This is a genomic window from Aeoliella fuhlenseeensis, from assembly GCF_052161615.1.
In the GTDB taxonomy this organism is placed as follows: Bacteria; Planctomycetota; Planctomycetia; order Pirellulales; family Lacipirellulaceae; genus Aeoliella.
This window is the reverse complement of record NZ_CP197417.1, coordinates 4,210,687-4,326,029: the sequence shown is the minus strand read 5'-3', so window position 1 is coordinate 4,326,029 and position 115,343 is coordinate 4,210,687. Positions and strand designations below refer to the sequence as shown.

The window sequence follows — 115,343 nt, the reverse complement described above, 5'->3', positions numbered from 1 at the left end:
GTCGCTCGAAATAGGGGCGCACGGGTGCGTCGGAGGGGGCGGCAATGTCTGGCCAAGGCTACTCACGGACTTATTTAACGCCGCTCAGAGCCATGATTGGTCGAATGCCAAGCGCCTTCAGGAGCAGCTCACATCATTGCACCAGATTCTTGTCCACGGAAAGTACGCCGCGGGGGGAGTACGGGGACTTAAGTGCGCGCTCGACATTATGGGAATCTGCTCTGGGCGTATGGCAGAGCCGTATCGAGGCTGTGACGCCCCGCAACGAGATGCCATACACGAAGTGCTGAAAGCATCTGGGCTCCTGAATCGTCACCGGCCCACAGTAACTGGCAGGTCCGAGCGAGTCCCTTCATGATACGAGGCCGCCCCGCGAGGTGTCCCACCAAGGGGAGTCATTGAGGAGTGCGATGGGATGAGTTTAGACCTCGAACTCCATTCTTTATGGGAGAGGAACAATGAGGTGTGCGCAAGAATGGCCCATTCGCTGGAACTGGCGATTTGGAGTGCTACTACTTGGGTTAGGAGCAGTGCCTTCTATTGCCGCATCTCAAAATCATTCTCGTCATCTCAATGTAGTGATGATTCTGGCAGATGACCTTCGGGTTGAGCGGTCAGCACAGACGCCGAACATTGGCCGACTAACATCTCGTTCGCGCAACTTCGCGAATGCCCACTGCCAACAGGCCGTGTGCAATCCGTCGAGGGCCTACCTATCCACGGGGCTCCGGCCAGACATTTTGGAGATATGGAATCTCGAGAGCCGGTTTCGCGACAATCGGCCCAGAAGTTTCATATAAAAGTGCTGCTGCTTGCGCCCACGCCCGACCTTCACGCAAAAGTGGGCGCCCCGACAGATGCTCTTGAAGAACAACTTGCCCAGGTCCTACACCTATCTCGACGGCGCAAGGGGGGCTTGTCGACAGCCTCTCTGCATTCAAGAAGTTCGTCATTTAGGAGGAAACTCTAAAGTACCTACTGGTGACCCGATATCATCCACATCTCGTCGGGTTTGAACTTGTCGCGGACGAGCTGGGTCGATGGTTTCCCACCACCGTTTCAGTAACTGAGAGGAACCTCAATGATAAACTTTCTTCCAATACTCCTGATCTCGCTCGCCTGGCTTCTGCCTCACACGTGCGCTGCTGGTCGTCCTCACATTGTCGTGATCATCGCCGATGACCTTGGCTATGGAGACATCGGCAGTTACGGGGCAAAAAGAATTCCGACGCCGCATTTGGACGACCTTTCGGCGGGAGGGCTTAGGCTGACCCGATGTTACGCTTCCGCGTCGACATGTACGCCGACTCGATACTCGATGCTTACTGGGGAATATGCGTTCCGGCCAACCAAACGTAAGACGTCGATACTCGATGGCGATGCCCCTCTGGCGATCGAACCGGGGTCACCTACGCTACCGCAGGTTCTGCGCGATGCTGGATACCACACGGAACTGGTGGGCAAATGGCATCTTGGTATTGGCGACGGGGAGAATCCAGTGGATTGGAATGGCCGCGTGGGGCCCGGGCCTCTTGAAGTCGGGTTCGATCACGCATTCTACATCCCAGCCACTGTGGATCGCGTGCCTTGCGTCTTCATCGAAGACCATGAAGTTCACCATCTCGATCCATCCGATCCGATTGCGGTTAGCTACGAAGGGCCAGTTGGTCGCGATCCCATCGCAAGAGAGCGTCCTGATCTGCTCAAGTATAATGCCGACAAGCAACATAGCGATGTTATCGTTAATGGGATCGGTCGGATTGGGTATATGAGCGGCGGTCACCGAGCTAGGTGGGTAGATGAAAAGATTACTGATGTTTTGGCGGATCGGACACGTCGCGCCATTGCCGCTCGCGGTGACAAGCCTCTTTTCTTGCTGCTTGGCGCTCACGATCCGCATAAGCCCCATCTTCCACACGACCGCTTCGTTGGGCAATCGCAAACTGGCCGCCGCGGCGACACGATAGTTCAGTTCGACTGGCTGGTTGGGCAGACCATGAAGGCAATACGCGATGCTGGTATTGAGAAGGACACCCTCGTCTTCGTGACTAGCGATAATGGTCCGGCGGTGTACGATGGCTACGACGACGGGGCGATCGAAACGCTGGGAGATCACCGGCCTGCGGGGCCTTTGCGAGGCCTCAAGTATAGCGTCTACGAAGGCGGCTGCCGCGTGCCAGGGATCGTCTATTGGCCCGGGAAAGTTGCACCTGGCGAAAGTGAATTGCTGTTCTCCCTAATCGACTTGCCCGCTACCTTGCCGCGAATTGCAAGCGTTAGCGATTTGCCTCCGGGCATGGGATCCGATGCGCAAGACTTGTCGGAAGTGCTGTTGGGACGTGCCACTAATTCACCCCGTAAGCACTTAGTGCTGCAAGGTGTGGGCACAGGAAAATCCCTAGTGTCCTACAAGTGGAAGTACATCCCTGCAACGCAGCAAGACGGTCAGGCCCCCAAGGAACCGGCTGACGGCCGCGCCACTCGCTGGGCGGACGCCTCCGTCTACCGTGATGAACTCTACGATCTTGATCTAGATGTTGGGGAGCAACGAAACGTGTTAGGGAAGCATCCGGAAGTAGCAGATCAAATGCGCAGAACACTGCAGTCCGAACTTAATGAAACATCTGGCACTGAAACAGTCGCGCAGTGACGCCGCGAAGTAAGTTTGATAAGGAAACAATACGCCTAGTCGCACAACTAGCCTACCTAATTCCCACGGTACGAGAGCACCCGTCAGAGAATCCATGACCCGCTTTATGAATACGCGCGCAACTGTCCTATTTATTCTACTACTGGTCGTTCTACGATCAGCCTCTGGTGAGTTACCTCAACAGAGGCAAACCAAACCGATGAACGTCCTGCTCATCGTGATGGACGACCTGGGGTGGAGGGACGTGAGCTACGAGCCAAACAGCCTCGTCGTAACTCCAAGTATCGATCGCTTGGCGGAATCGGGGATGAAGTTCTCGCAAGCCTACGCCGCCGCTCCTATTTGCTCTGCTTCCCGAGCATCGATTCTCACCGGCAAGTCTACGGCGCGAACGCACTTCGAGTTCGTCACCAAATGGCCTGGAGACCAAGTCTCGCAAAGCTACCCGCTTACCCCGCCCCCCTTCACTTTCGATCTTCCTTTGGACGAAGTCACTGTCGCCGAGTTACTTCGTGACGCTGGAGTTCAAACCGCATTGGCAGGGAAATGGCATGTCGCTGCCCATCATGGCCGTTACAATGGCTGGAGCCCCACACATGGACCCAAGCAGCAAGGTTTTGTCACCGCCATTGATGAATGCGGCGCGCACTTAACTCATAGCGAACAGAACGTGCCAGCAGCGAAGTACACCACAGGGGAGTACCCGCCGGACGCTCTCACCGAACGCACCATCGAACAGCTTGCGGCGTACGCGCACGACGACAAGCAATTCTTCATGTTCCTGTCGCACTACTACGTCCACATCCCTATGGGCAACATTCCAAAATGGGCGATCGAAGCGGCCGAGAATCGCCTTCTAGGCAGGGCGAGCAACGAGCAAATACGATACGCCGCGTTTGTAGCCCAGGCCGATCACTACGTCGGGCAAGTACTCAACGCGCTGGAAACTCTGGGCTTACAAGACAACACGGTGGTGATCTTCACCGCGGACAACGGCGGTGATCCAGAGTTGTCCTCCCACGTTCCTTTACGAGGGGCGAAGTGGAACTTGTACGAAGCTGGGATACGGGTTCCCATGATTGTCCGTTGGCCCGGCGTGACCGCGCCCGGCTCCATCTGCGGCAGCCCAGTCAGCGGATACGACCTGCTCCCGACGATCTGCGAGATTCAAGGTGTAGCTGTGGAAAAAAGTTCGGAACTCGATGGCCGAAGCTTGGCCTCGCTACTCGCCGGTAATAACGACGTGCGGTTCGAGGAGCGGGCCTTGTTCTGGCACTACCCTTACTATGTCCCCGAAGTTCAAAAGCCGGACGCCGCGAACAAGATTGGAGTGGATACGAATACACGAGAAACTGTCAATCCGCCAAGTTCCGCAATGAGGGCAGGGCGATACAAACTGTTGTACTTTTACGAAGATGAACGAAGTGAACTGTACGACCTCGTGAACGATCCTAGCGAGAAAACCGACCTATCGTCGGCATTCCCTGATATTACGGACAAATGGCTCAACCGGCTGCAAGAGTATCTAAACTCCACGAGAGCACGCATTCCGACAGCCTCGCAATAGGTACCGAGACGTCCGGCTGAAACTGGAGATGGGTCGAGTGAGGGATGAAACCGACCTTGTTCCCTGCCCAGCCAGCGGTGACCGAGTCAAGTTACTACGAGGGAAGAAACGTCAACGGCCCCGAGATTTAACCAATGTAAGGCTTCTACACTGTAGCCCATCTGTGTTAACCGCTCTGTCAACGATCCCGGAGAGCTTGAGAGTCCCGCCTCAAGGGGAACATCCACGTACCAACATCAAACGACTCCCGGCACTCTCTCCTTCCCCACTACGCTGCTTGCTCGCGCCCGAATCCGCGAGAATTCCCCCGCAGAAACACCAACACCCAGGCGATTTCTCACCTGGGTGCGTGCTGTAAACCAGATTGTCAGCGGTTTCCGCTGTACAAATTTCAGCTCCCCCGGCAGGACTCGAACCTGCGACAAGGCGGTTAACAGCCGCCTGCTCTACCAACTGAGCTACAGGGGAATGGGACCACCACCGTTTCCATGGAAAGCAGTGGGGAAACACCCAATATATATCGACCTTCGGGGCCTTTCAATAGCGGGGGAAGGCCTCAAAAGTCGGGCGAAGCGGGCGTTTCCGGTCAGGACGGGTGGCGGGGCAGGGAGGTTCGCAGCAATCGCAAGGGCAGGAACGTGAAAACTCGGGGGCGACTAGCTCGACATGTCGATCAGCTCGCTGGTCGCGTCACCACGGACCTTTTCCATGGTCACGCGGTTGCCCGTCTCGTTGTACTCCACCGAAGTCATGTACGCCCGAATGAGCATCAACCCACGCCCGCCGCAGACCTCCAGTCGATCCTCATCCGTGCAATCAGGGACATGCTCGATGATGAACCCGGGGCCTTGGTCTTCGACCAGCAGCCAGAATCGCTGGGGGCTGACCTTGCAGACGAGCAGCACTTCCTTCGACTCGTCGCACTTGTTGCCGTGGCGAATGGCATTGGTGAGCGACTCTTCGAGTGCCATCTGGACGCCGAAGAGTTCGCGGTCGCTCCAGCCAAGGCTGGTAAGCTTCGCCAGGATCTCGTCCATGGACGCGAGGTGCGCATTGCGGCGACTAGCGAGCCGCCGCTCGAGAGTCCAGCTCCAGTTGTGTTCGGTCATGGCTCGCCTTACCCGAGTAGCCACGCTGTCGACCTACAACCAGTCGTGGCGAAATCCGATCGAATGCCAATTATGTTCCGCAGTGGGGGGAACAGCTCGCTCGCGAGCCGTGCAGTTCAAGCTGCTCCCCTTGGATACACCATGCAGGACTATTTACAGGACAGCCAAGGCGTCGGCCTCGTCGTCTTTGATCGTGAACAGCTTGGTGAGCTTGGTGATTGCGAACACCTCGTAAATCTCGGGGCGGATGTTCGTGAGGATCAGCTCGCCTTTGTGGGTGCTGACCTTCTTCTCGAAGCTGATGAGCTTTCCGAGGGCAGCACTGGACAGGAACTCGACTTGAGCGAAGTTGAGCACGAACTTGCGATGATCGTGACGCTCGACCAGGTCGTAGAGTTCCTGGCCCAGTTCTTGGATTTCGTCTTCGTCGATGATCTTCGAGTCGGCAAACGTCACGACGGTCACGCCGCCGGAGTCGCTCACTTTAATACGTTTCGGGTCGGGCATGGGCCTGGCCTTAAATTGCGTGTTGAGGTTCCCTGCCGGCTCGCTCTAAAAAGGGGCGGAAATCCTGCCCAGCAGGCGAGTTATGGCACGAGGTAATCATACTCATGGCCCCAGCTAGCTGCAAGCTCGTGGCCCCAGGCTAGCTGCAGGTCAAGCCGCCCGGACAGCCGTCAACTCGGGCGTGGCATCGCCAGGCTGTGCAGGATCAGCACCGATCCGATCGAGATCAAGCACCACCCGAGCCATTCGGGCGGGTTGACGGTTTTACGCGTGATGGCAGTGGGCGGGGCATTAGCCGCGATAAACGCCCCGGGCGAATTGCTCGCCGAGGCCACGGAGCCCCCGCCGGACCGCTGGGCGAGGAACTGCGTCGCCTCGGCGGAGAGTGTGTAGGACTGGACCATCCGCGCTTGGAGACCAAGCATCAGAATGAACATGCCCAGGAAAAAGAATTGGTTGCGATTGAATTCCATGTCGTCAACATTCCTTGCAACTCGGGCCTCCCCGAGAGTGTCCGCCCAAGGTCCGCCAAACGAAGTGTGCGCACCCTCACTCTTAGTTATCGCACGATGCTGGCACCACCGATGAAAGATCCACGAAGGCGCGCAGTCTTGAGCGTGACTCCGCGTTCATCGTTTGGCGCGATTGTGACGAGCTGAGAAGCCCAGCAGCGTTTACTGCTGGGGAGGCTGCTGTTGAGGGAGGAACTGATTCACCCCTTGTTCGACGGCGTTGTTCACAGCGTCCGCCGCAGCACCGGTGAGCACATGCCCCTTGCCCGCCTGTTGCAGGTCGAGCATGAGCTGGGGGTGGCTCGCCCAGTCCGCGGGGGTGAAGGAGCGAACGTCGACGTAGGATTCGGCAAGCCGGGGCTGGACTTTGCCCACCAGATGGACGCCGTCGTTGGCGTAGACCAGATGGTAGTTGGTGGCGACGTGGTACAGGAAAAATCCCACCACGACGCCCAGCACGAAGTTATACAGTTTGCCCACAGGGAGTCCTGGCGAAGGTCGAATACTTGGGGAACGCGAGTCGGGTTGCAGCTGCCTATTATAGGGAATGAAGCAAAGGCGGGCAGCGGCGGTTTTTGCGACTTTGGAAGCTTCGCGAACGGGGGTTGGCCCTTAGACGCCCCACGCCGCAGGGAGTACAACATGAACTTTCGCCAACCACGCCCCGAATTCGCCAGCCCGCATCGCCCCCACATTCGACCATGACCGGCTCTGACGCCTATTCCGCCGAGAGTCCTGCCGTGGCTGGGCGGGAGAAGCTCGATTCGCCTCCCCCGCAAGCGGGGCTCTCCTCCGGCACGTTCATCGGCCTCATGGTCACCCAGTTCCTCGGGGCGACCAACGACAACATCACTCGCTGGCTCGCCATTGGCATCGGCAAGGGGGTGTTAGGTGAGGAGAATGCCAGCCGTATGCTGGTCGCCGGGTCGGTCTGCTTTATCCTTCCCTACCTACTTCTCGCCGCCCCCGCCGGATACTTGGCCGACCGCTTCAGCAAGCGGAACGTCATCATCTGGTGCAAGGTGTTCGAGGTGGTGGTGATGGTGCTCACGGTACTGGCCGTGTCGCTCAATTGGGTTTACCTGCTGTTCGTTTCCGTGGCCCTCATGGGGATTCACAGCGCCCTCTACGGTCCCGCGAAGTTCGGCAGCATTCCCGAAATGCTTCACCAGCGGCACATCTCATCCGCAAATGGCCTGTTAGGTTTCGTGACGGTAGTAGCCATTGTCGTAGGCACCGGAATTGGTAGTTGGCTTTCCGATCAACACAACCAAGCAAGCTTTGGCAACTGGGAATGGCTCATCATGGGAGTCATCATGGTTGGCATTGCGGTCGGTGGCTGGATGTCGAGTTTGATGATTGCGTTCCTCCCCTCGGCACGACCGTACCTGACCTTTCCCTGGGACCTTACGCGGCGTACCTGGCAAGACCTGCAAGTGCTGAGGGCCGACCGTGCCATCTTCTTGGTAGCCCTCGGGAGCATGTTTTTCTGGTCGCTAGGCATGTTATCGCAGCTGAACATTGATCAGTTTGTGTACGAGCAAGGGGCCAAGTCCCAAGTGCAGGTCGTCCCGTTGTTGGCGTCCTTGGTCATTGGCATGGCTGCGGGGAGCCTACTGGCAGGCCGCTGGTCCAACGGTCACGTCGAGCTCGGCATGGTTCCTTTGGCCGCTGCTGGGTTGGCTGTATTTACTTTTCTGTTGTTTACCATCGACGGGCCGCTCATCATCTTCGAGGCGACCGAGTCGCATATGACCGGCAGCTTTGTGCTGGCCTGCTTCTACTTGGCCATGCTAGGAATAAGTTCGGGATTGTTCGAGGTTCCGCTGGCCGCCTTCCTGCAGCACCGCAGTCGGCCCGAAGTTCGCGGGTCGGTCCTCGCCGCGAATAACTTCCTGATGTTCTCGGGCATGCTGCTGGTGACGCTCGGTTATCTGGCCCTGCGGACAACGGCGTTTACCGATCAGCCCCTATTCAATGCCCGGCAAATCTTCCTGATGTGCAGCGTGGCGACGTTGCCACTGATCATCGTCATCGTCTACTTGATTCCGCAATCGACGACCAAGTTCATTGCGTGGCTGCTTGCCCACACCGTGTACCGTATTGATCTGGTGGATCGCGACAACTTGCCCGCCAAGGGTGGCGCTCTGTTGGTGGCCAACCACGTTACTTGGGCCGACGGCATCTTGCTGCTCAGCAGCTCTTCCCGGCCCATTCGATTGATGCTCAAGAGCGAACTGATCAACGCCCCGTGGAAACGCTGGCTCGCTCGGCTCATGGGCGTGATCGAAGTCCCCAAAGCCCCGAGTGCCGCCCGCCAAGCCATCCGCACGGCCCGCGAAGCCCTGAAGAATGGCGAGCTCGTTTGCCTCTTCGCGGAAGGGCAAGTCACGCGTACCGGGCAGCTTCAGTCCTTTACCCGAGGACTGTTGTCCCTGGTCCGCGGCACCGAGGCTCCGGTGATTCCGGTCTACCTCGCCGAACTCTGGGGCAGTATGTTTAGCTATCGCGGTGGGCGGCTATTTGATCGCTGGCCCTCCGTTTGGCCCCATCGCATCTCGATCTGGTTCGGAAAGCCCATCAAAAACCCGCGCAGCGTCGCCCAGGTTCGCGAGGCGGTGCAGCAATTAGGAGCCCTCGCTGCCGTGTCTCGCCATGCTCGCTCAACGAACGTCGTCCGCACGATGATCCGCACCTGCCGTCAGGCACGCTTCCGCTGGAAGCTCACCGACACGGCCGGCGAAATGCTCACCGGATCGCAGTTGCTGATGCGCACCTTCATCCTCCAGCGACTGCTCGTTCGCGAAGTACTCGCGGCCGACGAGCAGTACGTTGGCGTGCTGATTCCGCCGGCGTCCGGCGCAGCCATCACCAATGCCGCGCTGAGCCTCTCGCGCCGCGTCGCCGTGAACCTGAATTACTCGGCCACCGAGGAAGTGATGAATGCCTGCATTCGTCAGGCGGGCATTCGGCACATTCTCACGAGTCGCCGCGTCGCCGAGAAGCTGCCGGTGGACATCACCAAGCTCGAAGCCAAGATCATCTACCTCGACGACCTTCGCGAGAAGTTGACGCTCGGCGACAAGGTATTCGGCGCGATCAATGCCCACGCCACGCCGGCGTGGATGCTCGACTCGATGTACGGCCTCCTAAAGATCCAGCCCGACGACGTTCTGACCGTGATCTTCACCTCGGGTTCCACCGGAGAACCCAAGGGCGTCATGCTCACCTATCGCAACGTGTCGTCGAACGTCGACGCCGTCGATCAGGTAATCCAGCTTCGACCCGGCGACACGATGCTCGGCATCCTGCCGTTCTTCCACTCGTTTGGTTACACCATCACGATGTGGGGCCCGCTGTCGCTCGACATCCGCGCGGCGTACCACTTCAGCCCACTCGACGCTAAGGCGATTGGCAAGATCGCGGAGCGGGTCAAAGCCACAATCTTGCTCGCCACGCCGACGTTCCTGCGGTCGTACATCAAACGCTGCACGCCCGAAGAGTTTGCCTCGCTCGACGTGGTGGTCGTGGGTGCCGAGAAGTTGCCGATGCCGCTCGCGGGTTCGTTTGAAGAACGCTTCGGTGTTCGGCCGGTCGAGGGTTATGGCGCAACGGAGCTCTCGCCGCTGGTGAGCGTGAACGTCCCGCCAAGCCGTTCGCACCATCAAGAAGTCGACGCCAAAGAGGGAACCGTCGGTCGTCCCGTCCCTGGTGTCGCCGCGAAAGTGGTCGACCCCGACTCGTTCGAAGAGCTACCGCAGGGTACTGCGGGCATGCTACTGATCACGGGCCCCAACGTCATGCTCGGCTACATGAACCAGCCAAAGAAAACCGAAGAGGTGATTCGCGACGGTTGGTACGTCACCGGCGACATCGCCCGCATCGACGCCGATGGATTCATTCAGATCACCGGACGAGAGAGCCGGTTCTCGAAGATCGGCGGTGAGATGGTACCGCACATCGGCATCGAGGAAGCCATCGAAAAGATTGTCGGCATCGAAGACGACCACGAGCTACCTCGCGTCGTCGTCACCGCCGTGTCCGACGTTAAGAAGGGCGAGCGGATCGTCGTCGTGCATCGCGAACTCCCCAAGCCCCCAGCCGAGATCGTCGCCGAACTGCGCGCCGCTGGCCTGCCGAATCTCTGGATCCCCGGCACGGACAGCTTCATGCAAGTCGAGGAAATCCCCGTACTCGGCTCAGGCAAGCTCGACCTCAAGGCGATTGCGGAGCTCGCGAAGTCGAAGTTCGCCGAGAGCTGAACTAACTCAAAGCGATCCCTCTAGCACACTATCCTTCGCAAAACCCAATAGCCGAGGACCTACCGGTCGTCGGACCTCTTGTCGCTTCGCATTATTTACCGCACCGGCTCTTCATTCCGAGTCGCAAGTTGTACCTTGGAATCTTGATGCGCCAGACCAATCGCCTGGTAGCGCGCCGCGGCGGCGGCACAGACTTGGGCCATGTTCATGCGTGTTGGCTCCTCGACCTTTTCGAGTCGCGCCGATAGCCGCTGCATGCCCGAGGGATTCTTCTCGGCGGTTTGCGAGAACGTGCTGACGAACTTCATCGTCTCGGTGAAGTTGTGGTCGGCCGTCTTCACGATCAGTGGCTGGATGGTCTTCGCTACCATCTCAGCGCCCAAACGATCCACGAGCACGAACGAATCCAGCCGCGCCGTGATGTAAGGCCGGCCGCTTGTCTCCACCATCGAGCCACTCCGCAGCAGCAACACACTACGCGCCGAGACTTCGGCGGGGAGCGGCGCTCCGTTGTAGGTTCCTTCGCAGTACACGAGCACGGTGTTCTGGGCATCGTCGTTCCAGTTGGCGGCGAGGAACGTCATGGTTCCTTTGGTCCCCGCGTCGTCCGAAGCCTTGTAGGTATTCGGGCCGACCTTCTCGAGGTTCAAATTGCACACGCCCATCAGCTTCCACAGTTCAGTCACCACCTCGGGGTTTTGCCCCAGGAAGTTGAACACCTGCGGATCGCAGTCGATCACTCGCGTCGGCATCCGGCGATACATCGTGGCGTTGCGGGTGATGTACTGCACCATCCGCTGCTCGCCGGCATCGAGCTGGCTCCATGGGATGGAACGCATCGCCTCTTCACGAGCCGCACGTCCGCCAGTCGCCGCCATCGGATCGCTGTCGGCTAGCGCGACGCCGCTCGCGAGTGCTACTAGGAGCACGGCGAGGGCCGATCCATTATTCCAACCGCAAAACATCATCCCGGTTCCCCCCAGGTAACGAGGCACCATGAGTGCCTGGCAAACTTTGCCGATCTCAACGATTATTTCGGCTGCGAAGCGGGGGCGAGGTCAGGCGAAACCGCAATTTCGAGTGACAGCACGCAAGTACCCCGCTTCGCCGCGGCCCGCCGAACGCCGAGTTGCTATTGCAGCAACGCAGCGTTAGCGGAAGAATCCGCCAGCATGGTCCGCTATGTCCTCACCTACCGCCCGCTGCTCCTTCGCACGCTCGTCGTGTTGCTAGCAGCCGTGGCGTTGGTGGTTGTCGCTACTCGCACCGGCAAGTGGATCGTGGTTGAGCGGCTCGCGAGTCGCATCGCCGAGTCCGACGATCGCACTGCTGCCAGACTCGTCGAGGAGCTCGCGGCATTCGATGGCACCGCTTATCCAGCGCTCGTTCGCGCATCGACCTCCTCGCGTTCGGCGGTAGCACTCGCTGCTCGCCGCGAGATCGGCAAGCTCGTCGACGCTTGGATGCAAGAAGCCTATTTGCATCCCAGCACCTTCGAGCTCCGCCCGCACGCACTCCCGATGGCCGAGGCTCTCGAGTCTCACTTGCCCGCCATGAGTGCTAGCGGACAGCGATGGGCGCGTGGGGTGCTGATCGATTTGCTGGCACTGGCTCAGGAGCAGCGTCTCGCCGATCGTTTGCCCTACTTGGACGTGTGCGATCGAGCTCTGGCGAGTTTGCCGGTGCAGGAGTCTGCTCCTCTGTTCGAAGCGGACCCCCAGTACCAACTGACGCTAGCTCCTCCCCCACCTAAGCCCGTGGCGACCGAGTTCGCCATGGAGCCCCGCACCATCGACTTCACGCCACCAACCCTCGAGCCACCAACCGCCGATGGCGACAAAGTAGTCGCCAGCACGCCCGAGCTCGGAGAGGTTCCGCCGATGTCGCTCGACGAACTACCCGCCACGCCCGACACTTGGAATCCGGAATGGTCCGGAGCCCAACTCGGCGAGCGAAACCCGCTTCGCGTTCCGGCTCACGCTGCGAGCACTCAGCGACGTGCCGAGGAGCTGCAGCAACTCGAAGAGGAACAAGAGCCGGGCGATCGCAAGTGGTTTGTCAAACTGGCGACGGGCGACGAGGTCGCACAGGCGGCGGCGAGTAAGGAGCTCAAGCGTCTCGGCTACGGGCTCGTGACGCCGCTCGATGCGCGGATGATGACCTCGGCGAGCACCGCCGATCGACTTGCCCTGGTGAGCCAGGTGCTCACGTCGCCGCGGTTGGATCCGAATGCTTGGCTGTGGCACTTGGCTCGCGACCCCGCGGGCGAGGTGCGTGCGGCTGCGATTGGTGCCCTCAGCACCACGGCGAATCGCCAGACGATTGCCGAGCTGCTCGAACTGGTCATTCGCGACACCGATCCCCGCGTGGCCGAGCAAGCCGAGACGCTGCGTAGCAAGCTGAAGTAACCAGCCGCCGCCCCGTTCTCGCTCGTCGTTTAATGTCGCGGTTCGCTGTTATTTCATTGACTGCGACTTTACTCCTTTCTCTCCCTGCGGGAGTGTTGATTTAAGTGGTTGTTTGGTAAGGGGTTACTCGTTGGTTCTTGAAGGCTTGCCGTGGAATAAAGTCGCAGGGGTCAACCGCAGGTGCGACATTTCGAATTCGGAAGGCGGAATGCAATCGACGTAGGCCGTATCAAGCTCCGCGCCGCGTGCGGCAATTCACGCGTTGCCCAGGACCTCTGCGTGTCATTTCGACAGGAGCTCCGTTCTGAAGAAAATGGCGCGACCGAGAAATCTTGCTTGCCGCATCGTTCGCATCGCCACTTCTTGAAACGTTCCTTACGCAGACCTTAAAAAGTGACCGCGTTACCTCCCGGCGCAGCGCAGATTCCTCAGTCGCTCCACTCCTGTCGGAATGACACGCTGAAATCCACTCTTTCGCATACCCCCTATAAAACCAGTATCAAATGCACATAAAACCACCACTTAGTGGAATATGCACATGAGAACACATGTCGAGCGCGCTTTCTAGTCACTTTCTCGAAAAAAGTGGAAATAGTTTGGGGGCTGGAGGCTGGGGGCTGGGGACTAGTGGGGGGGAGTAGGAGTTGGGTGTCCCTATCGGGCATGGGAATTGCTCCGGTACTTCCCCGCCAGTAGGAACACCACGTGAACACGCTCACGGTACGCGCGTTTCGGACCCTCGCTCCCCACGGACCTCCGCGCATGATCGAAATCACGGACACGCTTCACCTGCTGGAAGCCTACGACCTCACGCTGCTGGTGCTCGGGCTGGGGGTGCTGGGGCTGGCGACGCTGTTGCCGCGGATCGAGGGGCTTCCGTTTTCGTTTCCCATTGTGGCCCTGGTGCTCGGGTTCGTGGCGTTCGCACTGCCGCTGGGGCTTACGGCGCCCGACCCGCTCGAACACCGTGCCTGGGCGGTTCATCTGACCGAGATCGGGGTGATCATCTCGCTGATGGGCGTCGGGCTGAAGATCGCCCGGCGACCAAGTTGGCGGACTTGGAGCACCACTTGGCGAATGCTGGGGATCTGCATGCCGCTCACCATCGCCGGCGTGGCGGTGCTCGGCTGGTGGATGCTGGGCCTGTCGCCGGCCGCCGCGCTCCTGCTTGCCGCGGCACTCGCTCCGACCGATCCCGTGCTCGCCTCGGACGTTCAGGTCGAAGGGCCCGAAGAAGAAGTCGAAGAGGACATCGGTGTCGACGAGGCCACTCAGGAGGACACCGAAAAGAGCACGGGCGAGGGGAACAAAGAAAGTCAGAACGATAAGAAAGATAAAGAAGAAGAGCTCCGCTTCACGCTCACCTCCGAGGCGGGGCTCAACGACTCGCTCGCCTTCCCGTTCACTTACTTGGCGCTCGTCATGGCGACCGAGGGCCAAGCGTCGCCCTTGAATTGGCTCGTCGAGTGGCTTCTGGTGGATGTGGTTTATCGGATCGCCGTTGGCATTGCGGTGGGCGTGGCGGTGGGGTGGGTGCTGGCTCAGGTGCTGTTGCGACTTCCGGCCGAGACCGAAACCGAGAAGATGAAGATCGGCGTCGGAGCCCTGGCCGGCACGCTGCTGCTCTACGCCGCGACCGAATGCGTGGGTGGCTATGGTTTCCTCGCCGTGTTCATCGGCGGGCTCACCATTCGTCATTGGGAGAGCACGCACCAGTCGCACCGCTCGCTGCACATCTTCGCCGAACAGTCCGAACAACTCCTCATGACCGGCATCATGATCGCCTTGGGGGGCGCGATTGCGGGTGGCCTGCTCGGCGCGCTCACCTGGCAAGCCGTGGTCGTGAGTCTTTTGATTGTGTTTGTGGTCCGCCCCGTGGCGGGGATGATTGGCCTGGTGGGCGATCGGCGTCTCTCGCGGCTCGACCAATGGATCGCCAGCTTCTACGGCATCCGCGGCATCGGGTGTTTGTACTACCTGGCGTACGGCGTCGACGAAGGCTCGTTCGCCGAAGCCGATCTGCTATGGTCGACCTGCGCGTTCACGGTGGTCCTGTCGGTGTTCGTCCACGGCATGACCGCCACCTCGGTCATGCGCTACCGCGACAGTCGGGCGTGAGCGAGATACGCCGTACCCGCACGCGATACCCTTAGCCGCACGGCGCTAGCCGCGGTTGATCCAGAACGAACCGTGGCTAGCGCCAAAACGGCTAAGCGAAGGAGCCGTATCGTTTCACGCCCAGCCGCAGGCGCCGGCTACGTTTGCCACGTTTCCCGAGGGGGCGGAGTTAGTAGTATTCTGGGACGCAGGGCAGGGGGAACGACGAGATCAAAACTCTTGGCGTCCCCGCCATCGTTCGTGCCGGCTCACGTCGAACCCCCACGCTTCACGGTCACCCAGCTGATCGCCGAAGCGGACACCGCCCGCGCGCTCGGCGAGATCGAACTCTTGGGCCGAGTCCGGCCACTGGACCCGCTACGAGTACTGTGATGTTTGGTGAGTGCGGGAGGGGAAGCTGGCGGAGTTGAGGGCGTATGTGGGGGATGTTGGGGGATGCTGGGGGATGGTCGATGACGGGTGTTCAGGCGCGTTAAAGTCACTCAGCGTTCAGTCTTATTCGAATTCGCCGATGAATGAACGGCCTTGTCGTTACCAGCAAGAATGGGACAATGGACTGATAATTAGCACTCTCCCCGCAAACTGCACCCAATTACTGCGATAGCGATGGCCCGCGCCGACCTTTTAACCGACTTGGTATCCTACGGCATGGCCGGTGACCATGCCCGCTTTCGCCGGACAGTTGAGGCACTCATTGCGGAGGAAAATGCCAAGAAACACACGGTTTTGGCTGGTCGTTTAGGAGAGTTACTGACGATTCCGCAAATTGACTATCCTAGCGTCGATTCGCACGTGGGAGCAGTCAACGGCAACCGGGTTATCGATTCGAAGGGAAGTAGCTTTTTTTTCGAGAAGTTGCCCGAGCGCAAACTAGACGAATTGATCTTACCCGCGGACGTCAACAAAGTCATCCGAGAGGTAATTAGAGAACATTATCGTGTCGATCTGCTGCGCTCCTATAGCCTGGAGCCTAGAAATAGATTGCTGTTCGTCGGCCCTCCAGGGAATGGGAAGACATCGCTTGCCGAAGCGTTGGCAGAAGCCCTGATGGTCCCCTTGCTCCAAGTCCGCTATGACGCGATTGTAGGAGCATATCTTGGTGAGACAGCCGTTCGTCTTCGGAAAATGCTTGAAGTTGCTAAACAACGAAAGTGCGTCCTATTCTTTGACGAAGTGGAGACACTAGCAAAGGAGCGTGGCGATTCCCACGATACTGGCGAGATCAAGCGCATAGTCAGCTCGCTATTGCTACAGGTCGATGACTTGCCGAGTCACGTCATTGTAATCGGTGCCACTAACCACGCCGAGTTACTCGATCGTGCAGTATGGCGACGCTTTCAGGTGCGTGTCGAACTCCCCATGCCCACTCACAAGCAACTCGCACAATGGTTTACCAGATTCGAGGAACGCACCAAACAACCACTCGGTGTTTCACCGGATCGCCTCGCGACTAAACTTCGCGGAGCAAATTTCGCTGAGGCGGAAGAGTTTGCCTTGAGCGCGATGCGGACTTACGTCCTGGGCCTCCCAGCTACAAGTATGGATATGGCCGTTGAAGCAACTCTCTCAACTTGGAAAAGCCGATCCGCCGGGAACATCGCCGGCGATGGAGATTGCACTTAATGGCAGAATGGCCCCTTCTTATCTTTCCGAAACCCTCTGTGATTGGGCTGGAAAGCGGCACCTCTTCAAGAGATAAGTTTGTAAGTCCAGCCCACGGCCGCCAAGGGGCACGCCTTGCACCGGTGTTGCGCGAGTTGAAGCACGCATTTGAGAGTCGGCTTGCGGAAGTCCAAGCCACTTCCAATGGTATCGATCCAAGCCAAGCCATTGTTATCGAAACAATCGGCAGCGTTGAGAACTTCGCCACCGCCGTACGAACCCTTGAAGGACTGGAGTGGCTCGGTGAAATCGAAATCGATGATATCGCGCCGGATGACGACTTTTACAGCTTGAACACGAAGGGAGATCGCACTGAAAAGACATTGGTCGGGCGGCTTTACCTTATCTTCAGCAATCAGACTGCGATGGACCAGTTGCTGACTTTGTGGGGGCGATATCGATCGGATCCAGATATCGTGTGGCCACGGGGATTAACATCGCTTCGGGATGTGTTCGACAAACTGCACGCCATTCGGCGATGGGATATTCAGGATCGCCTCATCGATAGCGGCGCACTGGAGTACTGGGAAGAAGACCTTCAGCACTTTCCAGATGAACCGGTTCGGACAGAGGTTGAGCTTTGGTATCGCAAATCGCCTGAACTGCGAAATGCCGCGCAAGCAGAGGTCGAAAGAAGTGTTGCCAGCGCTGGCGGAAGAGTACTTCAAGCATGTGAGATCGGGGCAATTGCATACCATGCGGTTCTCATTGAACTACCTCGAGCTTCCGTCGAACACATTATATCACATCGGGCGACGGAACTTGTCAAATGTGACAGCATCATGTTCTTTCGCCCAACAGGGCAATTTTTCGTTGGGAAGCCTGGAGATGAACAATCATTCCAATCAGTGCTTACGAGCGTAACGCCGCAATACCCCAGCGGCTTGCCTGTCATTGCAGTATTCGATGGTCTTCCGGTTGAAAATCACGTGTTGCTTCAAGACCGGCTAATCATCGATGATCCGGATGACCTTTCTCCGAACTACCCGGTGCGAGATCGAAATCACGGAACGAGCATGTGTTCGTTAGTGGTGTGGGGCGACCTTTCCGAGCAGAACTCGCCACTTGCTCGTCCCATCTACGTGCGGCCAGTGATGGCACCTGAGCCTTCGCCGTCGTCTTCAAATCTGGAGGCGATGCCTTCGGATCGCTTGACGATCGATTACCTACATCGGGCAATTCGCCGCCTATTTGAAGGTGAAGCTGGCGAACCTGCCGCGGCAGAAACGGTTAGAATAATCAATCTATCAATCGGTGATCGTAGTCGACCATTTCTTCAGATGGTGAGTCCACTAGCTCGGTTAATCGATTGGATAAGCCACAAGTACAACGTACTTTTTGTGATAAGTGCGGGGAACCAACATGCCGACATTGAGCTAGGCGTCAACCGTTCAGAGCTCGCAGCAATGAGCGAAGAAGAGCGACAGGAGTTAACCTTCAGGGCGCTTTACAGGCAAGCACGACATCGCCGCATTCTGTCTCCCGCAGAGGCAATAAACGGCGTGACGGTTAACGCAATTCACCAAGACTTGAGTGGAGAAACGCACACGGGCAATCTGTTCGAAGTCTTTAACGCCCCACTCCCTAGCCCGATCGCCTCCTTCGGTGGAGGGTACCGACGAGCGATAAAGCCAGACGTCTGCTACCCCGGTGGCCGCCTTCTTTATGATCACTCAATATCCGGGCACGCCATCACGTGCAATAGTTCCCGCCGGGCACCGGGACAGCAAACGGCTGTCCCCGGTTCCTTGCCTGGCGAAAATGACAGGACGGGTTTCTGCAGGGGAACAAGCAATTCAGCCGCGCTGGTAACAAGGAATCTGGGAATCGCCTACGAAGTGCTAGAGGATATTCTCGCCGAGCAGCTTCCTGATCAGCCTACCGACGCATTTGCACCTGCATTGCTAAAGGCATTACTAATCCACTCAAGCCAATGGGGGCATGCAGGGGAGCGCCTTGCGCAGATTCTGGACGGTGAGATGCAGACACGAGGCCGACGGTATGCGATCAATCGTCTACTAGGTTACGGGGTGCCAGACATTCAACGAGTCTTGGAGTGTACCGGGCAGCGTGCCACCCTTTTGGGCTTCGGTTCGTTAGTCGCGGACCAGGGACACTCGTACAAGATGCCCCTACCTCCAGGATTAGGCGCGAAGAAGACGCCACGAAAATTGACGGTGACGCTAGCTTGGCTAACACCTGTTGCCCCTACAAATCAACGCTATAGAGCAGCCCGCCTATGGTTTGATATTAAAGGCAATCGCCTTACTGGTGCGCGCCAGGAAGCAGATCACCATGCAGTCAAACGCGGTACCGTTCAACACGAGATTTTTACGGGCACAAACGCTATTGCCATCACTCAAGGGGACACCCTTGAGATAAAAGTGGGCTGTAAAGTGGATGCTCAAGCCTTCGAAGCTCCCGTCAATTATGGTTTAGCTGTCTCGCTTGAGGTTGCTGCAGAAGTGGACATTGAAATCTACAATGAGATTCGAACCGGCTTACTGCAACAAATCGAATTGACGGCTAAGAACCCAATTCGATGAATGAAAAGGTAGGGAACTTTGTGACGAAGCGCTTCAGATGGAGCTTGGGCGCATGAAGGCTTGCGACGTCGGACTTGCCCCGCCTCCATCACGCAAAATGATGTTGTTTGCTAGGAACTCTCTGCCATCGCTCACTCCGAGTTCACCATGCACCCCGATATCGCCGTTTACCATGAGTCGCTCTCACCCGGGGAGCGGGAGGTTTGTGAGCGGCTCGCCGTGGAGATTTCGAAGGGGCTCAAGGAGGCCGAGGCGAAGGTTTGGCATCGGCATCCTGTCTGGTTCCTCGAGGGCAATCCGATCGTCGGCTACAGCAAGCTCAAGGCGGGGGTGCGGCTGATGTTTTGGAGCGGGGCCGATTTTGACGAGGAGAAACTTCAACCCGGGACGGGGAAGTTTAAGGACGCGTCGATCCTTTACACCGACGTGAGCCAGGTGAAGCCGGGGGAGCTCAAGCGGTGGCTCGCGAAGTCGCGCGAGATTCAGTGGGATTATAAGAACGTGGTGAAGAGGAAGGGGAAGTTGGTGAGGATTGGGGGTTAGGGGCTGGGGGCTGGGGGCTGGAAAAGGGGGAAGTCGGAAGGGGGAAGGAGGAAGGGGGAATCAAGGCACTGCTGGTTTTTGGGCGGGGTCGCGGTGAGTGGTGGGATTGATTGGTGGTTCGGAGTCGAGTTGGGTGGTGAAGCTCGACGAGCCAGCAGTGGCACACGGGGAGGATTGGGGGCGGTTATCTTCTTACGGCGCCGTCGACGGGGGCTACTCGGGCGGTTTGGATGTTGCGGTTTTGGTATTGGGGGAGGAAGCCGCGGGTGCCGTTGACGCCGACGCGCTGGCCGAGCATTTGTTGCAGGTTGAGCGTGGGGGAGGGGGTGATGAACGTGACTATCTTGCCCGAGTCGTCGACCAGGGCGTACGGCGGGGCGTTGCCATTCTTCGACACAACGGGGCGGAGCACGCCGACCGCGTCGAATCCGCCGACGCCCGTGTCAGGCGTGATGTCGCTGGCGGCGGTCGCGAGGTTGCCGGGGCGGCTGTTGGTGGGGGTGGTGCTACTGGGCGGAAGGTTCGCGCTGGCGGCGAGGGCGGCACCATTCGAACGATAGCGATCGCCGATGGCGGAGAAGCGGCGCAGGCGATCGGCGATGCTGGTGATCGCTTGTTGTTCGGGCGCGGTCGACGCCTGGCTCATCAAGAGTGCCGCTTCGCGTTCGAGGTCGTCGAACACCCACAAGTTGGCAGGGCCGGCGACACGGCGTGAGAGTTGGACCTCGAGGTGGTCGAGCTTCTTGGCGAACGGGGCATCGAGTGGCAGCGGTGCTGATCCCAATGGGGGCGATGCGGGTGCCGGTGCCAAGGTGGTGGTAGCGGCGGGGGCGGTGGTCGGCTCGTCGTGGGTAACGACGCGGATGGTTTCGTCGGCGCTGTCCGTGGACGCGGTGGCGGCGGGTTCGACTACGGTATCAACCTCTATGCCGCGCCAGTTTTCGGATTTGTCGGCACCTTCGAGCTGCGCGACGCGGCGCGCGGGGGCGTGGGTGACGTCGGTCGCGCGGACGTAGCGGAACTCGCCGGCGGGTGGCGCGATGGTGACCCACTGCGAGTTGGTCGAGCCTTGGCGATCGAGCACGGTGACCACTTCGCCCGCTTCGAGGCGGATGTGAACCGAGCCGAACTGATCGGAGACGACGCTGCCGATACGCGACGGAGTTTGGTCGCGAATGACTTCGGCGAGACCCTCTTCGACTTCGCCGAGCGCGGAGCGGAGCACGAGGCTGTAGCTTCCTTCCGGCGGGCGCACGGCGAGCCAGCCGTCGCGAAGTTCCTCGTACACTTGGCACTCGGTTCCCTCGGGCAGTTGCTGCGTGCCGTAATAATCGGTGCCCGGCCCGCTGTAGACCTTGGCACCCGTGGGCCCAACCCAAACGCTGTAGGGCTCGTCGAGCACCTTGGCCGACGAGGCGGCGTTGGTGGCGAGGGTTGCTAGCAAGAGGGCGATAAGTGTTAGCAAGCGGTTCATGGTTTGATGACCTGATGCATCCGATTGTGCGGAGAGATTCACGGCGGCTTTTACGGCATCGAGCCGGCGGGCTCAAGGTCAACGCACGCTTGCTAGCAAGGGCTGGCGTGGGAAGGTACGATGAAAGTTCGCTCGCGCGGCGATGGAAAACTCCATTTCGCCGCGACCCCCGTTCCGTCTCCTACGAAGGCGTCCATGGATTTCGATCAGCTCGGCCCGTACAAGATCGGACCCCGCCTCGGCAAAGGGGGCATGGGGTCGGTGTATCGTGGCGAGAACGTCGAGACGCACGAGGTGGCCGCGATCAAGGCGCTCGCGCCACAGCTAGCAACCAGCGAGGGCTTTCGCGAGCGATTCGAGGCCGAGATCGAGACGCTCAAGACGCTGAAGCATCCGGGCATCGTGCGGCTGTATGGTTATGGCGAGCAGGAGGGGACGCTGTTCTACGCGATGGAGCTGGTGGACGGTCGCAGCCTGGAAGAAGAGCTGAAGGCGGGGCGGCGGTTCACTTGGCGCGAGGTGGTCGACATTGCGATTCAGGTTTGCAAGTCGCTGAAGCACGCTCACGATCACGGCATCATCCATCGCGACATCAAGCCGGCGAACATTCTGCTGGACAAAGACGAGCACGTGAAGCTAGCCGACTTTGGCATCGCGCGGCTGTTCGGTGGGACGCAGCTGACGATGGCCGGTGGTGTGCTGGGGACGGCGGATTACATGTCGCCCGAGCAGGCGGATGGCCGGCCGGTGACGGATAGTTGCGATCAGTACAGTTTGGGCTGCGTGATGTTCGCGCTCTTGGCGGGACGTCCGCCGTTTCGAGCGCGGAGCTTGCCGGAGATGCTTCAGTTGCAGAGGTTCGCCGAGCCCGAACCGGTGCGACGTTATGCGCCCGATGCGCCGGAGCAACTGGAGAACTGCATCGCGCAGCTGCTGAAAAAGGATCCAGAGGATCGCTTCCCCAACACGATGGTGTTGTCGCGGCATTTGGAGGCGATGCGTCGGGCGTTGTCGCGGCCGTTCGATCACTCGAAGCCGATGCCGGGTGACGATGGAGTGGCGAAGAAGGGCTCGAAGCTGCCGGTGGATCTCGATGCGACGCAGGCAGCAACCGGGCAGGTGGCCGACGAGGTGGGGGATTCAATTGACATTGATGTCGTGCCCACCGCGATGCGTAACGCCGAGACGGTCGATAGTCGCTACGAGCCGGCGCCATTGGCCACATCGCTGACGGGGCCGGGCGTCAAGCATTTTACGACGGTAGACCTCGAAGGGACGCGCACGCGGCAAGCGACTTCGCCATCGGTGATCGCGGCGGCGGTGGGTTTGGTGGCGCTCGCCGTGGCGGCGGGGTGGGGCGCGTACCAACTTACGCAACCTTACACGGCGGACCAGCTCTACTCCCGCATTCACGCGAGCTCGGCCGATCCGAGTGTCGAGGACTTGCGGAGCAAGTCGAAGGAGATCGACGAGTTCGTCACGCGATTCGCCGACGACCCGCGTGCCGATACGCTACGTACTTACCAGGACGAACTGGATCTCGACCGCCAGCAGCGCCGCTTCGCGGTGCTCGCTCGGGGCAGGGGGGACGGCGCGGGGCTGAACACGGCCGAGCGGTTGTACTTGGCGGCGTTTGCCAAGTCGGACAGCTCGCCGACAACTGCGGCGGCGGAACTGCGGAGCTTGCTCGCGCTGTACGAAGGGGTCGACTCCGACAAATCGATTTCGGCTAAACAGCGACAGCGAATCGGGGCGGTCTTGGAACTGGCGCGCCGGCAGCTGGCACAGCTCGACGAAATCATCGCCAAGCAGCGCCGCGTTGATTTGGCGACGCTCAACGCGAGGCTCGCCGCGGCCGAGGCAATGGCGACCGAGAAGCCGGCAGAAGCGAAGGCGATTTGCCAAGCGATCGTCGATCTTTACGCCGGCGATGCGTGGGCGGCAGAGGTTGTCGGACGCGCGCGGATGCTTCTACAAGAAACTAATTAGACATTGATGTGCCACGAGTCAGAGAAAGTAAAGGAACTACGTAATGCCCCCCGTTGCCATACGCCCAAAGAGCCATGACGCGTTCGCGCTCGCCCAGACTTTGATGCCCGGCGGAGTGAATAGTCCCGCGCGGGCGTTTGGGGCCGTGGGTGGCGAGCCGATTTTCATCGACCATGCCGAGGGGGCTTACCTGTTCGACGTCGATGGCAACCAGTACATCGACTACATAGGCTCGTGGGGCCCGATGATTCTGGGGCACGCCTATCCGCCGGTGGTGGAGTCGCTCGCCGCGGCGATTGGTCGCGGCACGAGTTACGGCGCGCCGACCGTCGGAGAGAACGAGCTTTGCGAGTTGATCATCGAGTTGGTGCCCAGCATTGAGAAGGTGCGGCTGGTGAACTCGGGGACGGAAGCGACGATGAGCGCCATTCGGCTGGCGCGCGGCGTGACGGGGCGTGACAAGATCGTGAAGTTCGCCGGCAACTATCACGGCCACGTCGATAGCCTGTTGGTGGCCGCGGGAAGCGCGGCGGCGACGCTTGCCGTGCCGAACTCGCCCGGCGTCACGGCGGGTGCCTCGGCCGACACGGTCGTGCTGGAGTACAACGACGCCGAGGGGCTGGAAGCGGCGTTCGCCAAGCATGGCAGCACCATTGCGGGCGTCATCTTCGAACCGGTTTGCGGCAACATGGGCGTAGTGCTGCCGACCAAGGAGTTTCTGGTTGCGTTGCACAGTGTCACTAAGCAACACGGAACGCTGCTGATATGCGACGAAGTGATGACTGGTTTTCGCTTAGCGCCCGGCGGAGCGCAGGAGCTGCTCGGCATCAAGCCCGATATCACGACGCTCGGCAAAATTGTCGGTGGTGGTCTGCCCGTGGGTGCTTATGGAGGGTCCGCGGAAATCATGAGCCACGTGCTTCCCGAGGGAAAAGTGTTTCAAGCCGGTACGCTCAGCGGTAATCCATTGGCAACCGCGGCCGGGGCCACGACGCTCCGCACGCTTCGCGATGCTCCACCCTATGAGCGGCTGGAAATGCTCTCCGAACGATTGGAGACGGGGCTTCGAGCGGCGGCTGAGAAGTCGGGTTTGCCCTTCACGCTCGCGCGCGTGGGAAGCATGTTGACGCTGTTCTTTAGCGGCGAGCCGGTGACGAGCTGGAAGTCGGCCGCCAAGTGCGACACGAAGCGGTTCGCCGACTTCTTCTGGGGGATGATGGACCGCGGCGTCTATCTGCCGTGCAGCCAGTACGAGGCGCTGTTCGTCTCGGCGGCACACAACGAAAACGACATCGACAACACGATCGCGGCGGCCGAAGAAGTGCTCAAGGGGCTATAGCTAAGTGAGCTTTGCGGCGGCGGCTTTTTCTTCCGCAGCGCTTTGGCGGTGGTAACGCGGCACCAATTGAAACGGATCGCAAGTGAGTCCGCGGGCGAGCATGTCGTAGCCCAAGAGCCCAACCGCCCCCGCCATCGGTTGGCACAATGGCTCCGGCGCGACGTTTACTCCCGCCGGTAGTCGCTCGCGATACCGCGCGATGACAGGCCCGACGATAAGCGAACCGGCCGTGAGCCGTTCCAGCCACTGGTCGCCCGAAAGCAATTGCGTTGGATCGGACTCGCCCAGTTGCTCAAGATCACTTCGTTGGTACACAGCGGCAAACACGTCGCCCCGCTGGGCGTCGAGCGCAGCCCAAATCGGCTCGCCCGTTGCATCGCTGGCTTGGGTGGCGAGGGCATCCAGTGTGTTGACGGCTACCAACTTTGCCCCTGTCGCGAACGCCAGGGTTTTGGCCGCGGTGACGCCAATCCGCAGTCCCGTAAACGAGCCCGGACCGCTGGCAACGGCGATGGCCGACAAGTCACGCGGAGTGACGTTTGCGGCCCGGAGAAGTTGATGAATGGTGGGCAGTAGCGACTGGGCAACCCGCTCCTCGGCTGGAGTCAGGCGTTCGGCCACCAATTTCCCGTCTTCGAGCAAAGCTACCGAAGCGGTCCAGCCGGAAGTTTCGAGCGCCAGGAGGAGGGATTGAGGCATGATGTGCGACTTGACGCAAGTCCAAAGGGCGCTTAGATTTGAGGGTTTCTCGGCCGACCCACCACGCGGTTCGGTAGAGTTCGCGAACTCCTCGATTGGCGGTAACCCCTGTACGGCTTGGGGTTAGGGTCGACCGGCGTTTTCGAGTATAGTTACCGTTCTGTTCCGCACACGGGGATACGACCGCGGGCGAGTGAAGTCTGAACCTAATGGTGCGAGGCACAACGCGTGACGAAGCGGGCGATCATCAGCGACATTCACGGCAACCTTGAAGCACTCAAAGCCGTGCTCGAGCACATCCGTGGCCAAGGGGTCACCGAGATCTTTTGCCTCGGCGACATTATCGGCTATGGACCCAATCCATGCGAGTGCCTGGATCTGGTGATCAAGCACACCGCGGTTTGCATTCTGGGCAACCATGACCAAGGTGCCCTGTTCGATCCAGAAGGGTTCAACAGCGGTGCCGAGCGGGCCATCTTCTGGACCCGCAGCCAACTAGAGAATGGCACCGGCGACCGCGATGCCACGGACCTTCGCTGGGATTTCCTCGGCGCGCTGCCTCGCGTGCATCGCGATGGCAACTGGTTGTACGTGCATGGTTCGGCCCGCAATCCGGTGAACGAGTACGTGTTTCCCGAGGACATCTACAACCAGAAGAAGATGGACAAGCTGTTTGGCTTGATCACGCTCGGTTGTTTCCAAGGCCATACGCACGTCCCCGGGGTGTTTACCGAGAGCCGCAACTTTGTCTCGCCCGAAGAGACGAGCTACGTGTACCACGTGACCGATCAGAAATTCATGATCAACGTCGGCTCGGTGGGGCAGCCCCGCGATGGCGACAACCGATCGTGCTACGTCGTGCAGGAAGACCACCAGGTGACGTTCCACCGCGTGGACTACGATCGCGACGTGACCGCCAACAAGATCTACAACATCCCGGACCTCGACAACTTCTTGGGCGATCGCATCAAGCAAGGTCGCTGATCCCCGGGGGCCCAAAGATTCGCCATTGCCGAGCGAAAGCCATTGGTAGGCGAACCGATGGTGCCAAGCGAATAACCTATGCAGCGAGAGTTGCTTTCGAGCAGGTGCTGACTTAGCACCCCAAGCTGCCCGCCCTGCACTCACGAATTCATACGACGCGAAGGACATAACCCAAGTGGACCGGAGATACCTCGCCTTTTTTGCGGCCTCGTTTGCCATCATCCTAATGTGGCAATCGTTCTTTGGCCGGCCCGTCCCTGTGAAACCCAAGGGCGATGACGCCGCACAGGGTCAAGTGGCCGAAGGCGAGAAGGACGCGGCAGTCGCAGCGCAAGGCGAAGGCCAGGATGCCAAGGAGGGGGACGCGGAGCAACCCGAGGGCGAGCAACCCGCCGCAGCACCCATCGTGGCCCCGGTGGTGAACTCGCCCCCGTATCTGACACTGGGTTCGATCGATCCGGCGGGGCCATACCGCTTCGCGGCGGTGTTCGATAGTCACGGCGCGACGATTCAGCGTGTGGAGCTTTCTAGTCCGCGTTATCGCGACCTGCATGATCTCACCGGTTATCTCGGCGAGATGGAGTTGCTGGAGCAAGCCGACGGACTTGAGGTGCAAGTGGTCACGCCCGGTAGCCCCGCCGCGGTTGCCGGCATCGTTCGCGGCGATCTGATCACGTCTGTGACCTTACCGCGCGGCGAAGCCACGAAGCTCGCGACCGTCATCGAGTTCAACGAACTGCTGGCCCGCACCGATCCCGGCGACAGCATCACCGTGGAGCTGCTTCGGAGCGGGCAGGCGAAGTCGCTTGAGGCCGTGCTGATTCGCAAGCCACTCAATTTGATCCGCCCCGAAGAAGAGAACATTTTCCTCCACAGCAAGCAGCTACCCCAGGGGTTCGAGCAGCACCCTTCGATGGAGCTTCAGCTACGGAAGGTGGGTCCGAACGAAGTGCCGGCGGACGTGCTCGCCAAGGCCAACGAGCAGTTGGCCAAAGGCGTTTGGGGCGTCGACGATAGCCAAGCGGACAAGTTGACGTTCAACATGGTGCTTCCCGATGTTGGTGTGGAAGTCATCAAGCGTTTCACCATCGTGCCGGTGGACGCCAAAGAGCAAAGCAATCGCGACTTCGCGGCGTATCACGTCGACGTGGATGTCGAGGTGAAGAATCTGCTCGCGACGCCGCAACAAGTGAGCTACACGCTCCAAGGCCCCAATGGTCTGCCTATCGAAGGCTTTTGGTTCTCGCAAAAGGTCGGGCGTAGCTGGTCGAGCTATGGCATTCGCGACGTGGTGGTGCGAGCGTATGGCTACAGCGAGCAAGACTTCGCGTGTCGGAATATCGCCACCGGCGATGTCTCGGCATTTGGAGATGGCCAGTCGCTCGCTTACATGGGCGTCGACGCGCAGTACTTCGCTGCGGCGATCATTCCGCAGGTCGAATCGGAAGATGCCAAATGGTATTCGCGATTTGAGCCGAACTTGGCGAGCACCTTGTTCGACGAGGACAACAGCCATCGACTCCGCTACCAGAACGCGAGCTTTAAGTTAACGAGCAACATGCTGAATCTGGCGGCCACGGGAGAGGAAGGCGATGCCAAGAGTCACCTGAACCGGATGTTCGCCGGACCTAAGCACCCCGCTTTGCTCGCTGAGTACGCTTCGCCCGTCAATGCAGGCTACACCCTTAGTGGCTTCGTGTATTACGGCTGGTTCGGCCAACTGTACATCCCACAGGCGATGGTCGCGATCTTGTCGTTCTTCTACGGCATCGTGCGGAACTATGGCATCGCCATCATTCTGCTAACGGTGCTGGTGCGAAGCTGCATGTTCCCCTTGAGCCGCAAGCAGGCCAAGAACATGGCGATGATGCAAGAGCTCAAGCCGGAGATGGACCGCATCTCGGCACGGTATAAAGACGACCCGCAAGCTCGCGTGAAAGCCCAGCAAGAGCTGTGGGCCAAGCACAATTACAACCCAATGGGCGGGTGCTTGCTGATGTTCATTCAGCTCCCCATCTTCATCGGTTTGTACCGCGCACTGAGCGTCGACGTCGACCTACGTGAAGCGCCGTTGATTCCGGGTCTGCATTGGTGCTCGAACCTCGCGGCCCCCGACATGTTCATTAGCTGGCGGAACTGGTTCTGGCCGCAGTGGTTCCTCAACGGCGAAGGCATGTTCGCCCTGGGGCCGTACATCAACATCCTGCCGCTGGTAACGGTGGTACTGTTCCTGGTGCAGCAGAAGATGTTCATGCCGCCGCCGGCCGACGAGCAGCAGGAGATGATGCAGCGAATGATGAAGTACATGATGATTTTCATGAGCTTCTTGTTCTTCAAAGTGGCTGCCGGTCTGTGCTTGTACTTCATCGCATCGAGCCTGTGGGGCATGGCCGAGCGGAAGCTAATTCCCAAGCCGAACATCGCAGTGAGTGGCATCACGCCGACCCCGGCTAACGACGCACCGACCCGTCGTAAGAGTACGCCCAAATCATTGCCGAAGCCGACTAAGGGCGCCAAGCGGAAGCGGTAGGCGGCCATGGAGCTCGACGACACCATCGTGGCGATCGCCTCCGCCTCGGGCGGAGCGGCGCGAGGAGTCGTGCGAATCACGGGGCCGAATGCGGTGGCCATTGCCGAAAAGCTGGTGGCGAAGTCGCTACCAGTGAAGGACGGGGCACCGACCACTTGTGCCATTGCGGTCCGATTTGATCATGGGCGGGAGCTCCCGGCCACGCTCTTTGTGTGGCCGAGCACCCGCAGCTTCGCCCGCCAGCCGACCGTCGAGATTCACACGGTCGGTTCGCCACCGCTATTGTCGCTGGTGGTGCAGCGGGCCATGCAGGCGGGGGCGAGACTTGCCCAGCCCGGAGAGTTCACGCTACGCGCGTTCCTTGCTGGGCGAATCGACCTGACACAGGCCGAAGCGGTGCTCGGTGTGATCGATGCGGGGAGCGACTCCGCACTACAAACGGCGCTCAAACAACTCGCCGGCGGCATGGCAACGCCGCTTGCCGAGCTTCGCGAAGAGCTGTTGATCCTGCTGGCCGATCTGGAGGCAGGGCTCGACTTTGCGGACGAGGACATCGAATTCATCTCGGCCGAGATGCTCCAAAGTCGCCTCTTGTCGATTTCGCAGGTGGTCGAGCAGCTCGTCGAGCAAGTCATCCACCGACGCGTCGCCGACGAATTGCCCCGTGTGGTGCTCGCCGGGCCAGTGAACGCGGGGAAGAGTAGTTTGTTCAACGCCCTGGTCCGCGAGTACGGCGCGACCTCACAGCTCGCCAAGGCGATCGAGTCGCCAGAACCGGGAGCGACGCGGGATACCTTGCACGCCCCGATTCGGGTCGCGCAAGTCGACTGCCTGCTCGTCGACACCGCGGGCATCGAAGATCTTGCCGGACCCGACTCCCCCCGCACGCACGCTCAGGACATGCGACGCACCGCGTACGAGAATGCCAAGCTCATCGTGGAGTGTCGCGAAGCGAGCTCGGGCGAGTTTCCAAGTGGACCTGACGCTCGCGTTCTTCAAATACTCACTAAAGTCGATCGAACGTCGTCGATGAGCACACGTCCGAGTGATTCCATGGCCACGAGTGCCACCACGGGGCAAGGACTCGATCGACTCGCGGTGGCGATTGCTGAGCGGCTTGGGGACCAGATCGGCGATCTAGTTCCGAGCACCGCCGAGCGAAGCCGAGGAAGCTTGCAGTCCGCAATGGGCGCGCTTTCGGCCGCGCTCGAACTCGTCAGCGGAGGTGAATCGGAAGAACTCGTCGCCGCCGAGCTTCGAATCGCCCTCGACGAACTGGGCCAAGTCGCCGGTGCCGTTTACACCGATGATGTGCTGGACCGAGTCTTCAGCCGATTCTGTATTGGCAAGTGACGCAGCGGTTAAGCCCGCTTCTTGGGCCGCGACTTGGGCTTGGCGTCTTTGCGAGGCTTGGTCGATTTTAATTCCTTAGCGGGTGTTTCTACCAACTTTGGCGAAAGCGGCGTTGCGGCCGGCAGCGGCAGCCCAACCAACGTAAGCTGACTGCGGCACGGTGTTTCACCACCGTGGCACGTCGACTTTTCATACGTGCCGTCAGCACGGAGCAGCCGAGCGCGTTGGTTGTCGGCAAGGTAGACCGGGATGATTTCGTCGACGATCCGGCGCTTGAGGTCGGGATGCTCGATGGGGAACATCACCTCCACGCGGCGTTCGAAGTTCCGAGGCATCCAGTCGGCGCTCGATGCATATACCTTCTGCGAGTCGCCCGTGCCGAAGATCGCGATGCGACTGTGTTCGAGGAACCGATCGACAATGCTGCGAACGCGAATGTTCTCCGAGAGTCCCGGCAGCCCCGGACGCAGGCAGCAAATGCCGCGGATGATCAGATCGATTTCGACCCCCGCTTGGCTTGCGCGGTAGAGCGCGGCAATCGTATCGGGGTCGACCAGCGAATTGAGCTTCGCAATGATCCGGGCACCCTTCTTTTCGTTTGCGGCGCGCTCGGCTTGTTCGTCGATTAATTCGATCGTCCGGTCGTGCAAGTCCAGCGGGCTAACGATCAGTTTCTTCCACGCTTGGTTTTGCGAGTAGCCGGTGAGGAAGTTAAACAGCGCCGTCGCGTCGTCGGCGATGTCGCGGTCGGCAGTGAATAGACCAATGTCGGTGTAGAGCAGGGCAGTCGTCGGATTGTAATTGCCCGTCCCGAGGTGCACGTAACGGCGGACCTTTTTGCCCTCTTGCCGCACGACCATCGCTAGCTTGCTGTGCGTCTTCATGGCCATAAAGCCGTACACGACATGCACGCCGGCACGTTCCATCTGCCGAGCCCAGGAGATGTTGTTCGCTTCGTCGAAGCGAGCCTGGAGCTCGACGAGCGCCGTGACCTGCTTGCCATTTTCGGCAGCTTCGATCAGTGCCTGAATGATCGGGCTATCTCCGCTCGTGCGGTAGAGCGTTTGCTTGATGGCCAGTACGTTGGGGTCGCGGGCCGCCTGCTGGACGAAGCTCACCACCGGACGGAACGAGTCGAACGGGTGATGCAGCAGGATGTCCCGCTCGGCAATGCGCGCGAACAAGTCGTTGCCCGACCCCAATCCCTCAGGCATGCGGGGCGTGAACGGCGGGTCGAACAGGTCGTCGCGATTCACTTGCTTGACGAGCTCGAACAAGCCCGTCATGTCGAGCATGCCATCGATCACGTAGACTTCGTCATAACCCCGCGACTCGACCGCGCCGCCGTTATGAATGTGCTCCTTGCCAATCAGCATGTTTCTCAGCGTGCGGCTGAGCGACGTCGAAACTTCGAGCCGCACCGCTTCGCTACGCTGGCGGGCGCGAAGGCGGGCTTCGATGGCGCGAAGGACATCGTCACCCTCTTGCTCTAACAGATCGACGTCCATATCGCGCGTGATGCGGAATGTACCGTGGTCGACAATCTCGTATCCGCCGAACAAGTCCGATAGACGGTGGGCGACCAGTTCTTCCAGCAACACAAAATCGGTGACGCTATCTTGATCAATTGGCACGAACCGCGGTAGCACCTGCGGCAATTGCACCACCGCAAACATGCTCGCGGGGCCAATACCCTCGCGGCGCTTTAAATTCGCAGCGATGTACAAACCGCGGTTATGGAAGCGTGGTGTTGGATGGCTGGGGTCGATCGCCATCGGCGTGACCACTGGAAACACGCGCTGCGTGAAGAACTTGTCGAGTGACTTGTGCTGAGCGGGAGTTAGTTCGCTGGGCCTACGGATGTGAATGCCTTCGCGCGCCAAGCTTGGCACGACCGACTCGTTCCAGCAGGCGTACTGCTCCGCGACGAGTTGCCTCGTGCGATGCGATATGTGGAGCATCTGCGCGATGGGGTCGAGCCCGTCGGCGGCGACGTCCTGTGGTGCGATGCCACCGAACGATTGCTCGCGAAGCCCCGCAACGCGGACCATAAAAAACTCGTCGAGGTTCGACGAAAAGATCGCCAGGAACTTCGCGCGTTCCAATAGTGGGTTCGACTCGTCCTGCGCCTCTTCAAGGACGCGCGCGTTGAACTCCAACCAGCTCAGTTCGCGGTTGAAAACTTGTTCGGGGAGAAAGGTGGTTTCGCTCATCAAGATGTTAACGTCTATTGGTGTGCGTCGCGCCGCACCACACTCGCCACGTAGCATTCTAATGCCAAGCTGCAGGGCGGGTAGGAATGGTGGCAGCGGATTTACCGCCACCCCGCGAGGGACGCGGCTCACCGCTGGCGAGCGACCCACAATTGTAGCTCAGAGAAACCGCCACTTTCGGGCAGGAAATCTGTCGAAAACCCCGGAAAAAACGCGTTTTAGACGACTTCGGCGTCGAAAACGCGCACCGCCGCCCATGATTCCTTGTTGCCCGCGATGTAGGCCTGATGCCGCTCGGAAACCTGGTAGGTGTCGTGGGCCGCACGATTCTCGAACAGCAGGTATAGGGCGACCTCGAAATTATTGTCGTTCACCGGGCGCGTAAAGTCGGCACCGACCACGCCGACGTTGAACACCAGCACTCCCGGATGCCCGTCGAGCTTGTCCTTGATATCCGCCACGAGGGCGTGGACGTTCTCCGTCGTCGGCTCCTTGAGCTTGAAGTAAACAGCGTGGCTGACCGGGCGCGAAGCGGTATCGGACATATGGTTGCGGGGTGGTTAAGACTTCTTGCGAGTGGTAGGGGTGACTGGTGTCGGCGGCTCGATATCGATGCTGCGTTCCGCGCGAGCGCGGTTCGGCGAGTCGCCAAGGATTTCAGCGATGGCGTCCTCGTCGAGCACTTCGCGGTCCAGTAGCGCCTCAGAAAGCTCCACCAATTTATCATGGTACTCGTGCAGGCATCGCTTCGCGCGGTCGGCCGCGGCGTGCAGGATCTTGGCGACTTCTTCGTCGATCACCTGAGCGGTGTGTTCGCTGTACTGGCGATGTTCCTGCACGATCTCACGCCCGAGGAACGGATTGTCGCCGCTTTGCTGGAACGCGACGGGGCCCAGCCGTTCGCTCATGCCCCACAGGGTGACCATCCGCCGCGCGAGTTCACTGGCGCGCTTCAGGTCGTTCTCGGCACCCGCGCTGTACTCGTCGAACACCATCTTCTCGGCAGTACGCCCACCCAGCACCATGGCGAGAGCGGCGTACATGTTCGATTCGCTCATGTTGTGCCGATCGGCCGCGGGGACGAGCTGCGTCACCCCAAGTGCCCGGCCGCGAGGAATGATCGTCACCTTGTGAACGCGATCGTTGCCAGGAACCTTCCACGCTACAACGGCGTGGCCCGCCTCGTGGTAGGCGGTGATGCGGCGTTCCTCGTCGGTCAGCACCTCGTCACGCGTCGCCCCCATCAGCACTTTGTCGCGGGCGAACTCGAAGTCGTCCATGCCGATGCTGTTTTTGTCATGTCGAGTAGCCCAGAGTGCCGCCTCGTTCGCCAGATTGCGGATGTCGGCACCTGTCAGACCCACCGTCGCACGAGCCAGTCGATCGAAATCGACATCATCTGCCAGCGGCATTTCGCGGGTGTGAACCTCGAACAGCTCGCGGCGGGCTTCGAGCGAGGGCCGATCGACGGTAATGTGCCGATCGAACCGCCCAGGCCGCAGCAACGCGGGGTCGAGCACGTCGGGGCGATTCGTGGCGGCCATGACGATCACGCTAGTGGTCGGAGTGAAACCGTCCATTTCGCTGAGGATTTGGTTGAGCGTTTGCTCGCGTTCGTCGTGCCCGCCACCCAGGCCGGCACCACGTTGGCGGCCCACGGCGTCGATTTCGTCGATGAACAAAATCGCCGGAGCCGCGGCCTTGGCGGTCTTGAACAAATCGCGGACGCGGCTCGCACCGACGCCAACAAACAACTGAATAAACTCCGACCCGCTGATCGAGAAGAACGGCACGCCCGCTTCACCCGCCACCGCCTTAGCGAGCAGTGTCTTACCCGTACCCGGAGGGCCCATCAACAGCACGCCCTTCGGGACTCGAGCACCGAGGCGTTGGAAGCGTTCAGGATCTTTGAGAAAGTCGACAACTTCTTGCAGGTCCTTCTTCACGCCGCCAAGCCCGGCCACGTCGTTGAACGTAATGTGCGGACCTTCGCCGAGCTCATAGCGTTTGGCAGGACTGCGCGTAACGCCCCCCAACATGCCTCCCCCCATCATCTGGTCGCGCGTGCGCCGCATGAAGTAGAGGATGCCGACGATAAAGGCGATCGACACGATGAACCACACCATGTAGAGGATGCCGCTGAAGTCGGTCGGCGGATTCGCCTGCACCTCGACGCCATGAGACAACCAGAACTCGGCGAGCTCGTTCTCGATGTAAGGGCTCATCAGCGTCACGACGAACTTCGCCGGCAGCCGTTTGTCTGCTTCTGCCTTATCTTCCGCTGAGGGCGTTAAGGCCTCCGGTTTCGTCGCTTCAGGCGATTTGGCAGGCTCGTCAGTTGCTTTTGTTTCAGACTCGCTTGCCTCCGTCGTATCCGCACTTGCGTCTTGTTCCTTGGCCTCGCCCTTTTCTTCGACTTCGCCACTGGCTTGCGGTTTCGCAGTGTCTTCCGTTGACGGCGCGTCGGGTTTGGCTTCGGGCGTTTTGGTTTCGGCCTCGGCGCGAGCGGCCATCGCTTCGGCCAGTTCCGACTTCAGCGGCGGCACACGGAATTCCCCGGTGGCCGTCTGACCGGCGATTTCGAGCGTGCTCACGTTGCCCGCGGCGACTTGCTGGTTGAAGAACCAGTAGGGGATTTTCTCTTCTTTGCCACCCAGCGGATTGGTGAGCAGCAGCAAGCTCAACAAAATGAGCACAACGAGCAACCAACCTGGCGGCGGTCCCAGTCGGCCTCCGGCCGGCTTGCCGGGTGTCTTGGGGCTGCCGGCGGAGCGCTCGCCTGGTGGCTTGGTGGAACTTGGCTTGGGGGTATCCGACATGGCGGCAATGCTGCGGCGCGGAGGCCGTGTGGAGGATCGAGTTCTCTCAAAAAAACAGACGGCCCAAGCACTGGGTGCCGGGCCGCTGTATTGTAGTGCGCTAACAGCCCTTGGGAAAACCGGCCGCCAGACTGCTGGGCGAGGTTTTCTAGGGGTTCTTGCGGATTTAAGGCTTGATTTCCTTGGTGGAAATCAGCTTACCGTCTTCATACTGTTGTTCATAAACCTTGCCATCGGGGTTCCACAGGCGAGTGATGCCGTTGCGAATCCCCTTGTCGAAACTCGCCTCGGCTCGCTTCACGCCTTCTTCGTCCCATTCGATGACGGTGCCATGCTGCTTGCCTTCCACGAAAGGAATCTGCCGGCGCTGTTTGCCGTTAGGGTACCAAACCTGCCAAACGCCGTCGGGCTTGCCATCGGCGTAGTGGCTCTCGATGATCACCTGCTCTCCTTCGTCGCCGAACAAGGTCCAATCGCCAGCCCGCTTGCCGTCGGCGAAACTGCGCTTCGCTTTGACGGTTCCATCGGCTCGCAGGATCTCGACCTCGCCCGTTGGCTTGCCCTCTTCGAAAGTCACGGTCTTCGCGGGCTTACCATCGGGGTGGAAGTACTTCCACTCGCCCGACGGGGCGCCAAGGCGGTACTCGCCCTCCACAAACACCTGACCATCCGGGTAGTGCTCGCGGTAGGTGCCATCGTTCTTCATGGTGTCGTCCGAAAACCGAACCACCGTTCGCGTTACGCGGGGGTGCTCTTTGGTCTCGGGGTCGTAGTAGTCGGTCACTTCCTTGGTCTCCACGCGAGTCGCTTCAGGTGGCGTGGGCGGCTCGGGTAGGAAGATCGGGGGACCGGTGTAGGCCTCGATCGCCATGCTCTCGGACTGCGGCACAATCTCGGGCGTGTCGTCTTTCGTTCCCTCGTCCGCTACCTGCTGCGAGAAGGTAACAGAACTAGCCGAGAGGACAACGATCGCCATGCCTGTCATGGCGATATTGCGGAGGGATAGGCAACCAGCGAGGGTCGAAATACGCATGACCAAGTCTTTGATGATGGTGAGTTAGTAGGAAGAAGGGCCATCGGTCGTGGCGCACCTGAAGTGCATGCCGCGGTCGCTAGCTTCTAATATGCCATACGCAGCGGAGGGCGTCCACGTTCGGACGAATCGTGGTGCGGTTGGGAGAAATAGGCAGATTCTGCGGCGACGATTAGGCCTTTTTAGGAACCCAACCCGGGGGAATCACCGTTTCCTTGGGAATCACCAGCACGCCGTCGCGAACGCAGCAGCCGAGGTCTAGGTCGACATCCACGTCCGACGGGAACGACACGTGGGCCCCCGCGCCAATCCGGCAGTTCTTGTCGACGATTGCCTGCTCGATGACGGCCCCTTCGCCAATGCCGAGCCACGTGCCGCCAGTCGCCGCGTTATGGGCGACCTGGGCCGGCGATTCGAAGTAGTCGGCACCCATGACGATGGAGTCGCGAATAGTGACATTCGAACCAATCTGGCACCGCAGGCCGATAATGCTGTTCTCGATCTTTGCGCCGGGATGAATGGTGCACCCGTCGGCGATCAGGCTGCTCTTGATCTCGGCCCCATCGGCACGGGTGGGGGGCAAAAATCGCGGGCGACTGTAAATGGGATCGGCCGAACCTCCGAGTTGGAACGGGGCGTCCGGTTTGCAGAGTGCCAAGTTCGCTTCGTAGAACGAGCGAATCGTACCAATGTCTTCCCAGTAGCCATCGAACGGATGAAGTTGCACGTGCTGCTTGGCAATGGCTTGCGGGAGTAGCTCCTTGCCGAAATCGGAATGGCTCGTCGAATTCAGGGCGTCCACCAGTACGTCGGCCGAGAACAGGTAGATACCCATGCTTGCCATGCACTCACGGCCATTGGCGGTGACCCCCAGTGTGTCGATCCACGCAGGGTCCATGGCGACTTCGTCGAGCTGCTCGTTGGTCGTTGGCTTTTCCACGAACCCCGTAATGCGGCCCGACTCGTCGACCTTCATGATGCCCAGACCCTTGGCTTCGTGCCGGTGGACAGGCTTGGCGGCAATCGTGATCGCGGCCCCGCTTTCCTGGTGCGTCTTGAGCATCGCCTCGAAGTCCATGCGATACAGTTGGTCGCCGGAAAGGATCAGCACGTACTCGGTGCGATGGTCGCTGAAGTAGCGAAGATTCTTCCGCACGGCGTCGGCGGTCCCTTGGTACCAGCTCGTGTCGTCGTCGCACGACAAAGTTTGCTGGGCGGCCAGGATTTCCACCAACCCGCCGCTGAACGCATCGAAGCGATAGGTGCCGCGGATGTGGCTGTGGAGACTGACCGACAGGAATTGCGTCAGCACGTAGCAGCGATTGATGCCGCTGTTGATGCAGTTGGAGATCGGGATGTCGATCAAACGGTACTTGCCGGCAAGCGGCACGGCGGGCTTCGAGCGATGGGTGGTGAGTGGTTGAAGGCGAGTCCCTCGACCACCCCCCAAAATTACCGCAGCAACATTTTTCATGGTTGTTTACCTTCCCGGTCTGTGCAAATACTGGCTGCCATGCCTACCTAGCGGTGGTGCTTCACCCTTTGATCACAAAATTCACCAGCTTGCCTGGCACCACGACGAGTTTGACGAGTTCTTTCCCTTCGACAAGTTCCGCCACGCGCGCGTCGGCGCGGGCGGCGGCTTCCGTGGCGTCCCGATCCGCACCTGCGGGGACGCTCACTTTGGACTTCAACTTGCCGTTCACCTGCACCGGGATCTCGACGGTGTCGTCCTGGGCCAGTCGCTCGTCGAACGTGGGCCACGGCTCGTATGCCAGTGTATCCTCGTGACCCAGCAGTTGCCATAACTCTTCGGCAATATGCGGTGCAAATGGCGCCAAGAGCAGCACCAGCGACTCCGCACATTCCCGTGGGATGGTTCCCGCCTTGGTGAAGAAGTTGACGAACTCCATCATGCGGGCGATCGCCGTGTTGAACGAAAGATTCGCGATGTCGGCCGTCACGGCCTTGATGGTCTTGTGCAGCACGCGAAGTTGCTCTTCGGTCGGCGCGGCGTCGGTGACGGTCGACGCGAGTACCATGTCGTCGGCACGATCGTCGACTAGAAGCCGCCACACGCGGCCCAGGAAGTTGTACACGCCGGAGACGCCCTGCATGTTCCACGGCTTGGTCGCTTCCAGCGGGCCCATGAACATCTCGTACAACCTCAGCGAATCGGCACCGTACTCCTTGACCACGTCGTCGGGATTGATGACGTTGCCGCGGCTCTTCGACATCTTCTCGTTGTTCTCGCCCAGAATCATGCCCTGGTTCACGAGCTTCTGGAACGGCTCGGGCATCGACACCAGGCCGCGGTCGTACAGCACCTTGTGCCAGAACCGCGAGTACAGGAGATGCAGCACCGCGTGCTCGGCACCGCCGACGTAGAGGTCGACCGGCATCCACGCCTTCTCGATCTCGGGATCGATCGCCGCGCCCGTGTTGGTGGGATCCAGAAATCGCAAGTAGTACCAGCAACTACCGGCCCACTGCGGCATAGTGTTGGTTTCGCGCTTGTAGCGTTTGCCATCGATCACCGGGTAAAGCCATTCCTCGGGAGCTTTGTCCAAAGGTGGCTCGGGTCGACCGTGTGGCTTGAAATCTTCGAGGTGCGGCAGGTCGACCGGCAGGTCGCTCTCGTCCACCGCAATGACGTGGCCCGTCTTGTTTCCCTCGTCGTCGAGCTCGTGCAGGATGGGGAACGGCTCGCCCCAGAACCGCTGCCGACTGAAGAGCCAATCGCGGAGTTTGTAGTTCACCGCCTCGCGGCCAAGGCCGAGTGTAGAAAGCCAGCTTGTGATTTTGGCCTTAAAAGCTTCTGTGGCGAGCCCGTTGTATTCGCCCGAGTTGATGGCGATACCTGGCTCGGTATAGACCATTTCGCCGGCCAGGATCTTCGCAGCATCCTCGGCCGAGATGTGATCGCCGGGCTGAATGACCGCCTTGATCGGAATACCAAACTTCTGAGCAAACTCAAAATCCCGCTCGTCGTGCGCCGGCACCGCCATGATCGCACCGGTGCCGTAGCTAATGAGGACGTAGTCGGCGATCCAAATCGGCACTGGCTCGCCATTCACGGGGTTGATGGCGTAGCTACCCGTGAACACGCCCGTCTTATCCTTGGCGAGTTCGGTGCGGTCGAGGTCGCTCTTCATCGACGCCGCGTCGCAGTACTTCCGCACCGCTTCAGCGTTCTCGGGCGTGGTGAGTCGCTCGACGTAGGGATGCTCGGGGGCAATCACCATGTACGTCGCCCCGTAGAGCGTGTCGGGACGCGTTGTATAGATGCGAAGTACGTCGTCGTTGGGCTTCTGTGGGTAACCACCCCACATTCTTCTGTCTAGAAACTTTGCACATTCTATCTCGGCGGGATCTCGGCCACGACCAGAGACATCGCTCGTCCCACTTATCCAGAAGTCGACCTCCGCCCCCGTACTCCGCCCGATCCAGTTCCGCTGGAGCGCCTTGATGCCTTCGGACCAATCCAAGAGTTCAAGATCCTTCTCCAATCGCTCCGCGTACGCCGTGATGCGGAGCATCCACTGACGCAGGGGCATGCGGACCACGGGGTGACCGCCGCGTTCGCTTTTGCCGTCGATCACTTCTTCGTTGGCCAGCACCGTGCCAAGCGCGGGGCACCAGTTCACCGGCGCCGAGCTTTGGTAGGCGAGCCGCTGCTCGTCGACCCAACTGCGGGCGAAGTCGTCCCCCATCGCGGCCACATCGTCTGGCACCTCGAGCTCACCGATCGACCGGCCTCGCTGCTGCTCTTTGTCGAACCAGGTGTCGTAGAGTTGCAGGAAGATCCACTGCGTCCAGCGGAAATACTCGACGTCGGTCGTCGCGATCTCGCGGTCCCAGTCGTAGCTGAAACCAAGCATCTTAAGCTGACGCCGGAAGGTGTCGATGTTCTGCTCGGTATTGACCCGCGGATGCTCGCCGGTCTTGATGGCGTGCTCTTCGGCGGGCAGGCCAAACGAGTCGAACCCCATCGGGTGCATGACGGCTTTGCCTTGCATCCGCGCGGCACGCGAGACAATGTCGGTCGCCGTGTACCCCTCGGGATGCCCCACGTGCAGCCCATTGCCGCTGGGATAAGGGAACATGTCGAGCGCGTAAAACTTCTCCTGCCCCGCGGCCGGCATCCGCGGCGTCGCGAACGTTTTGTTCTGCTCCCAAAAAGCTTGCCACTTGGGCTCGATCACAGCAGGGTTGTAGCGGGGCATATTGGGGAGATGCGAGTAAAGGAGGACGGATGGTTCGAGAGCGACCAGTGAGCCGGGTCGTCCCCGACCCCGGACGCCGCGACCACTAAGCCAAACCACCGATTCTACCCGTTCGTCCCGTAAGCGCAAACCGCCACGGAGGTTGTCTTTAAGGCGATATACGCGGTCGTACCTGCAATACCGCGTCCAAGAGGTTCCCTGGCGATGCATCTTTCACCGGCGTGACCTGCAATTGATTCTCGCCCTGAAGGACGCTCTCGGGGGAAACTTCCGCTTCCAGCCAGTTGCCGTCGGCCGTCGTAAATTCGATCGGCTGCTGATTCCACAGACACTCGAGCTCGGCTGGATCACGCCGCGCGTCCAATCGCACCCGCAGGTTCACTTTCATGCCAGGAGTCGCGGCCAGTTTATCTCCCACGTACAAGCGGACCGTCGTGGCCTTGGTCGTCCTGAGCTGTTTTGGGTGGCTAGGGTTGAGGTTCTCCGCTTGTTGAAAGTCATCGAGTGGGAAACAACCATTGGCGGAAAGAAACATTCCCTGTGGCGAGGCGAAATAGTCGCGGTCCAAGGTGGCCAGGGCTTCACGGTTCCCCAGTTCCTCGTAGACCTGCGGATCAAAATCAGTCGGGAAGTTGTAGAGGTAGATTCCATCGGCACCGGCCCCCCACGCCGAGGCGGCCCGACCGCGATAGCTTTCGACGGTAGCGCGTTGTTGCTTGGCAAGTTCGTCGCGGCCGTAGCTGTTGTGCAGATTCGGCACCACTTCCACTTGGAATCGCTTTCCCAGCATTATCGCCTGATCCCAGTTCTCCAGTTGGAACTTGCCACCTGGCATCCAGATATCGAGCAATTGCTGCTCCATCCAATCGTCGATGGCCAAACCGATGGTGCGGCAGTAGCCGACCGAGTCGGGACAGATCACGGACACCAGGATCGGCCGCCCACGACGTGCCGCTTCCCGCTGAGTCATGGCGCGAATCCGCTGCATCATGTCGGTCATCGCCGCGAGTTCTTCCGCAGTAGCCGGCTTCCCGGCGGCGTTCGAGGGAAAGAACACGGGATGGCGGGTGAGGTCAAGCTCAATGCCATCGACATCGTAATTCTGGCAGACTTCTTCGACGTAGCGGTAAGCAAGATCGCGAATCTCGGGCCGCAGGTAATCTACCGCTGTCCACGCACCGATCTTTGGCTTTTTGCCCGGGCTGCCCAAGAGATACTCGGGGTGTTGGGTCTTGAGCGTGTTCATGCCAAGTAGGACCTCTGGCTCGGATCCCCGCTGCGCGTCATGCGTATCATTCATCCGCATGCTCCACCAACACTCCAAGTCGTTGGCGTGGCAATAGTCGACTACTACCCGCAATGGGTCGAGCCCGGCCTCAATAAGCGCCGCCGTCTGATTGTTACGATAGCGTCCTTCGCGCGTAGTGAAGACATCGCCAATCTTCGTCTCGTGCGTAAACAAGCCAAACCCGGACGAGCGCGTGCAGTAGGACACGGTGCTCACACCCGTTCCCACCACAGGGGTCGTGCGTACGGATACGAGTGCCTCAGCGGTCGGCTCGGTCATTCGCAAAGCCGTTTCGCTGCCATCGTTGTTGAAGACAACACGACCCGATCGCTTGGCGGCGGAGGCGTGCGACGGCGCAGGATCGGCCGCAGTCGATCGCGGGGGTTCGGCACGGGCCAAGTCGCAGAGCAAGGTGCCGCAGAGCAAGGCAAAGCTCAATAGCAACGGTAGCCGGTACCCGCAGCTACCTTCCTGATGCGCGGGGACGCTGACGTCGACAATCGTTTTTGTAACTGTCATGTGTACCTGTTCCCAAAGGTGATGGTGCCGAACCAATCCGCGCGCCGAAGCCAGCAGGCAATCGGTCAAAAACACCCCGCGGACTACGTTGGTATACCATCCATTGTAGCAACCGCGTCGGCTCAGCGCAAACCGCCGCGCCCGTTGACGTTCCGGCGACGGGACAACTACCATACAGGCTTCAAAACAGCCCGCGAATCACGCTAATCCTCGCGAATTCCTGCAAATCGCAATTCGCGCCCATTCGCGTGATTGGCGGGCACCTTGGCACTTGGGTAGATCACCGTGGAAAAGACCAAAGTTGGCATCATTGGCGTCGGCACCGTGGGCTCGGGCGTTGCGCGGTTGCTCCTCGACCATGGCGACCGGACCGCTAGGCACGCGGGACGGGTGTTGTGGCTTGAGAAGGCGGCGGTCCGCGATCTCAAGAAGGCCCGCGGCTGCGACTTGCCCGCCGGTGTCCTGACCGACGACGTCGACGAGGTGATCAACCACCCCGAGATCGAAGTGGTCGCGATGCTAATGGGGGGCTTGGAGCCCGCCCGCACGGTCATGCTCCGACTCCTCAAAGCGGGCAAAGACGTGGTCACGGCCAACAAAGCTCTACTCGCCGAGCACGGGCCCGAAATTTTTGACACGGCCCGCGAGCTTGGCCGCAGCGTAGCTTTCGAGGCCTCGGTCGCCGGTGGCATTCCGATCATTGCGAACATTGGCCAGTGTCTGAGTGCGAACCAAATCACCTCGCTGCATGGCATCCTCAACGGCACCAGCAACTTTATCCTTACCAAGATGCAAGAAGGCGACGACTACGCCGCCGCCGTCGCCGAAGCCCAGCGTCTTGGCTACGCCGAGGCCGACCCCGCGATGGACGTCGATGGCAGCGACGCCGCGCAAAAGCTGGCGATCCTCGCCCACCTAGCGTTTGGTGCCCGGCTCGATTGGCGGAACATTCCGCGGTCGGGCATCGACAAGCTCGACTTGATCGACGTGCAGTACGCCGAGGAAATGGGGTATCGCATCAAACTGCTGGCGATCGCCGACCTCAAAGACTGGGGGCTCGACTGCGAGGTCAACCCCGCGCTGGTACGTGCCGGCAGCCCGCTCGGCGAAGTGAGTGGCCCCTTCAACGGCGTGCTGGTCAAAGGGGACGCGGTGGGTCCGCTGTTCTTCTACGGCCAGGGTGCCGGGCAGATGCCGACGGCAAGTGCCGTGGTGGCCGACCTGATCGATACGGCCGTCGGTCGCACGGCGATTACATTCCGTTCGCTCGGGCTGTGGTCCGAAGAACTACGGGGCGTCGAGCAAGGCGAGTTCGCCAAGTCGACCGGCAAGCGATACATCCGAGTGATGGTCGAAGACCACCCCGGTGTGCTTGCCGATGTGACGAAGGCTTTTGGCGACGAAGGGATCTCGATCGCCTCGGTGCTCCAGAAAGAGGCCACCGAACCCGGCGGCGTGGTCGGCCTGGTGATCATGACCCACCCCGCCAGCGAAGCGGCCACCGACAATGCTTGTGCCAAAATCGCCAAGCTCCCCGCCTGCCGCACCGAACCGGTGAAGCTGTGGGTGCGGGACTGAAGGCAAGTTTTGGAACCACAAAGAAACGACGAAACGAAGATTAGGGGGGCCACGTGTACGAACCAGTTTCTAGCGACGTTGAGGCATTGGCAAAGAAGGTCTTAGATGTCGCTTTTAAGGTGCACCGCTCCTTGGGACCTGGGCTTTTGGAGTCAGTCTACGAACGTTGCATCTGCCATGAACTGAGGAAGGCAGGGATTGAATTTGTAAGCCAAGCGGCCCTACCGATTGAGTACGACGACTTGGTAATTGATGGGGGGCTTCGTATTGATATTCTCGTTGGCGGAAAGTTGGTCGTCGAGCTCAAAGCCGTGGAATCGCTTCTTCCCATCCATGAAGCTCAGTTGTTTACCTACATAAAGCTATCCCACAATCGCCTCGGGCTACTGCTCAACTTCAATGTTCCGATGCTTAAGGACGGGATCAAACGTATCGTGTGCTAGTCGTTGTTCCGTCGTTCCTTTGTGGTTTCTCAATACAAACAATGAAATACGTCATCATCATCCCCGACGGCGCGGCCGATCAGGCGCAGGAGTCGCTCGGTGGGCGGACTCCTCTCGAAGCGGCGGCGACCCCGAACATGGACGCACTCGTCGCTGCGGGCGTGGTGGCACGGGCTTGCCACACGCCGCGTGAGCTGCCGGCGGGCTCGGAGATCGGCAACCTCAGCCTCTTGGGCTACAACCCGTTCGAGCACTTCACCGGCCGCGCGCCGATGGAAGCCGCCGCGCAGGGCATCGAGCTAGCACCGGGCGACTGGGCCATTCGCTGCAACGTCGTCACCGTGGGCGACACGGTCAACGACGGCCAGATCATGATCGACTTCACCGCCGATCACGTGTCGACCGAAGAATCGACGGCGCTGCTCAAGACGCTGCAAGAGAAAGTGGCGAGCGATCCCAAGTTCCGCGGCGCGCTCGAGTTCGTGCCGGGCGTCAGCTATCGCAATCTGCTCATCTGGCGTGGAAGCAAGCTCGCCGCGCCGTTTACTACCGAGACTCGCACTCAGGCCCCGCATGACTGGACCGATCTGCCCATCGCCGATGCTTTTCCGCGCGGCCCTGGCAGCAACGTGCTCGACGAGCTGATGACCGCCTCGGCGAAGCTGTTCGCCCATCACCCGGTGAACTTCGCCCGCAAGCAGGCCGGCCGGCGCCTGGCGACCAACGTCTGGTTGTGGGGACAGGGCGGGGCACCGAGTCTCACGCCGTTCGCCGAGAAATACTGCCGCCGCGGGGCGATGATCACGGCGGTCGATCTGCTGCGTGGCATCGCGGCCCTAGTGGGCTGGGACCGCATTGAAGTGCCGGGCGCGACGGGGTATCTCGACACCGACTACGCCGCCAAAGGCCGCTATGCAATCGAGGCCTTGGACAAGTACGATATCGTCTGCGTTCACGTCGAAGCCCCCGACGAGGCGTCGCACGAAGGCCGAGCCGACGAGAAAGTGAAAGCAATCGAAGCGATCGACCGCGACATCGTCGGCCCGCTTCGCGAAGCGCTCGAGGCCCGTGGCGAGTGGCGGATGATGATTAGCCCCGACCATCCCACGTTCCTCAGCACCAAGAAACACACCCACGGCTACGTCCCCGTCGCCCTGGCCGGCACTGGCATCGAAGCGGACGAGTTCACCAGTTACGGCGACACCAGCGCCGCGAACTCGAAACTCGCGTTCGACCAAGGCTGGGACGCGATGCGATGGTTCGTGGGAAAGTAACCGCGGTATTCATTCCGCGTCCCACCGCTTGTACGACTCACCACCCTGTTGCTAGCGGAATGAATTCCGTTTTACGACCATGTCACTCATCGTTCAGAAATTTGGCGGAACCAGTGTTGCCGATGCCGAAAAGATTCGCGCCGCGGCACGCCGCGCGATTCGCGCTCAGCAGGCCGGCAATCAAGTGGTGATGGTCGTCTCGGCCATGGGTAAGAACACCGACCTGCTGATCGACCTCGCCAACCAGGTCTGCGTCGGCGGCGGCGAACCTGCCGCTCGCGAAATGGACATGCTCCTCTCGACCGGCGAGCAAGTTTCCGTCGCCCTGATGGCGATGGCAATCCATGATCTCGGCGCGAAGGCCGTCAGCCTCACTGGCGGCCAGATCGGCATCCGCACCGATAGCTCGCACACCAAAGCCCGCATCCGTTCGATTTCTACGGAGCGAATGCAGAAGCTGCTCGACGAGGGCAACATCGTCATCGCCTGTGGTTTCCAAGGCATCGACGACGACTTCAACATCACGACGCTCGGCCGCGGCGGCAGCGACACCTCGGCCGTGGCGCTCGCCGCGGTGCTGGGGGCCGATCAGTGCGAGATCTACACCGACGTCGATGGCGTTTTCACCACCGACCCTCGCTTGGTGGCCGAAGCACGTAAGATGGACCGAGTGAGCCACGACGAAATGCTCGAACTCGCAAGCCTTGGCGCCGGTGTGATGCACAGCCGATCTATCGAGTTCGGCAAGAAGTTCAACGTACCAATTCACGTCAAGAATAGCGCCGTCTTCACCGACGAGCCCGGCACGGTGATTGGACCCGAAAGCGAATCGGCCGACCGCCCCGTGAGCGGTGCCGCGCTCACCAAAGACGAAGCCCGCATCACTATCCGCCACGTCCCCGACAAGCCGGGGACCAGCTTCGCGCTCTTCTCGCGCCTCGCTGCAAAGAACGTCGCCGTCGATATGATCGTGCAGAACATCGGAGCGGGTGGCACCACCGACATTAGCTTCACGGTTCCCGAAACCGATCTCAAGCGAGCCCTCTCGGCGGTCAACGCCGCGATGGAGGAAATCGGCAGCGGCGATGTGTCGCACGACTCGGCCGTAGCCAAGGTGTCGATTGTTGGGCTCGGCATGGCCACCCAAAGCGGCGTAGCCGATCGCATGTTCCGCGCCCTCGCCGAAGAAGGCATCAATATTGCCGCCATCACCACCAGCGAGATTAAAGTCTCGGTGCTGGTAGACCGCACCCGCATGACCGACGCGTTGCGTGCGGTGCATCGCGAGTTCGAACTCGACCGTCCGCCACACGAGCGATCGACCTTCGGCGAACCCATCGCTCCCCCGCAGGAACACACGGCCGTCGAAGTGGTCGACCGCCTCCGACACATGGAAGACTTGACCATTCATGGTGTCGATCTCGACATGAGCCAGTCGCGCGTCTCGCTCACCGGGGTGACCGACGTACCGGGCATCGCCGCCGAGGTGTTCGAAGCCGTGGCGAGCGAAGGCGTGCTGGTCGACATGATTGTCCAGAGCATTGGCGAGGACGGCCACACGAACCTCAGCTTCACCGTGCCCCAGGCCGACTTGCCGCGAGCGATTGCTACTGTGTCGGAGCTCATCACCCGTGTTGGTGGAGCCGTGGCGGGTACCGAAAAGATCGCCATCCTCACCGTCACTGGTGTCGGCATCCGCAGCCACACGGGCGTCGGTACGCGGATGTTCAAAGCCCTGCACGACGCCGGCATCAACGTCGAGATGATCTCGACCAGCGAAGTGAGAGTGAACGTAGTGGTCGACGCCGCGAAAGGCGAAGCCGGCCTCGCCTCGCTCAAAAAAGCCTTCGCCGACGTGCTAGAAGTTTAGCAGCCACTGCTAATCCACGACCCTCATCGAGCCCCGCCCGTCAGGGCGGGGAGTTTGCTGATCGCGAGCAGATCTCCCTATTCCTCGTTCGCCAAATCCGTCAGCACATCCTCTGCCACGTAAATCGGCAGCGGGGGATCGCAAGTCACCGCTACGGCAATGGCATCCGACGGACGGGCGTCGATCTCGATCAGTTCGCCTTCTTGTCGCACACGAAGCTGAGCGTAGTAGGTGTGGTCCTTTAGCGCGCTAATCACTACGTCTTGGAATTCACCGCCGAGCGCTTCGACCGACTGGACCAACAGATCGTGCGTCAGTGGCCGGGGTGTTTCGATGTGCTTCACCCGGCGGTCGATGCTCGTCGCTTCGAATATGCCGATCAGGATCGGGAAAGTCCGCGTCCCCTCTACCTCTTTGAGATAGATGACCTGACTGTCGTTAATCTCGCTGATGATGATCCGCGAAAGCTCCATGGCAACGGGCATATCGCGATTCCTTTATCCGAAGAGTGAAAAGCCTGTGGCGTCCTGACTCTCATTGTAAGCAACCGCTGCGGCGGAGAATAGCGATGCTACTCCGCGGCCTGCCGCGAAGTGTGGTCATGCACCACCAGCCACTGCCCGTCGATTTGCTCCATCACCAGCGTAAAGTTCCCTTCGACCGGCTCCTTGTCCCGCTCAAGCGCCCACCGTCCGAGCACCAGAGCCGCAGTGTCGCCAAGCGGGCGGACTTCAAGCTCCGAGAACGTCAGCTTTCCCATCTCCGCGGCCGTCGGATAGGCCTCGCGATACCGCCGCATCGTCTCGTCCCAACCCCGCCGCGTAGTCCCGCCCGAGCTGAACGTCAAATCGTCCGACTTCCAGTAGTACCGCATGAAGCCATCGATATCCCCTTCGTTCCAGTGCCCCGCCTGCGTGGTGAGCACCTCCGTCACCGCCTTGGTCAGCGGATCATCCCCCTTCGGCTCCACCGCAGGCGACAAATTACCCGTTAGGAACAAAGCGAGAACTGCTAACAGCACTAATCCCGCAAGTCGAATGGCCATAGGAAGCCCCGGTCCTTGGTAGAGTTACGATGCGTTCTGTTTGGTAAACAGCTAACAACATTCTCACGCAAAGCCGCCAAGACGCGAAGGAGTCGCGACTATCTTCTACTTAACTTCGCGTCTCTGCGTCTTTGCGTGAGATAATCTTACCCCAACTTTTCGAGCGCCGCCTGGTTACTCAGCAGTTGCTTTTGGGCTTCGGCAAGCTTGGCTCGCTCGCCATCGACGACTTCGGCCGGAGCGTTGGCGACGAACTTGTCGTTCTTCAGCTTGCCTTCGATCGACGCGATGTACTTGGTGAGCTTCTCGCACTCGCTCGCGAGCCGCTTCTTCTCGGCTTCGACGTCGATGTAGGCGCTCACGTCAACGTGGACTTCCATTCCAACGAGCTTCCCAGCGAGCGGGATACTCGCCGCCACGTCGGGGGGAGTAACTTTCGGCCCCATGTCGGTTGCCTTGGCGTTCGCCATCTTCGTGAAGTAGGGCTGCATCGCCGCCAGTCGCTCGGCGACCTCCGCGGGGCAAGTAACCCGAAACGCCAACTCTTCCTTCATCGTGATGTTCTGCCGACTGCGAATCTCGCGGACTGCCCCAAGCACCGCCTGGAACTCGGCGAACTGTGCCTCAATGGCCGCGTCGACGTAGTCCTCATTCGACTCGGGCCAGATCGCCACGCAAACACTCTCTCCCGCCGTAGCCGATGTCGGAAGACCACGGTTTGGCGCCACCTCATTCAAAAGCTGCCATACCTCCTCGGTCAAAAACGGCGTGATCGGATGTAGCAATCTCAGCAGCGTATCCAGCCCGTGCGCGAGCACCGCCTGAGCAACCGCCCGCTGCTCGGCAACTTCGAACCGAGCCTTCGTCATCTCGATGTAGAAGCTGCAGAACTCGTCCCACGCAAAGTCGTACAACGTCCGCGCGGCGTCGGCGTAGCGGTAGGTGTTGAGCGCGTGCGTCACCTCACGAGTCACCGTCGCCAGTCGCGAAAGGATCCAGCGGTCTTCCAGCAATAGGTCTTCTGGTTGGATCTCTGCGGGCTCGTATCCATCCAAGTTCGACAGCGAGAACCGCGAGGCGTTCCACAGCTTGTTGCAGAAGTTACGGCCCAGTTCGAACCGCTCGCTCACCACCGCGCCACGCTTGAGCGCCTTGTCCTCGTCCTTCTCCGCCCACTGCGTGCTAAATGGCTCCTTACACTTCTCGCACTCGATCCGTGCAAGCGTCATGTTCTTCTTGGTTTGCTTAATCAGCGCGCCGCAGTGGGGGCACTCGTACTCCACCGGCATGCGAACATCTTGCGTCTCGGTGGTCAGGTACGCGATACCAAATCGCAGGGCATCGGCACCAAACTTCTGAATGACGTCGAGCGGGTCGATGCCGTTGCCCTTCGACTTCGACATTGTCTCGCCGAAGCCATCGAGAATCTTCGGGTGGATGTACACTTCGTGGAACGGCACCTCGCCCATGTTGTAGATGCCCATCAGCACCATCCGGGCAACCCACAGCGTGATGATGTCGCGCGACGTGATGAGCGTCGTCGTGGGGTAGAAGGTGTGCAGTTCGTCGGTTTCTTCCGGCCAACCAAGCGTCGAGTGCGGCCACAGGGCGGAGCTGAACCAGGTGTCGAGGACATCGGTCTCTTGGATAAATCCAGCGGCTTCAATGGCGGACATCACGGGAGTTTCGTCGTCAAGCAGACAATAGTAAATCTGCCCCGTCCCTGTTGTATCATCCCACACATCAAGCATTGATTCACGAATGTCGGGCATTTCTTCCGATTCCGGATCGTAATCGGAAGCTAGAAGTGACACGGCTTCATCACAAGCAGCGTCAAAGTCGACTTTAGACGAGAAGTGCTTTGTCCATACTGGAATGCGGTGCCCCCACCACAATTGACGCCCGACTGGCCAATCTCTCTTCTCGCCCAACCAGTCCAAATAGGTCTTCGCGTACCTTGCGGGGACAATGCTTACTTTACCTGATTCGACAGCATCTATCGCCGACTGAGCCAAGCCTGAGGCAATTGTGGCCTTAAAATTCTCTCGCTCAGTTTCCCTGTCATCGGGTACTCCTAAATGACCAGCGATGATTCTGTGAGCACCAAGAGAATACTCATAATGGTCACCCATCCGAATGAACCATTGGTCCGCCAAGTACGGCTCGATTGGCGTCTTCGATCGGTCGCTGTGGGCGAGTTCGATTTCGCGGTCTTCGCGGTCGGTTTCGGGATCGTGCAGTTCGAGTTCTACGAGATCCGCCACCACCAACTCGCGGGCCTTCTTCATCGTAAGACCACGGAACTTCTCGGGCACGCTCTCGTTCAGTGTGCCATCAGGGTTCAAGATGTTGATGGCACCAATCGTAATATTGCGTTGCCAAACGTCGTAGTCGTTGGCATCGTGCGCCGGCGTGATCTTCACGCAGCCCGACCCAAGCTCTGGCTTCGCCCACACATCAGCGATCAGCGGAATCGTCCGCCCGGTAAGTGGAAGCTCAAGCATCACGCCGCGCTGCGCCATTTTGGCAAGCGTTTCAAGCTCGGCAAGCTTGTCCTTACGACGTTCATGAAGCGCATCGAGCTGCGCCTGTATCGGCGGCTTTTCCTTGGCGGGTGCAGCGGCGAGGCGGGCCTCAAGTTCCGCTTGTGCCTTCGCCAGCGCCTTCGCGGGCTCGGGATGTACCGCAACGGCTGTGTCGCCGAGCATGGTCTCGGGGCGAGTGGTGGCAATCGTCACGTGCGTTGGCTCACCCGCTTTCGCGTCAATAACGGGGTAACGGAAGTGCCAGAAGCTGCCCTTCACGGCTTCGTGAAACACTTCGTCGTCCGAAACCGCGGTCTGCAAATAGGTGTCCCAGTTCACCAGCCGCTTGCCCCGGTAGACTTTGCCATCGCTGAAGAGCTTGAAGAACGTCTCGCGAACCGCACGGGCGCAGGTGTCGTCGAGCGTGAACCGGGTCCGCTCCCAATCGCAACTGCAACCGAGCTGCTTGAGCTGCCCGAGAATGCGCTTCTCGTACTGCTCTTTCCATTTCCAAATACGCTCAACAAGACCTTCGCGACCTAGGTCGTGGCGTGAAACTTTCTCCTCGGCCAGCAGTCGCCGCTCCACGACGGCCTGCGTCGCGATGCCCGCGTGATCGGTGCCCGGCATCCACAGCGTGTTGTATCCCTGCATCCGCTTCATGCGAATAAGGATGTCCTGAAGCGTGTTGTTGAGCGCGTGCCCCAGGTGCAACGCTCCCGTCACGTTCGGCGGAGGAATCACGATCGTGTACGGCGGCTTGCCATTTACCGCTTGCGACTGCTTGGGGTCGGCATGGAAGTAACCCCGCTGTTCCCAGTAGGGATACCACTTCTTCTCAGCGGCCGCGTGATCGTACTGCGCAGGAAGTTCTTTCATCGAAGACTTTATCAAGTGGAGCCGAGCAGACACCGCGAGGCGTCAGATCGGCTTAGGCGTGGTGGAGATGGCCAGCATCAAACCGGCCATTTTCCCGGAAATGCACCGATGCGCAAAGGGTGAGATTTTAGCCGCAGGCTCGTTGGATCTCGCGAAATCCCCGCGAGGTTTAAACCAATTGCACGCCCGGCACGACCTGGAAATGACGGTCGCGAGAATAGATTGGCAAGTTGTGCTGAATCGCAAGTGCGGCAATCCAGATGTCGTTGGTGGGAATCGGAGTGCCGCTTCGACGCAGCGAGTCGAAGGTGTAGGCGTAGAATTCCGAGGTACTTGCATCCGGGAGTAGCACTTCGATTGCCGGTTTACTTAAAAATTTGAGAAGCAACTGCTCGTTGAGTGCTGTCTGCGATCCCCCTACAAAACCTGCCCGCAACTCACCGAGAACGATGAGAGGCAACCAAATCTCCGAGGCAGTCGCAATGACTTGGACGGCTTCGACTACGTCACGATTCAGGTCGTCGTAGCGATTCGTGTCAAGGATCAATCGCATCTGTGGACACCCTAACGCCACATTTCGGGATCGATGCGCCGCTGGTCCTGGAAAATCGCCAGCGAGTCGGCATCGATGGTGCACTGACCTGCCACGTCGGAAAGGTCCCGCCGAGGTTGAAGCGAGGGAGTGGTTTGAAGACCCCGCTCGATCGCCTCTTTAAGGACGACATCGACGGTCTTGTGTTCGACCTGAGCGCGCTCCATGATCGCAGCGTCCAGTTTTTCGCCCAAGTCGTGAATGGTGTACTCCATGTCTCTATTCTACCTCCCTGGCTGGTTCGAGCAAATCGCAAGCGTGAACCGCTACTTGCCCTGCCCCTCGTCCTTGCACAGCTTGTACTCGATGCTGTCGACCAGGGCGTCCCAGCTGGCTTGGATGACATTCTCATCGACGCCCACGGTGCCCCACACCTCGCCATCCTCGTCCCGGCTTTCGATCACCACACGGACGCTGGCCGCCGTTGCGGCTTCGCTGTTGATCACTCGTACTTTGTAATCGACCAAGTGCATGTCGCGGAGGTTCGGGAACAAACTGCCGAGCGCTTTACGCAGCGCGGCATCCAGGGCGTTCACGGGGCCATCGCCTTCCGCTACTTCGTGCAGCACCTGATCATCAACCAGCAGCTTGACCGTCGCTTCGGTCACTGGCGTGCCACCGCGACTCTCGACACTCGTATGGAACTTCACGAGTTCGAAGTGCGGCGTGAAGGTCCCGGCGGCCCGCTTCACCAAGAGGTCAAACGAAGCACCCGCGGCCTCGAACTGATAGCCTTGATTCTCCTTGTCGACTACTTCGCGAAGGATGCTGTCCATCAGCTCCTTGTCGGCCGCGATGTCGTGCTTGGTCGTAAGAGCGATGATGTTCGACCGGCCCGACAGTTCGCTCACCAGCACCCGGCGTTCGTTGCCGACGCTTTCGGGGGCGATGTGCTCGTAGCTGTGCGCCACGCGGTTCACGGCGTGGACGTGCATCCCACCTTTATGAGCGAATGCACTAGCGCCGACGAATGGCTGGTTGATGCGGTAGCTCATGTTGGCGATTTCGTAGACGTAACGCGACAACTCGGTGAGGTGATCGAGCTCGCCGCGTTCCAGGACTTCGTAGCCCTGCTTCTTGAGTGCGAGATTCGCGGCCACCGATACTAGATCGGCATTGCCGCAACGCTCGCCAAGCCCATTGATGGTTCCTTGAACGTGAACGGCCCCGGCATCGACAGCCGCGAGAGAGTTAGCGACTGCCAGCTCGCAGTCGTTATGCGTGTGGATACCGAGCGGCGTTGTGACGGTCGCGCGGGCTTCTTTCGCAATGCGGGCGACTTCTTCGGGCATGCTACCACCATTGGTGTCGCACATCACGATCCGCGAAGCACCTGCGTTTGCTGCGGCGCGGATGGCCTTTGCCGCGTATTCGGGGTTGGCTTTCCAGCCATCGAAGAAGTGCTCGGCATCGTAGATCACTTCCCGGCCGAGCTTGACGAAGTAATCCACCGTCTCGGCGATCATCGCCAAGTTCTCTTCCAGCGTTACCTGCAGGACTTCAAGCACGTGAAAGTCGCTGGTCTTTCCGACGATGGTGACGACGGGTGCCTGGGACTCAACAAGCGCCTTCATACCCGGATCGTCCGCAGGCTTCACACCGCGGCGACGAGTCATACCGAAGGCACACACTTTCGCGTGCTGGAGCGGTTCGGCGAGCATTCGCTGAAAGAACTCGGCGTCCTTGGGGTTCGACAGCGGGTAGCCCCCTTCGACGTAGTCGAAACCCATCTCATCGAGCCGCCGCGCGATGAGCACTTTGTCCTCCAGCGAGAAGTTCACGCCCTCGCCTTGGGCGCCGTCGCGGAGGGTGGTGTCGTAGAGTTCGATCTTCATGGTCGTTAGCTTTCAGCGTTCGATGATCGGCCATAACCCGGGATACGAAAAAACCCCGAGGCTTTTGGCCTCAGGGTTGGATGTGTATCGGATTGTACCGAACCGCCCTAAGACCGCCGTACTCCCGCAATAATAATGATTCGCACGCCGTGTTGGAGAGTGGGAAGCATCATCGAAGGAAGCACAAACGGTGAAGGATACGAGTTAGGTCAGGCTTTCAAGTGTACCTGCTCGGCAAGCGGGGTCAAGTCCGACCGCGAAAACGCCACGCGGCGACCAGCCCGACTGCGGCGATGGTCCAAGTGGTCGGCTCTGGGATGGAATTCGGCAGTCCCGAGGGTATGCCCCATTCTTCAAATCCTGCGGTTGCCCCGTAGCCGGGGAGATTCGCTTCCTGGCCGCCGAAGGCCGAATACAGCACCACTTGGTCCGACGGCAGGAAGCCCGCGAAATTGATATTCGGGACGTACAAGAACATGTCGCCCGAGCCACTCCCGGTATTGAGGTCGTAGTTGAGCATCACGAAACTGTCGGCGACGGCGTCCATGCGATAGACGAGGGTGCCCGGATGATCGAGAACGCCGGCGCCGTGAACGGTGCCAAAGGTGGTAACACTCAGGTTGGCTCCACCTCCCGCGAACACCTGAACCTCGTCCAGCGAGATAAACTCATTCGTACCCCCTGCTGATTCGTTGATGTCGAGCAAGAAGGCACGATAAAGCGCGTTGCCAACGACGACGAGCGGGACCTCTGCCAATGTGATGGCGTGGTTGTGCTGCGACGAAGAACCGTTGTTCAGAATGTTGTTGACGGTCGTGTTGTAGCCATGGGCCGTGTCGTTGTTGCCAGACGGACTGAGCTGAACGAATGCGTTAAAAACACCCGTGCCCGTCGACGAAGGATCCGTTTGCTGGTAGATCGCCCCGTTGATCGTACCTGACGAGTTAGCAGTCGTCAGGTCAAGAATGGCCGCATTGGTGTTCGCCGTGAGCAATAGTCCCAAAGCAATGGCCCAATTGAAAGCAAGCATCGGAACACTTCGAGCACAGGTTAATCGAGCTCGAAGCTTAGTGGTGCAAGTACCGTGCGCACCAGCACGGAGGTAGCGGTTAATTAGACTTCCCCAATTTCAAAGTTGGACATCCAAGTTGCAAAAGCGGGAGACGAAGACACACCTCCGTCGAGATTTTGAAGTCTCGGCAACGGTCGCTTCATCCAGGGGGCGTTCCCCACTCCCACCCGACGCCGAACGTCAGGGCGAATACAACGGCCCCGTCCCACACATACAGGACAAGTTAGTCTCAGTGTGGGGAAACCGCAATGGATTTGCCACCGAAGGTAGGCATTTCCCCATTTGCTTGGGTCTGCCATGCCTCTGGAGCGGGGGGTTTTTGGCTTGGAAAGTCTAACTCACCTTCTCTTCTTCCTCTTCGTCCACCTCCTCCCATTCGCCATCGGCGGAGTCTTCTTCGTCCCACTCGGCCTCATCCTCGTACTCCGAGTCGTAGGCCTCTTCTTCGTACTCTTCCTCGGCTGCGGGATCTTCTTCGTACTCTTCTTCTGCGTCTTCGTACTCCTCCTCGTACTCTTCGTATTCTTCTTCCGTCTCGGCGACTTCGCTTACGGGAGCTGGTTGCTTCGACGCGACCTTGGAGACGACTGGCTCCTCGTCCGCTTCGTCTTCTTCCGCAGCGTAAGCGATTCGGTTCGAGCGTTTCCCCGTTCCCGCGTCGAGCATGTCGAGTGAAGGCGGGGCAGCTGGTTGGGGCGCTGAACTTCCGCCATTACCCCCGCCGCTGGTTCGCATCGCTTCCCAGTCTTCCATCGAGATCACGACTTCGCGGGCCTGCGAGCCGTTGTACTGGCCCACGATGCCATCCTCGGCCATGAAGTCCACGAGTCGCGCGGCACGGCCGTAACCGATGCCGAGTGCACGCTGCAACAACGACACGCTGCCACGCCCTTCGCGAACCACCACTTCGATGGCCGCTTCGTACAGCTCGTCGCGATTTTTGAGACTTCCCGCGGTGGCCTCGACTTCTTCCTTCGTGCGAAGTTGCATCAGCTCGCCGGCGAACTGTGGTTCTTCGGTGCCGATGGCATCGACCACCCGAGTGATCTCGTCGTCGGACAAATAAGTGCCTTGGCCGCGGAGCAACATGCTGGTTCCGGGCGAGAGGAACAACATGTCGCCGTTGCCAAGCAGCTTGTCCGCACCCATTTCGTCGAGCACCACGCGGCTGTCCACGCGGCTGGCAACCTGGAACGCGATGCGCGCGGGCAGGTTGCTCTTGATTAAGCCCGTGATCACGTCGACCGTGGGTTTCTGCGTCGCGAGAATCAAGTGGATACCAACCGCTCGGCTCTTCTGCGCCAGGCGGATAATGTGCTGCTCCACGTCCTTGCCAGCCGTCATCATCAAGTCCGCCATTTCGTCGGCGATGATCACGATGAACGGCAGTCGCTTGGGAACTTCTTCCCATTCCGATTCGCTCGCGGGTTGGACGCGCTCGCGAAGCTCCTCGTCGCCGAGTTGATTGAACACACTGATGTGTCGCACACCGGCTCGTGCGAGCAGGGCGTAACGCTCTTCCATCTTGTCGACCGCCCAGGCCAAGATCGCCTCGGCCTTCTTCATGTCGGTCACCACCGGATGCATCAAATGCGGCAGCTTGCGGTAGCCGGACAACTCGACCATCTTCGGGTCGATCATCAGCATGCGGACTTCGTCGGGTCCACGCGTCATCAGCATCGATACGATGATCGAGTTCAAGCAGACCGACTTACCCGTACCCGTGCGGCCTGCGATCAACAAGTGAGGCAGCGCTGCGAGGTCCACCACCATCGGATTGCCCGCGACGTCCTGACCTAAGTAGATCGGAATCTTCATCCGCGCGGCTTGGCCATCGGTCTCTTCGATCACTTCTCGCAGCCGAACAAGCTGACGGGTTTCGTTCGGCACTTCGATGCCCACGGTGTTCTTGCCCGGAATTGGTGCCACAATGCGAACGCTCGGCACGCGAAGTGCAATCGCCAAGTCGTCCGACAAACCCGTGATCTTCGACAATCGCAAGCCCGCTTCGAGTTGCACTTCGTACTGCGCAATCACCGGACCGGTCTCGATTTCGACGACCTTCACGTTGAAGCCGAAGTTCTTGAACGTCCGCTCCAGGATCTTCGCTTTGCGGCGGACTTCTTTCTCGTGCTCCTCGTACGAGCACTCCTCGGCCGGGGAGAGCAGTTCGATCGACGGAAGCTGATAGTCGGCCGTGGGTTTGGCACCGTGGTCGGCGGCTTGGAGCTGCTCGATGATTGCTTCGCGTTCGCTCTTCTGACGGGGTTTCTTGTACCGCGGTCCTTCGTCCTCGGCTTCGGGCTCCGGCGTCGCGGCGGCTTCGGCTGGTGGTTCCGTGGGTTCCTCTGCGGTCTTCGACTCGCCCGTGAGTGCCGCGGTTAGCTTCTGGGCCACGCGGCTTAGCGTGCTCTTGCTCGCGGCCGAGGCTGCTTTCTCTTCTGCGGCGGTTGTTTCGTCGGTCGCTTTGGTGCCGGGCGTGCGGACCTTCAGCGAGTCTTCTTCGACTTCCTCTTCTTCCCACTCTTCTTCGTCTTCGTACTCGTATTCGTACTCACCCTCTTCATATTCTTCCTCTTCGTCTTCCCCGTCGAGGTTGATGGGGGTCTCGAGGTCCGACTTCACGCGCTGGGTCGATTTCGCGACACGACCGAGCTGCGCCAGACCTCGCGATGAGTACCGCGTCGTCGAAGCCGCGAGTTGGAACATCAAGTAGTCCGTCGCAAGCAACAATCCCGCCACCAGTAAGCTGAAGGCGAAAATTAGCGAACCAGCATGAGCAAAGTTTGCTTCGAGCCATGCCCGACCGAGTGCCCCCAAGTAGCCACCCGCTCCAATCACAGGACCCGGCGTCCAGTTGGGCAGGACGAGTGCCGCGAGCGTGCAAAGTCCCGCGAGAGACATCAGCCATCCGCCGGCGCGGATCAGCGGCTGATTGATCGGACGCTGCACGACGATCAATCCTGCAACGACCACCAACGAACCGAGAGCGTAGTAAGCTCCCACACCCAGCTTGTCGAGCAGCTGGTGAGCGATCACCGCTCCTAGTCGCCCACACGCGTTGCGTGGGCTCGGGGGAGCGGGGAACACCATGGCGGTCGACTCGCCGCTGAGCGTGTAGGGGTCGCTGCGGTGGTAGGTAAGGAGCGACAGCCCCACCAGCAGCGTAAACGCCACTAGCACAAGTGCGGCAATGTCCAACTGGCGATTGCGATTCTCAAACATCAACGCAGGCCGGCGGAGAGAGGGGAAGGGCGGATCAACAGCTACACTTCGGCGCCGGTCCCTCAGCGCGCAACAGCATCCAGTCATCCCTCTACATCGACGACTCCCGCGCTCGGCCATAGCTCGTGTCCCCACGGACGCTAGCAATTCCGCCATCGGCAGAATGTGTACAACGCGCGTAGGGGTTACAACGCCTGCGGGAGGAGTAAAGTCGCAACTTCGCGAAATCGCACTGGGTGCGACTCTATTATTTTTCAGCCCCGTAGGAGAAGCGGCCTAAGTCGAACCGTTGGAACGCTTTAGGAACAGCCCGCTAGTCCATCGCCCGCGAGTAATGTCGCAGGGGCAACCCGCAGGTGCGACTTTACTAGGGCGGAAGGGAGAATTCGGAGTTCGGAATTCTGGTAGGCCGGGTCAAGCTCCGCGCCGACCCGGCGCTTCCCGCTTTTCCCCTACGCGCTAAGCGATTCTCCCGCCACGCTCCGCGCTGGGCGTTTTCCTCTAGTTTTTCAAGTTGCCAAAGAACGTACGTCCACTAACTGGATGGATGTGTGCAATAGAACACATGCCAAGCGCGCTTTCTAGTGGCTTTTCGGAAAAAATGGAAATAGTTTTGGGCGGATTTCTCGCTGTATTTGCTGCATTCTCCGGCCACTGCCACCACTGCCACCACCGAACTGATCAAAACTGATGGAGGCAAGCAAGTCGCACAGTTCGAAGGGGCTCGTAGCGTCGCGTATTCGCTCGATGGCAAGCAACTGGCCGTTGGCGTTTATTGTGACACGTACGACCAAGTGTACGGCGTTCGGCTCTACGAACTGGGCAAAGCCGAGCCGGACAATGTCAAACCAGTAAGGCAATTCAACATCATGGCCGGTGTGGGGGAGATCGATAGCTGGTACGATCCAACCGTCGCGCGTCTGAGTTGCTCACCCGACGCCAAGCATCTGGCCGTCTACACGGGCTTTAGCGACGACGAACTGCGTAGTTCGGCCGCATCCAGGTGTGGGACGTCGAGACGGGCAAGCTCGACTTGTTTATGCCGGGTTCGATATGTCAGTTCTCGCCCAATCAGAAATCGAATCCGATGCCGCCTACTGCCAGGTGATAGTTCATGTCTTTGAGTTGAACTGCCCAAGGAGAAGTGGCCGCGTGCGTTGGATAGTTGGTGGAACCGAAGGTGTGGGTCGTCGATCCGACGTAGAGATAACGATACTCGGTGAACAGGTACATGCGCTCGGTTAGATTGAAGCGGAAACCGGCCTTGAATTGCGCGGATAGGCCCAGAGCGGACGAGTTCGGGTTCGAGTTGAAATGATTCACGCCCGGCTCTGCGGGATCTAGCTGGGTGGAGGTCGCCCCATTGATCTTCACGTTGGTGAAGCCCAGACCGAGGCCCACGTACGGGTAAAAGTTCGCGAGAGGCGTCTGGAAACTGACGACGCCATTCCCCAGCACGGCGATGTTGTCCATCGGGAAGGAGTCTTCGAACAGATGTTCGGGTAGTCTCACCGTGTCGTTGGTTAGTTGCCCACTTGGCGTGCCGCTGAGATACATCGCTTCGAGTTCCACAGCAGGCAGCAATCCCCAGCACCCTTCCGGTGCACCGCTCGACCATTCATGACCAATGTTCAGGCCGACCAGTCCCACCCCGTCATTCCCCGAGCTGCCAAGGGCGTTTACCGCCATCGGGCCGCCTTCGGCCTCCGTGAAATAGGCCGTCCCCATTTGGTCGATGCTTCCGATGTGGGATGAGCCGCCGCCGCCAAAGACGCTCATGTACATCCCGCGACCCGTCGAGCAGTCGTCGCTCTCGGCTTGGACGGGTGAACACGACGCGACGAGAATCAAGAGCCCGGCGAGTTTCGGACTCCAAACGCGACTGAGCGATTTAAACATGCAGCCCTCCGTCCCTGAAGTAGTCTGTTGTGGAGGAGATCGGTTGCCCGGCCGTCAAATCTTTGCCTTCTCCATGCGAGATGGCAGGCTCGACCGTGTTTTCTCATCCCATCGACGCATTTTGGTTTGAGCAAAACGGACATTTTACTAAAGTCGAGAAAAGCTACATGCCAGCTACGTGGGTCCTCGCGGCACTTTGAGTAAGGGAGGGATAGATTACGGGGGGGCGGAGTGGCTTTGAACCCCGGGGAATACTCGTTGTCCTCTGTACGAACCATTTCGCGAGGTCGCGATCAAGGGCCATGTGGGAGTCGCCGAAGTGTACCGTCTGATCGGATACCTATTGGCAGTTATCAGTTGCCTGGCCTACGCCCCCATGTTCGTCCTGGTCTTCGCGATTGGCCACGCGGAGATCCATAGAGTTTCAGGCAATTACTGTTGTGGCCCGAGCTTCTATCCCTCGGATTTGGCGGTGTTCACCGTCCCGCTGGCGCTGTTGGCGAGCCCGTTTTATGCCAATGCGGCGAAGAGATTCTGGTTTATCTCGGCGGTGTTGATTCTCTACCCGGTACTTCTGCGATTGGTATTTGATGGTCTGCTCAAGGACTACGTGCTACGCGGTCCCGTACCACGATGGGCGACATTTCTAGGTCCGTTCGAGCTACTGACGCTCATCGCGATCGTCATGGTGACGACGCTGCTGGCGCAGGCCGTCCGTGCGCATCCACCAGGGGAAGCCGAGCCGGCGGAGTCGGAGACAGGGCAGTAGGCGTAATTCTGCTAGCTCCAGGCAACTTGCTGGCTGGAGGCAGGGTGCGAATCCGTCGGCACTACTGGTTTCCCCTACGTGGTAACGCTGTTTTCTCTCTCCGGAAGTGAATTCCCCCCAATCGCTTGCCAAGTGCCACCCCGCGGCGGTAGGATTCACGCTTGCTACCGGGGATCGGCGAGGGTTGGGGATTCTGTTTTTGGGGAGGAGTCCGGTGGGGCTCCGGGGAATCGTCAATCGCTCGCTGGATAGACAACAGGGAGTCGTTTAATGAAGCGGACTTGGAGCCAGGCGGTCGTGGCGTTATGCGCCTTCACTTCTTTTGCGATGTTCGCCCCTAGCCAAGCGGCCATTGTTACGCTCGACTTCACGACCGACGATGGCGGGAAGTCGCTCGTTCACGGTCAGGTGATCGCCACCAATCCGGCGACGGATGCCCAACCAGGGGACCCCGTTGCCGAGTTCGGCAACATCGTGGCCATCAGTACGCAGCAGGGCTCGACCACGCATAAGGGTGCCGTGATATTTGATACCACACCCGGTGGCCTTGGTGCCACGCTTGGAGATCCCGATTTGGATCTCTTGGTGAATCGCGGCAACATCCTGACGCTTCAAGATTTTCGAAGTCCGAACAAGACGAATACGGGTGCGGGCGCGAACGGCTACGTGTTCAACAATCCCGACGATACTCGTGATCCAGATCCCGGAAGCATCGTGTTCACGTTCCTTCAGCCGATCGCTCCCATTTCAGTGGACATCGTCGATGCCGACGTTGGTTTTGAGATGGACGTGATTCTCACCGACGTTCATGGCGGCTCGCGCATCATCACGGTTCCCGAACGTTGGACGTGGGATATTATCGACGACCTCGGGATGGGGAATGGCTTCGATACGCTGGTGCTCAACACCATCATGGGGCAGGATGGCGAGGGCCCCGGCGGCGATGGAATTGAAGGGAACGCCGACGACTACACGACCGTAGCCGACCTCAATCTCGACGATCAAAATGTCGTGAGCATTGAATTCAAGTACCGCGGCGAGATTCCCAATGGCTGGAGCTCGGGTGGTGTCGATAATCTAACGTTCGATCTAATTCCCGAGCCGTCGTCGATCGCGATGGTCGTAATCGCTGGCGCTGTGGGCTTGGCGTTACGTCGTCGCCTGGCTCGGGGTTAACTGATCGCGATTGCCTGTCGATGGTGCTGTGGGAGGGGTCTCCGACCCCGATTTTCGGCCTCAGAGAGGCCTCCCACAATTTGGCGAGCGGTGCTATCCGAGATCGACGAACCATCCGCTAACCGGGTGCGAAGACGAGCTTCGGGCCCCAGACGCTGGCGCGAGGAATCACTATAGCGACCAGGTGGCCTTCTAGGTCCAGAGCGGCGTATTCCGGCGTGTCGCGGTCGAGCTCGGGTAGTTCCATGAACTTGCCCTGCCGCAGGGCAATCGCTTGCTCGGGAGTGACTTCGAACCGTGGCACGTTCGCAAGTGCGGTAAAGGGTGGCTGGAGGAAGTCCTTCAGCTTGCCGGCCATCACGTCGTCGACCTTCGCGGCAGTCTCTAATCGGAACTCACCAATCGCCGTGCGGACCAGACCGCTCATCACCGCGCCGGTGCCGAGCGACTCGGCAAGGTCGCGGCCGAGCGAACGGATGTAGGTACCGCTGCCACAACGGATGTCGAGCACGAGTTCGGGATACTCGTAGCGAATGAGTTCGATCGAGTAGATAGTGACGGGCCGGGGGGCGAGCTCCATCAGATCGCCACGCCGTGCAGAGTCGTACGCCCGGCGGCCATCGACCTTGATGGCCGAGTACGCGGGAGGACGCTGTTGGATTTCGCCGACGAACTGTGGCAGCGCGGCTTCGATGGCTTCGCGCGTAGGGATGGGGGCGTCGGGTACGGCCGTGAGTTCGAGCTCGGTATCGTCGCTCGCGCTGGTGACCCCGAGGCGGAAAGTGGCAAGGTACTGTTTGGGCTGCCTTTGGACGTACTCAATTAGCCGCGTGGCTTGGCCAACGCAGATCACCAGGACCCCAGTCGCCAGCGGGTCGAGCGTCCCGGCGTGGCCGACCTTCGCCGGCTTGGCAAGCCGCTGGATGCGATTCACCGCGTCGCGTGAGGTCCAGCCGGCTGGTTTATTGAGGTGCAAAAGGCCGTTCATAGGGCGTCGTTTTGGGGCGTTGTCACTGGGGGGCGAACATGGGACATTAGGCGGTTATGAACGATTCGACCGAAGATAACGATCCCCAGCAAGCCACCTCGCTCGCAGAAGCCATCGCGTGGGCGGGCCTCGACATCCCCGCAGACCGCATCGACATGCTCGACGCGTATCGCCAGGTGCTGTGGGATTGGAACGAGAAGATCAACCTTACGCGGCATACGACCTTCGAAAAGTTTGCGGCCCGCGATCTGCTCGACACGGTAAAGCTTGCGGCCCACTTGGAATCGGGGGACCGCGTGCTCGACATCGGTTCGGGTGGTGGCGTGCCAGGCTTGCCACTGGCGATCTTGCGGCCCGACCTCACGGTGTCGGTGTGCGACTCGGTGGGTAAGAAAGCCCGCGTGCTCGAAGACATGGTCGCTACGCTAGGACTGCCGGTAAAGGTGTATCCCGCGCGTGCTGAGCAAGTACTTGAGATCACGACACAGGGCACCCTGGTTGCACGTGGTGTGGCGTCGCTGAAGAAGTTGCTGACGTGGCTCGCGCCGCACTGGACCGCGTTCGACCAGCTGCTGTTGGTAAAAGGAAAGAGTTGGGTCGACGAACGGGGCGAAGCGCGGCACTACGGCTTGCTTCGCGGTTTAGAGCTTCGCCGCCTCGACACCTACGAGAGTCCGCTGGTGGGTGAGAGTGTGATCCTGCGAATCCGGCCTGTGAATGACGACTAGTGGTTTTGGCCGCTGGGCGCGAGCTGTTCTTATCGCGTAAAATTACGGTTTAGCGCCGACCACCTTTGGTCGGGCAGGGTGGCGGAGCCACGCTCGCACCGTTGTCTGTTTTCAAAAGAACGAACAGGGAGATCACCGATGGCCGATAAGCCCGTCAAGGAAGAAACCAAGCCCGGCGAGGGAGCCGAAGCCCAGCAGCGGACTCGGGTTGAGGTGGTGGACAAGAACGCCATCTGCACCTACGCCAACTTTTGCCGCGTGACTGGCACGCCGGAGGAGTTGATCCTCGACTTCGGTCTTAACTCGCAGCCTTATGGCATGCCGACCGAGCCGGTAGAAGTGAAGCAGCGGATCGTCACCAACTACTTCACCGCCAAGCGAATGCTGCAGGCGCTGCATCTGTCGGTGCAGAGGCACGAGCAGGCATTCGGCGTGCTAGAAACCGACGTGCAAAAGCGCGTGCTCAAGCCGCAAGGCTGAGATAGCCGGCGAACCATAAAACCTAGTGAGCCCGCCCCTCCCGAATGCGTGGACCGGCGGGCTCACATTGTTTCGCCCGCGAACTTTTGCAGATTTTTGCGGCTGGGGATGCTCGCAGGAGGGGCGGCGAATAGGCAAGAAGTGGGCTAATTCGCGCTAGACAATTAGCGTCCTGCTTGCAGGATGCGGCTCTTCTCCATCGCTTCTTCGGCGAGGGGGATGTATTTCATTTCGCCGGTGGCGGCGTAGGCGCGCTGGTAGGTGACGCTCATCGCGGTGAAGTTGAACGGGTCGTCGGGGCCGAGTTCGCACGCTTTCTGGGCGTGGGCGATGGCTTCTTCCTGCTTGCCGAGACGCTGCAAGGTGACCGCGAGTGCCGAGTGAGCGACGAGGTACGTGGGGTCGGCGGCGAGGCTCGCTTCGAACTTCGCGACGGCTTCGTCCAGCTTGCCGGCGGCCTTGAGTTGATCGCCTTCGTTGTAGAGTTCAATGGCGGTGGGCATCGCAGAGTCTCGCATCCAGTAACGTGGTCAGGGGCAACTGGTTCATGCTAGCAAGCGAGGGCCCGATGGACCACCCGGCGTGTCGGCCAAACGGTGCGATTCGTTGATTGGGTAAAATCGCTACCTTCGGCTAAGGGGGTGTGTTTGGCGAGTCCGATAACCAAGCATGACGAGGAGCCCGACGCCGGGTGACCTCGGCAACCGCGAGCATTCCCGCAAAATGCTAGCGATTGCGACAGCAACCTGCACCAGGCCGACCGCGTAATCACTGCGCGCTACCGGCCGACCAACCGAGGGGGCCCACCTGTGACGATCCACCCGCTTGCTGAGGTAAGTCCGAGCGCCAAGTTAGGCACGGACGTGAATATCGGACCTTTTGTCGTCGTCGAAGACGGCGTGGAAGTTGGCGACCGGTGTACCTTGCTAGCGCGTTCGACCGTTAAACGGGGCACGACCCTGGGATCGGACAATCTGGTGTGCGAGGGGGCGGTACTCGGCGGTCTGCCACAGCACCTGCGCCAGCCCGAAAACCCTGGCCGGCTCGTAGTGGGCGATCGCAACGTGTTCCGCGAGAACATCACCGTCCATCGGGCGTTCGTGCCCGAAAGCGCGACCATTATTGGCAGCGATTGCCTGCTGATGGTGGGCTCGCACGTCGCCCACGACTGCATCGTCGGCAATAACGTGATACTCACGAACAACGTTCTGTTGGGTGGCCATGTGACGGTTGGCGATCGTGCGTGCCTGGGTGGCGGCGCCGCGGTGCATCAGCACTGCAACATCGGCCGCGTGGCAATGGTCGGGGGCCTCGCGCGGCTCGACCAGGACGTGCCACCCTTCATGATGGTCGACGGCGAGAGCAACATGATCGTCGGCCTCAATCGCGTGGGGCTTCGCCGCGCGGGAGTCACGCCGGACGAACGCAACGAGATCAAGCAGGCGTACCAATTCATCTTCCGCAGCGGCATGATGTACGACGAACTGCTGGAGACGCTCGAAGCGAGCTTTACCGAGGGCCCGGCCGCGGAGTTCGCGCCGTTCCTTCGTGCCGCGACACGTGGCTTTGTCCGTGATCGCCGCGACCCGCCGAAGACATTCCGCATTGTTCGCGAAGACCCGATGTCGGACGACATCCTGGTGGTCGAACCGCTGAAGCATGCGGGCTAACAAGGTGGCCTACGGCGCGTTGGGTTCGTCCGCGGGTTTTTCCGCGTCGGGCTGGTCGCCGGCCGGTTCGTCCTTGGAAGGTTCTTCCGAAGCCTCGTCGGAGTCAGCTTTGGGCTGCGTCTTGGCGAGTTCTTTGGCGGCGAGGTCTTCGCGCTCCAGCAGTGCGTTGATCTGAGTGGTGAGTTCGGCTTTCAGATCGTTCGGCAGGCCAACGTGCACCACGTGCACCCGGCCGTCGAGGCCGATGAGCACGGTCTGCGGGATGCCCGAGACTTGGTACTTCTCGGCGACCTCGCCCGCGTCGCGGAGGACGGAGAGTTCGATCTCGTTCTCTTTGAGGAACTCGTTGATGGCGTCGGCCTCTTCGCCGACGTTGATGGCGAACACGCTGACGGGCTTGTCTTTGAAGTCGGAGGCCACCTCCGCGAGCTTTGGCAATCCCGCCACGCACGGTGGGCACCAGGTGGCCCAGAAGTCGAGCACGATCACCTTCTTCCCGAGGGCCTGCTTAAGTTCGAACGAACTCTCGCCATCAAGCTGAACCGCCGCGAAGGCCGGCGCGGGCTGGCCGATCAGCGGGTGGACGCTGACCACGGGAGGTTCGACGGGGGCGGGGACCAGCGCGGCGAACTCTTCGACAAGTTCGGCTCCGCCAGGGGGTGTGAAGGTGAAGGTTTCGTTGGTAACTTCGGGCGCGAAGTTCCAGTTTTTCGCGCGGAACGACAGTTCCAATTTAAAGCCCGCCTCTTCTTCTTCCTTGCCCAGAAGCTTGGACATATCGGGCAGCACTCGGCGGACCGTGGGTTCGTCGCCGGTGGTGATCCAGATGTCGTAGGCGATCTCGTCGGTCTCGAAATGAAGTCGGTGGCACTCGTTGCCCTCGAACACTTCGACGCCGACGTAGTTGCTCGACGTTACGCCCCGTGTGAGGCGGGCCGCGGGGTCGCTCGCCAACAGCGACATCATAAAGCCTCCCATTCCCCCTTCGAGGGCCATCATAGCCGGGAGGCTATCGCTAAACTCGTCGAGCGTCGCGGGCGCTGCGCCTTCGGTGTATTGCTGAAGCTCGTGCGAGTACTTGAGCATCTTCTTTCCATCGCTAACGATGGTCGCGCCGAGCTCACCATCGGTACGGAGGAACAGGAAGCGATTGGGACGCTCGGCGGCGAATTTGTAGCTGACCGAGCGGCCCAGCTCCTGACCCGGGAGGCCGGCTTTAACTTCGAGATCGAAGTCGGCGGTGTAGGCATTCGCGGCTTTGATGCGATCGGTCGCCGAGCGGAGGATGACTTCGGGGTCCTTTGATTGGTCGGCGGCGAGCAACGTTGCCGCGCAGGTTGCCAAGCACACGATCGCCATTGCGGCACGTAAGGATATCGCCATGAGTCGTTCCTGTCTGAATGCGTTCCTACCCAATTGAGAGGCATCGGAGTCTTACGCGACATCGTCGCCGAACTTGATGCCCTGGGCGAGCGGTAGTTCGGAGCCGTAGTTGACCGTGCAGGTTGCCCGACGCATGTACTGCTTCCAGCTATCGGAGCCGCTCTCGCGTCCGCCGCCGGTGTCCTTCTCGCCACCAAAAGCCCCGCCGATTTCGGCGCCGCTGGTTCCGATGTTCACGCCCACCAGTCCACAATCGGAGCCCGCCGGCCCCATGAACTTATGGGCTTCGCGGACGTCGGTCGAGAAGATGGCCGAGCTGAGTCCTTGCGGCACGGCGTTGTGCATCTCGATGGCGTCGTCGAAGTTGTCGTACTCGACGATGTAGGTGAGCGGGGCGAAGGTTTCGTCGTACATCACCGGGGTCTGGATAGGAAGCTGCACCAGCGCGGGCTGCACGTAGACGCCGCCGGCGGGGACGTTCTTCGTCACCCGGTCGCCACCACACAGCAACCTGCCACCTTGATCGTGCGCGGCGACGAGAGCCGACTGCATGCTTTCGAACGCTCGCTCGTTGACCAAAGGTCCGACGAGTGTGGTCGAGTCGCGGGGGTCGCCAATGGGGAGGGATGAGTAGATGGTCTTGAGCCGCTCAATGAGTTTCTGCGAGACGCTCTTGTGAACGAACAACCGGCGGAGACTGGTGCAACGTTGGCCGCAGGTACCAACGGCGGCGAACGTGATCGCACGGACGGCGATGTCGAGGTCGGCCGACGGGGTGACGATCATGCCATTGTTGCCGCCGAGTTCCAGAAGGCTGCGACCGAGCCGGCCGGCAACGACCTGCGCCACGGAACGGCCCATCGCTGTTGAGCCGGTCGCCGAAACCAACGGGATGCGATGTTCGCCGGCGAGGGCTGCGCCGACGTCACCCCCGCCAATGACGAGTGTGGAGATTCCGAACGGGGCGTCGCTGCCGAAGCGTGCCGAGGCGAGCGTGACGATTTGATTGCAAGCCAGCGCGATGAGCGGTGTTTGCTCGGAGGGTTTCCAAATGATGGGGTCGCCACACACGAGGCCGATCATCGCGTTCCACGCCCAAACGGCGGCAGGAAAGTTGAACGCCGAGATGACGCCCACGGGGCCCAGCGGATGCCATCGTTCGACGAGTGTGTGTTCGGGGCGTTCGCTGGCAATCGACAGGCCGTAAAGCTGTCGCGATAGGCCGACGGCGAATTCGCAAATGTCGATCCACTCTTGAATCTCGCCCTCGGCCTCGGCACGAATCTTGCCGGCTTCGAGCGTGATCAGCTCGGCAAGCTCCTTCTTATTCTCGCGAACGAGCTCGCCAATCACACGCACGAATTCGCCACGCCGCGGCGCGGGGACTTCGCGCCAGTATCGAAACGTGGTTTGTGCCATCATAGCCGCCATGCCAACCTGCTCGGGGCTCGCTGCGCGAATTTGGCAGGTCGGCTGGCCATCGATGGGCGAACGTGGCATGAAGATGTCGCCGTTGGCACCGCGGGGCATTGGCCCGCCGTCCCACAGGCCGGAGTACGTGTTGCCATCGGCAGGCGGGAGAATACGGCTGGGCAGTTCCATGCTCGTTCCTTCGAGGTTGTGCAATCGTTGGGGCAGAATCTAAGGGGGCAAATCGGCCGCGCGGGGCCGAGCTAGCTATTAGACCAAATCGCCCGGCGATGTGCATCGCGAATCTGGTGGCCTGCGGGGATTCGCGAATTGCCGCGTCCTAATTGCGGCGAATGGCGGTGTGTTGTCCCGATCCAACTCCTCTCACGACTATCGAATCCCCCTCGAATTCCGCTGCGATCTCCTTGCCATCGAGTTCCACCACCGGCTTGTCGCCATTCCCGCGTGGCAGTACCAAGTCGGCGGTCACGTTGACGGGTAGCGTTACTTCGAGCGAGTACTCGCTGGGCGACCTTTGCCAGTGGACGGCGATAGGTCCACGATCGGTCGCGATGGTTCCTTTTGCCCACGGAAGTCGGGTGCCGAAGTCGAGTGGCTCGATACGCACCAGTTCGTACTGGGCTTTCACGGGGCGGATGCCGAGGATGTAGCGGACGTAGCCTTCGAGCCCGGCGGCTCCCCAAGCGTGCGACAGGCTATTGCCGGTTTCGTCGGCGTTCCATGCTTCCCAAGTCGCCGTAGCTCCGCGATCGAGGCAGCGAGCCCAGCCAGGTTGGTTGGGATTGGTGTAGAGGTCTACCAGCGCGGGACCTTGCTTGGTTTCGCCCAGCGCTTTGACGAGCCACGACACGGTGACCATGCCGACGCCCATGCCGAGTTCGTTAACGCGCGCAGTGACCACCGATTTGAGTTCCGGCGGTACCATGCCAATGGCGAGCGGGAAAATATTGGCGTGCTGCGAGGCGTTACCGCTGAGCGTCCCGTCGCCGTGAAGTCCATCCATGTAGAGACCGGTGTGGCCGATGAGACGCTTGTTGATCGCTTGCTCCAGGGTGGCGGATTTGCGGCGATATGTCGCGGCACCTTCGGCATCGCCCAACACTTCGGCGATGTGCGCCAGGGCTTGGTAGTCGGCGATCGCCCAGCCGTTGATGACGGTGCGGGCGTCGGTTTCCATGTCGTACCCGCCGCGCATGCTGGCGGGCCAGTCGATGATGCCGAACTCGTACGCACCGCCGCCGCCAGTCAGCTTCGTGACGAGACCTGTTTCGGCGTCGATGTGACGATCGAGGTAACCGCCGATGTCCTTCAGCTTGGGCCAGCTCTCCACCAGGAAGTCGCGATCGCCGGTTTCGAGGTAGTAGTTCCACACCCACGGCGCGAACGCCTGCGTGAAATCGGGAATATCGCGGCCGCCATCGTTGTTGGGATACACGGCATTCATTCGGCCTCGCTCCTCGGGAGCGGACCAGAAGCGATCCATCGAGTCGAGAAACTCGCGCATCACGCGCTGAGTAAGTGCACGCTCGCCAAACACGGGCATGGCGACGGTGCTCTGGATCGCCGCGTCGCCTAGAAAGCCACCTTTCTCACGGGTGGGCGTGTCGACGAACTCCTCTTGGGCGCAAGTGTAGATGGAGTGTTTCATCAAGTCCCACACCGCGTTAAGCGTTTCGTCCGATGACTCGAACGACGATGCGTCGTCGTCGAGAGCAATGTGCCTCGCGATGAACTGGAAATTGTCGGTGGTCACCGGCATCGGCGGGTTGTCGAGCTGGAAGTAGCGCATACCGAGGTATTCGGTGGGGACGTGCTCGAACGCTTTTCCGCTGAGCACCGCGCGGTACTCCATGTTCGTGGATTGAGCCCGCGTTCCGGCTGGCAGGATGCCTGCGGCGTTGAGTTCGTAGCCGCCGCGCATGGTGACCAGCGTCGGCGACTTGCCCCCTTCGAATTTCACGCAAGGCATGCCTGCCCACACTTTGCCGAGATCGACCACGTAAATTTGGTCGCCACGCTTGGTGATCGACACTGGCTGGATGGGGGTTTCGACGAACCGTGTCAGGTCGGGCTGTAACACGCCCGTCCACGGCGCAACAGGATGCGGGCCAATGATCGCGGCGGGCTTCCAGGTCGAATCGTCGTAGTCGATCGTGAACCAATCGCTTTCCATCCGCCGGCCATCGATCCGCTCGACGTAGCCCACCCCTTCGCCACGGTTGCGCTGTACCGGATCGACAAGTAGCCAACCTGGGTCGCGAGATTGAATCCAGGTGTCGTCCGAACCGATCACGGTCGTAGGACCATCGGTGTGTTCAACGACCAACTTTGAAATCAATCCCCGGGCACCGGCTGGTCGTCCCTGCCCGCCGCCGAACCAGTGGGTTCGGATGGCGACGAGGTTCTCTTTGCCGGGCCGCAGAAGCTTGCCGACATCGTAGGCGTGGTAGTACTGGCGGTCGGGGTAATGATAGGCGGGGCCTTTGCCCACAAGCTGGCCATTGATGTAGAGTTCGAATCGGTGCGTCGCCGAGACGTAAAGGATCGCCCGTTCGATTGGTTCGTTACTTAACTCGAATGCTCGACGGAAACGAGTGTAGTCGTCCACGTCGTTCGAATTGCGACGTATCCAGTGGGCCCCGGACCAGTCGCCGTTCGTGAGCAGCCCGACATCGAAGTGTGCGGCGTCGGACCAGCTGCTCGATTGGTTGTCACGGTCCCAGGTGCGTACTTTCCAAAAGTAACGCGTGCCGCTCTGTAGCTCGGTGCCTTTAAAGGAAATGTGGTTTTGCTGGCGGCTGGCGACCTTGCCGCTGTCCCACACGTCGCCCTGGTTGGATGCCAGGAGCTCGGCATTCGAGGCAACGAGGATCTGCCAGCTTGTCTGGATTTCGTTGTCGTCCGCGTCCACCACTCGCCATCCGAAGTACGTATCGCCTCCAGTGCCCGTTGGAGTGGCAACATCGTTGGTGCGTAGATCGATCGGTGGCGAGGGCGCCACCGCAAAGCAGGGTAGGGCGGGCGCGACGAGCAGCATCGCGGTCACAGCAGAACACAAGCGAGCGACACGCATTGTAAGTCAGAAGGGTCGAGTCTTAGGGGGAACCGCAGGAGCGGTTGGGAGATCCTTATTCTAAAAAGAGTTAACGTACGCCGCAGGCACTTTTGGGCGGCCGAAATCCAAAAATGGCTCGTCTTGCGATAAAAATGCGGAGAAAAATCGCCCGCCCACGGTAGAAACTGCCTCCAAGAAACGCGAAAAGCCAGTTCCACTGGGTGGAAATGGCTTTGCTGGGGTTGGACCACTGGCGCGTTGCGGCGGCAACTTGCTCGGGCTGCCCCTCCGAACTCATTGTCGCCGCAACGCCAGTTGGACGCGGGTTGTAGGAGTGGACTACGCCACGGCGCGAGTACGACGAGCAATACAGGCTGCCGCGAGGGCGAGCGTGCACAGGGCCAGGGTGGTGGGTTCGGGAACAACGGACGACCCGGCCAATCCGCTGAGCGCTCCGTAGTTGGTCCCAAAGTTGGACTTCCACACGCCGTAGTCGGCCGCGGTGATGGTTGCCCCGCCCGAACCATTGAAGTTAATGGCCGCGGCATCGCCCCCCAAGTTATCCCGCCAGACGGTGTAGTCGGCGAGATTCACGATGCCATCGGCGTTGAAATCGCCCGGATCGTTTTCCGGCGCGGTGCCGACATAGCGGACGACACCGTCAAACACATGGCCCAATTCGTTGGTCCAGCGGAACAGGACGTCGCCGGTATCGGCGCTGGAATTGTAGGCCGCACCGAGCGACAGGTTGTTGATGCCGGCAGCGAGCACGGAAGTGCTGCTGAAGTTTAACTCGGTGAGGTGGTAGGCGCTGTTCGAGGCCCCCGTATCCCAACCGTTGAATCCGGTGCCATTGCCATCGGGGAAGGCGGGAACGTCGCCACCGAGGCCATTGAACGCACTACCGACGAGTCCACCCATCGGGCTCTCAATTTCGTAAGCCTTCATGGTAAGGCCGGCGGCATTCGGTTCGTCGTTGTGCAGCGACATGGCGCCGGTCGAGCGGTCGATCTCTAGCACGATGGGGGAGGTGCCGTACATGAAGCGGAACTCGTTGCCACCGATGTTCGTGGCGGCTTGGCCGACGGAGACTTCGGACATGGTGATGCGCATCGCCATGTACTGGGCGGTGAACTCTTGCTGCAACGCATAAGGGCGAAGGTAGCTATCAAGCAGTCGAGGGTCGTCCGGATCGAGACGCGTGACCGAATCCGCAGGACGTTCGGGAAGAGTCGAGCCGAAGTCGGTATCGCTGAACCAGAACTCAAACGTTCCCACGCGGTCGGCGCGGGGCAGGGCACCCGCCCGCTGGGCGAAGGCAAACGAGTTGGTCGTTACAGGCGATCCATAGTTGAAGAATAACCGCTTGGGCGTTCCTCCGAGGCCAGCGTATTGTAGGCCGACGTTGATCTCGGGATCGGGGTTGTTGTAGTTGAAATAAAAGAGCTCGGTGTCGATGCTCGCGCCCCCCCCCAGGTCGAGGAACTCGTCGTCGAACAGGTTGACGGGTGTTGACTGCGCATTCTCTACCGTGTCGGGCGTGGTGACGGTGGCCACACCCAAGCTTGTGTAGGTCTGCGCCTGCGAGACACCCTCCACTCCAAGAAACAACGCCAGGGCCGACAGACTCGACGCAAGTCGGATTCTGCGGCGGAGGGCTAAGGCCGCGAGCGGCAGGGCGAGAAGCAACACCGAGCTTGGTTCGGGAACTAGCACGGCGGTGCCAAACAATGCTGGATACCCGCCGGCCGCGTCGACAAACAGGATGAAGTCGTTGATGTCGGTATCGAGGTCGCCGTCCATGTCGCCTTTCAAGTACGACTCGGCGAGCGATAGATCGCTCCACTTGCCACCCATGCCCGCGACGAGCGTGGGATAGTCGCTAATGTCGATGCTTCCGGAGCGATTGAAATCGCCAAAAGTGATAGGCGCACCGGTGAACTCGACGGTCTCGGATAAGAGTTCACCGCCAGGAGCGAACAATTCGAAGCGAAGGTCGTCGTAGGGAGTGAGCTGAAAAATATTGCCCAGGACGTAGCTCTGCCCGGCCAAGAGAGACAAACCAGCCCCGGTGTCGGTCTCCGACAACAGCTCGTTGGAGGAAGCACCGGTTACGTCCCACGAACCGTCGGGGTCGGCGGAGTTGTTTGAGGAAATCGGCGTCCAGCTTCCCGGTTTTAGCGAACCGAACGAACCCGAAGCAATTTCGTAGCTGCCGAACGTCACGTTTTGCACAGCTTGAATGCTGACGGTGCCAGTCGTGCGATTCACTACCAGTTTGGCGTCGTCGGCTTCGAACAGTTCGACTTCGGCGATCTGCATCGGAAGGTTGGTGACGGCCTTAATCGTAGGGAACACCATTCGATAGGACGTGTAGGAAGTGCCACCAAGGTTGTCCACGGGAATGATCGAGCTGGGCGTAAACCGGCCCTCCGGCAATTCGAGAGTGCCCTCGTCGATCAGCGTCCAATTCTCGGCATCGCCCACGCTGTGATTCACGCTGGTGATGGCATCGTTGGTGCCGTAGAGCTTGTAGCTGCTGGGATCGCGGCCCGGGAGATCGTTGGCGGTAGTGATCCGGAAGCCATTAACGACCGTGGCTCCAGCGGCGGGCGTCACGATGAATCCGCTGTTGCGACCATTCGTGCCCCCGGAGCCGGCACGAGCGCCGGAGTTCAAGTACTTGGTTTCTACATTGCGGTCGATGGCTTTCGCGACATCTTCGCCCGCGGGAGAGGCACTCGTTCCGGGGGGAATGTAGTCGATCGCGATGGCACTGTTGCTGGGATCGGTCACGTCGACCCCTCCGCCGTCCAGCAGACTCAACTCGCCAAGTTGAAAGATGGACGTTGCCGTGCGAACCGTTGGAAATACAACGCGATAGGAACTATAGCTGGTGTTGTTGGCGAAGTTGACGATTTCGCCTGCTGCGTATCGTTCGGTGGGTGGAGCCAGTGCACCGGCGGAGATAAGGGTCCAATTTTCGTTGTTCCCGCGACCGTTGGCGAGGCTGGTGATGCTGTCGTTCGTCCCCCACAGCGAGTACGAGGTGGGGTCGCGGTCCATTGCATCGTTGGCGGTGTAGTAGGTGAGTCCCTGCACGATGGTTCCCGGCTGCGGCGTAACGATCACGCCCGAGCCGGCCCCGCCAAAGTTTAGGTACTTGGTGCCATCCACCGCAGGATCGGGGCTACCCGCGACCGGCATCGCGAACTTATTGTCGAACAAATTGGCCACACCCTCGTTCGCGGGCGGAACGGCTTGAGTTCCGCCGTCAGTGTCGATCGCGATGATGGGGTCATTTGGCGAGAGGAAGTTAATGGCCGAACTGATGCTCGGCAGGAGTCCGAAGGCGACGAACAACGCTAGACGCAACTGGAACGATCGTTGGGACATAGGGGTACCGTACGGGCGTATCGAAGGTGGGAACGATTTCACAATGCCCCGTGCGCTTTAAGAAGCGACGTGTGGCAGCGCAGGAGGGACAGCGGAAAGGCTTCGCTGCTACCCATTCTGGGTAAGTGTTGATGGGCGGGTGGGATGGGGAACGCGTGGGTGCCGGTGCTCGAATCAATTCGACCGACGCTTGATGACCACGTCCGCTCCTTCATCCGATCGATGCCCTAGTCGCCGCCAGACCTGGGCATCGATGTCGTATTCAATTAAGTCAACCGAACCGTCGCACTTGGCCACAATCACGCCGCCCGCGTGGGGGCCGCCAAACACTTCACGCCATGGTTCGACGGTGACGTTGGTGGCCGTGCCAGCGACGATCATGCTGACCTTGGTATCTTTGAACTCGGATTTGATGGTTGTGTCGGGTGCAGGCAAGTGGGTAGGCTGATATCCGTCGTAGAACGTGGAGCGAGCCAAATCGTCCTGGAAGCCGGTGTACATGCTCCAGTCGTCGGCGATCCATGTGCCCGTGTCGTAGCTATCGGTGGGCAAGTAGCGCTCACCGATGCAGATGGTGTTGCTGAGGCCATCGGTAACGGCTTTGATTTTCACCGCCGTACCGCAGTAGGAGATGCCGTTGAAGGTGGTGAGTCGCGGCGGCCAACCGACGGGGCGGGTGGCGTCTGTGTAGTACGCTCGCGGGGAGAGGGCTTGGCAGTCGACATCCGACCGCGGTACATCTCCAACATTCACCGCGTAGTCCGCTCGGGCATGCTGAGGTGCGTTGTAGGTAATAGTAGTCGTTCCAGTACCACTCCCCGAAATTGCGCCGGTCGTTACGGCCGGATAAGCCTTGGCTGCGCGGCGGCTAGGGCAATTCATGATGCTCAACGGAATTTGATCGCGAGCAATGAGAGCCTCCTGCCTAGCGGTACCAGTGAGTCCGGAACCCATGTCGTGCAGTTGTTCTTGCTCGACGAATGGCAGAATGGAGAAAAGCCAACTTCCCGGCTGATCGGCGCCGCTGCCACGATCGGGGTCGCCGGTCCAGCTTCCAAACCACCCAGACGATGGCCACTGCTTGTAGGTCGACTCGTGGTTGAGCATCGCCAGGGACAGGTTTTTCTGTTGGCTGATGCACTGCGCGCGGCGAGCGGACTCTCGCGCGGCTTGGACGGCGGGAAGAAGTAGCGCGACGAGAATGCCAATGATGGCGATCACCACCAGCAACTCGACGAGCGTGAAGGCCCGTAGACTGATTGGACAGATAGAAGAGGCGAGCACTGGGCTACGACTTCGCATTGCGCACTCCGGCGTGGCGAGATGGAATATGGAAACCTTCCGCAAACCGGACCTACCGAGGGTTGGACCTTCGGCACGACCGGACCACTTCGCCGCCCGCAATCAATACACAAGTAGCACAAGCCAGCTACCGGCAACCTCCCCAGGCTCGGTAGTAGCGACCAAGGCACGACCCAAGCTTTGTGGCGACAGGCAAAAACCACCACTCAACTCTTTTGCCGCACGGAGCCCGCAGCTTGCGCCTCAGGTTTGGTCCGCCAGCGATTGGTAAAAACAAGGGGTTCACACACGCAGTTCGCCCGTGTCGGGAAGATAATACCGAGGGGCTGTGGATTGGTTACGTAAGTTTTTGGAAGGAACTCGGCGATTGCGGACTCGCGCTACGAAGCACCTATGGGTAGCCCCGATGGTGGGGCAGGATGCAAGAGAGCCGCGCGGCGCTCTGGTGGGAAAATCTTCGTAGTAGGCGCTGGCGTTCTATTGCGTTTGTGTATACTTACCGCACAGGCAGCACCCACTCCAAAACGCGACCGCGATCGCGTGATGTCTTCGCCAATACAGCGAGGAGCATCTATCTTGCAACGAGAGGTAATGCCGATGGCCCCCAAACCACAGGCCGATTGTCGGGGTGAGACGAACGAGTCGTTCGTTCAATTGTTGACCAGCGAACAGTTTCGCTTGCAACACTACATCACCATGCTATTAGGCAACGTCGACGCCGCGCAGAACGTCCTGCAAGAAGCCAACCTCGTGATGTGGCGCAAGGTGAATGAGTTCACCATGGGATCGGACTTCGGCGCATGGGCAAGGCAGATTTGTTACTGGCAGGTGCAAGCTTATCTTCGTGACAAGCAGCGCGAGCGGCACGTGTTCAGCAACATCTTGATTGCTGAGCTGGCAAGTCAAGAAAGCACTGCCCAGGATGAACTTGAGTCGCGTGTGGCACTTCGCGATTGCATGAGCAAAGTGAGTAGCGCTAATGCGGGGCTGCTGCGAGATCGTTACGCGGACGAACTCTCCATCGCCGTGATCGCCAAGAAACTCGGCAAGACGGAGTCGGCGATTAAAGTGCAGTTGATGCGGTTACGGCGAATCCTGGCTCAATGCATCGAGCGAAACCTCGCCCACAGCACGCTGCGCGATTAGTCATTAACTGTTTCCTCACAATCGCTATCTAGACTTTTCCTTCCTCAATACTTAATCCAACTCGACCGAGCAAATAGGCGAGCTCCCATGATGGATCACGAGATTTCCCACATCGACCACTGCGTGGCTGCCATTGCCGACGGTGGGGCATCGGACGACGACCTGCGAAAGCTGGGCGAGATGCTCGAAGGTCACGCCGACCTACAGGATTACTACGCCCGTACGCTGAGGCATCAGTTGCTGATCCAGAACGAACTCAATCTGACGCAGTTGAGCTTTCGCTCGGTGGTACCGGAGGCAATGGAGCCAGGAACTTGCGGAACGGGCGCGAGTTGCCGCGAACTCGCCCAACGAATGGACATTGATCTGGCCGACAGTGTTAACGATCGGTCTCGCCGAGTGGGTCGGCTCGCTAACCGCTCGACAGGCATGGCCGGTTGGTCGTGGCCCGGGATGATCGCCGGAATGATGCTCATCGCGCTGCTCGCGACTCAGTTCTTTCGTAAGGACGCCAGCTCTAACCTGCCACAGGCCAGCATTGCGGCAGTGCCAGCGGAAGTGCCAAAGCTCGAGTCGAGTATCGAAGTCGCTTCGAGCGAGACTGTGGTTCGCAACGACCGTGCCCTTCACCTGTTGAGCCAGATCACTCGCACCGAAGCGATCAGCGGGATTCGCTTCACTTCCAGCCAGGCTCCGTTCGAGGGCGCGATGGCCGGGCTTCCCAGCACGGGCACTGCGTGGCTGGAACGGAACGAGAGTGGTGTGGAGCGAGGCTACCTCGTGGCTCTTGAGCCCGGTCAGCAGATGGACGTGCGTATTGACGCCTCTGCCATCAGCCAAAACGCGTTGAGCATGATGGAGATCGCGAGCGACGGACGGATTGGCGGTGGTTGGTCGTCATTCAACAACTTGCTCAATGACGACATTTCTTTGCCTCTCCGCCGGCAAGGCTGCGTGGGCAGGTGTTCGGAATACAACGCGACCAACTCGACACGCTACTTCCTATTTGCCGGTTCACATATCCTGCCGCAACAGTCCGAGGACGAAAACTGGTACCAAAGCGATTGCCGCGTCCGCTTGCAGCGGGATGAACTGCTGGTCGTGGGCTGGGACGACCGTGGTTACGAACCGGCTTCGAACCTGGCGTTCGACGACTACGATCCCGACCTCGACTACAACGACATGGTTGCCACTATTCACCTGCATCGACCGGAATCCATGGATGCAGTGAAAGCCTTGGCATCCAACACCGTCGATTACTCGCCAACGCCGATCCAGGGGAAACTAGTCACCGACGAGATTGACAGAGGATGTGCACTGGAGGTTCCGGCGGGTAAGCGGCTTGTGATGACGGTAACTTGCAACGCGGAGCTGCAGAATGGATTTCGCATCGTCGAGAGCAAGACGCAGCGGATTCTGTGGATGGACGAAGGGACGCCTTACGTGAAAGACAAGAGTCAGCCTTCGGACCGCGGCGTGTTCGTCATCACCAACTACACCGACGAGCCGCAGCAGTACCTGTTCCAGGCGCTGCGGCGGAGTTATGGCGAGACACAAGAAGATCCTTGGCGAGTCAGTAGCCTCCGCAAGTTCGCCGGCGGCAAAGACCACCTAATCTTCGGTTTCGAAGACAGCCCGCACATCTACAACCATCGCGACTGGCACGATATCAGCGTGATTGCCCATTGGTTCGACTTAGATTGAGCACACTTCACGCCCACCGGCGAAGCAGCACAGTGCAAACGCCGATTGCTACTAGCAGTAGTGTGCTCGGCTCTGGTACGCGATGTCCCGCCAGCAAGTCGGCCAGGTCAAGCGAATCGGCGTTCTCGTGATTCTGGTAGAGGATGAACCAGTCGAGCACGTCCGTGCGGCCGTCGAGGTTGAGATCGCCATGGGTGACTCGGTCGAAGGCGCTGGTGTAGCCCGTGGCGAAGTAGTTGGCAACGAACGCGGCTACATCGTCCTCGGTCGCCAGGCCGGTGCCGTCGCCGTTGACGAAGCCGTCTTGGTTGATGTCGCCCGCGATGCCGTTTAACACGAACTCCGGCGCTGCGAGCTTCCATATTTCCCCGTCGGTTTCGCCTGGCTGGCGGTTAAAAAGGTCGAGGCGATCGGGGCCCACCAGCAAGTAGAGTTCGCCTTGCTCGTCCTCGGCGATGCTCCAGATGCGATCGGGAAGCACTTCGCCCTCGGGTAGCTCGATCTGCAACTGATAGAGATCATCTCGCGAGGAAGTGTTCGTAGTATCGGGATCGCCATAGTAGAGCTCGACGACATTCGTGGGCTGCCCACCATTGTTCTCGCCGACGTCGGCGAAGACGTACATCCCTTCCAGTTCGGGTATTGCCGAACCACGGTAGACGAACCCGCCGATGATGTTGGTCGATTCGCTCTGTCCGCCGAGACTGTGATAAAGCTCGAACACAGGCCCGATGGCTCCGACGGCGCGATTCAGAAGATCACCACGGACGACATTCGTTCCCTCGTAAGCACCCCAACCGAAGTTGCCGCCGTTCTCAATCCGGTTAATCTCCTCACGCGAACCCTCGCCGACATCGCCGATGTAGACATCGCCAGTGACTTGGTCGACGTTGATTCGGTAAGGGCTTCGCAAGCCGTAGGCGAAGGTCTCGGCGAGCGTATCGGGGTCGCCGTCGGTGACGCCGAAGTTATCGAGCGGGATGCGGTACTGCTGGTTCAACCCGCCGGTCGGCCGGGTGTCGCCAGGCAGGTCGAGCGGATCGATGCGCAGCACCGACCCGAAGATGTTGCGGGGGTCGAGCGCATTGGTGAAGCGATCCTGGTTGAACGCGTTACCTTCGGTGTTGGGAAAGGCGTTGCCGCCGCCGTCACCGCTCGTTAGGTAAAGTGTTTCATCGTCGCCAAACGCCATGTCGACCAGCGTGTGAATGATGCCAGGTCGTTGCGACCGCATCACTTCACGCTGCGTCACGTTGGCGCCAGGACCAGAGAGCGTGAGCTGCGTGGCACTGGTGATGGCCGAAGGGGCGATGGTCCATTCGGTGACCACGCTATCGACGATCGAGTTGACGCCATCGTCGAAGTCGGCCGGCGCGCTGCCGGGGAGCTCACTGGTGAGGACGTAGAGTTTTCCATAGCCCCGACTTTGAGGGTCAAGAAAGCCAGGATGGGCGGCGATGCTGGTGTTGCCGATCTGGCGGAAATCGGTGATCTCGCCTCCGCTGGTGGGAATGAAGGGGGGCGAATTGCTGTTGTAGGTGTCAAAGTAGGCACCTGGTTGAAGTGAGCCATCGGCGTTGAGCAGACGCACATGCCCGGTGAGGGTCAGGATCAACTGCCGCCCGTCGCCCAAAGGGGTCATGTCAATCGGGATCATTTGCGTTCGCGTGTTGGCGGTGTTGCCACTTAGTTCGCCATTAAGACCATCGACCACCTTCTCAAGTCGCACCCCAATCGGTCCGCCTGGTATCAACGACTGCGCGTGAGTGAATGGCAGCGATGCTCCCCATGATAAAAACGCCAAGGCCAACGTGCGAACAAAGAGTAAAACCGTTTGCGAAATTGACTGCTGGAGCACGAGTGCCTCCCCTGTGAAGTCATACGCCCGTCCGTTCCCCGCCGTTTGCGCCGCGGCGAAATCCGAGGGCGAAGTAAAAAGAGCTGCTGTTCCGGACCCAAGAGCCGGGAGCCGCGAAGCTAGCGCGCGACACCCCTGCCGAATTAGTACCACCTGGGATGGATGGGGTAACTGACATACGGAGAAGATCGGCCCCGCGAGCGTTTGCGAGGCCGAGCCTGTGGCTCATTGCCTGTGCGGCAAACCGACAGGGCGTTGTTGAGTGCGGCTTCTGGGCGTTCTTGCGAATTTTTTGTGTTACTTCCGCACACCGGGCGGGTACCGTAGTGTGCCGGAGAAACACGGCAGCGTGGGACACCCTCCTGCGATCGCACTTTTCGCCCTGGTTTTCGTGCTTATCCCGGGGGCTTGGTGACATTTCAACGTTCAAAGTCGGGTGAACGAGGCAGGTAGGCGCTCGATAATAGGTAGTTGGAGGGCTGGCGTTGGACCAAATCTCGTCGGAAGAGCGATTCCTGAAGGCGCTCACGGCGTCGCAGGGCAGGCTGCAAGCCTACCTGTTCTGCCTGCTGGGGGACATGCACGATGCCAATAGCGTGCTGCAAGAAGCCAACCTGGTGATGTGGCGAAAGTCGTCGGAGTTCGAAGCCATCCAAAGTTTTAACGCGTGGAGCCGCGAGATCGCCTACTTTCAGGCGCTCGCTTTCCTTCGCGATCGAAAACGCGACCGCCTGATCTTCAGCCAAGAAGTGATCGACAATCTAGCCAGCGAGCGAGACGAGGTCGATTTCGACGAGCGTCGGCTCGCATTACGAAACTGCGTCGCCAAGCTTCACGGGCGGTGGCGCCAGCTTATCTACCAGCGATACAGCGAGAATAAACGCATAGCACAGATTGCAGCCGAGCAGCAGAAGAGCGAAGGAGCGGTGAAAATGTCACTCAAGCGCATTCGGCAGACGCTGATGGATTGTGTGAACAAGCGATTGGAGGCCATGTAATGAGTCGTCGCCCACCGAATGAAATCTTAGCGGGCTTAGCGTCGCAACTTGTGGATGGCGGCCTCGACGACGCCCAGTACGCGCAGCTTTGCGACCTAGTAGCCGCCGATCCCGCTGCGGCCGCTTGGCTTGCGGAGTGGATGGAGCAGCACGTGATGCTCGAGATGGACATGGGCACTTTGGATCACGGCGCCTTGGCCGCACGCCCGTTGTTAGGAATGGCTTCGGGGATCGAGGCGTGCGGCCCCGATTTGATTTGCGACGTTGCCGAGTCCCGACGCCCTCGTGGTTCAAGCATTCCCGACTCTCGCGGGCAGGTCAGGTTGTGGTATGGATTGTCCGTGATTGCCGCGAGTTTGCTCGTGGTGGTTGGCTACGGTTGGGGCTGGAACGCTGGGAACGAGGCCAGTCGCTTAACTACGTCTGGACGTATTCAAGGAACCGAGCCCGCCGCCTACTTGGCCGCCGTTGCGACGATTGCGGGTGGTGTGGATGCTCAGTTCGACGAAGGGGTGAAGCTAGGGTCGAGATTGTCGCCGGGCCGGTTGCGATTGAATCGCGGTATTGCTCAGATCGCGTTCGATCGCGGAGCGACGGTCGTCCTGCAAGGGCCCGCGGAGCTGGAGATCGTCGATGCTGCGACGTGCCAGCTCGTTAGCGGTTCGCTGTCCGCCGACGTGCTCCCCGAGGCATCTGGCTTCAGCATTGCGGCAGGAGGAGTGAAGGTCGCCGAGCGTGACGCCCGGTTCGGGCTCAAGACCTCGCCCGACACTTTCACGGAAGTGCATGCCTTTGGCGGCGAACTCAACTTAATTGACTACCGGCATCCCAAGGACCAGCAGCGACGCCTAGCCGAAGGCGAAGCGCTCCGCTGGCACGCGGGCGAAAACGCTGAAGGCATCGCTCCCGATCCTACAGCGTTTGTGACCAACGATAAGTTTCAAGAAGCGCAGTTAGTTCAGGAGCAACAATCGTACGAACGATGGCTGGCTTACTCGCAGCGCTGGATGAACGATCCGAACGTGCTATTGCGATATGAATTCGGCGAGGCGGTCGACCAGTCCATCGTCAATACCGTCAATCCAGCCAGCCACGGCGCCAAGTCGCAACAGAAGACCGCACGCATGGTGCGAGGGCGATGGAACGGCAAGTCGGCCATGTTGTTCGACGGACAGACCGACTTGCTGACAGTCGAAGACGCTCCCGAGTTGCAAATCAATGGCGACCTCTCAGTCGCGGTGTGGCTGCGAACGCGCAGCTACCCGTCGCAAGGATTCACGCGGATTGTTGGCAAGGGTCAAGGTTGCGATCGCAACTATGGCCTGTGGATGGACTACAACGGCGACTTGCTGTGGCAAGTCTGCCCCGACAAGGATCCTGAGCGACAGGAGCAATGGGATAGGTGCAGCTTGCGAACCAGGCCTTTGCCTGTCGGGCAGTGGGCGCTGGTCACGGGAGTCGCGGAGGGGAAGCGGCTAAAGATTTATATCAATGATGAGCTTCAAGTATCCGTTATCGCTCCGACCGACTTCGCATTAACGAATCATCCACTGACGATTGGGTACTACGGCGACGTGCCGGCACACGACCAGTACTTTTGTGGCGATATCGATGAGTTGATCTTGTTGGACCGCGCGCTCGCGGAAGAAGAGATCAAGGAAATGTACGAGGCGGGTAATCCCGCGTCGATCTCCGAAGGACTGGAATCTCCGAATCGAACGTCGAAGGATCAACCTGTTCCTCGATGGAACGCTTAACCTCCGAGCCACTCATCCGGGCCGGATACTGTATCGCTGGGCCTGATCCTTGGCGAGGGATAGCGGTGCGCACTGAGCCCCGAAAACTGTAGCCATGCACCTGTTCGTCGGCCCTGGGGCAGCAGGCCGACGGGCAGGGGATGGCCACCACGCAGGCATAACTTTTCTTAACGTCGTAAGGATAGGGAGTACGTTTACCATGGACACCAACGCCGTCCGGCGCCGAGCAAATGATTTGCAATACAACGTCTCGCGTCGTCCTAGTGCTTTCACGTTGGTGGAGCTACTGGTGGTGATCGCCATCATCGGCATCCTCGTCGCGCTCCTGCTTCCAGCCGTCCAGGCCGCCCGCGAGGCGGCTCGTCGTTCGTCGTGCGTCAACAATCTCCGCCAACTCGGAATTGCGCTGCAGAATTACCATTCGTCGCACGGTCGTTTTCCTGCAAATGCCAACTACATTCATGGTGAACTGGCTGGCCGCCGCGACTTTGCTTCGCATCTTCTCGTGATGGGACCATTCCTCGAGCAGTCGGCTCTTACGGATAACCTCGACTTTTGCGATCCGGCGGACCCCGCTTGCGTCAGGCCGGGCGATCAATTGATCGGCACGGTTCCCGCCCGCTCGTTCGTGGTACCCCTGCTTCAGTGCGCGTCAGACACGAAGAACGGCCGCATCAATCCCGCAGACGGGATCAGCGCAATGTCGAGCTTGCTACTCGGGGGCGAAATTGCGGTGACGAATTACGCGGGGTCGATCGGCTCGCAACGGATGGAATCATTCGGCGGCTTCAACCTGTCGACGGTGGTTCCACCCGGAGGAACCATGTACGACCAGGATCGCGACGGCGAAGATTGGTTCAATCAGAACACCGATCCCTCGAAGCCTTGTCCCACAGGGGCAGGTGGAGCCAATGTGCGGTCCGATTGCCCCAACGCCCGCACGATTTCGGGTGTGTTCGCCCGTAGCACTTGGGCGGCCAAGATCGCGCAGATATCCGATGGCACCTCGAACACGATTGCGATGGGGGAGATTCTGCCGGCGTCATCGGGGTTTCAATGGATTCGTGGCTGGACGTTGTCCGAAGGATTGTGGTTCGCCACGACCGCGCCGATCAACTTCGAAACCGACAAGGACGACGCTCCGACCAACACCACTGGTGGCGGACGCGGTGGTGCCAGCGTCACCAAGAAGCCAGGCCACGACTGGGAGGTCGACTTCAATACCGCAATGGGCTTCAAGTCGCGGCATCCTGGCGGAGCGAACTTTGTGTTCGCCGATGGTTCGACTCACTTCTTGAACGCGTCGATCGACTACACCGCTTATCAACGGCTTGGAGCGCGGGGCGATGGCGAAGTCGCGTCGTTCGAATAGGCGTTAGGTGTGCCCAATTGCTCGTATTTTTCCTGACTTGTCTCGGCTGAACTAATGTTACATCCTCTCCGAAATCTAATACTTTTCACGGCTCTCCTACTTCTTAGCAGTGGTGGCTGCAGCGACAGCCCCGAAGGAGTCGAGACGCACCCGCTCACGGGCGTGGTCACTCTCAACGGCAAGCCGGAGTCGGGCGTCGTCCTGACGTTCCTCGCCGAAGGGGAGGGGGGAACGAACGCGTCAGCCGTTACCGACGACGCGGGAGAGTTCGTTGCGGCGACCTCTTTCGACATGGGGACGCGGGAGCAAGAGGGCGTGATCGCCGGCACCTACCGAGTGACCGCCACCAAGTTTGAGAAGCCCGACTTCTCCGGTAAGCAAACGGCTCCCAAGAATTTGCTCCCTGCCAAGTATTCCAGGGCCCAGACCTCGGACTTAACGACCACGGTGACCGCCGGGCAAGAGAATCGTGTCACGTTTGAATTGAAGTAAGCCATCCTCCACTTGTCTAACTATGCATCCAGCTTTAGGAGCGAACAACATGTTGCGACGTTCATGGAAACTAAGCCCGGTGTGGGTGATGGCAATCCTGGCTGCACAAGCCGGCGAAGGGCGGGCCGATTTGTTCGGTGCGCCCACAACGATCACCGCGACCTCTGAATTCAACGGCGACTACACCGTCACGAATCTCTTCGACGAAGTCGTGACCGACGCGAACATTGGCGTTACCCAGTATGGCGCCGGCGGGGGTACCCAGTGGGCCGGCGTTGGTACGGGGCCATTCAACGTTTTCATGGACTATGGTTCGCCTCTTACGGGCGTGGACGGCTTTGTCTACAGCCAACGGCTTGGTGGCAACCCCGCGCTCGACAAAGTGGGGCGAATTGACTTTTGGTTCAGCAACACCGACTTCGGCGGCGTGATTCCAGGCACTCCCGCGAATGCAAGTGTAACAGTCACGAACACTGCGACCCCCATACTAACCCAGTACACCTTTGGCGGGGCGGATTTCTCGGGACAGTACGTAGCGGCTCGTTTCATCGCGCCACCTGGGGGTGGCGGCAATATCGGAGGTAGCGAGTTTCGTTTGAGCTTCAATACGCCGACGGCCATTAACCCTGCGTTCATTGTGGACCGCGAAACCGGCAACATCACATTGACCAACGATACGGCTTCGGACGTGACTTTCATCGCCTACGAAATTGAATCGCCTGACTACGGAGGACTTGATTCTGAGAACTGGAGTTCCATCACCGGCAACTACGACTCGGGCAATCCAGGCCCGAACCAAGTGACCACAGCGACTTGGCTGGAGTTTACTCCCGAGCCCTTTGTTGGTGTCCTTAGCGAGGGTGTGCAACCCGGAAGCGGCGGGGTTACGCTTAGCACCGGTCAGTCGGTGAATCTTGGCAATTCCTGGATTCGTACTTCGACCGAGGACCTCACCGTCCGCCTCGTTGCGAGCGATGGCTCGCTGATTACGACCGATATCGTGTACGTAGGGGACGAAGTGGTCGATGGCGACTACAGCGGCAATGGCAGCGTGGGTGCCGAAGATTGGCCTCTGTTCCGTACGGGACTCGGTAGCGCCGGTACCAACCTGTCGCTTGCTCAAGCCTACCGCCTCGGGGACCTCGACGAAGACGGCGACACCGATCTGCGCGACTTCCGCGCGTTCGAAGCACTTTACGACGCCAACAATGGCACTGGTGCTCTCGCGGCGCTCATGACCTCGCAGGTGCCGGAACCGAGCTCCTTCTTCGTCCTCCTGGGGTTAGTTGGTGTAGCCATGGTTGTCCGTCGACACAAAGCGGTCGCTTGTACGCTGTTGGGCGCCATCTGTGTGCTGGGGGCGGCGACCGCCGACGCCCAAGTGTTCACGCTCTCGTCGCCCGCGACCCCCACAACGTCGACAGCGAACTCCGAATACAACGCCGATTACGGAGTTGCCAAACTGTTCGACGACACCACCTTCACAGGTGCTGACGTTGGTGTGAAAGTGTATGGCGGGGGCGATCCGCAGTATGCGGGAGTGGGAGTTGGTCCGATGGAATTGTTTTTCGATTACGGCAGCTCCATCTCAGCCAACTACCTTACCTACGCCCAACGCGCCGGTGCGATCGGCAATGCCGACAAGGTGGGCAAGGTAGAGCTGTGGTTCAGTAACACCGACTTTGGAGGTGTCGTTCCAGCGACCTCGCCCGACGCCGACGTTTCGGTGACCGAACTCAGTGGCGTGATGACGCCATACAGCCTGACTGGTGTGAAGAGCGGACGCTACGTCGCCGCACGCTTAACCATCAACGACATTTCGCTCGATAGCCCCGTGAACAACATCGGAGGCAACGAACTGCGACTGATGAATGGTCCTTCGGACGTGGTGCTAGAGGTGAACCGATCCACCGGCAGCCTGACGATTCGCAACGAAGGGGCGCTTGCCCAAAGCCTGCCGATCAACGGTTACGAGATTCGCAGCGGTGGCTCGCTTCTCGCTACGTGGAACGGTTTCGAGAACGGCAGCGTGGGTGGGTTCACGCCGGGCACCGGTACGGGAAATGGTTGGGAGAAGGGCGACTCGTCTAACTCCAGCCTTTTGGTCGAGGCGAATCTGCTCGGATCATCCACACTCTCGAACACCGCCGTGCTTCCGCTGGGAACGGGGTACAACACCGCGGTCGACGGACAGGACCTTGAGTTCTATGTGAACACCACTGGCACCGCCGAACTATTCCTTCCCGGGCGAGTGGTGTACGTGGGGGGGACCGCCGAGCTTTTTGGAGACTACAACAACGATGGCACGGTGAATCTCGCCGACTACACGGTTTGGCGTGACAACTTGGGGGCGGCATCGCTCACCAACGAAGACCCCAGCGCCTCGCCGGGCGTCGTGAACGCCATCGACTACCAAGTCTGGAAGAGCAACTTCGGGGAGTCGTCCTCTGGATCGCTAGTAGGCAGCACAAGCGTACCCGAACCATCAGGCTTGCTACTACTGGCACTAGCCGGTGCGATTGGCGTTGGCCGGCGATGGAATGGCTTGGCGATGCGAATCCTTGGTGGTCTTGCCATCGCGGTGTGCTGCGTAGGGTCTACCAGCGCGGCGACCCCCGATGCGATCTACTTATTTGGAGACAACTCGGGTCCCGACGGCGTTGAGAATGGCTCGGCGGGAGTTGCGGTCGGTCAGGGAGCTGGTGCCCTGGTGGCCGATTTTACAATCGATCACTTCGGCGACCCCTCGGTGCTGACCACCTATCGCGATCTCGCACCCGTTCCCACCGAACCCGCGCAGCGGCCCAAGTACATCAACACCGCCGCGCTAAACTACCCCGGTACTAACATGGGGTCGGTGACGTCTGGCGTCGGCATTGTATTCGATGGCGTCGACGATGCGCTGCGTGGACCGGGACTAGGCTATCCGCCAGACGGCGATGCCAACTTCGCCGACCCCTATGCCAATGCCTACTTCACGATCACCACACGTCTGATGGACGGTTGGGTGCGTCCGACGAACCTGTCTGGAGCTCGGCAAGACGTGGTGAACGATTCGTCTCAGTTTGGCATTCATATCACCGCGAACGATACCTGGGGCATTACCTATGCTGGTCAGCAGTTCGATAGCAACGTCGTTGTCGCCGACACGCTCGATGCTAACGGTTGGGCTCACGTGCAGCACATCGTCAAAGGCAATCGGGCGACACTGCTGGTCAACGGCGTCGTGGAGTTGATCACCCCCAACACCTTCTACTTGAACACTGATGCGGAGGAGATCGTGTTCGGCTCGAATCTCGAAGGCGATGGCGACTTCTTCACGGGGACGATGGACAATTTCCGCCTCGCCGTGGCAGGAGATAATCGTGGCCTCACCCCCGCCGGTAAGAACTACGGCACCATCAACTTGCTGACCGACAACGACTTCATCACCGCCAACGTGACCCCGGGCGATGCCAATGGCGACGGAATGGTGAAGGGCAATGGAACCGGTAACGAGAGCGTCGACGACGTGACCTATTTCGTCAATCGCTTCTACGACACTCAGGTGCTGACCGATGCCGCAGGCAATTCAGTCATTGCGGGTGACCTCAACAGCATCACGACCATGGCCGATTTTGATGGAAGTGGGCGGACGGATCTGCTGGATTGGATCATTTTGTTCCAGAACCATCAGGACTCAGCCGCCCTCGCCACGGTCGATCTAGCCGCCCTGTTGCAGGGTGGTGGTCAAAATGCAGTCCCTGAGCCCGCTACGTGGGCGATTCTCGCGTTCGCTGTGGTAGGATATGGAGTGGCGGCTCGCGGCCGTCGTAAGTCGTGATATCCCGCGGCCATCAGGCCGAGCAAGTTTCTACAGGCTCCCCATCGCGCGACCCATCTGGCGTCGCAGCCCGTGTACGGTTTCTGAATTCTGATGTCTCCAATCGAGCGTTCTATCTGCGAGATAATCCCCAATTTGTGGCTGCGTGGAATTGTGGTCGCGGCACTGTTGCCCATGGCGGCCATCTCCATGGCAGAATCGCCGAAGGTCGATTTCTCACGCGATGTCTTGCCAGTACTTTCCGACCGATGCTTTCTGTGCCACGGCCCCGATGCCGAAGCACGCGAAGCGGGTCTGCGACTGGATGGTTTTGAGCTCGCTACGGCCGAACTCGATTCGGGCCTGCGGGCAATCGTCCCGGGAGACGTTGATGCTAGTGAGCTCGTAAAGCGAATCATCTCCGACGACGATTCGGAGCTGATGCCACCCGCTGACAGCGGGAAGACACTATCGGCCGCGGAGCGTGAATTGCTTACGCGTTGGATCGCGGAAGGAGCTAAGTACAAGCAGCACTGGGCGTTCGAATCGGTCGCAAGGCCTGAGGTCCCGAAGGTCAAGAACGAGGCGTGGGCGCAGAATGCCATCGATCGTTTCGTTCTCGCGCGGCTCGAAGCGGAAGGGCTTGCTCCAACCAGAAAAGCGGAGCCCGGCAAACTTGCACGGCGCATCCACCTAGACTTGGTGGGAATTCCCCCCTCGCTGTCGCAGCTCCACGAGTTTGCATCCGATGAGTCGCCCGAGGCCGTTGGTCGATTAGTGGACCAATTGTTCGCGTCGCCCCACTACGGCGAGCGGATGGCCATCGATTGGCTGGATGGAGCTCGCTACGCTGACTCGAACGGCTACCAGAACGACTTCGCCCGGCACATGTGGCCTTGGCGCGACTGGGTGATCAAGGCGTTCAACGCCAACATGCCGTACGACCAGTTTACGATCGAGCAACTCGCCGGTGATCTCTTACCAAACCCCACCCGTAGCCAACGTGTGGCGACCGGATTCAACCGCAACAACCGCACGGTGACAGAGGCAGGTTCGATCGACGAGGAATGGCTCGTTGAGAACGTGGTTGACCGGGTAGAGACGACCAGCTCAGTGTTTCTGGGTCTGACAATGGGCTGCGCGCGGTGTCACGATCACAAGTACGATCCAATCAGCCAGCGCGAGTTCTACGAGTTCTACGCCTTCTTCAACAACATCGCCGAGCAGGGGGTCGTCACCGAAACACGTGGTAACGTCGCGCCGAAGATAACGGTTCCCAGCGTCGAGCAAGAGGCGGAACTTGCTGAACGAGCCAAGCAAATCGCGTCGCTCCGCAAGATGCGAAGCACCCTTAAGTCGCACACGACTTCCGAAGAGATGCTTGATCAGCTGGAGGAACTTGCTGGTGGCGACCCGCTGGAAGCCAAGGTTCACCTAACGCTGACCGCGGATGGCGGAGGGATGGATACTCCAGCCGGTGGAATGATGCAAACCGGCGGATCCAGTAGGGAACCGGTCCAGTTCGGGGTTGGCTTGCCCGGCTCCGTAGCACGATTTGTCCACGGTGGACTCGTGTGCGGCAACCTGTGGGCGCCGAATCGCGAGTCGGGATTTACCTGTAGCCTATGGGTTAAGCCCGTATCGGATGGTGCCCTAGTGTCGCGGATGGACGGGGGGGAGGGGAGGCGAGGCTTCGATATCTCGCTCATTGATGGGGAAAGGCTCTCAGTTCATCTGATTCATGCCTGGCCCGAGAGTTCGTTGAAGGTAACTTCGAAGACCCCCCTGCCCAAAGGCCAGTGGAGCCAATGCACCGTGACCTACGACGGATCGTCGCGTGCGTCCGGAGTGCGATGTTACGTCAATGGCCGGCCCGTGGAGCTCGACACACACAACGACACACTGAACGCTACCATCGAGAGCACACAGCCATTGCGACTGGGGCAACGTTCGGACGAGCTCTACTTCGCGGGCGAACTTGCGGAGGTCGAATTCTTCGATCGACCGCTGAGCATCGTCGAGGTACAGCGGCAACTCGCCCAGCACCTTCTAGCTCTGCATCTGCAAACTGCTGCCGTCGTGGACGATGACGCCGCCAAGGAGGTTGGCGCGTTGTCGTCCGAGCTAATCGCGGCGCGAAAGCGAGCCATTCGCGACGAAGTCAAGCAGCTTGAGACGGAACTCAAGGAATTCGAAGAGAAGCTTCCCAGCGTGATGGTGATGGAGGAACGTGAGGAGCGACGTCCAACGTTTGTCCTGAAGCGTGGACTCTATGATCAGCCCGATAAAGACCAGCCCGTTGACGCTGACGTTCCCAGTTTCCTGCCACCGCTTGCCGAGGGCAAACACGATCGACTGGCTCTGGCGAACTGGTTGGTGTCGCGGGAGAATCCGCTCACCGCGCGAGTGATGGTGAACCGCCTTTGGACCAAGTTCTTCGGGCGCGGGCTCGTCGCATCGCCGGAGAATTTTGGTGTTCAATCCGAGGTTCCTTCGCATCCGGAGTTACTTGACTGGCTTGCCGTCGAGTTGATCGAGAGTGGCTGGGACTTGCAGCACCTGCAGCGGCTGATCGTAACGAGCGCCACATACCAGCAATCTTCCGCCCGGTCGGCAGAGCTGCAAGAACGCGATGCTAACAATTTGCTACTCGCGCGCGGCCCTCGCGTTCGTCTTACGGCCGAGTTGATTCGCGACAATGCCCTTACGGTTAGCGGATTGCTTACGCCTACGATGGGCGGCCCAAGCGTCATGCCTTACCAGCCCGAAGGTCTTTGGGCCGAACTCGCCGGCGGGGCTCATGAGACTTACACCCAGGATCACGGCGAGGCGCTCTATCGCCGCAGTCTCTACATTTACCGGAAGCGGACGGTGCCTCATCCTTCCCTCAGCACATTCGACGCACCGAGCTGGGAGATTTGCCAGATAAAGCGTGCACCAACCAATACTCCGCAGCAGGCACTCGCACTTCTGAACGATGTCACTTACGTGGAAGCCGCTCGCAAGCTGGCGGCGATGATGCTTGAGGATGGCAACGCGAGCGTCGAGAGCCGCCTCGCCATCGCCTTCGAGAGTCTCACCGCTCGCGAGCCACGGGGCGAAGAGCTGAAGAAGCTGGTCGCCGTACTTGAGAAATATCAGCACCACTTTGCTGCCGATCCGTACGCAGCGAAGGAGTTCATCCAACATGGGGAATCAGCGCGGGGAGCCGAGGGTGTGGACGATGTGACGCTCGCCGCGTACGCGGCGACGGCAAGCTTGATACTGAACCTCGACGAAGCGGTTACTAAGGACTAACACCATGAATCCTCTCGCACACGTGCAGCACTTCAATCGCCGGCACTTCCTGGGCAGGAGCGGTGTCGGACTAGGCGCGATGGCCTTTGGCTCGCTCGGAGGATTTGCGCCCACGGTGCAGGGGAGTTCCGTACCTGCGTACGTTCCCTCGGTAGCGCCCAAGGCGAAGCGAGTCATCTACCTGTTTCAGTCGGGCGCCCCTGCGCAGCACGAGTTGCTCGACCACAAGCCGCTGCTGGGCAAAATGGCCGGCGTGGATTTGCCCGACTCGATTCGCATGGGGCAGCGCCTTACCGGAATGACCTCCGGTCAGGCGAGCTTTCCGCTCGTGCCGTCTAAGTTCTCGTTCGCTAGGCATGGCCAGTGTGGTGCGGAGATGAGCGAGTTGTTGTCGCACACCGCAGAGGTGGCCGACGACCTGTGCATCATCCGCTCGATGCACACCGAAGCGATCAACCACGATCCGGCGATCACGTTTTGTCAAACCGGCTCGCAGGTAGCAGGCCGCCCCAGCATGGGGGCGTGGCTCGCTTACGGGCTGGGTAGCGAGAGCCGCGATTTGCCGGCGTACGTGGTGATGGTGTCGCGCGGCACAGGGCGACTGGGTGACCAACCGCTCTACGACCGCCTGTGGGGGACAGGTTTTCTGCCTTCCAGCTATCAAGGAGTGAAGCTGCGCGGTGGCGGTGATCCTGTGCTCTACTTAGCCAATCCCGCAGGTTGCAGCACGGGCTTCCGCCGCGAGATGCTCGACGACCTGGCCGAGCTAAATCGCCAGAGCTACCAGCAGCACCAGGACCCAGAAGCTCTGTCCCGCATCGAGCAGTACGAACTCGCCTTTCGCATGCAGGCATCGGTGCCCGACCTTACCGACATTTCGAACGAGTCGCAGCAAGTACTCGATATGTACGGGCCCGACGTTCACAAACCGGGAACCTACGCCCGAAATTGCCTGCTAGCTCGCCGGCTGGCGGAGCGTGACGTGCGATTCATTCAGCTCTTCCACATGGGCTGGGATCAACACGACAACCTGCCCGACCATCTGACGAAGCAGTGCCGCGACACCGACCAACCCACCGCTGCCCTGCTGCGAGACCTGAAGCAACGCGGCCTGCTCGACGACACGCTGGTGGTTTGGGGGGGCGAGTTTGGGCGGACGGCCTACTGCCAAGGGGAGATGAAGAACGGCAACTATGGCCGCGACCATCACCCCAAGTGCTTTAGCGTCTGGCTCGCGGGTGCTGGCACCAAGGCCGGACTCTCGTACGGCTCGACCGACGAGTATGGCTACAACATCGTCGAGAATCCGGTAGAGGTGCACGACCTCAACGCGACCATTCTCCATCTGCTGGGCGTAGATCACCTGAAGCTGACTTATCGATTTCAAGGTCGCGACTTCCGTCTTACTGACGTGCACGGCAAGGTGGTTGGCGACATCTTGGCTTAGGCCTTCGATCTGGCTTCTGACGGCGAGTACTTTGCTAGCATCGATTCGAATCGGTCTTTGATCGTCGGGCGAGTTTTGATACTAACCGCCGAAGCCATTCGCGGCGCAGTGCAATAGGCGCTTGCGCGAGGCAGTCAATGTTCATTCAATGCCCAACGGATTGGGAAGCGAAGCCATGTCGAAGCCGAAGTCACGTCGCCGTCTGCTGCTGCCAACTCTCCTGGCCACCACTCTGTCGAGTGGAGCTGGTGTCGGTGGGTACCTGCTGTACGCCCCGGGATCTTCGGACTTGAGCCGAGCGACGCAGCAAGATCTAGAAGCGGGATTTGCTTCGGCCCAAGAGGATTCGGCACCCAACGACACACTGGACGGCCTCGCGAGCGCTTGGAAACGCGAGTCGCCCGGAGCGGTGGTCCCCGCCTCCGCAGAAGAACCGATTGCTGCGGTCCCCGATGTCGATGCGCTACCGATTTCGCCGCCCGGCGATCGCTACGCGAACGCACCGCTACCTGTCCCCGCTGATTTACCATCGCTCCCGCCAGTGGAAGAGTCGGTCGAGCCCACTCCAGCTGAGTCGCTAGTCGGCGTGGAACCAACCGCAGAGCCTCAGGCAATTGCTGACGTCCCACGCGACGCCGAGCAAGTTGTCGCACGCGGGCAGTCGCCGTTTGGTGAACTTCCTCCCGTTGCGCCGATGCCGGCAGCGAATCCGCTGCGCGCGTCGTCGATACCGACGGCCGAAAACGTAGCGGCCGCACCTGTGGACAACCAAGCGGCACGCACCGCGTTCGAAGAACCCGCGCCAATGCCGATGGCAACCGAAGCAGCCGACAACTATCGCGCACTCCCCGCCGCCGCCGCAGCAGCAGCAGCGTTACCGATGGCGGAGCCCATGGGCCACCCCGGTGCCAATCCGCTTCGAGCACCAGCCGCGATGCCCGTGGAATCGCCTGCTCCGGCCGACAATTACCGGCAGCCTGCGCCGCTTGGGGCGATCGACCCTGATGATCGCTACGCGCAGCAGCCTGCCCCCATCGAGTCAATTGAGTCGGAATCGATGCCGTTGGAACAACCCCAAGCGGCTCGCAATGCCTTCGCCCAACCAGAGCCTTATGGTGCCGCTGCCGAGCCGATGGAGACGAATCCATCCCCGGCCGATAGCTACGCCGCCGCCCCGATGGCGATGGGTTCGCGCGGTGGTTCGATCGACGAAGGTACCGGGATGCCGGGCGAGAAGGCACTTGAAGGCCCACAGCGTCCATCGCTCGTGCTTCAGAAATTCGCCCCCGAGGAAGTGCAGGTCGGTAAAGAGTGCCAGTTTGTGATCAAAGTACGCAACGTTGGACAGCGTCCGGCGGAGAACGTGGTTGTAGAGGACGAAGTCCCAGCGGGTGCAAAGTTCGTTGGTGCGAGTCCCCAGGCCGATGCCAATGGTCCGACTTTATCGTGGCGGATTGGCACCATGTCGCCCGGAGAAGAGCGAACGCTCGAAATCAACTTGATGCCAACCAGCGAAGGCGAAATTGGTAGCGTTGCCAAGGTGACCTTCGCGTCCCAAGCCTCCGCTAAGTCTCGCTGCACACGACCTCAGCTTGCCCTTCGCATGACGGCTCCTAGCCAAGTGCTGATCGGTCGGCAGCAACCGGTTACCATCGAGATTCACAATCCCGGCACCGGCGATGCTACCAACGTGCTGTTGCTTGAAAATGTCCCAGACAACGTCCGCCACCAACACGGCCCCGCTTTGGAATTCGAGGTTGGTACGCTTCGTGCCGGCGAGACTCGCCGCATGGAACTCGTGCTGACGGCCGAGAAGCCGGGCAAGGTGGTCAACATCGTCACCGCTCGGGCCGACGGCAACTTGCAAGTGCAACAAGAAGTCGAGTTCGAAGTCATTTCGCCCGCCCTGGCTGTTGCGGTCGATGGACCGTCCAAGCGATACCTTGAGCGTCAAGCAACGTACACCGTTCGCGTCGAGAATCCAGGCACAGCCCCTGCGAAGGACGTGCAGCTCGTCACCAAGCTTCCTAAGGGCCTGCAGTTCGTGAGCGCCAACAACTTGGGCGAATACGATGCGACGACGCACAGCGTCTATTGGTCACTGGCCGAACTTCCCGAAGGCAAGGATGGCACTGTCGAGCTCGTTGCGCTGCCTGTCCAATCGGGTGACCACACCATTGAAGTCGAAGGCCGCGCTCGCGAGGGTCTCGAAGACCGCACCACGCAGCCCGTCCGCGTCGAGGGCCTAGCGGCGATCATGTTCGAAGTCCACGACGCCCAGGACCCAATCGAGGTGGGTGGTTCGACGAGCTATGAGATCCGAGTAGTCAATCAAGGCTCGAAGGCGGCGACGAACGTCCAAGTCACGGCGCTCATCGCACCTGGAATGACCGTTACCGGAGCCCAAGGCGAAACGCGGCACGCCGTGGAAGCCGAGGGAGTGGTTTTTGAGCCACTCGCTCGCCTCGCGCCCAAGGCCGAAACCATCTTCCGCGTGGACGTGCAAGGAACTCGCGCAGGTGATCAGCGCGTGATGGTCGAAGTTCGTACCGACGACATTCCCCAGCCGATCCGCAAGGAAGAAAGCACGCGGGTGTTTGGCGACGAGTAGACTCTTACTCGGGCTCGCGCTCGCGTAGCGCTTCGAGGTGAACCGCTAGGCTCTCGGCGAGCATGGCGGGGTGGTAGCCTCCTTCGAGCACGCTGACCAGTCGACCCTCTGCGTGCGCAGCCGCGACGTTCTGCACGGCTGACGTGAGGGCGTCGAAATCTTCGCTTTCGAGGCCCAAAGATCCGACGGGGTCGAGCCGATGGGCGTCGAAACCAGCGCTCACCAGCACGAGTTGCGGCCGGTGACGGTCGGCAAAATCTTCTAGTTCACGAGTGAACTCCGCCAGGTAGCGGTCGCGCGACACTCCGAGCGCCATTGGCAAGTTGAGCGTTGCTCCGATTCCATCGCCTGTGCCAGTCTCGTCAGCCGCACCAGTGCCCGGGTAAAAAGGGTATCGGTGTGCCGAGAAGAACGCCACTCGTGGGTCGTCGTAGAACAAGTCCTGCGTGCCGTTGCCGTGGTGGACGTCCCAATCGACGATCAGCACCCGCTCAAGCCCATGTTGCTCCATGGCCGCTCGGGCGGCGACGGCGACATTGTTCACCAGGCAGAACCCCATGCTGCTGGCGTGAACCGCGTGGTGCCCCGGCGGTCTCACTAGGCAGAGTGCCTGCTTCGACTCGCCCTTCACGACTCGGCCGACCGCGTCGACAGCCGCGCCGGCGGCGACGAGCGCGGCATCGAACGATGCGGGAGAGACCACCGTATCCGGGTCGGGACGACCACCCCCTCGCTGGGCGAGGAGTTCCATCTGCCGCAAATAGTCCGCGTCGTGAACCCGGGCGACCATGGCCAAGTCCGCGGGGGCCCACTCGCTCACCAGGTCCTCCCGCCACAGGCTGTTGGCATCGAAATGGTCGACGACGGCCCACAAGCGACCGGCATTTTCGGGGTGTTGGCCGGTTTCGTGGTCGAGAACCCGCGGATTGTAGTACAGGAGTGTCATTTTCTACCGTGGGCAATAAGTGGGGCAGGGAAGGGCGATTTGTAGTTAGAACCGGCTTTTTTACGAGGCAAAGCGCCCGATCGACGGTCCTCGTGAATCCTTAATTCTTGATTTTCGCGTCCTCCGTTGCTAGCCTAGAAGAGGTGGAATCTGGCGCAAGTGATTGTCAGATTACGAGTTACCACCCTTGTCTCTCCCGCTGCTTACCAACCCTGCGAGTTCCCACGTGCCCCTCGTTTGCTCGTTGAAGAAATTAAATGCCGCCCGATTGGTGACGCTTGTCGGGGCGTTGGTACTCGCCGCGTCACCCGTGGCCACGGCTCAGTACATCGCCAAGCCAATCGACGAGCAAGCCAAGCGTTTCGGGGCGGCTAAGGCCAAACAGTATGCCCGCACCGGTACGGGAGATGCCGCCACGCAGGCAGCTTTCAAGGCGTACATCGAAGGGTATGCTTTGCCAGCGATGACTCAGTACGAGCCGGCCGCACTTGCCGACATGTCCAAGCAGCGATACGACTTCATGCGCAGCTTTCTGTGGGGGGCAGCACCGTCGGTACAGCCCGTCGTGACCGAAGCAACTTACAAGCTCATGTACGAGGTGGCGATCAAGGGCCAGTACCACATGGCGGCGCGTTACAACGCCATGCTCATGCTGGGCGACCTGGATGCCAAGTACGCCACGCGCGACACCCCGCCGCAGCCATTGCCCCAAGCCAACAAGTTTCTCACCGACTATGTGTCGCGTGGCATTGACGAGCCACGAGCCCCGGCTGCGCTGATTACAGGGGCGCTCATCGGGCTTGAGCGCCACGCCAAGACACTCGATGGTCTGCCACCCGAGAACCAAGCGGCGACCATCGCGGCGTTGCTCAAGGTCGTAGAGAAAGAAGAATTTCCGCAAGACGTCTCCCCAAGCGTCGCGCAATGGATGCGGGTGATCGCTGCCCGCGGCCTCGCCAACACCAAAAGCCTGGGCGAGGGCAATAAGTACCACTTGGCCATCATGAAAGCGCTGGGCGATGAAGAGACTCGCCTCAACACGCGTGTCCGCTTGGCGGAACTTCTCGGCCAGTACCAGGAAGCCTACGCGGCCGCCACTGGCATCGACGAACGTGCCACGGTCCAGACATTGCTTCAGCTCGCGACCGACATCGCAGCCGACGAGAACCAACGAGCCGTGAAGTTCGAAGAGGAAGCGGTCGGTCCCGGCGGTGGTGGTGGCGGAGGGATGCGCGGCGGTGGTTTTGATAACTTTGGGACGGGCACCGAGATTCCCAGCGAGTACCAAGTACGCCGAATTGTGCTGCGTTTAACGGGCCTGAAGAAGGGTATTCAAGCGGTGAAGCCCGCGATTAAAGATGCCAAGTTCGTCGCCATGTTAGACGAAGTGATTCAGTCCATTGATCCCGTGATTGCTACGGCGACACAAAAGAGCGTGGTGGAACTCAACCTCACGCGCGACGTCAAGCAGATGGCAACGGCGATTGCTGCCACCACGGCCTCACTGGGCGTGGAAGCGGTGGAAGCTCCTCCCGAGAGCGACGAGGAAGAAGCCGAGGCCGAACTCGAAGAAGGTGATGAAGCGAAACCCGCGGTACCGGCCGCGCCAGCCGCCTGAGTCGCGTTGAGATCACATGGACTTAGGTCGCGGACCGCGTGGCGGTCCGGCTAGCGCCAATACTAAGGGCGAACCTACACGGCGCTGGAAGTCATCTGACGTTGGTGCGCCGTGACGGCGGCCCAGGCGCCGAAGATCAGCGTCATGTAGAACAGGTCGCCCGTGACCATCTTTAGGGCAAATGGAATCGCGGCGACGTAGCATTCAACGAGCCCTGCGAAGTCGGGCGTGAACTGCAAAGCGCTCCCCGGCACGGGACCCACCGCCCACACGGCGAAGTTGGTGGCCACGAAGAAGAACAAAGCTGGCAGCAACGCTGCAGTGCCACCACGAACAAGCGTTTGTGCCTTGCTCGCACTTTCTCGCAGCCACGGTCCCAGCATCGCTGGCAAGAGCATCGACGCCCACACCGTGGCAAGCACCCAGGGGCTGAAGTGCGAGGGTTCCACCAGATCGCTCACCGCGAGGGCCGACAACGGCACGAGCGCCGCGATCCACCGATTGCGAAAGTAGTAGCCAGCGAACAGCGCGGTCGCCGCCACAGGGGTAAAGTTCCAGTCGACGCGGCCCATCCGACCGACCACCGCAATCACCACGAGTAGCACGAAGACCAGATGATCGCTGTTGAGTTGCAGGTAGCGGCGCACGGCGGGTTCCAAAAATGGGATAGGTCGGAATTTGCAGCCCTTCATAAATCGGCAGCCCCTATTATTCGTAAGTGGCGAACTTCCACAAGACTTGGTCGCCCCGCTTGAGGGTTTGGGTCCCGATTCCCCGCTGGGCGTGCTCGCCGTTGATTTCGTACTGCCAATTGCGGCCCGAAGCTCCTTCATTCTCTTGATCCGCGATTGAAACCAGAAAAGTCGACACTCCGGTCCCTTGATAAGCAAATTTCCAGGCGTGATTGGCCTGTTCCACCGCCCGCATGGCATCAAGCACCGTCATGTTGCGGACGTGGGCAACGGTCACGGGTGGCAAATCGACCGCTTCGAACGTTACCCCGAGTAGCGGATCCACCGGCGAGCTTCCGCCGCCCGTCGTGCTTACTTCAGTCCGAGTGGGGGCTCCCCAATAATTCACCGCCAGAACGACTCCGAGAACCACGATCAGGGCGGGGACGAGGTACAGCCCTCGCGGATTCTTGGGGCGTTCTTCGGTAGCGGGCATTGAGTTCTCCATCCGGCACAGTTGGCCACATCAAGAAGGCCCTGTCAACGGAACGCCGCCAAAGTCTTCCGGACGGTCCTAGTCCCTGCCATCGTTGTAGGTTACCTTGGTTTATCGCACTCGAGCGCGGAGGATTTGCTCGCCTGTTCCCCTGTCGAAGCAATCGCCATGACGGCCTACCGGCACACGACCCTCGACTTTCCGTTTGCGGGCATCGCTCGCTTGTCGCTTCACCACGCCGACCACAGCGTCAACGTGCTCGCCCGCGATCTGCTCGAAGAGGTGAAGTCGCACCTCGACGCGCTCGCAGAGCGAGATGATGTCGTAGGATTGGTCATCACAAGCGGCAAGCCGGGTAGCTTTATCGCGGGGGCCGACCTTACTGAGTTCGCCGCGTCGCTCGACGAACCCCCCGAAGCGATAGAAGCCGTTAGCCGCGAAGGCCAAGAGTTATTTCGGCGATTCACCACAGCACCCTACGTAACCGTCGCGGCCATTGATGGTATCTGCGTTGGTGGTGGTCTGGAACTAGCCGTATGGTGCGATCGCAGGATCGTGACGGACAACTCGAAAACGCAGCTCGGTTTTCCCGAAGTGAAGCTCGGTTTGTTCCCGGGTTGGGGAGGCACCGCACGAACCCCGCGCATTATCGGCCTTGCAAATGCCGTCGAATTGATCACCAGCGGAAACAATGTCAGCGGCAACGAAGCCTACAAGCTGGGCCTTGCCGACGATTTAGTGCCGGGTGGTGAAAAAGCGAGCGAAAACCTGGTTTCTGCGGCTAGGCGGATGATCGAAGCCGACCGCACTTCGGGCGATTACCTCGCGAACCGCGAGGCGTGGTCGCGGCCAATCGACATCAACGAGACAGAACTGGCGTTCCTAGGGGCGACAGCCGTCGCGATGATTCAGCAGGAAACGAAAGGGCAGTATCCAGCGCCCGTTGTCGCCCTCGAATTGATGCTCGAGGCCTCGATGGTTGACTGCGACGAGGCGTGCCGGATGGAAGCCGAACGCTTCGTGCCGCTGTTCGGGTCGCCGATCAACCGCTCGCTGCTCAACGTTTTCTTCCTGCAAGATCGCAACAAAAAAGGGGCCGGCGGCGGCAAGGATGCGAAGGCGGTAAGCCTGGGAGTGATTGGAGCTGGCACCATGGGCCAGGGAATTGCCGCGGTCAGTTTGCGGCGTGGCGTTCGTGTCACTTTGTCCGACAATCGCACCGAGGCCCTCGCAGCCGGCGAACAAGCGGTGCTCAAGGAAGCCGCGTTCGATCGCGAACTCAAAGCGCCGAATCTCGACAAAGTGCTGGAGCTGACGCCGCAGCTCGATACGACCACCATCACCAGCGAACTTGGCGAATGCGACTTGGTTGTCGAAGCCATCGTCGAAGACGCGGCGATCAAGCAGAAGCTGTTCAAAGCCATCGAACCATCGGCGAAGGAGAACACGATCCTCTGTTCGAACACGTCGACGATTCCTATCACGCAACTAGCCACGGGGCTCAAGCATCCCGAGCGATTCTGCGGATTGCACTTCTTCAATCCAGTCCGCAAGATGCCTCTGGTTGAGGTGATTCGGGGTAAGGCAACCAGCGATTCGACGGTGGAACGTGCCGCGGCGTTCGCCCGCCAACTCGGCAAGTCGCCGGTGGTGGTGAACGACGGGCCTGGGTTCTTGGTAAACCGCCTGCTATTGCCCTACATGAACGAGGCCGCGGTGCTGCTCGGCGAAGGCGTGTCGATCAAGGCGATCGACAAAACCGCCAAAGAGTTTGGTATGCCGATGGGGCCGATCGAGTTGCACGACGTGGTGGGTCTCGACGTTTGCCTCCACGCCGGCAAAGTGCTGCAAGAAGCGTTCAGCGATCGCGTTGTGCCGACGCCGGTCGTCGACCGTTTGGTTGCCGCGGGGCGGCTGGGCCAGAAGAATGGCAAAGGTTTCTTCAACTGGATCAAAGACAAAAAAGGCCGATGGAAGAAGGAGCCCAGTCCCGAAGCAGACGCGATTGTCGCCGAACTGGCCACCAAGGCGGACAACGCCGGTGATCTCACCGAACGCCTGATCCTGCCGATGCTCGTCGAAGCGACTCGAGCGATTGAAGACAACATCGTTGGCGACGTTCGCGATGTCGACCTCGCGCTGATCATGGGCATTGGCTTCCCACCGTTCCTCGGTGGCCTCTTTCACTGGGCCGACACGATCGGTGCCGCGACGATTGTCGAGAAGCTCAAAGCGTTCGAACGCCTGGGCAAGCGGTACCAACCGACCGCCATGTTGCTGGAACACGCCAAGTCGGGCATCAAGTTTTACGGAAGCTGAGGGACTGGCTAGTAGCTGGTAGTAGCTTCGTCATCCGGATTTCGTCAGACACTAACATGCCAATTCCTGTTGTTATCGACGCTTGTCGCACCGCGATCGGGCGGGCTCATCCCGAACTCGGCATCTATCGCGACGTGCGTGGCGATGACCTCGCCACCGAAGTGGTGCGTGCGATCGTGCAGCGCACCGGCATCGATCCCGCCGTGGTCGAAGACGTGCTGATTGGTAATACCCAGCAGCAGGGCGAGCAGGGCCTCAACATGGGCCGCATGGTCGCCCTGATGGCCGATCTGCCAATGGCAACAGGCGGAGCTACCATCAATCGCCTGTGCGGCAGCAGCCTACAAGCCTTAAACCAAGCCTCGCACGCGATTATCGCCGAGGCTGAAGACGTGCAGATCATCGGCGGCGTGGAACACATGCAGCACATCCCCATGGACGCGGGGGTAAACCTGAATCCGCGGTTGTTCAAGCACACCAGCAAAGGCACTTTGCTGATGGGCGTGACGGCTGAGTTCCTTGCCCAGTCCATTGGAATCAGTCGCGAGGAGCAAGACGAGTTCTCGCTTCTCAGCCATCAGAAAGCGAATGCTGCGCACGAATCGGGGGCATTCAATGCCGAGATCGTTCCGGTGTGGGGGCGTGATGAGCGGGGCGAGCGTGTGCTTTGCCGCCGCGATCAAACCGTGCGCACGGACGCGAGCCTCGAAGCGCTGGCTGCCCTGCCACCTGCGTTTATGCCTGGCATTGGAAGCGTTACCGCGGGCAATAGTTCGCCGTTGAGCGATGGTGCCGCCGCCGTGCTGGTGATGAGCGATACGCGGGCAAAGGAACTAGGCCTCGAGCCGATGGCAAAAATTCTCGCCACGGCGGTGGTCGGGGTCGATCCCGCCGTGATGGGAACCGGTCCCGTCCCGGCGACTCGCAAGGCGCTCAAACGAGCCGGACTAACGCTCGATGACATTGATCTGGTGGAACTCAATGAAGCATTCGCAGCGCAATCGATCGCTTGCATTCGTGAATTGGGACTCGATGTGAGCAGGGTCAATGTTCATGGCGGCTCGATTGCCATCGGTCATCCACTCGGCGCGAGTGGTGCACGCATCACAGCGACTTTGCTGCATGCGATGCAAGAACGCGATGCGACACTGGGGCTAGCGACGATGTGCATCGGCGTCGGTCAGGGCATTGCCACGGTGTTCGAGCGGCTGTAATGGGCCGTCTCGCTAGTGCTGTCGCTCTACAAATTCTGGTGTTTTTCTGAAAAGTGGTGTTGACGAGGTCTCCTGGCTTTCGTACTAACACCCCCACTTGTCTTTAAAGCTTTTCAACGAACCAGTTTTTCAACGTCGGCGAATGCGTCGCATCGCGTAGGCAAAGAGCCAACGGATCCGTCCGTAGCTAACTGTGCCAGCACTGCGCCGGTTCGCATCCCCAGTCCCCAACCACAAAATCGTCTTCCGGAGTTTTCCGGAATCGACTACCGTCTCCGCGCCACGGAAGGCCGACGGCGACGGTATGCTGCCGATGTGATCCATCGCAACAAGGAGAGTCGAGTTGAACGCGACACGGATGTCCAAAATCGTAGTGCTTTTAGGCATGGGCCTGGTTACCGGTTTCACGGTGACTGCCTCTGCTCAAGCCCCCACCAACACACCCCCGGCGACGGAGTCGACGCGAGAAGCTGTCGACGCCAAGCTCGCCGAGGCAAAGACCGCCATCGCAGCGGGCGACCTGCAGAAGGCTGAGCGGTTGCTCACAGAAGCCGACCAGGCGAACGTGCGGTACCCGCTCTTCCACTTTGGCGACACGCCCAGCACGGTGCGTCGCGAACTGATGCGGGCCCAGTCCACGGTGGCGGCCGATCCGTTCCCCAACTCGGTGCCGATGCCAACCCAGCCGACGCAGCCAGCTCGGATGGTCGATCCGGCAGTGATGCCCGTCGCGGCCAACGGCCCTTACGGCAACTACCGCGAGGAACTCCCGGGTGCACTCCCTGGAATGCCTCAAGCCGGTGCCGCTCCAAATGGAGCGATGCCACCGGCTGCCGCACCGGCGAACTACCCCACCACCGATCCGCAGGTGCAGCCTTCGGCGTTGAATCTCGGCTCGGCAGCTACGCCGAATCGCTACGCGGCCCCCGCGGGCATGATGGATACGAATCAAGGTGTCGGTAATACTGCTCAGCAGATGCCCGGCATCAGCGACCTTCGCTTTGCTCAAGCCCCTGGAACGCCCGCCCCGGAAGCTTTGCCATCGAATGGTGCTCAGTCGTTACTGCAAGCGGGCGAATCGGCCCTGCGTAAGGGTGACCGCGAGCAAGCCCTTCAGCTGTTCCGCCAGGCGAACGCCAATCGCAACGACCTTGATCCAACCGCTCGCCAGTTGCTCGACAGCCATCTTAGGATGCTGTCCTCGGCTCCCGAGACGCTCGATGTTGCTCCCACTGCGACGCCAATCGCCAATGCCGAAGCAAACATCGAAGCCCTCGATAGCCAGCAGCAAGTCCTGGTACGCCAGCTCAACGCCGATGTCGGCCGGGCGCAAGGCCTAGCTCGCAAGGCCGTGGAGAAGGACCCCAAGGAAGCCGTCCGCCTGCTAGACGAAGTCGAAGCCCAAGTAAACAAGAGCGGTTTGGACGATAGCACGAAGCGAATCTTCCTGTCGAAGATCAACCTCACTCGTTCGGACGTAAATCTTTACATCGAGCAGCATCGCTCGGAGCTGGAACTCGACGAGCGGAACAAGGCGGTACTCGCCGAAATCGACCGCCGCAACGAACTAGAGCTCGCGCAGCAGCAGAAGATTGCAGAACTCGTGGACGAGTTCAACAAGCTTCGCGACGACCAGCGTTACCACGAAATGGAATTGGTCGCCCAGCGACTGCGTGAAATGGCTCCTAACGAACCTGTCGTCATGCAGGTTTGGGAGAACGCCAAGTTTATCCGCCGACATCATATCAATAGCGATATCGCCTCGCGTAAAGAGAACGGCATCGTTCAGTCGTTCCTCGACGTGGATGCGGCTTCGGTGGCGACCACTTCCGATGGTAACGAAATGGTGTTCCCCAAGAACTGGGGCGACCTCGCCAAGGAGCGGGGAGGTCGCAATGATCGCAGTCGCCGTCGCAGCCCCAAGGAGCTGGAGATTGAAGCCAGCCTGCGTAAGCCTGTGTTGATGCGTTACCAAAACGAACCACTCGCCGCGGTGATTGAAGACCTGTCGAAGGCAACCGGCGTCAACATGGTGCTGGACCTGCGTGGCCTCAATCAAGAAGGCGTGTCGAGCGATACGCGTGTTTCGCTGAACGTCAACAGCGAGATCTCGCTGAAGAGTGCCTTGAATCTGATTCTCGAGCCGCTGCATCTCAGCTACGTCGTCAAGGACGAAGTGCTGAAGGTAACCAGCGAGCAACTGAAGAATGGCGAAATCTACACCAATGTGTATGACGTCGCCGATCTCGTGATTCCGATCCCGAACTTCGTGCCCGATAACAACATCGGCCTGCAGGGCCTGATCAACAGTGCTCACGCGGCGATGGGGTATGGAGCGGGTGCTTTTGGCCATGGACCGATGTCGTTCGTCAACGCCCGCAACGAAGATCCGGCGAAGGGCCAGTTGCCAGAGACCGCGCTCGCCCAAACCGCAATGCCGGGTGCTGGGGGGGGGATGGCCTCGCCGACGTCGCTGCCAATCGGTGGCGGTCCGGGCGGCCTTGGTGGTGCGGCCAACGCCGACTTCGATTCGCTGATTGACCTGATTATCTCCACCGTCGCCAGCGACACCTGGGTGGAGAATGGTGGTCCAGAAGCCGAAATTCGTCCCTTCCCCACCAACCTGAGCCTCGTCATCAGCCAAACCCAGGACGTCCACGAACAGATCGCGGACCTCCTCGAACAGCTCCGTCGTCTGCAAGATCTGCAGGTGACCATCGAAGTGCGGTTCATCCGTCTCAACGACACGTTCTTTGAGCGTATCGGCATCGACTTCGACGTGAACATCGAGAACAACGATCCTGATGGTGGCACGCTGCAACCAGGTCAGGCGTACGAAGGCGAGTTCCCGAGCTCGGTGGTCGGTTTGACCGATGGCCAGTTCCCGACCTTCACCAACGACCTCGACATTCCGTTTAGACAGAACAGCTTTGGCCTCGCCGTGCCAACCTTCGGTACGCCGATGGACGTGAGTACGTTCGGCTTCGCTATCCTCAGCGACATCGAGGCGTACTTCTTGATCAACGCCTCGCAGGGTGACCGACGCAGCAACGTGCTGAACGCCCCCAAGGTGACGTTGTTCAACGGCCAGCAAGCCTTCGTCGCCGATACCTCGCAGACGCCCTTCGTGATCAGCGTGGTGCCGGTGGTGGGTGAGTTCGCCGCGGCACAGCAGCCGGTGATCGTGGTGCTGTCCGAAGGAACCTTGATGACCATCCAAGCGGTGGTGTCCGAAGATCGACGTTACGTACGACTCACGGTGGTGCCGTTCTTTAGCGAGATCGGCGACGTGCAGGAGTTCACCTTCGAAGGAACGACCAGCACCAGCACTTCGAGCAGCACGACGGACGATGCCGAGGGCAACACGCTCGAAGAAGACGAGGCAGAGGACATCATCCGCAGTGGCACAACGGTGCAGTTGCCGACCTTCCAGTTTGTCAGCGTGACAACCACAGTGAGCGTGCCCGACGGTGGTACGGTGCTACTGGGTGGTATCAAACGCCTGAACGAAGGTCGAAACGAGTTCGGTGTACCGCTGCTGTCGAAAGTGCCGTACATCAACCGCCTGTTCCGCAACGTCGGTATCGGCCGCGAAACCGACAGCCTGATGATGATGGTCACGCCACGTATCATCATCCAGGAAGAGGAAGAAGCCAAGCTGCTCGGCACGGCGATTCCTTGATCCCAGGGATAAAAGCAAAACGGAATTCAACTCGCGCCGTCGTCGGGTCTTCGGACCCGGCGGCGGCGTCTCCGTTGGGTATCGGTCGCAAAACCTCGGGGCTGGCTAGACATCCAGTACTGCATCGAAACTTCGAATACTCTCAGCTCCCTCGATACGTGGAGTATCCGAACGGAGATAGAAGTAGCGGCACGTGATAGTGCTCGCTTGGTTCCTTGAGGTCGAACTGGATATCGACTTTAGGATAGAAGCTTTCAACTCCGAGCTTAGTAAAGTACGCCGCCACGTCGAATGAGAGCTGATAGACACCCGGCGTGAGTTTGCCGCTCAGCAAATCGGTCACCCGGCCATCGGCGTCGGTGATGCCGGTGGCGATGGGATCGAGTAGAGTTCCCTCTACTTGGCGGTAAAGCGTGATCGCGATACCGGAAGCTGGATGGCCGAGCGCAGTGTCGAGAACATGTGTCGTGATGGGACTTTTCATCGGTTCGTCTCGTTTTCGGCCAAGGACGCGGCCAGTTTTTCAAGCCGCAGACGGGTGATCTTACGCTGTTCGCCAGCGGCAATGGCTAATTCCGACTCGGCATCATTACCGAGGCGGACTTTCAGTATGGCGAGCATCTCGTCGGCGGACTTCCCTGTGGCGCAGACAATGAACAGGTATCCGAAACACTCGAAATAGTCGTCATTTCCTTGAGCGAGTGCTTGAAGTACTTCGTCTGAGGCGACCGAGACTCCTGCTTGCTCGCCTCCCGACCACTCGCGATTGCCCGCGAATTTCATTCGCAACGAATCAAGGTCGCCAATTCTCGGGTGAGCGGCGAACGCTTCGAGCCAGGCTTCGCGAGGCATGCGATCGAAAACCTCGTCGACCGTCTCCAAAAGCGATTTGGCATCATCAAATGGTCGTCGTGCCGCTAGCTGCCCGCACCACCAACTCGAACCGCAGCATTTCTGCAGCTCCGCGATGGCCGCATCCGCATCGAGCCCATTCAAGTGCTTCACGAGTGGCTCGCTCATAGTGCGACTCCTCTGCCCGGGGCAGCGAGTTCGCCACGGAGGTAGGTTCGAAGCACGATGCATTGTAGCGTCTCACCATCGTAAGGTGTGATTGGGTGACGATGCCGGAGACTTTGCGCGTCGACCTTGAATGTGGCATTGGGATCGAACACCACGAGGTTCGCTTCGGAGCCTACAGCAATTCCGGCCGGTCGACCAATGAGCTTCGCTGGCCCCGTCGATAGCCAATGAACTACTTCCGCCAGGTCAACGCCACGCGCCGACGCGTCCATCCACAATACAGGAAGCGAAAGCTGAATCGAGCTAATTCCTCCCCAAGCAAGATCGAAGCGACCTTCCGCGAGGCGTTTGTCCGCTGGAGGGCAGGGGGAATGGTCCGAGGCAACGAAGTCGATCGTGCCATCGATTAGTCCCTGCCACAACCCCTCGCGATTCGCCTCGTCTCGAATTGGCGGGGCGCACTTGTACTGGCATGCGCCGTCGGGAATCTGCTCGCTCGCGAAGTGGAGATAGTGCGGGCAAGTTTCGACAGTAAGCGGCAGTCCTTCTGACTGTGCATCGCGAAGCATTGGTAAGCTACCCGCATCTGCTAGATGGACGATATGCGTTGGGCATCCTGTCTCGCGGCACAGATCGATCAGCAACTCAATGGCTGCTCGCTCAAACTCCGGGGGCCGGCTTGCCATGTAGTCGGCGTAAGAACGCGGGTTGTACATCGCGGGAGCCTCGCGAGCGATCTCTGCATGGGCTAGCAGTGGGATGCCTCGTGCGGCGAGCAAGGGCATTGCGGCGCGGAGTTCTTTTTCGGTGGCGGCAGGGAATTCGTCGATGCCGCTATGGCAGAGAAATGCTTTGATGCCCAGCACGCCAGCATCGAGCAACGACTCGATATCACTAACGTTGTCCGGCACGAGACCTCCGTAGAAGCCAACATCGATGGATAGCTTTCCTTCCGCGGCCGCCCGCTTCGCCGCGAGCGCCGCGGCGGTGGTCGTTACCGGCGAACTGTTAAGTGGCATGTCGACCGCGAGCGTCACGCCCCCCGCGGCCGCAGCGGCCGTCCCGGTCGCGAAACCCTCCCACTCGGTTCGACCCGGCTCGTTGAAGTGGACATGCGTGTCCACGAGCCCCGGGATCAATGCCAGTGAGCCGAGGTCCTCGCCTTGACTGGGATCGTACGGCTCAATTGCGACGATCTTTCCTCCCTGTACGCGGATCGTGGCGGGACGCTCGCCATCAACGGTCAAGACCCGCCGACTGCTCAGCACGAGTTCCGTGATATTCTGCATGGCTTCGGGTGGCACTGCGGGCGGAGTCGACTATCATGCTTATCGCAACGTAGGCAATATACCACGACTCGCTGGAGGTTGGCATGGCAGGCCGCTTGGCTTCGCATCGATACGGAAAACATCGCGTTCGCGTGAGCAAGGTCCGCCGCCCGCGGCTTGCCCCCGCCAACGAAGAACGCCACGAGTTCGTGGAAGTGTCCGTTGATATCGAACTCGAAGGTGCTTTTGCCCCTTCTTATACCGATGGTGACAATCACCTAGTGGTAGCGACCGACACCTGCAAGAACACGGTGTACGTTCTTGCCAAAGACGACCCGATGCACTCCATCGAGGCGTTCGGGCTAGTCTTGGCGAATGACTTTCTGTCGCGTTACTCCCACGTCTCGCAGTGCAAGGTGCGATTGAGCGAACGCGTGTGGGATCGATTGGGTGAGTCGCCCCACTCGTTTGTTGCCAAGCAACGGATGGTTCCCCAAGCGATCGTGCGAGGCAGCCGAGGCGAGGCCCCCATCGTGATGAGCGGTTTCAAAAAGTTGCTCGTTGCGAAGACTACCGAGAGTGGCTTTGAGAACTTCCACCAAAGCGAATTCCGCACGCTGCCCGACACGCACGATCGCATCCTCGCGACGGAAATGTCGACGAATTGGCGATATTCAACGCTCGAAGTCGACTTTGCAGAGACCCGTCAGCGGATACTAGATTCGTTAGTTAGGCGATTCACCGATCACTACAGCCGAAGCGTCCAAGAGACGCTGTATTTTATGGGGCAAGCCGCGCTCGCCGCCGAACCTGCGATCAGCGAGATCACGCTCACGCTGCCGAACAAGCATCATCTGCTCGCGAACTTAGCGCCGTTTGGCCGTGAGAACCAGAACGAGGTGTTCGTCGTCACGGACGAGCCCTTTGGTTTCATCACCGCCACGGTGGTGAGATGAGTCGTTAACTACTCGAAAGTTCTGCCAGGGTGATGGCGAGTGTTTCCACGCCGGCTTTGATTTGCTCGGGCGACGAGTACTCGTCGGGTCTATGCGAGACGCCGCCGCGGCAGGGGATGAAGATCATGCCCATTGGTGCCACGCGGGCCATGAACAGTGAATCATGGTACGCTCGGCTGATCATCTTGCGGGAGCTCAGCTTCAACCGGTTGGTGGCGCGCTCGACGGCGTCCACAACACGCTGGTCAGATAGGGCGGGGGGGTCGGCGTTTAGGACTCGCCATTCAACCTCCACGTTTCGTCTCTTGGAGATGGTTTCCACTTGGTCGCCAATCTCGCGAAGCACCAGGTCGCGGTTCGCACCATCAATGTCGCGGAGGTCGAGTGTAAAGACCACACGGCTTGGGATGGAATTGACCGCCCCAGGATGCACATCGACGCAGCCCACGGTGGCCACTAGATCAGGGCTTACACTGCCTTTGGCGCGGGCTTCGATGGCGAGGATCATTTCAGAAGCCGCGGCCAGTGCATCGCGGCGAGCAGGCATTAACACACCTCCAGCGTGCCCACCCTCGCCCATTACCGTGAACTCCGCGGTTGCCGGGGCGGCGATTGCCGTGACGATTCCGATGTCGAGTTGCTCCTGCTCTAGCATTGGCCCTTGTTCGATGTGCAGCTCGATAAACGCCGAGTAGTATTCGTCCATGAGCAAGCAGTCCTTCAGTTCGCCTTGGAAACCCGCGACGCGGCGGACCGTGTCGTAGCCATCTCCCTCGCCATCGCGCAACTGACTCAAAAGGTCCGGTGTCAGGGCACCGCTCATTAGGCGACTCCCCGTGCAGCCGATGCCAAACCGTGTCGGTTCTTCCGAAGTAAACATAACAACTTCAATCGAACGACGTGGTTGGAAGCCCGCTCGCTGTAGGGACCGAATTGCTTCAAGGCCTCCTAGCACGCCGACCGTTCCGTCGTACATTCCCGCGTGGGGAATGGCGTCGGTGTGGGAACCGGTGCCGACGGCAGGCAGGTCGGGCTTCGAACCTCGCCACCGCGCGAACATGTTGCCGATGGCATCGACGCGAACCTCCAGTCCCGCATCCTGGTACAACCCGTGAAGGTACTCGCGGGCTTCAAGATCCTTGGGCGTGAACACCACCCGCGTCACTGCGGGCGGCGGCACACTCGCATCGGAGATCGACGCGAGCTGATGAAGCTCGGCCATCAGCCTATCGATGTCGGTAACGGGACTTGGCAGGCTCATGAGATCGGCGGGAACAGAGGATCGCGGTGGATATCTTTGTAGTAAATATAACTCGCCGGCTGCTTTCCCATCGCGACGAACCACTGCGGGCAGTAGCTACCCATCCAGATGGTGTCCCCAGTTTGAACCGGGTACCAGCGTTCCGCCAACCGATAGACTCCCATGCCCGACCGCATGTAGAGTCCATGTTCCATCACATGCGTCTCGACGAACGGCAGCGCTGCGCCCGACTTGTAATTGAAAACGTTCACCGCCATGTCGAACCCCGGCTCGATGGGCAGGAGCGTGGCGAGCATGGCGTCGGGATCGCCTAAGAACGGAGCTGTCGGAGCGCCAGCCAGTGTGCCTACAACCTGTCGCGGCACTGCTACTCCTTCGAGCGGTTGGTACAGCTTCTCAAAAACAAGCAGCTCGCAGTCTTGCGGCACGCTTAGATCGTACTTCGAATCCGGCGGCAACCACGCGAAGCTGTCCGTGGCGAGCGGTTTGCCATCCATTGTCGAGGTGCCAGCCAAGACGTAGACGAGACGCTGCACTCCTGGGGCCGCCCCTGTGGTTCGGCTGCCCTCAGAGCCCCTCACCAGGTACTGCGCGAACCTTGGACCGCCCGACCCACCCCGCATCGCGGGGCTGATAAGCACCACGCCCTGCGTATTCTCCCAGCCCACTAGCGGCGACGGGACGTGGCTGTCGAGACCAATCAGTGCGTGGTCGCGTTCGACACGCGTCCGTGTTTCGCCGAAAAGCATCTTGCTTGTCATGATGTTGATTCTAAGTTGGAGAATTGATCGGCTAGCTTCAAAACGTAACGCGTTATCACGGCGATTGCCACTGCTACGTCCTCGACCAGCACGCGTTCGTCTGGATGATGACTGATGCCTCCGGGGTGACGCAGGAACAGCATGGCCATCGGGAACGATTGCCCCATGATCACCGCGTCGTGACCCGCGCCGCTCTCGAGTTGAAGTACGGGATAGCCGCATTCGGCAATGGTCTCTTCCAGGGCGAACATCATTCGTCCGTCCGCTGCGACCGCGTTCTGCGAGTTGTCTTCGAGTAGCCGGAACCGACAGTTTTCGCCTTCAGCCGACTGTTCGGCCGCTTCCAGCAGCTCGCGAATTCCCGCCAACCGAACGGCGTTGTCCAGATGCCGCACGTCAAGTGACAGCTCCACGCGGCCTGGGATGACGTTGGGAGCGTTGGGTGCGACCTGCACGCTGCCGACCGTCGCCCGAAGTCCTGCGAGGCCTGCGGCGACCTCGCGGACTTTACCAATGAACGTTGCTGCGGCCACGAGGGCATCGCTCCGGTCTGCCATTGGCGTCGTGCCGGCGTGCCCGGGTTCGCCCACAAATTCGAGCCTCAAACGACTCTGCCCTGCAATGCCAGTGACCACCCCCAACGGTACATCGGCACGCTCGAGCACGGGGCCTTGCTCGACGTGGGGCTCGAAGTATCCGACCACCTCGCCCGGATCGTACGCAGATTGACTCAGATTATCGGGCTGAAGGCCGAACCGAGAGAGACAGCTTCGCAGGGAAATTCCCTCGTCGTCAAAACGTTCGAGCCAAGCCTCGTCGAAACGCCCCGCTACCGCAGCACTTCCGAGGTACGGCATTCGATACCTTATGCCTTCTTCTTCGCTGAAACCAATCACGTCCAAGCAGAATGGCAATTCTTCGTGCCGGAGCGCTTCGGCCACCGCAACGCCGACCATCACCCCTAGCACGCCATCGTAACGCCCGGCACCAGGAACCGAGTCGAGGTGCGAACCAACGATCAGCACCTTGCTGCAGCGACCCTCGCGACGGCCGACGATGTTCCCCGCATCGTCCACGCGTACTTCCAGGCCGGCTTCGCGCATCCATTCGCTCACCCGCGCGTGCACGGCGTGCATTGGCTCGCTGAGGTAGCGGCGCGTAATGCGGCCAGCTTCCTCCGAGCAGGTGCCCAGCTCGTCGCAGCGCGACATGACGGAGGCGGCCAAGGTGCTTGCCAAATCGCTCATTGGGAATGTGTGGAATTGAGGGACAATGCGCGTTGACGGTGCGTGCCGCGAATTCTAAGTTATTAGGTAGACACGATATAAGCCTAGTTGCCAAAAATACTTGTGACAATCTGCCTGTGGCGGGCGCAGATCCATAGACTCCCACTCCCGGGGACCCCGCTTCGCCATGCGAGATCACGTCGTCTTCTATGTGAATGGTGTTCGCCGTACAGCGGATGCCGCCACCGCCCTCCGAACTCTATCGGATTACCTGCGGCTCGCTTTAGGCGAAGAGGACAGTACCCGCCTCACGGGCACCAAGATCGCTTGCGCCGAGGGAGATTGCGGGGCCTGCACGGTGCTGGTGGGTGAACTGGCGGCGAATGGCCATGAGTTGGTCTACAGGACCATCGACGCCTGCATCGCTTTTGTGTTTCAGATGGATGGCCGGCACGT

The 115,343-nt window shown here is 60.0% G+C and carries 80 protein-coding genes and 1 tRNA gene (2 of these 81 only partly in view); 40 read left to right on the top strand and 41 right to left on the bottom strand.

Annotated features, from left to right (window positions below; all coding sequences use genetic code 11):
- The 3 genes from SH292x_RS16875 to SH292x_RS16865 form a co-directional block, all read left to right on the top strand.
- Positions 1-358, top strand: partial view of a dihydrodipicolinate synthase family protein gene (locus SH292x_RS16875; protein ID WP_442482183.1) — the 3' end only. It extends 662 nt beyond the left edge of the window; only the last 358 of its 1,020 coding nucleotides appear in the window; the start codon falls outside the window, past its left edge; the stop codon is at positions 356-358.
- Between the two features lie 723 nt (positions 359-1,081).
- The gene (locus SH292x_RS16870) at positions 1,082-2,650 is read left to right on the top strand and encodes a sulfatase-like hydrolase/transferase (protein ID WP_442482182.1); all 1,569 of its coding nucleotides are present in this window, start codon (positions 1,082-1,084) and stop codon (positions 2,648-2,650) included.
- A 199-nt stretch (positions 2,651-2,849) separates the two neighbouring features.
- Positions 2,850-4,217 (top strand): sulfatase, encoded by a 1,368-nt coding sequence (locus SH292x_RS16865; RefSeq protein ID WP_442482181.1) that lies wholly within the window; start codon positions 2,850-2,852, stop codon positions 4,215-4,217.
- A 395-nt stretch (positions 4,218-4,612) separates the two neighbouring features.
- Here the strand turns inward: SH292x_RS16865 and SH292x_RS16860 are convergent.
- The 5 genes from SH292x_RS16860 to SH292x_RS16840 form a co-directional block, all read right to left on the bottom strand.
- Positions 4,613-4,685, bottom strand: a tRNA-Asn gene (locus tag SH292x_RS16860).
- A gap of 188 nt (positions 4,686-4,873) precedes the next feature.
- Positions 4,874-5,326 carry an ATP-binding protein gene (locus SH292x_RS16855; RefSeq protein ID WP_442482180.1) on the bottom strand — a complete coding sequence of 151 codons (453 nt, stop codon included), beginning with the start codon at positions 5,324-5,326 and terminating at the stop codon, positions 4,874-4,876.
- A 153-nt stretch (positions 5,327-5,479) separates the two neighbouring features.
- Entirely contained in the window at positions 5,480-5,833 is a 354-nt protein-coding gene (locus SH292x_RS16850) for an STAS domain-containing protein (protein WP_442482179.1), read from the bottom strand.
- Between the two features lie 170 nt (positions 5,834-6,003).
- Complete coding sequence (locus SH292x_RS16845; RefSeq protein WP_442482178.1) at positions 6,004-6,306, bottom strand: hypothetical protein; 303 nt, start codon at positions 6,304-6,306, stop codon at positions 6,004-6,006.
- 201 nt (positions 6,307-6,507) lie between these two features.
- Entirely contained in the window at positions 6,508-6,825 is a 318-nt protein-coding gene (locus SH292x_RS16840; protein ID WP_442482177.1) for a hypothetical protein, read from the bottom strand.
- A 221-nt stretch (positions 6,826-7,046) separates the two neighbouring features.
- On the opposite strand from SH292x_RS16840, the gene SH292x_RS16835 reads away from it, so the two are divergent.
- Positions 7,047-10,607, top strand: coding sequence for an acyl-[ACP]--phospholipid O-acyltransferase (locus SH292x_RS16835; RefSeq protein ID WP_442482176.1), 3,561 nt, complete (start codon positions 7,047-7,049; stop codon positions 10,605-10,607).
- A 95-nt stretch (positions 10,608-10,702) separates the two neighbouring features.
- On the opposite strand, the gene SH292x_RS16830 is transcribed toward SH292x_RS16835, so the two are convergent.
- Complete coding sequence (locus tag SH292x_RS16830) at positions 10,703-11,575, bottom strand: hypothetical protein (protein WP_442482175.1); 873 nt, start codon at positions 11,573-11,575, stop codon at positions 10,703-10,705.
- 204 nt (positions 11,576-11,779) lie between these two features.
- On the opposite strand from SH292x_RS16830, the gene SH292x_RS16825 reads away from it, so the two are divergent.
- The 6 genes from SH292x_RS16825 (at position 11,780) to SH292x_RS16800 (ending at position 19,884) form a co-directional block, all read left to right on the top strand.
- Entirely contained in the window at positions 11,780-13,015 is a 1,236-nt protein-coding gene (locus SH292x_RS16825) for a hypothetical protein (protein ID WP_442482174.1), read from the top strand.
- Between the two features lie 762 nt (positions 13,016-13,777).
- The gene (locus SH292x_RS16820; protein WP_442482173.1) at positions 13,778-15,133 is read left to right on the top strand and encodes a cation:proton antiporter; all 1,356 of its coding nucleotides are present in this window, start codon (positions 13,778-13,780) and stop codon (positions 15,131-15,133) included.
- A 219-nt stretch (positions 15,134-15,352) separates the two neighbouring features.
- Positions 15,353-15,505 carry a hypothetical protein gene (locus SH292x_RS16815; RefSeq protein WP_442482172.1) on the top strand — a complete coding sequence of 51 codons (153 nt, stop codon included), beginning with the start codon at positions 15,353-15,355 and terminating at the stop codon, positions 15,503-15,505.
- A gap of 234 nt (positions 15,506-15,739) precedes the next feature.
- A complete protein-coding gene (locus SH292x_RS16810; protein WP_442482171.1) occupies positions 15,740-16,756 on the top strand; it encodes an AAA family ATPase in 1,017 nt (338 codons plus the stop codon).
- Entirely contained in the window at positions 16,756-19,341 is a 2,586-nt protein-coding gene (locus SH292x_RS16805) for a S8 family peptidase (RefSeq protein WP_442482170.1), read from the top strand. The genes SH292x_RS16810 and SH292x_RS16805 overlap by 1 nt, the downstream gene beginning before the upstream one ends.
- Positions 19,342-19,488: 147 nt before the next feature.
- Positions 19,489-19,884: a hypothetical protein gene (locus SH292x_RS16800; RefSeq protein ID WP_442482169.1), complete on the top strand. Its 396-nt coding sequence runs from the start codon at positions 19,489-19,491 to the stop codon at positions 19,882-19,884.
- Positions 19,885-20,068: 184 nt separating this feature from the next.
- On the opposite strand, the gene SH292x_RS16795 is transcribed toward SH292x_RS16800, so the two are convergent.
- Positions 20,069-21,358: a hypothetical protein gene (locus tag SH292x_RS16795; RefSeq protein ID WP_442482168.1), complete on the bottom strand. Its 1,290-nt coding sequence runs from the start codon at positions 21,356-21,358 to the stop codon at positions 20,069-20,071.
- A 120-nt stretch (positions 21,359-21,478) separates the two neighbouring features.
- Between SH292x_RS16795 and SH292x_RS16790 the strand changes: the two genes are divergently transcribed.
- Together SH292x_RS16790 and hemL are read left to right on the top strand one after the other, a co-directional pair.
- A complete protein-coding gene (locus SH292x_RS16790; protein WP_442482167.1) occupies positions 21,479-23,347 on the top strand; it encodes a serine/threonine-protein kinase in 1,869 nt (622 codons plus the stop codon).
- Between the two features lie 43 nt (positions 23,348-23,390).
- Positions 23,391-24,686: a glutamate-1-semialdehyde 2,1-aminomutase gene (gene hemL / locus SH292x_RS16785; RefSeq protein WP_442482166.1), complete on the top strand. Its 1,296-nt coding sequence runs from the start codon at positions 23,391-23,393 to the stop codon at positions 24,684-24,686.
- Here the strand turns inward: hemL and tsaB are convergent, their stop codons facing one another.
- Positions 24,687-25,385 (bottom strand): tRNA (adenosine(37)-N6)-threonylcarbamoyltransferase complex dimerization subunit type 1 TsaB, encoded by a 699-nt coding sequence (gene tsaB / locus SH292x_RS16780; protein ID WP_442482165.1) that lies wholly within the window; start codon positions 25,383-25,385, stop codon positions 24,687-24,689. It lies immediately after the preceding gene.
- Positions 25,386-25,613: 228 nt separating this feature from the next.
- Here tsaB and SH292x_RS16775 point away from each other — a divergent pair, with 228 nt between their 5' ends.
- From SH292x_RS16775 to SH292x_RS16765, 3 genes are all read left to right on the top strand, one after another.
- Positions 25,614-26,369 (top strand): metallophosphoesterase family protein, encoded by a 756-nt coding sequence (locus tag SH292x_RS16775; protein ID WP_442482164.1) that lies wholly within the window; start codon positions 25,614-25,616, stop codon positions 26,367-26,369.
- 226 nt (positions 26,370-26,595) lie between these two features.
- Positions 26,596-28,899, top strand: a complete 2,304-nt coding sequence (locus tag SH292x_RS16770; RefSeq protein WP_442482163.1) for a YidC/Oxa1 family insertase periplasmic-domain containing protein — start codon at positions 26,596-26,598, stop codon at positions 28,897-28,899.
- A 6-nt stretch (positions 28,900-28,905) separates the two neighbouring features.
- A complete protein-coding gene (locus SH292x_RS16765) occupies positions 28,906-30,252 on the top strand; it encodes a tRNA modification GTPase (RefSeq protein ID WP_442482162.1) in 1,347 nt (448 codons plus the stop codon).
- An 8-nt stretch (positions 30,253-30,260) separates the two neighbouring features.
- On the opposite strand, the gene ppk1 is transcribed toward SH292x_RS16765, so the two are convergent.
- The 7 genes from ppk1 to SH292x_RS16730 all read right to left on the bottom strand — a co-directional run bounded on the left by ppk1 (position 30,261) and on the right by SH292x_RS16730 (position 42,350).
- Positions 30,261-32,465 carry a polyphosphate kinase 1 gene (gene ppk1 / locus SH292x_RS16760; RefSeq protein ID WP_442482161.1) on the bottom strand — a complete coding sequence of 735 codons (2,205 nt, stop codon included), beginning with the start codon at positions 32,463-32,465 and terminating at the stop codon, positions 30,261-30,263.
- Positions 32,466-32,683: 218 nt separating this feature from the next.
- Positions 32,684-33,010, bottom strand: coding sequence for a Dabb family protein (locus tag SH292x_RS16755; protein WP_442482160.1), 327 nt, complete (start codon positions 33,008-33,010; stop codon positions 32,684-32,686).
- Between the two features lie 15 nt (positions 33,011-33,025).
- Positions 33,026-35,284: an ATP-dependent zinc metalloprotease FtsH gene (ftsH, locus tag SH292x_RS16750; protein ID WP_442482159.1), complete on the bottom strand. Its 2,259-nt coding sequence runs from the start codon at positions 35,282-35,284 to the stop codon at positions 33,026-33,028.
- Positions 35,285-35,450: 166 nt separating this feature from the next.
- Positions 35,451-36,317 (bottom strand): toxin-antitoxin system YwqK family antitoxin, encoded by an 867-nt coding sequence (locus SH292x_RS16745; RefSeq protein ID WP_442482158.1) that lies wholly within the window; start codon positions 36,315-36,317, stop codon positions 35,451-35,453.
- Between the two features lie 172 nt (positions 36,318-36,489).
- Positions 36,490-37,791 carry a glucose-1-phosphate adenylyltransferase gene (locus SH292x_RS16740; RefSeq protein ID WP_442482157.1) on the bottom strand — a complete coding sequence of 434 codons (1,302 nt, stop codon included), beginning with the start codon at positions 37,789-37,791 and terminating at the stop codon, positions 36,490-36,492.
- Between the two features lie 61 nt (positions 37,792-37,852).
- Entirely contained in the window at positions 37,853-40,543 is a 2,691-nt protein-coding gene (gene leuS, locus SH292x_RS16735; RefSeq protein WP_442482156.1) for a leucine--tRNA ligase, read from the bottom strand.
- 148 nt (positions 40,544-40,691) lie between these two features.
- Positions 40,692-42,350, bottom strand: a complete 1,659-nt coding sequence (locus SH292x_RS16730; protein WP_442482155.1) for a hypothetical protein — start codon at positions 42,348-42,350, stop codon at positions 40,692-40,694.
- Positions 42,351-42,635: 285 nt separating this feature from the next.
- Between SH292x_RS16730 and SH292x_RS16725 the strand changes: the two genes are divergently transcribed.
- From SH292x_RS16725 to SH292x_RS16710, 4 genes are all read left to right on the top strand, one after another.
- Entirely contained in the window at positions 42,636-43,928 is a 1,293-nt protein-coding gene (locus tag SH292x_RS16725; RefSeq protein ID WP_442482154.1) for a homoserine dehydrogenase, read from the top strand.
- Positions 43,929-43,981: 53 nt separating this feature from the next.
- Positions 43,982-44,371 (top strand): GxxExxY protein, encoded by a 390-nt coding sequence (locus SH292x_RS16720; protein ID WP_442482153.1) that lies wholly within the window; start codon positions 43,982-43,984, stop codon positions 44,369-44,371.
- A 41-nt stretch (positions 44,372-44,412) separates the two neighbouring features.
- Positions 44,413-45,645 carry a cofactor-independent phosphoglycerate mutase gene (locus SH292x_RS16715; RefSeq protein ID WP_442482152.1) on the top strand — a complete coding sequence of 411 codons (1,233 nt, stop codon included), beginning with the start codon at positions 44,413-44,415 and terminating at the stop codon, positions 45,643-45,645.
- A 79-nt stretch (positions 45,646-45,724) separates the two neighbouring features.
- Entirely contained in the window at positions 45,725-47,515 is a 1,791-nt protein-coding gene (locus tag SH292x_RS16710; RefSeq protein WP_442482151.1) for an aspartate kinase, read from the top strand.
- A gap of 77 nt (positions 47,516-47,592) precedes the next feature.
- Here SH292x_RS16710 and SH292x_RS16705 read toward each other — a convergent pair whose 3' ends face one another.
- The 9 genes from SH292x_RS16705 to SH292x_RS16665 form a co-directional block, all read right to left on the bottom strand.
- Positions 47,593-48,000, bottom strand: coding sequence for a bifunctional nuclease family protein (locus SH292x_RS16705; RefSeq protein WP_442482150.1), 408 nt, complete (start codon positions 47,998-48,000; stop codon positions 47,593-47,595).
- 86 nt (positions 48,001-48,086) lie between these two features.
- Positions 48,087-48,560 (bottom strand): YybH family protein, encoded by a 474-nt coding sequence (locus SH292x_RS16700; RefSeq protein ID WP_442482149.1) that lies wholly within the window; start codon positions 48,558-48,560, stop codon positions 48,087-48,089.
- Positions 48,561-48,706: 146 nt separating this feature from the next.
- Positions 48,707-51,964, bottom strand: coding sequence for a valine--tRNA ligase (locus tag SH292x_RS16695; RefSeq protein ID WP_442482148.1), 3,258 nt, complete (start codon positions 51,962-51,964; stop codon positions 48,707-48,709).
- Positions 51,965-52,133: 169 nt separating this feature from the next.
- Positions 52,134-52,517 (bottom strand): type II toxin-antitoxin system VapC family toxin, encoded by a 384-nt coding sequence (locus SH292x_RS16690; protein ID WP_442482147.1) that lies wholly within the window; start codon positions 52,515-52,517, stop codon positions 52,134-52,136.
- A gap of 11 nt (positions 52,518-52,528) precedes the next feature.
- Entirely contained in the window at positions 52,529-52,771 is a 243-nt protein-coding gene (locus tag SH292x_RS16685) for a hypothetical protein (RefSeq protein WP_442482146.1), read from the bottom strand.
- Positions 52,772-52,822: 51 nt separating this feature from the next.
- Entirely contained in the window at positions 52,823-54,391 is a 1,569-nt protein-coding gene (gene cimA / locus SH292x_RS16680) for a citramalate synthase (protein ID WP_442482145.1), read from the bottom strand.
- Between the two features lie 244 nt (positions 54,392-54,635).
- Positions 54,636-55,421: a hypothetical protein gene (locus SH292x_RS16675; protein ID WP_442482144.1), complete on the bottom strand. Its 786-nt coding sequence runs from the start codon at positions 55,419-55,421 to the stop codon at positions 54,636-54,638.
- 375 nt (positions 55,422-55,796) lie between these two features.
- Entirely contained in the window at positions 55,797-58,688 is a 2,892-nt protein-coding gene (locus SH292x_RS16670) for a DNA translocase FtsK 4TM domain-containing protein (protein ID WP_442482143.1), read from the bottom strand.
- Positions 58,689-59,759: 1,071 nt separating this feature from the next.
- A complete protein-coding gene (locus SH292x_RS16665; protein ID WP_442482142.1) occupies positions 59,760-60,587 on the bottom strand; it encodes an outer membrane protein in 828 nt (275 codons plus the stop codon).
- Positions 60,588-60,906: 319 nt separating this feature from the next.
- Here SH292x_RS16665 and SH292x_RS16660 point away from each other — a divergent pair, with 319 nt between their 5' ends.
- Both SH292x_RS16660 and SH292x_RS16655 read left to right on the top strand, forming a co-directional pair.
- A complete protein-coding gene (locus SH292x_RS16660) occupies positions 60,907-61,356 on the top strand; it encodes a hypothetical protein (protein WP_442482141.1) in 450 nt (149 codons plus the stop codon).
- A gap of 270 nt (positions 61,357-61,626) precedes the next feature.
- Complete coding sequence (locus SH292x_RS16655) at positions 61,627-62,532, top strand: PEP-CTERM sorting domain-containing protein (RefSeq protein ID WP_442482140.1); 906 nt, start codon at positions 61,627-61,629, stop codon at positions 62,530-62,532.
- Positions 62,533-62,650: 118 nt separating this feature from the next.
- Here the strand turns inward: SH292x_RS16655 and truB are convergent, their stop codons facing one another.
- On the bottom strand, positions 62,651-63,520 hold the full coding sequence (gene truB, locus SH292x_RS16650; RefSeq protein WP_442482139.1) for a tRNA pseudouridine(55) synthase TruB: 870 nt from the start codon (positions 63,518-63,520) through the stop codon (positions 62,651-62,653).
- Positions 63,521-63,576: 56 nt separating this feature from the next.
- On the opposite strand from truB, the gene rsmG reads away from it, so the two are divergent.
- On the top strand, positions 63,577-64,248 hold the full coding sequence (rsmG, locus tag SH292x_RS16645) for a 16S rRNA (guanine(527)-N(7))-methyltransferase RsmG (protein ID WP_442482138.1): 672 nt from the start codon (positions 63,577-63,579) through the stop codon (positions 64,246-64,248).
- Between the two features lie 138 nt (positions 64,249-64,386).
- The gene (locus tag SH292x_RS16640) at positions 64,387-64,728 is read left to right on the top strand and encodes a DUF3467 domain-containing protein (RefSeq protein WP_442482137.1); all 342 of its coding nucleotides are present in this window, start codon (positions 64,387-64,389) and stop codon (positions 64,726-64,728) included.
- 164 nt (positions 64,729-64,892) lie between these two features.
- Here SH292x_RS16640 and SH292x_RS16635 read toward each other — a convergent pair whose 3' ends face one another.
- The gene (locus SH292x_RS16635) at positions 64,893-65,231 is read right to left on the bottom strand and encodes a tetratricopeptide repeat protein (RefSeq protein WP_442482136.1); all 339 of its coding nucleotides are present in this window, start codon (positions 65,229-65,231) and stop codon (positions 64,893-64,895) included.
- 306 nt (positions 65,232-65,537) lie between these two features.
- Between SH292x_RS16635 and lpxA the strand changes: the two genes are divergently transcribed.
- Positions 65,538-66,398, top strand: a complete 861-nt coding sequence (gene lpxA / locus SH292x_RS16630) for an acyl-ACP--UDP-N-acetylglucosamine O-acyltransferase (RefSeq protein ID WP_442482135.1) — start codon at positions 65,538-65,540, stop codon at positions 66,396-66,398.
- Positions 66,399-66,407: 9 nt separating this feature from the next.
- On the opposite strand, the gene SH292x_RS16625 is transcribed toward lpxA, so the two are convergent.
- The 5 genes from SH292x_RS16625 to SH292x_RS16605 form a co-directional block, all read right to left on the bottom strand.
- Positions 66,408-67,781, bottom strand: a complete 1,374-nt coding sequence (locus SH292x_RS16625) for a DUF2092 domain-containing protein (RefSeq protein WP_442482134.1) — start codon at positions 67,779-67,781, stop codon at positions 66,408-66,410.
- Positions 67,782-67,832: 51 nt separating this feature from the next.
- Positions 67,833-69,383: an L-piperidine-6-carboxylate dehydrogenase gene (amaB, locus tag SH292x_RS16620; RefSeq protein WP_442482133.1), complete on the bottom strand. Its 1,551-nt coding sequence runs from the start codon at positions 69,381-69,383 to the stop codon at positions 67,833-67,835.
- Positions 69,384-69,531: 148 nt separating this feature from the next.
- Positions 69,532-72,285: an alpha-L-rhamnosidase-related protein gene (locus SH292x_RS16615; RefSeq protein ID WP_442482132.1), complete on the bottom strand. Its 2,754-nt coding sequence runs from the start codon at positions 72,283-72,285 to the stop codon at positions 69,532-69,534.
- Positions 72,286-72,606: 321 nt separating this feature from the next.
- Positions 72,607-75,663, bottom strand: a complete 3,057-nt coding sequence (locus SH292x_RS16610; protein WP_442482131.1) for a PEP-CTERM sorting domain-containing protein — start codon at positions 75,661-75,663, stop codon at positions 72,607-72,609.
- 174 nt (positions 75,664-75,837) lie between these two features.
- Positions 75,838-76,965, bottom strand: a complete 1,128-nt coding sequence (locus tag SH292x_RS16605; RefSeq protein WP_442482130.1) for a DUF1559 family PulG-like putative transporter — start codon at positions 76,963-76,965, stop codon at positions 75,838-75,840.
- A 597-nt stretch (positions 76,966-77,562) separates the two neighbouring features.
- Here SH292x_RS16605 and SH292x_RS16600 point away from each other — a divergent pair.
- Positions 77,563-78,111: a sigma-70 family RNA polymerase sigma factor gene (locus tag SH292x_RS16600; protein ID WP_442482129.1), complete on the top strand. Its 549-nt coding sequence runs from the start codon at positions 77,563-77,565 to the stop codon at positions 78,109-78,111.
- A gap of 87 nt (positions 78,112-78,198) precedes the next feature.
- Complete coding sequence (locus SH292x_RS16595; protein ID WP_442482128.1) at positions 78,199-79,815, top strand: hypothetical protein; 1,617 nt, start codon at positions 78,199-78,201, stop codon at positions 79,813-79,815.
- A 7-nt stretch (positions 79,816-79,822) separates the two neighbouring features.
- Here SH292x_RS16595 and SH292x_RS16590 read toward each other — a convergent pair whose 3' ends face one another.
- On the bottom strand, positions 79,823-81,673 hold the full coding sequence (locus SH292x_RS16590) for a PQQ-dependent sugar dehydrogenase (RefSeq protein WP_442482127.1): 1,851 nt from the start codon (positions 81,671-81,673) through the stop codon (positions 79,823-79,825).
- A gap of 485 nt (positions 81,674-82,158) precedes the next feature.
- Here SH292x_RS16590 and SH292x_RS16585 point away from each other — a divergent pair, with 485 nt between their 5' ends.
- The 8 genes from SH292x_RS16585 (at position 82,159) to SH292x_RS16550 (ending at position 97,449) form a co-directional block, all read left to right on the top strand.
- Entirely contained in the window at positions 82,159-82,671 is a 513-nt protein-coding gene (locus SH292x_RS16585; protein WP_442482126.1) for a sigma-70 family RNA polymerase sigma factor, read from the top strand.
- Positions 82,671-84,428: a LamG domain-containing protein gene (locus SH292x_RS16580; RefSeq protein WP_442482125.1), complete on the top strand. Its 1,758-nt coding sequence runs from the start codon at positions 82,671-82,673 to the stop codon at positions 84,426-84,428. Before SH292x_RS16585 ends, SH292x_RS16580 begins: the two co-directional genes overlap by 1 nt.
- A gap of 199 nt (positions 84,429-84,627) precedes the next feature.
- Positions 84,628-85,800, top strand: coding sequence for a DUF1559 family PulG-like putative transporter (locus SH292x_RS16575; RefSeq protein WP_442482124.1), 1,173 nt, complete (start codon positions 84,628-84,630; stop codon positions 85,798-85,800).
- 54 nt (positions 85,801-85,854) lie between these two features.
- Complete coding sequence (locus SH292x_RS16570) at positions 85,855-86,292, top strand: hypothetical protein (protein ID WP_442482123.1); 438 nt, start codon at positions 85,855-85,857, stop codon at positions 86,290-86,292.
- Between the two features lie 49 nt (positions 86,293-86,341).
- A complete protein-coding gene (locus tag SH292x_RS16565; protein ID WP_442482122.1) occupies positions 86,342-90,115 on the top strand; it encodes a PEP-CTERM sorting domain-containing protein in 3,774 nt (1,257 codons plus the stop codon).
- Between the two features lie 189 nt (positions 90,116-90,304).
- Positions 90,305-93,391: a DUF1553 domain-containing protein gene (locus SH292x_RS16560; RefSeq protein WP_442482121.1), complete on the top strand. Its 3,087-nt coding sequence runs from the start codon at positions 90,305-90,307 to the stop codon at positions 93,389-93,391.
- 4 nt (positions 93,392-93,395) lie between these two features.
- A complete protein-coding gene (locus SH292x_RS16555; protein ID WP_442482120.1) occupies positions 93,396-94,838 on the top strand; it encodes a DUF1501 domain-containing protein in 1,443 nt (480 codons plus the stop codon).
- Between the two features lie 175 nt (positions 94,839-95,013).
- The gene (locus tag SH292x_RS16550; RefSeq protein ID WP_442482119.1) at positions 95,014-97,449 is read left to right on the top strand and encodes a hypothetical protein; all 2,436 of its coding nucleotides are present in this window, start codon (positions 95,014-95,016) and stop codon (positions 97,447-97,449) included.
- Positions 97,450-97,453: 4 nt separating this feature from the next.
- Here the strand turns inward: SH292x_RS16550 and SH292x_RS16545 are convergent, their stop codons facing one another.
- On the bottom strand, positions 97,454-98,395 hold the full coding sequence (locus SH292x_RS16545; protein WP_442482118.1) for a histone deacetylase family protein: 942 nt from the start codon (positions 98,393-98,395) through the stop codon (positions 97,454-97,456).
- Positions 98,396-98,639: 244 nt separating this feature from the next.
- Here SH292x_RS16545 and SH292x_RS16540 point away from each other — a divergent pair, with 244 nt between their 5' ends.
- Positions 98,640-100,013, top strand: a complete 1,374-nt coding sequence (locus SH292x_RS16540; protein ID WP_442482117.1) for a hypothetical protein — start codon at positions 98,640-98,642, stop codon at positions 100,011-100,013.
- Between the two features lie 74 nt (positions 100,014-100,087).
- Here the strand turns inward: SH292x_RS16540 and SH292x_RS16535 are convergent, their stop codons facing one another.
- Together SH292x_RS16535 and SH292x_RS16530 are read right to left on the bottom strand one after the other, a co-directional pair.
- Positions 100,088-100,660, bottom strand: a complete 573-nt coding sequence (locus SH292x_RS16535; protein WP_442482116.1) for a DUF6580 family putative transport protein — start codon at positions 100,658-100,660, stop codon at positions 100,088-100,090.
- Between the two features lie 61 nt (positions 100,661-100,721).
- Complete coding sequence (locus tag SH292x_RS16530) at positions 100,722-101,180, bottom strand: DUF4430 domain-containing protein (protein WP_442482115.1); 459 nt, start codon at positions 101,178-101,180, stop codon at positions 100,722-100,724.
- A 168-nt stretch (positions 101,181-101,348) separates the two neighbouring features.
- On the opposite strand from SH292x_RS16530, the gene SH292x_RS16525 reads away from it, so the two are divergent.
- The 3 genes from SH292x_RS16525 (at position 101,349) to SH292x_RS16515 (ending at position 108,395) form a co-directional block, all read left to right on the top strand.
- Positions 101,349-103,499, top strand: a complete 2,151-nt coding sequence (locus SH292x_RS16525) for a 3-hydroxyacyl-CoA dehydrogenase NAD-binding domain-containing protein (protein ID WP_442482114.1) — start codon at positions 101,349-101,351, stop codon at positions 103,497-103,499.
- Between the two features lie 56 nt (positions 103,500-103,555).
- Positions 103,556-104,713, top strand: coding sequence for an acetyl-CoA C-acyltransferase (locus SH292x_RS16520; RefSeq protein ID WP_442482113.1), 1,158 nt, complete (start codon positions 103,556-103,558; stop codon positions 104,711-104,713).
- A gap of 358 nt (positions 104,714-105,071) precedes the next feature.
- On the top strand, positions 105,072-108,395 hold the full coding sequence (locus SH292x_RS16515) for a hypothetical protein (RefSeq protein ID WP_442482112.1): 3,324 nt from the start codon (positions 105,072-105,074) through the stop codon (positions 108,393-108,395).
- 142 nt (positions 108,396-108,537) lie between these two features.
- On the opposite strand, the gene uraH is transcribed toward SH292x_RS16515, so the two are convergent.
- From uraH to allB, 3 genes are read right to left on the bottom strand one after another with little or no spacing between them, the layout of a single operon-like run.
- Complete coding sequence (uraH, locus tag SH292x_RS16510) at positions 108,538-108,879, bottom strand: hydroxyisourate hydrolase (RefSeq protein WP_442482111.1); 342 nt, start codon at positions 108,877-108,879, stop codon at positions 108,538-108,540.
- On the bottom strand, positions 108,876-109,415 hold the full coding sequence (uraD, locus tag SH292x_RS16505) for a 2-oxo-4-hydroxy-4-carboxy-5-ureidoimidazoline decarboxylase (RefSeq protein ID WP_442482110.1): 540 nt from the start codon (positions 109,413-109,415) through the stop codon (positions 108,876-108,878). The genes uraH and uraD overlap by 4 nt, the downstream gene beginning before the upstream one ends.
- Entirely contained in the window at positions 109,412-110,704 is a 1,293-nt protein-coding gene (allB, locus tag SH292x_RS16500) for an allantoinase AllB (RefSeq protein WP_442482109.1), read from the bottom strand. The genes uraD and allB overlap by 4 nt, the downstream gene beginning before the upstream one ends.
- A gap of 83 nt (positions 110,705-110,787) precedes the next feature.
- Here allB and pucL point away from each other — a divergent pair, with 83 nt between their 5' ends.
- Positions 110,788-111,639: a factor-independent urate hydroxylase gene (gene pucL / locus SH292x_RS16495; protein WP_442482108.1), complete on the top strand. Its 852-nt coding sequence runs from the start codon at positions 110,788-110,790 to the stop codon at positions 111,637-111,639.
- Between the two features lie 4 nt (positions 111,640-111,643).
- Here the strand turns inward: pucL and SH292x_RS16490 are convergent, their stop codons facing one another.
- Genes SH292x_RS16490 through SH292x_RS16480 form a run of 3 tightly spaced genes read right to left on the bottom strand, consistent with a single transcriptional unit; the run spans position 111,644 to position 114,908 of the window.
- Positions 111,644-112,900 carry a M20 family metallo-hydrolase gene (locus SH292x_RS16490; protein WP_442482107.1) on the bottom strand — a complete coding sequence of 419 codons (1,257 nt, stop codon included), beginning with the start codon at positions 112,898-112,900 and terminating at the stop codon, positions 111,644-111,646.
- Entirely contained in the window at positions 112,897-113,661 is a 765-nt protein-coding gene (gene allE / locus SH292x_RS16485) for a (S)-ureidoglycine aminohydrolase (protein ID WP_442482106.1), read from the bottom strand. The genes SH292x_RS16490 and allE overlap by 4 nt, the downstream gene beginning before the upstream one ends.
- On the bottom strand, positions 113,658-114,908 hold the full coding sequence (locus SH292x_RS16480; RefSeq protein ID WP_442482105.1) for an allantoate amidohydrolase: 1,251 nt from the start codon (positions 114,906-114,908) through the stop codon (positions 113,658-113,660). The genes allE and SH292x_RS16480 overlap by 4 nt, the downstream gene beginning before the upstream one ends.
- A 166-nt stretch (positions 114,909-115,074) precedes the next feature.
- Between SH292x_RS16480 and SH292x_RS16475 the strand changes: the two genes are divergently transcribed.
- Positions 115,075-115,343 carry the beginning of a xanthine dehydrogenase small subunit gene (locus SH292x_RS16475; RefSeq protein ID WP_442482104.1) on the top strand. 1,231 nt of this gene lie beyond the right edge of the window, so the window shows 269 of its 1,500 coding nt (coding positions 1-269); its start codon is at positions 115,075-115,077; its stop codon lies beyond the right edge, outside the window.

Excerpts from the sequence above, each read along its gene's own strand:
- SH292x_RS16870 (WP_442482182.1), top strand. The coding sequence starts at position 1,082 with ATGATAAACTTTCTTCCAATACTCCTGATCTCGCTCGCCTGGCTTCTG.
- SH292x_RS16865 (WP_442482181.1), top strand. The coding sequence starts at position 2,850 with ATGAACGTCCTGCTCATCGTGATGGACGACCTGGGGTGGAGGGACGTG.
- SH292x_RS16855 (WP_442482180.1), bottom strand. The coding sequence starts at position 5,326 with ATGACCGAACACAACTGGAGCTGGACTCTCGAGCGGCGGCTCGCTAGT.
- SH292x_RS16850 (WP_442482179.1), bottom strand. The coding sequence starts at position 5,833 with ATGCCCGACCCGAAACGTATTAAAGTGAGCGACTCCGGCGGCGTGACC.
- SH292x_RS16845 (WP_442482178.1), bottom strand. The coding sequence starts at position 6,306 with ATGGAATTCAATCGCAACCAATTCTTTTTCCTGGGCATGTTCATTCTG.
- SH292x_RS16835 (WP_442482176.1), top strand. The coding sequence starts at position 7,047 with ATGACCGGCTCTGACGCCTATTCCGCCGAGAGTCCTGCCGTGGCTGGG.
- SH292x_RS16830 (WP_442482175.1), bottom strand. The coding sequence starts at position 11,575 with ATGATGTTTTGCGGTTGGAATAATGGATCGGCCCTCGCCGTGCTCCTA.
- SH292x_RS16825 (WP_442482174.1), top strand. The coding sequence starts at position 11,780 with ATGGTCCGCTATGTCCTCACCTACCGCCCGCTGCTCCTTCGCACGCTC.
- SH292x_RS16820 (WP_442482173.1), top strand. The coding sequence starts at position 13,778 with ATGATCGAAATCACGGACACGCTTCACCTGCTGGAAGCCTACGACCTC.
- SH292x_RS16810 (WP_442482171.1), top strand. The coding sequence starts at position 15,740 with ATGGCCCGCGCCGACCTTTTAACCGACTTGGTATCCTACGGCATGGCC.
- SH292x_RS16805 (WP_442482170.1), top strand. The coding sequence starts at position 16,756 with ATGGCAGAATGGCCCCTTCTTATCTTTCCGAAACCCTCTGTGATTGGG.
- SH292x_RS16800 (WP_442482169.1), top strand. The coding sequence starts at position 19,489 with ATGCACCCCGATATCGCCGTTTACCATGAGTCGCTCTCACCCGGGGAG.
- SH292x_RS16795 (WP_442482168.1), bottom strand. The coding sequence starts at position 21,358 with ATGAACCGCTTGCTAACACTTATCGCCCTCTTGCTAGCAACCCTCGCC.
- SH292x_RS16790 (WP_442482167.1), top strand. The coding sequence starts at position 21,479 with ATGAAAGTTCGCTCGCGCGGCGATGGAAAACTCCATTTCGCCGCGACC.
- hemL (WP_442482166.1), top strand. The coding sequence starts at position 23,391 with ATGCCCCCCGTTGCCATACGCCCAAAGAGCCATGACGCGTTCGCGCTC.
- tsaB (WP_442482165.1), bottom strand. The coding sequence starts at position 25,385 with ATGCCTCAATCCCTCCTCCTGGCGCTCGAAACTTCCGGCTGGACCGCT.
- SH292x_RS16770 (WP_442482163.1), top strand. The coding sequence starts at position 26,596 with ATGTGGCAATCGTTCTTTGGCCGGCCCGTCCCTGTGAAACCCAAGGGC.
- SH292x_RS16765 (WP_442482162.1), top strand. The coding sequence starts at position 28,906 with ATGGAGCTCGACGACACCATCGTGGCGATCGCCTCCGCCTCGGGCGGA.
- ppk1 (WP_442482161.1), bottom strand. The coding sequence starts at position 32,465 with ATGAGCGAAACCACCTTTCTCCCCGAACAAGTTTTCAACCGCGAACTG.
- SH292x_RS16755 (WP_442482160.1), bottom strand. The coding sequence starts at position 33,010 with ATGTCCGATACCGCTTCGCGCCCGGTCAGCCACGCTGTTTACTTCAAG.
- ftsH (WP_442482159.1), bottom strand. The coding sequence starts at position 35,284 with ATGTCGGATACCCCCAAGCCAAGTTCCACCAAGCCACCAGGCGAGCGC.
- SH292x_RS16745 (WP_442482158.1), bottom strand. The coding sequence starts at position 36,317 with ATGCGTATTTCGACCCTCGCTGGTTGCCTATCCCTCCGCAATATCGCC.
- SH292x_RS16740 (WP_442482157.1), bottom strand. The coding sequence starts at position 37,791 with ATGAAAAATGTTGCTGCGGTAATTTTGGGGGGTGGTCGAGGGACTCGC.
- leuS (WP_442482156.1), bottom strand. The coding sequence starts at position 40,543 with ATGCCCCGCTACAACCCTGCTGTGATCGAGCCCAAGTGGCAAGCTTTT.
- SH292x_RS16730 (WP_442482155.1), bottom strand. The coding sequence starts at position 42,350 with ATGACAGTTACAAAAACGATTGTCGACGTCAGCGTCCCCGCGCATCAG.
- SH292x_RS16715 (WP_442482152.1), top strand. The coding sequence starts at position 44,413 with ATGAAATACGTCATCATCATCCCCGACGGCGCGGCCGATCAGGCGCAG.
- SH292x_RS16710 (WP_442482151.1), top strand. The coding sequence starts at position 45,725 with ATGTCACTCATCGTTCAGAAATTTGGCGGAACCAGTGTTGCCGATGCC.
- SH292x_RS16705 (WP_442482150.1), bottom strand. The coding sequence starts at position 48,000 with ATGCCCGTTGCCATGGAGCTTTCGCGGATCATCATCAGCGAGATTAAC.
- SH292x_RS16700 (WP_442482149.1), bottom strand. The coding sequence starts at position 48,560 with ATGGCCATTCGACTTGCGGGATTAGTGCTGTTAGCAGTTCTCGCTTTG.
- SH292x_RS16695 (WP_442482148.1), bottom strand. The coding sequence starts at position 51,964 with ATGAAAGAACTTCCTGCGCAGTACGATCACGCGGCCGCTGAGAAGAAG.
- SH292x_RS16690 (WP_442482147.1), bottom strand. The coding sequence starts at position 52,517 with ATGCGATTGATCCTTGACACGAATCGCTACGACGACCTGAATCGTGAC.
- SH292x_RS16685 (WP_442482146.1), bottom strand. The coding sequence starts at position 52,771 with ATGGAGTACACCATTCACGACTTGGGCGAAAAACTGGACGCTGCGATC.
- cimA (WP_442482145.1), bottom strand. The coding sequence starts at position 54,391 with ATGAAGATCGAACTCTACGACACCACCCTCCGCGACGGCGCCCAAGGC.
- SH292x_RS16675 (WP_442482144.1), bottom strand. The coding sequence starts at position 55,421 with ATGCTTGCTTTCAATTGGGCCATTGCTTTGGGACTATTGCTCACGGCG.
- SH292x_RS16670 (WP_442482143.1), bottom strand. The coding sequence starts at position 58,688 with ATGTTTGAGAATCGCAATCGCCAGTTGGACATTGCCGCACTTGTGCTA.
- SH292x_RS16665 (WP_442482142.1), bottom strand. The coding sequence starts at position 60,587 with ATGTTTAAATCGCTCAGTCGCGTTTGGAGTCCGAAACTCGCCGGGCTC.
- SH292x_RS16655 (WP_442482140.1), top strand. The coding sequence starts at position 61,627 with ATGAAGCGGACTTGGAGCCAGGCGGTCGTGGCGTTATGCGCCTTCACT.
- truB (WP_442482139.1), bottom strand. The coding sequence starts at position 63,520 with ATGAACGGCCTTTTGCACCTCAATAAACCAGCCGGCTGGACCTCACGC.
- rsmG (WP_442482138.1), top strand. The coding sequence starts at position 63,577 with ATGAACGATTCGACCGAAGATAACGATCCCCAGCAAGCCACCTCGCTC.
- SH292x_RS16640 (WP_442482137.1), top strand. The coding sequence starts at position 64,387 with ATGGCCGATAAGCCCGTCAAGGAAGAAACCAAGCCCGGCGAGGGAGCC.
- SH292x_RS16635 (WP_442482136.1), bottom strand. The coding sequence starts at position 65,231 with ATGCCCACCGCCATTGAACTCTACAACGAAGGCGATCAACTCAAGGCC.
- SH292x_RS16625 (WP_442482134.1), bottom strand. The coding sequence starts at position 67,781 with ATGGCGATATCCTTACGTGCCGCAATGGCGATCGTGTGCTTGGCAACC.
- amaB (WP_442482133.1), bottom strand. The coding sequence starts at position 69,383 with ATGGAACTGCCCAGCCGTATTCTCCCGCCTGCCGATGGCAACACGTAC.
- SH292x_RS16615 (WP_442482132.1), bottom strand. The coding sequence starts at position 72,285 with ATGCGTGTCGCTCGCTTGTGTTCTGCTGTGACCGCGATGCTGCTCGTC.
- SH292x_RS16610 (WP_442482131.1), bottom strand. The coding sequence starts at position 75,663 with ATGTCCCAACGATCGTTCCAGTTGCGTCTAGCGTTGTTCGTCGCCTTC.
- SH292x_RS16605 (WP_442482130.1), bottom strand. The coding sequence starts at position 76,965 with ATGCGAAGTCGTAGCCCAGTGCTCGCCTCTTCTATCTGTCCAATCAGT.
- SH292x_RS16600 (WP_442482129.1), top strand. The coding sequence starts at position 77,563 with ATGGCCCCCAAACCACAGGCCGATTGTCGGGGTGAGACGAACGAGTCG.
- SH292x_RS16595 (WP_442482128.1), top strand. The coding sequence starts at position 78,199 with ATGATGGATCACGAGATTTCCCACATCGACCACTGCGTGGCTGCCATT.
- SH292x_RS16580 (WP_442482125.1), top strand. The coding sequence starts at position 82,671 with ATGAGTCGTCGCCCACCGAATGAAATCTTAGCGGGCTTAGCGTCGCAA.
- SH292x_RS16575 (WP_442482124.1), top strand. The coding sequence starts at position 84,628 with ATGGACACCAACGCCGTCCGGCGCCGAGCAAATGATTTGCAATACAAC.
- SH292x_RS16570 (WP_442482123.1), top strand. The coding sequence starts at position 85,855 with ATGTTACATCCTCTCCGAAATCTAATACTTTTCACGGCTCTCCTACTT.
- SH292x_RS16565 (WP_442482122.1), top strand. The coding sequence starts at position 86,342 with ATGTTGCGACGTTCATGGAAACTAAGCCCGGTGTGGGTGATGGCAATC.
- SH292x_RS16560 (WP_442482121.1), top strand. The coding sequence starts at position 90,305 with ATGGCAGAATCGCCGAAGGTCGATTTCTCACGCGATGTCTTGCCAGTA.
- SH292x_RS16555 (WP_442482120.1), top strand. The coding sequence starts at position 93,396 with ATGAATCCTCTCGCACACGTGCAGCACTTCAATCGCCGGCACTTCCTG.
- SH292x_RS16550 (WP_442482119.1), top strand. The coding sequence starts at position 95,014 with ATGTCGAAGCCGAAGTCACGTCGCCGTCTGCTGCTGCCAACTCTCCTG.
- SH292x_RS16545 (WP_442482118.1), bottom strand. The coding sequence starts at position 98,395 with ATGACACTCCTGTACTACAATCCGCGGGTTCTCGACCACGAAACCGGC.
- SH292x_RS16530 (WP_442482115.1), bottom strand. The coding sequence starts at position 101,180 with ATGCCCGCTACCGAAGAACGCCCCAAGAATCCGCGAGGGCTGTACCTC.
- SH292x_RS16525 (WP_442482114.1), top strand. The coding sequence starts at position 101,349 with ATGACGGCCTACCGGCACACGACCCTCGACTTTCCGTTTGCGGGCATC.
- SH292x_RS16520 (WP_442482113.1), top strand. The coding sequence starts at position 103,556 with ATGCCAATTCCTGTTGTTATCGACGCTTGTCGCACCGCGATCGGGCGG.
- SH292x_RS16515 (WP_442482112.1), top strand. The coding sequence starts at position 105,072 with ATGTCCAAAATCGTAGTGCTTTTAGGCATGGGCCTGGTTACCGGTTTC.
- uraH (WP_442482111.1), bottom strand. The coding sequence starts at position 108,879 with ATGAAAAGTCCCATCACGACACATGTTCTCGACACTGCGCTCGGCCAT.
- uraD (WP_442482110.1), bottom strand. The coding sequence starts at position 109,415 with ATGAGCGAGCCACTCGTGAAGCACTTGAATGGGCTCGATGCGGATGCG.
- allB (WP_442482109.1), bottom strand. The coding sequence starts at position 110,704 with ATGCAGAATATCACGGAACTCGTGCTGAGCAGTCGGCGGGTCTTGACC.
- pucL (WP_442482108.1), top strand. The coding sequence starts at position 110,788 with ATGGCAGGCCGCTTGGCTTCGCATCGATACGGAAAACATCGCGTTCGC.
- SH292x_RS16490 (WP_442482107.1), bottom strand. The coding sequence starts at position 112,900 with ATGAGCCTGCCAAGTCCCGTTACCGACATCGATAGGCTGATGGCCGAG.
- allE (WP_442482106.1), bottom strand. The coding sequence starts at position 113,661 with ATGACAAGCAAGATGCTTTTCGGCGAAACACGGACGCGTGTCGAACGC.
- SH292x_RS16480 (WP_442482105.1), bottom strand. The coding sequence starts at position 114,908 with ATGAGCGATTTGGCAAGCACCTTGGCCGCCTCCGTCATGTCGCGCTGC.